Here is a 98,353-nt window from a genome sequence, read left to right as displayed (position 1 = left end):
TATTTCAATCCACACTCCCAATACAGGGAGTGACAATGTACGGCTATCGCGTCAGTGAGGTTAGAAAGCCATTTCAATCCACACTCCCAATACAGGGAGTGACGCACTTTGATTCATACGCTAGGGGAATCATTATTATTTCAATCCACACTCCCAATACAGGGAGTGACAGTAAATTGAGTAAGCTTTTTCTGATAATCCCATAAATTTCAATCCACACTCCCAATACAGGGAGTGACCCTCGGATTTACTCGGACGATGATCGACTTGGGAATTTCAATCCACACTCCCAATACAGGGAGTGACCAGATTGCGCATGGGCAGAATCGCAACGCTCAAATCATTTCAATCCACACTCCCAATACAGGGAGTGACGATCCTTCTTAAAAAGCTTGGATGCATTAGAGGATTTCAATCCACACTCCCAATACAGGGAGTGACACGGAGTGTAGCAATTTATTTTTTAAAAAAATTATTTCAATCCACACTCCCAATACAGGGAGTGACTCGAATATATGATATGCTCATCCCCTTGATTGAGATTTCAATCCACACTCCCAATACAGGGAGTGACTTATCAAAATTTACGACAGGAAGCTTGCCATCTTCAAATTTCAATCCACACTCCCAATACAGGGAGTGACGGAAAAAGATCTAAAAAGGATCGAAGAATTTAAAAATTTCAATCCACACTCCCAATACAGGGAGTGACGACCTTTAACGATTGAGGGGGGAAAAAATTGAGCATTTCAATCCACACTCCCAATACAGGGAGTGACGGTGGTGCCAGCACTGGAGTTGAAATGGCCACAGGACTATTTCAATCCACACTCCCAATACAGGGAGTGACCAAAATGATTATCGAGTATGAGGACGGACGTAAGATTTCAATCCACACTCCCAATACAGGGAGTGACCGCAAGATATAGAGATTACTTCTACCACCATCACTATACCTTGTTTTTCAAACCATTAACTAAATATTTTTAAACAAGTTTTATCATACTATAAGGCATCTTTTGCTCAAAAGTTGCGCGAACCTCCCAGGGATTTCATGTTCACTTCAGGTTCGCACATCAGAAAATCAGTGGATCCTCTACTTTTATCGATGGCTTTGCACCTATATGCCTAACTTTTGTATCATGGTTATTACCTAAGCGGTAATATCGTAAACTATCAACATCTGGATCAATGATTTCTTCAAGTGCAAATTCGAGTTGGCGTAATTGTGTGCTATCCACGATACATTCAAAAACAGAGTTTTGTACTCGAACACCATATTCTTCACATTTTTTGGCAATTTTCCGCAAGCGTCTTTTGCCACTATCTGTTTGTGTCTCCACATCATAGGTAACGAGAACAAGCATTGTGAACACCTACCTAATTAGAATTGGGGGATATGCATCGAGATCCCCACGAAGATAACGTGCTAATAATAACGCTTGAACGTGTGGGATAAGCCCCCAAGGTATTTTTTCCTTTAAGAAAGGATGTGTAATAGATTGTTGCTTTTCCTTTTGCCATAATTGTAAAAAATTCTTACGTGCATCATCCTTTAAAATGACAGCATTATTTTCTTTTACAATAAAGTCATGGCTGCTTACTTGCTTACGGTTGATTAACTTTAGGATAAATCTATCTGCAATAATAGGCCTTAATTCCTCCATTAGATCAAGAGCAAGCGAAGTTCTCCCCGGACGATCTCGATGTAGGAAACCTACATATGAATCCAAGCCTACTCCTTCAAGAGCAGCAGCTGTTTCCGATGCTAGGAGCGAATATGCGAATGAGAGCATAGCATTTACAGGGTCTAAAGGTGGTCTCCGATTTCGTCCACGAAAGAAAAACACGTCTTTCTGTTGCAGAACACATTCTCCAAAGACACTATAATAAATACTAGCTGCATTCCCCTCGATGCCACGCAATCCATCTAGATTATCGCATTCACTGACAGCCGCTCTTGACGCTTGCAACCTTTCAATCGCCCTATTAATCCGTTCACCATCTACCCTTAAAGCATGGTCTCTTATATTCCTCTTTAACAGCTGTTCACTGTTAAAAATTTTTCCTATAATCATATGCTTTGAAATACTGGCAGACTTTTCTTCATCATCAGATATCCTGTATTGTTTTTTCCGTAAAGTGACGTTCCCGTTTAGCTCCCCGGTGAGACGCCCCCGAAAGCGACCCCTACCGGAAAAGAAGGTTAGGCTAATATTCTGTTCCAAACATTCATTCATTAAGGCTGGGCTTGCTCCTTGATATCCAAACGTACATATCGCCTCAATATTATGCAAAGGAATCCGGGCAATAGACTCCTCTGATTTTAATAGATTCAAATTCTTACCTTTTAATGCGAGATACACTTCGGGATCAGAAACATAAACGGTATTTAATAATTGTTTCACTCTGCCAACATCCTATTCATGTAAGTTGATACTTTCTCTCGCTCTAAAAGTTCTGGCATGCACCTATTGCGTAACGAACAGCGCTGGCAATGTTTTCCGGTCTTCACCCGTGGTGTATGCCTTTGCTTATAGTAATGATGCATTTCCTTTGTCATCACTCTAACCCGTTGTTTCATTTCCTCAGTAATTGTTAAAGTTTCACGTCGTTTCACTTCATGATAATAAAGGGCCGCTTCCTCAATCTTTGTCCCAAGCATTTCTTCAAGACATATCGTTTGAGCAGTAAGTTGGAAAATATCTGCATCGTGAGTTTTTGGTTTACCGCGTTTATATTCAATTGGTTTCGGTTGATAGAGTCCCTTTTCTTTAGCCAGTGGTATGCCTTGTTCATGTAATGAGAATTCAACCATATCACATATTCCACTAATTCCTAATTCTCCAGAGTGAATTGGTAGTGCACGCACATAGATTGTATCTCCTCTTTTTTCCCGCAAAAATGGATCATCTACTTTTTCGTGAAGGTAATTTCCTTCAATAGTTAAGACATTTTCTTCCCACTCCTGTTCAATATGAATAAGTGCCCACTGCCTTCTACAAAAGGCAAAATGCTGGATACCTGACAACATCAGATAATCCTCTTCCTCATAGCCCGTCATATTCTTCTACTGACAGTCCTTCCAATGGTTCTACTGTAATTTTGTAGTTTTCAATAGACGATGGCCAGCTATCCTTTACCTTTTCCACTTTCATTGAGCGATGCACGGCAGCGGATGAATATTGCCCTAACTTGGAATTGTGTTCCCACCAAAATAATTTGTTCACTTCCATGCTGCCATCCGGTCTTGCTGATGAGGCATCATTAGCAAATAAAGTTTTCAGCGCCTCTTTCAATTTCTCTGCATCTTCATAAGTAAAGCCTGTCCGCTCAGCAAGTTGCGGGTTGATGCTGCCGCAAAATACATACACCCCAAAATCTACGCGGTGCTTCATCCCCATTGTGTCCGCTGTTTTTTGACTAGGATCCTTTTCATTTGTAGTGGAGTTCACGCTTTTCGTAATTTGCATACTCGTTACATCAACTGGTTCAATACTTGTTGCCGTATGGATTGAGACAGGCCCTCGTATACCAATGGACATTTTCGCTCCCTTAAATGCGAACACCTGCCCAAATGCACGTACGTCATACCATGTCTGACTTGCTATCACCTCTGCAGTTTGTTCATCTGTTCCAGTTGCTTTGGATTTGGTCAACAATTTCTTCAATTCCTCAACAGAATCAACCCTATCTTTAATACTGCGATATGAATCGGAGCGTCTTTCATCCGATTGCACTAGAATCGATTCCCCTTCATCTTGGAGACGATTTCTAAGCTTACGTTTAATGGCAACATCCGAAACTTCACCATGCCCATAAAAATCTTGGCGGGGACGGTTCCCATTCAAGGGATCTCCATTTGGGTTGGCCTTATCAACGGTAAAAACTACTGCAAAATCAATTTTATGCTTCAATGGTGTCATTTTCTTTTTCCTCCCTTTTTGTATACATATCTTGGATTTGACTGCTGTATCCAAGTAAAAATACTGGTCCAAGTGGATCATTTGTCATCTTGTCAACAGTTAGTCGGGACTCTATTCTTTGTAACAGCATCGCGTAATAACCTGTACTGTATCCCGCACGCTCAAAATATGGGCTTAGCTGTTTCCGTATGACCATCCAAGTACGAGCTGGATGCTGTGAAAAAGCATTAAAGTACCTTGTCGCATTCGTAGCTCTGTTCTCATCACGTTCTTTTAAGATTCTCTTTTCCATGACTTCAGCAACCCCAAGCAAACGACCAAATAGGTAATCTCGCGAATCATTCTCTTCTTGTATCGCCACTTTGTATCCCTCACTTTCATATTGCTTATTAATTAATGCACAGGCAATATTCAACGTTGCCTCCCATGATTCCATCGTATTTTTAAAACTAAAAGGATTTTTCACTCGATTAAAGATGATCTGGACAATATCTCTAGGCAATGGCTTCTGTTCCACAATACAAGGCAGTAAACGAGTATAAAGATCTTTTTTGATTCTGCTATCAGCTTTGCTCCCATAGACCGCTTCCGCAATTCGGTATGTTGAAGGAGCACCGACGTAATTATGAATCTTATTGTTCCCAGATTCCTTATAGCTCTGAAGCCAGCGACAAGTGTTGTGCCATTTTTGAATAGATTCATAGAATAGCTTCGCTTTAAATTGTTGATAATAGACAACGGCTAATCTTCCCTTAGTAGCCGCATCGAGCGCCATAACAAGAATGTTCTCCAAGTTGTCGTCCGTTAATGTATGAGCCATTCCCTGCAACGCTTTATTTAGTTCCTCTGAGACAAATTCCTCCGTATGACTGATTGCCTCCAAAGCAAAAATATCTTCAAACGATTCTCCACTACTTTTTAATAAATCAGCTGTACTGACGAATGGATCTGGTGCTTCTGGTTGCTCTATTCCGAAAGCTACAAAATAACGTGAATCAACATATGTCCCTTGACGCTGAATGAGCCACCGTAATGCATGATGGGCTTTTTGTGAAACATCATAACTAATTTGCACTGCTTCTGTTGGCTTAGTAAAACGCCCCCGATAAGTAAAACCTGAACTATCGTTAGCTGAAATTAACTTAGCCATATCGCCAGCATTCCGAATACGCGAGCCATGCTGCGTCGTTAAAACAGTCTGTTTTCCTGTAATGTAACAATAGCCTGTTTCCTGTTCTCCTTTCTTTTCCATAAATTTGATAAAGTCATCGAACAGCTCTTTATCTTCCCACACTACAGGATCATCTGATGACATATGCATAACATCAAAGCGAACAAATGCTGATAAAGCATCAGATGCAATTACTTTATAGATTTCTGGCTTTTCACTAGGAGAATTGGAAGGCCATTTCTCGATTATTTTCCCCTGTGAATCGAGTGGAAGTATGTTGGCATTGACAATATCTTCTATTAGACACCTCTTAGAAATGTAAGCATAGATTGCCGAAACCTTGTGTGAAACATCAGCAACTTCAGCCCACTCCTTCATCTGTTTACGGTAATCTTGATAATGTCCTTCATACTTGGGATTTCCTCCAAATTTCACAAAATCTCCCGCGACATAAGCCAATTTATCATGAATGTAATGCGGAGCGCTTGTACTGCTTCTATTCGCTGAGTCAGAAGTAGCTGGAACGATTGTACGAGCATTCTCTTTATCAATCACTTTTGCACTTTGGAATTCTCCATCTCTCGTAATCAGTATTTCTATATGAGCACTTTGCATCACATGTGAAACAGGCAACAATGTCATCCGCTGATTGCGTCTCTCTTCAAACTCTCCAACCTGTGATATATTTTCGTCATATACTTCTGACAACAGTTTGAGCCAACTCATTTTCCCACCTCCTTGAAGATTGCTTCATATTCTTCCTCCACAGGGGTAAAGTTGATACCTTTTTCAAAAGACTTCATCTTGTCTTTATAAATAGTTCGAACGAGCTCACAATCTTCTGGGCGTTGGAACGTAATAATGCCGTTCTTCATTGTTGGCACCCATAGTCGTGCTTGGAATTGTTTCTGATTTCCTTCATCTGGATATGTAAATCCGTGGAACATCGGGCCAAAACTTATCTCACCATAATGATCGTAAAAGCCTTCCCCTTCGCCAAACGTGCACGCTTCGACATACCCTTGACATTCTCTCGTACCAAGAAAGATATCACGCCGGCCTCCTCTTTCCACTGACCGTTTCGCAATGTTATGATGCTTATGTTCGTTCCGGTCATAGGCCAGGTCTGGTCTGTTTTCATTAAACTCAAAATGCGCGCGTACCTGATACATTGGATCCCGTAAATACGTATAGTACATCAAATCATTTTCGGCACTTTGGTATTTGATTGGCCGGATCGCTTTAACCTCTGTTTGAATCGGGTTTATCACGCGAACTTCATCGATATACCACGTAATCGTGGGCTTCCAATAGATAGATTCAACAATTCCCTTCAACGCTTGATACGTCGGAACTTGATAAGTGAATTTTTCTCCGCCAATCCGCGTTACGGGATCAGTAAAAAGTGCATACTTTCCGTAAACAACAAATTCAATCTGGTTTCGCATGGATTTCACCTCCTTAAAAGTTATACGTTACCAACTCTGCCTGACCATCTATCGTCACGCCATAAGACTCATCATAAGCTTTTTCATTTAAGCAATAGATAGCGTTATCATAAAGCGGACTAATCATTCCTTCTGTATTTAACGCATCTGATTCATGTTTATAAAGATTGACACTGTATTGTTGAGCTTTTTTCATCAGTTGGTTAAAAACTTTAATATCTCGAATATCCTCATTTAAATTAGCAATAATGTCTTTCCCCTCGCCATATGGGACAATGACAGCAGTAGTTGGAGAGTCAATTGCTTCAAAGTGCCGCTCGATCGTCTTAAACATACCTAAAGATCTTGTTTTTGGACGTTGTTTCATAGCCGTAGAGCCATCCATTAAAGAGAAAAGTGTGTGACCCAATTCCCTCGGCGCTATAAGAATTTCCCTTTGAGCTTGTGCTAGAAAATGAGTCGAATATGTTCGAATCGCTGCTGGGCTAAGCAAGTTTTTCGCAAATTTTGGCTCTGACAAGATATAATTCGCTGTTACTTCAGCACCAATTCGGATCTCTGGAAGCTTATCCAAATTTTCGTCTTTTGCTCGAATGATATAAACATCACCCTGTTCTCTCTCCCCATTTCGATTACATCTACCAGCAGCTTGTGCAATAGAATCTAATCCAGCAAGGGACCGGATGACGGATTCAAAACTAATGTCTACACCTGCCTCAATGAGCTGCGTGCTTACACAAATTACTTTCTCTTTCCCAAGCTTGTCTTTGATTTCTGCTAACTTGACCTTCCGATGCTCAGGACACATCGAAGTACTCAAATGCACTAAATGGGCAACCCCTTGTTTTTTTAACATTTGATACAACTTTCTGACCGCTGTTTTTGTATTTAAAATGATTAATAGAGATTCACTTTCAAGGATGAGTTTTTCAGCAAAACTAGCAATCTGCTCCGAATCCCATCCTTCAGGTTCTACCAAATCACGAATAACGACCCTCTTAAATGCATCCACCACTTCGTCTAACTTGGGGACAATTTCTGCATCTATATTTACTTCTGGCTTTACCTTGTCCAGCGCTGGCTGCGTTGCCGTGCATAACATAATACTGCTATTTCCGATCGTATGTAGAAAATTAATCGCAGTATTAAATAAAGCTCGATGCTGAAAAGGTACAGATTGCACTTCATCAAAGACAATAACCGCGTTCGTTAAATGATGTAAGCGACGGCTCTTCCTCGTGCCTTTTTGATAAAACGCGTCTAAAAATTGCACCATCGTCGTAAAGATAATCGGATAATCCCAGTTTTCCCTCCCTAGCTGTAGTTGTTTATGGTGATGAGAGTCGTAAAAATCTGTTTCATTATCTGATTGAACATCATCCATGACATTTGCATGATGCTCCAACACTGCTTCTGGATGGGCGATCATGTTTCTTACAGCCTGTGCATTTTGTTCCAAGATAGTCGTATAAGGCACAACATATATAATCCGACTTTTTTGATGAAGATCTGCGTGCCTCAAAGCATAACGCAGACTAGCGTAAGTTTTTCCACCTCCTGTAGGAATCGACAACGAATAAATAGAAGAAGGATTACTCGCAAATTGATCACACTTGTCCGACATTTCATTGCGCAACTCGTTGATTGGATGAATATCCCCCTTTTTCCACGACTCTATTGTCTTCATCAGGTATTGATAACCCTCTCTGAAAACGCATTCATTATTAGAGTTAGGAACTGCTTCATTCTCCTCGAAACATCTCGTATTCGTCCTGTCAGCATCAATGAGACAGCTAAAAACTAACTTTTGCATAAGAGTTAAGTATGCCGCTGGATACCCTAACGCCTTTACCTTTTTGGTAAACGCCTGGAATTCTAGCTTCGCCTCTTCCACCAACTGCTCAACCTTCTCTTTATTACCTTTTATTCGTTCAAAATTCCTAACAACTTCATCGTAATAAGGTAATGTTTCATTTGTGACACGTCTTACATAATCTGAAAGTTTCAAATCAGGTTGTACGAAATTCTGCAAACCAGAATGATGAGATAAGATCGCCATTCCTACCGTTTCCACTACATAATCCTGCAAAGGACTTTTACCATAGAAATGATCATATAAGTATTTCGCACCAGCTGTTGAATGATCAATTTTTTCCTTAGCAACATTGTTTTCTAGCACAGCATTCTTTAAATAAGTCGTAAAATGAATGGTGAACTTACCCATATCATGCAAAAAACCAGACAGTTCGGCATGAGCTCCTAGATTTACTAAATTCCCATACTGCCGGGCCAGAAGTGCAACTTCTTCCAAATGTTCCTGAACCGATTGTTCTACGTGATCACTTTCTCTGATATGTGCCAAAAACATATCGATCACATCCCTATTCATAGATAATATTACTTAGTTTTATTTTAGTTCCTAATTACTAGTATACCATCATAACTTACTAAATGTTGGTAAAATTGATCAAAAAAGCATGGCTATAACTAATTTAAAGTAATTTTTCTAAAAAAATATCATATTAAGTTACTAGACTGAGCGTTTCTACTAGTTCTTATATATTCACAAATATTGTTTTGAAAATTCATATCATTACTGTAGATAGCGTTCCACTGAGCAATTAAACAAATAGCCGCATTTGGCTCAACTCAGTCTATCAGAACTGTGATGTAAAAAGGGTTGGATTTTAAAGGGATCTTTATTTATCCTCTCTGTTGTTGAGGTCGTATTGGCAAGTACACCGAATGTTTAACAGTTTAGTGTAGAGAGGGACAATTGGTGTGTAGTACTTGGAAAATTACAATGGTCACTCCCAATATAAGATGTGGTGGCAAAAGTATTTTTAAACTTTGTGTTCAATTCATACTTCCTATACAGAGAGTGACTATAAACCTGTCGATATGTCTGGTTTGACTACTGATTTCAATCCACACTCTCTATACAGAGAGTGACAATACTGGTGGAACGCTCCTATTAACTTTTTGGAATTTCAATCCACACTCTCTATACAGAGAGTGACGCTGAAACGGATGCAAATGATTATAGGGCCCAATATATTTCAATCCGCACTCTCTATACAGAGAGTGACGGTATCTAAAGAAGTCTGTTAAGGAGGCCACTAATATTTCAATCCACACTCTCTATACAGAGAGTGACGGGAGAAGGTAATGGCTGTCTGGACGGCGGTAGTTGAATTTCAATCCACACTCTCTATACAGAGAGTGACTTAAGTGTAAAAGACTCTATGTATCTACCTTTTTATTTCAATCCACACTCTCTATACAGAGAGTGACACTTTTCAACTGTTTTTTAACTTCTTCAACATCTTATTTCAATCCACACTCTCTATACAGAGAGTGACGGGTTTCTCGTTCCTTTGGATAGGTTTAAATCTTCCATTTCAATCCACACTCTCTATACAGAGAGTGACGATGTGATCCTACACCCGTATGATTCTATTGACATTTCAATCCACACTCTCTATACAGAGAGTGACAGATACGTTTAAGAGAGAAATAAACCGATTTGGAAATTTCAATCCACACTCTCTATACAGAGAGTGACGTGATGACTTGGAATCTTCACAAAACACAAACACAGCTATTTCAATCCACACTCTCTATACAGAGAGTGACAGTATACCAAAATTAAAAAGGCTCATGCAGGTGATATTTCAATCCACACTCTCTATACAGAGAGTGACTGTGATAAACGATGTTGCCAGGCTGATGAATGATTTATTTCAATCCACACTCTCTATACAGAGAGTGACAAAACGAATGGGCCTATGCCCTTTTTCTTCGATATTTCAATCCACACTCTCTATACAGAGAGTGACTTTGACGGTGTGGAGCTATCGAACGATACGGAAACAATTTCAATCCACACTCTCTATACAGAGAGTGACAAGGTAAGTTATACAGTAGCTTCAAGACATATACAATTTCAATCCACTCTCTCTATACAGAGAGTGACGTGATCTGAATGATTACCGATGATATTTTACAGATTTCAATCCACACTCTCTATACAGAGAGTGACACACCGAGCGTGCTTAAAGCGCGCGGACGATATTATTTCAATCCACACTCTCTATACAGAGAGTGACCGTCATCAAAGAAATACTTTTTAACGGGGATAGGTTATTTCAATCCACACTCTCTATACAGAGAGTGACGTTTATAAGAATCGCCCTCTTTCTTATCAGTTTATTTCAATCCACACTCTCTATACAGAGAGTGACGCTTAGTAAAGCAGATGTTGGTCAGTGATCGTCTAGCTATTTCAATCCACACTCTCTATACAGAGAGTGACGGTTCTCCTGATGGCTTACTTGCATATCCGTGTGGACATTTCAATCCACACTCTCTATACAGAGAGTGACGCCATCAATTTAAGAGTTTCATCTCCTGTTAATTCATTTCAATCCACACTCTCTATACAGAGAGTGACAGTTTTTGCGAATGATAATTGAAGAATTCTTTTCATATTTCAATCCACACTCTCTATACAGAGAGTGAGATTAAGTCCATATAATTGTGTAAAAAGAAAAGGAGTCAAATTAATTCCTCGTGGCTACAATGTTATCAGCGAAGAAAACAAAGAGGAGGAATTAAGATGACTCAATTACAGTTTAACCTTAATATGGACTATTTAAAAGCAACACTTATGAATTCTGATCTGGACGACGTTGTAAAAGCATCCATTGTTCTGGTCTTAAATGAATTCATGGAAAAAGAACGAGATGAGCACTTGCGCACAGAGGCTTATGAAAGATCGCCAAAACGACAGGATTACCGGAACGGCTATTATGAGCGTGATCTCCTTATGAGTATAGGGAAAATTACGTTGCGAGTGCCACGTACTCGTAATGGGGACTTTTCTACATCGGTTTTCGAACGATATGCCCGTTGTGATCAGGCCTTCGTCCTTTCTATGCTTGAAATGGTAGTCAACGGGGTATCAACCCGGAAAGTGAAAAATATTGTCAAAGAACTTTGTGGAGAAAAAGTCTCAAAGTCATTTGTCTCCTCCCTAACAGAAAAGTTGGATCCGGTTGTCAATCGTTGGGCTAATCGACCATTAAATACGATGTATTTTCCTTATATTTTCGTGGATGCCATGTACATAAAAGTCCGTGAGTATCAACGTGTGATATCCAAAGCTGTCTATATTGCGACGGCGATTAATGAGAACAACGAACGGGAGATTCTGGGGTTAAAAGTGGATCACTCAGAGAGCCATGAAGCCTGGAAGGGATTTTTTCAATACTTGCATTCGCGAGGACTCCAAGCACCCAAGTTGGTCATATCTGATGCGCACAAGGGATTAAAAAAGGCAATAGAGGAAGAGTTCGTAGGAACTACTTGGCAACGATGCACCGTGCACTTCAAACGGAATATCTTTGATAGCTTGCCAAAGAAAGATAGTGAGAAAGTGAAGATGGGAATCAAGAGGATTTTTGAAGTGGTCAAGCCTCAAGATGCCAGGAAGTTAAAAGAGGACTTTTTAAGGGAGTTTGGCTCCGAAACGAAATTGGAAAAGACGATTAACATCTTAGAAGAAGGCTTCGAAGATGCCATTCAATACTTAAATGAGGAAGAGAACTATCATAAACACATACGAAGTACAAATTCACTGGAGAGGCTGAACCAGGAAGTCCGGCGTAGGGAAAGGGTGATTAGGATTTTCCCAAATACCCAATCAGCGTTTAGGCTAATTGGAGCTGTTTTAATGGAGTATGCGGATGAACAATCTGGTAAAAAAGTGTCAAAGGCATAGGGGGTAGCGCGGAGCGCGCGAATTTTGATTATTGAAGGGGTACCCCTTCAATAATCAAAATTCGCAATAAAATGATAAACAGCGTAAGTCCGAGGAAATGAATTTACACAATATGGTGGACTTGACAGAGAGTGACTTTTTTTGTTAATAAATTGTCGTAAACCCAAGGCTATTTCAATCCACACTCTCTATACAGAGAGTGACTCCTTCCAATGATGAGCAAGAAGAGACATTAAATTTCAATCCACACTCTCTATACAGAGAGTGACATCCCAACAACAACATACCACTATCAATTAATTCTATTTCAATCCACACTCTCTATACAGAGAGTGACTAATAGGAAAATCCCCCAACCTTCTCCGTTAATCATTTCAATCCACACTCTCTATACAGAGAGTGACAGAAGAACAAATAGAAATCAATAAGCGTACAGATAATTTCAATCCACACTCTCTATACAGAGAGTGACAGTTGCTGCTAGTTCATCCACTTCCATAGATTTAAAATTTCAATCCACACTCTCTATACAGAGAGTGACGTTTTCCCACTTTCGAATAAAGAAGTCTCTCAATCAAATTTCAATCCACACTCTCTATACAGAGAGTGACGTAGCCCGACTTGCCCCGGTCTAACGCAAGGATGAATTTCAATCCACACTCTCTATACAGAGAGTGACTATCAATTTAATCAAGAATTTGCGAGTGGTGGAATTTCAATCCACACTCTCTATACAGAGAGTGACGTAGAAAGCTTGGACTTATTCAACTGGAAAGATATTTCAATCCACACTCTCTATACAGAGAGTGACTGTCACCATCATAGTAAAGGTACTCAAGGAAATAAATTTCAATCCACACTCTCTATACAGAGAGTGACACTGTAAGGCCTAGAGTAATCATATTGGAAAATGTTATTTCAATCCACACTCTCTATACAGAGAGTGACAAGATACTCGCAGGCCTCGAACGCAGGCTAAACGAATTTCAATCCACACTCTCTATACAGAGAGTGACATTTTGTGCGGATTGGGGTCGGCAAGCTCATCCCATTTCAATCCACACTCTCTATACAGAGAGTGACTAGTTCATAAAGGGAAAATCGTACAGACAGGGCAAATTTCAATCCACACTCTCTATACAGAGAGTGACGGGAGACTGCAAACGATTTTTATAAAGAATTAGAATTTCAATCCACACTCTCTATACAGAGAGTGACGAGATACAAATACGTTTTTATAATAAATTAGCGATTTCAATCCACACTCTCTATACAGAGAGTGACCGCAAGATATAGTAAAATCTTCCACCAATTCTACTTCACCTTGATTTAAAAATAATTTAGACCTGCTATACCTTTACAGTTCATACCATTTCATTAGCAAAAACACCCTAATACTGCGCGAACCTCTCAGGGTTTTCATGTTCACTTACGGTTCGCACATTAAAGTACTAGTAAACTAATTGTCGTTGTAGCTATATTTTTAAAAGATCACTAGGCTCAAATTCGTACTTATCCTATGATAAGTGTACTGTTAAACTCGATTTCTGGCTACTGCCATTATAAAGTAATGACTTCGTGTAGCTGAACACCGGCAGGAATGTCATGATCAATTTCCACTGTATAATCTTTCGATGAGCGAATTACTTCTACGTCGTTCTTTCTTTTAATATTAATTTTTTCAAAGAGTGTATGTGAAGGTGCATTGCCATACTCACTTTCATGTTCAAAAATATAAAGGCCCCGTGTCGCCATCTGACCGCGTGCAGCGGAGCGGTCAAGATCCCACATATTGATTAATGACTCCCAAAACAGTTCAAGATCTTCCCCTTTTACCCCGGTTTGTTCAGCAAACATTGGGGTATAGAAACCATGCGCCACATAAAGTCCATAAGGGACATAAGCTTTTCGACCCATTTGGCCATGTCTCGCCTCCACCTCATCTTCTCCGGCATCTTTTTGAGAATCATTCGCATTCGTCAGCGCTACACGGGTTATGGTCATATCAAATGGGGTTATCGGATCAACTGAACGAGCAAATGTCAGTTGCAATGGGCCACGTACCTGCCCGGCGTTATACTTTTTCCCAGACATAACAGCTCCGAACATTCTTACATCATAATAATGAGCACACATCCAGTCCCGCGCATCTTTGATCGTATTGGCTGATGGATTTTCAGCGTTTTCCACCCCGACGGATTCATATGCTTTTTGCTGCTCACGTGATAAAATGCCTCTATGTTTTATATAAATATCATAACCAGGTTGCTTACCACGAGTCATTTGTACATAATTACGCACTTTTCTCTTTAACGCTACATCTGTCACAAGACCTTGCATCGTTTCAACATCTATACGCGGCAAATTCCCGGCATCTGGGTCCCCATTGGGATTACCATCAAGCACATCAAATATGAACATAAAGTCATAACGCTTCTTTTGATCACTCAAGTGTTTAAACATTATTTTTCCTCCCTTTTTGACCATAGGTCCTCTTTTTCGTGATAATAACCGAGGGCAAATTCAGCTTGCTCGTTTAATTTCAACGTTGTTGGTATTTGGTCGATCATTTTTAACAATTTACTTAATCGCTTGTCCAAATTAATCGCATGGCCTTTTTTTTCAGTTGCTATTTTCATTAAATGATACTGTGCATTTTTGATTAGCATGCCTATTACAGATTTTGGCGTTGTACTAACCGCTCCAAGATAACGGCTGCCTAGCGTCTCATTTGAGCCTATTGCATCGTTTTGAATTTTTTCCAATACGGCAAATAACCTGCCTAGAACATATTCCGTACTTTTGTTCCTCTCATCTGTTTTCACTGTCCACTCTCTCCCTTCGTTTTGGCTTACTAACCAACTTTTTAACACAGCTGCATGGCTAGGATACATGGCACCTTCTGCCTGTATCCGCCTCATTAAAGCAATCAGAATTCTCCCTGGTAAAGCCCTTCCTTGAAAAACCCAATTAAACCAATCTTGGATATCTACTTTTTTCATTTGTGTACTTGGCTTTTGATAAACTGAACCTGCCAAGGTAAAAACACTATATAAACGATCACGGCCTATATATTGAGCTTCTAAAAACTGAAGAATTCGCTCATGTATAACCCCCATTGACTCTTCAATAAATTCCCGGACGACTAATCGACCTTTATTCGGTGACAATACGAGTAAGCAAAAATCTTTAAAATTTGACCTTTCTTTTTTCCCCTTGAATACTTGCTCCAATTGACCTTTCATCTCTTTCAGATTTGCATCATGCATCATAACCATCGCATTAGCTACGTTTACCTGTGCAGAGGATCCTCTCAGCCAATACACATATGCTAAATCGCCTACCGAAAACATATGGTCGCCTGCATCGGTTTTAGGAGGCTTTTGCAATAAATAGTCCAAAGTTTGGCCATACTTCTGATCACAAACAAAACAAGTAGGTGCCACATACGAATTTTTATTAAGATGAGATTCATAGGCATTCTCATTTGCAGATATCATTTTCGTCCGTTCCCCATTAATAATAAAATGAATAGAGTGACGCTCCATCACGGGTGCTACCTTTCCGCAAAATTGACAGGGAATAATGTATGACTTTTCGTCAGGTTCCGGTTGGATAAAGGAAGACCAAAAATTCGCTACACTTTTGTTTTCATGTAAATAATTCTCGCCGCGAATTCGAAACACAATGAAATCATTTACTTTTAAATCTTCATCAAAGCTAATATCGCTTTTTAAAACTGATAATAGAGCCTGGGCATCTTGATCACCTGCTACAGCAATATACTCCTCCAGTAAACTAGTATATGCTGCATGGCGTATTTGACTTCTTTCCCGCTCTTTATCTGAAGGTGCCCAACCAAAAACGTAGTCGGCTTTATCGACAAGGAGGATTGGCGTAATGCTACTACCTGAACGCCCAATCGTTGGGACAATCATCTCGTTCTTATTCGCTTTATTAAAAATACAATCTCCATCGTCTATGTCAACAATCCAGTCAATCTTTTGCTTTTTGAAACCTAGAGGCGGAAAGACCTCCGGATGCTCTTCAGCAAATTCAATCAAGCGTTGGATATACATCGCGATATACCTCCTTATACAGTTGTTGCGGAATAACCAATGTCCCTTTTTCAACAGTTGCCTGAAAGAAATAAGGTATCGCATTAGATCCTTCTTTAGAATACCGATAATCGAAAAACATTGAGCCCAAATCTTCCGTCCATTCAATCTTCCGTTCTGTTCCTGTCACAGGACCAAAGTGCGCTGAAAACTCACGAGCTCCTAAGTACGGACGAGAAAAACATTGCCCTTTTTTAACACGGCGATTAAAAATAGATTCATATTTTTCAATTGGATCTTTCGTCTCTGGTAAAAGATGAATCTCAGCTTTAATGATATAGGCTACATTTTTCAAATACAGGGTATGGCGTATTTGTCGCATTTTATCTGCATATCGGTTTACCGGCCTCTTCATAAAGCTCTTAGTAATAGTTGCTTTAGTCGATATTTCATTACGAACAATAGAATGAAAGTTTGGCATCTGTAAAGCAGTTATGGATCGTACCCGGTATTGAAATTCAGGCTTCCAAAAAATTCCCTCTAATATCCCTCTTGCAGCTGAAGGAGTCATAATTGGATAGCTTACTCTTTCCACTTTTCCTTCTGGTCTAGTAAATAGTGCTCCCTCCCCCCACACTTTCACCTGAACCTTAGATGTTCTTCTCATTCTTTCACCACCCTAAAATGGAATGCCTATATGTTTATCATAGGAACCTGCCCAAACAGGTACTTCGTGTTTATAGTCAATATGCTTTTGCAAATACTCAGGTACTTGTACGGTATATGGTTGAATTTTCTTCCACCAGTTCCGGGTTTTCTTCTTCTTAAGCCAGTCCTGATTGAATCCTTCTGTATTTTCGCAAACAACAGTGATACCTTGAGATTCAATTAATTTAAATTTCTTAGCCACGGTTTCAAATAATAAAACCTCTTTATCTTTTATAATGGGATTCTTGCCCTCCAGTGACAGCATGCGTTTATAGAACAAAGCCATTTCTTTTTCTGAATAAAAAACATCCATTCCATATCTGTCAATCGCTGCTCTCAGTTGTGCGATCCCCGATCGATAAGATGACGATGGGTAAATGGGATTTTCCCATTCAAACAAGTAAACATTACCTTTCTTTGCCTCTCCTTTGCGATTGCAACGACCAGCTGCCTGAATAATAGAAGAAAGGGGTGCCAGTTCACGATACAAATTATTAAAGGATATGTCCGTTCCTACTTCCAGGATCGACGTTGCAATCACTAAAGGTTGGTGGTGTCTCAAGGATTTTTTAATTTCCTCTAATCGCTGCGCCCGATCCTTTCCTATTAATGCAGTAGAAAGATGAAATACTGGTCTATCCGAACATTGCCCATAAAACAGTTGATATAATTGCTGGGCTCGCTTCCTCGTATTTACGATGACAAGGGTCGATTCATAGGGTAGCATTTCAAGCAAGTTCTCCTCATTAATCACGCCGAGATGGTGATACGTAACCCTTCTTGGAGTTTCAACTTTTTCAAGTAACGAGATCGGTCTGTTCTGCAAAGCAAGTTTTTCGATCGTAATACTTTCGGTGAGAGGAAGAGGAGTGGCACTAACAAGCAATACGGTCACTCCGAAATACTCTTGTAAAATATCAAGCATCTTTAATATAGGTGTGAGTGTATGTGCCGGCAATAAATGATACTCATCTAAAATCAACACGCTGTTCGCGATCCTATGAACTTTCCTCAACTTAGAAGGCTGATTTGAGAAAAGGCTTTCAAAGAGTTGAACAGTTGTAGTAATAATGAATTTTCGATTATAGTTTTCAGTCGCTAAATGCATTTTACTTTCCAATTGTTCATTTCTATACTGTGCTTCCATTCTGAAGGCGCTATGATCCTCGATGACGTGTTCTTCGCCAAATATATCACGATAAATTCCACTTAACTCGGAGGTTAAATTGATCAGTGGTAAAGCAACGATAATACGAGACTTCGAGTATGTTTTAGCATGTTCCAATGCAAAAGCCAGGCTTGCAAATGTCTTTCCATACCCCGTTGGAAGGTTTAGTTCAAAATAGGAATGGGATACATTCCCTTTTTGTTCACATTGCTCTCGATAGTGGGATAGTTCTGTAGATGTAAGGGCTTTTATAAAGCTGTGAAAGGAATGTTGGAATTTATCAAAGGTCGGTGGCTCGTAGCCCCTCTCTAAAGCAAGCTCAGGGTTAAAATACCTTTCAGTGTCCAACCAATCAGCATCCACTAGTGCACTCATTGAAAAACGTGTTAAAACAGCTAAATAGTCTGGATTTTTCCATTCTGGACGTGAGGGTATTTTCCCCAACTTTTCAATTTCTTTTGACACAATCTTTTTAATCGTTGGCGGATATCCAATATCAGACATACCGTCATACCGTTTTATAAAAGAACGATCCAAATCATAGAGACCCCGGTGATGCCCAGCGACAATATTCTCCATTAAATACGCGATGTATTGGTGGGTATCAGGCAATCTTTTACGCTCCAAGGAAAATAAATAAGCTCCTGGCAAGGCATGCTTAACAGTCCCTCTTCTTCCATCTGGATTATGGATATAGACTTGGAATGCGGGTTGAAATTTTCCAAAATCATGGACCCGGGCCAACATGGGAGCCAAGCCGATTGAATCATATGCTAATGAAAATTTCTTAGCTAAGATCATAGTACCTTCACTGTGATCCTTCAGATAATGCGGCGAACTTTTATTTTTATCTTTATGGGCAATAAACTCTTTCACGTTCCTATTCAGCTCCTTTACTCCATCTTTAAATTCGCAATAATTTCATTTATCAATCTTCTCAATATATACATTATAAATAGATTGAACAAACGTCAATAACTAAATAAAAAAGACCCACTTNTGGTGATGACGACGGCTTGCGGAATGAAATAATAGTGTATGAAAGTGTATTAAATGGGAACCAACACCAAGTACCTGCAGTCATCAAGGCAAAAGAAGTGGAAAATAATGAATATTTCTTAGCCCTTGAATGGATAGAAGGGATACATCCGGAATTTGAGAATAAGAATCATAATGAAATAGTATTCACAGCGCTTGGAAAATGGACGGCGGAGTGGTCAAAACAAATTGAAGTATTATCTAACATTCCTAAGACCGAGTTATATGATATATCTAGTTTAGAAATTTTACTAAACAAACATAGCGAAAGTTTGAAGCACATGTTTGGAAATTCCTTGGTCACCCTGCTTCAACAAATCGTATCCTTCCAACACATTATTATCCAACATATAGAAAAATTCCCACTTACATTGGATCCTGGGGATATATCATTACATAATGTTTTGTTGGATCGAAAGGACAAGGTTAATTTCATTGATTTTGAGTACTGTTCTATTAGGCCAATGATTATGGTAGTTGAGCATTTTGGTGAGGAATATACATCCATCCCTTACCGGCAAAGTGATATTGATATCGCATTAAAAGCCTATGTAGATGCTTGGAATGAACATTCAAATGCTTCGATTCGATGGGATGATTTTGCCCGTTCCCATCTATGTGCAAGAATCTACTATAAAGTAGGGAGCTTTCTTTATTGGATTAAGGAAATCGTAGGGGGTGATGATTCAGAAGAAATTAAGGAGTGGGTCAAAAAAGGACAGGAACAGCTTCAAGAGCTGGTCAATCACTTTAAAATGAAGGGATTTCTTACAAATAGGATGTAACAAAGTTAGTGAGTAATTTTACCAAAGGATTAGAAAGTTAGTAAGATAAAGGAGGCAGGCTGAATGAATTATGAACGTGGCGGTGTCGTATTTATCCCGCATTAACTGGCTGTTAGACCCCCCACTTCAAGAATTCGAGGAGAATACAAGAATTGTAAGTGGGGGATCAACAGCCAGTAAAAGCCCGATTGGTTCGGGCCCGCAGGACGCGGGTCACAAAGGCGTTGCAACAGGATGTTGCGAATTTAGCCTTTGTTCCTCTAACAATCAGTGGGGGATGAAGAAAACCCCCACTGATTGAAGTTTCACTTTATTTGCTGTATCTTACTTGGTGTAGGTCTAGGTTTTTTATTTGATCAAATTCCAGCTGGAGCATTAATTGGCGTTGGTGCGGGATTTTTGCTCATGGGGATTATCGGGAAAAGAAAATAAGGGGGATGTACATATGAGCTATGAACCACCAAAGCAAACAATTAGCGTATCGGCTTTTCTTCAGAATGAAGAGGGTGAGGTGCTTTTACTCCGAACTCATTGGCGAAAAGACACTTGGGAAATGCCAGGTGGAAATGTAGAAGTAGGAGAGCCGTTGGACGAGGCTGTTTGCAGGGAATTTTTAGAAGAAACAGGAATTGTGATTCGGCCAATTGGAATTACGGGAATTTACTCCAATACGACAAAAGCTACAATAGGTGTAGTTTTTCGTGCAGAATATGTTAGTGGAGAAATCAACATTCAACCAGAAGAAATTTTGGAAGCACGCTATATTAAAATCGATGAATTAAATATTGGTGAGTACATAACTCGACCCCAACAAAGATCGCGTACACTGGATGCGATGAAGGCGAAATATTTTATACCATATGAAGCGTGGAAAATGGAGCCTGACTATCAACTAGTGTCGAGGTTGGAAAAAAAGATAACGCTTGATGTTTGATTCGATATTTCCATCTTCCGTTAGATAAAAAAGAAAGAACCGTCAACTTCCTTATTGTATGACGGTTCTTTCTTTGCCCTTTCATTGTTCTCCTTGAAAAAGATTGTTAAAATATATATATATAAATTTAAAGTAGACAGGAGTATCAGTTTGCCGAAATTAAGAAATGTGATTCTTTTATTGCTCATTGCATTAGGGTTTTGGCACTTTTACGGTGAGACATTAAAAACGACAGGTTTCCAAGGAGTTTTTGATGAAATTCAATCCGATATTAATTTGATAAAAGCAAATCCCCTTTTTAAAAATACTGTGGATTTCGTAAAAACAGAAATCGAACAGTTATTAGATAAAAATGAACCGAAATCGAATCAGCCAATTGTGGAAAAACCTCAGCTTGATATTCCAACAGATCAAACGTTTTCTGTGCATAACATCGAAATAGGTGATGCACGTTCTTACGTTGAAAAAATAGTAGGACAACCAAAGCGTTCTTCCATGAATGAATATGGGGTAGACTGGGTCGCTTATCATGAAAGCTATCATAATTTTTTCATGGTTGCTTATGATAAACAAGACCTTGTCGTCGGTTTGTACACGAATCAAGATTTATTATCTTCAAGTGTAGGAATAGAGCTTGGAACAACGCGAGAATCAGTCTTGGCAATGAACTATGATCCACTCGAATATATTCGAAAAGGGTGGGTATCTTATCAAATTAATTCTGAGGAAGAGTATGATTTTTTTCAAATTGACGATAATTATGTAACGATTTTTTATGATATTGAAGAAGGTAATTCGGTGACAGCCATCCTCATTGTTAATGATAATCTCGAAAAAATGAAAGAGGAAATTTACGGAAAGCCAAGCAAAGAGTTAAAAGAAGGTTTTGAATATCAACTGTTTGATTTAACTAATGCTGCGAGAGTGAAGAACGATCTTCCAGCACTTACATTTGATGAGGCAGTTAAAGAAACAGCACGCAGTCATAGTACTGACATGGCTGAAAACTATTATTTCAATCATACGAATTTAGAGGGGAAATCACCTTTTGATCGTATGGCAGAAGATGATATCGTGTACAGCATGGCTGGTGAGAATATTGCCATGGGTCAATTCAGCAGCATTTTTGCCCATGAAGGCTTAATGAATTCTCCAGGTCATCGAAAAAATATATTACTCCCAGAATATGAAGCGCTTGGTGTTGGTGTTGATTTTAACAAAGAGTCGCAACCTTACTATACTGAAAATTTCCTGAGTCAATAATAAAATTTGATCAAAAAACAACCTCTGTATTGCACAGATTGATGTGACCCCTAAAAGTTAGAGTTTTATATTATGCAGCTAACTGGCTGGTGTGAAGACGGTATTGAACCGGGCTCATGCCAGCCAATTTCTGTTTTATCCGTTTGTTGTTGTAGTACTCGATATAAGCTTCAATAGTCCGTTTGAGCTCCTCATATGTGCGTGGTGATTCGCCATAATACATTTCCTGTTTCAATAAACCAAAGAAATTCTCCATAGGAGCGTTGTCCAGACAGTTTCCCTTCCGTGACATACTTTGAAATACTTTGTGTTCTTTCAAGGTCGACACCCATTTACCATGCTGATAATGCCAGCCTTGATCTGAGTGAATGGTAGTCCTGTATTTGGCATTCTTTACAACGTCAAGAGCTTCCTCCAGGGGTTTCATCACAAGGTCAAGTGTCGGACGCATACTTATGCCATACGATAGAATCTCCCCATTATACATGTCCATTATTGGACTAAGATAGAGTTTTACCTCATCTGAACATTTGAATTCTGTAATATCTGTAGTTAGTTTTTGATAGGGGATTGAAGTATTGAATCTGCGGTGAATTCGGTTTTTCACCACTGTACCGATACTCCCCTTGTACGAACTGTAACGACGTGATTTTCGGGTGAACTTATTGCCTTTCAGTCCCAGCTTTCCCATTATGCGTTGCACTTTTTTGTGATTTACTATGATGCTGCGATTTTTTAATTCTAGTTGAATTCTACGATAACCATAGTTCTCGTTGTGCTCGTTAAAGATGGATTGAATTGTGTTCTCTAGCTCTTGATGAGGATTCCCCTGCTTCAATCGTTTTACATGATAGTGATAAGATGACTCGGGAATACCCACGATCTGAAGTACATCCTTCAATTGAAATTTTTCTTTGAGTTCGAATGATAACGCTGCTTGTGCTTTTCGAGATAACCGTCCGGATCTATCTGAAAAGCTCGCAACTTTTTTAGGTACTCCACCTCCAAACGGAGTAGCTCATTTTCCCGTTCTAATTTCTGTTCACGTGTCATTTTATCCTGTGCTGTTGGCTTTTGGATTTTCTTAACGTTCCTCACTTTATCAGGCATAATCGGTCGTCCTTTCGGGTTGCTCAGGGCTTCAGTACCGCCTTCGAGGAATTTCTTCTTCCAATCAGCGAGCATCGAAGGATTCGTCAATCCGAAATGGAGTGCTGTTTCTGTCTGTGAAGCGCCTGTTCTTTTCATAAAGCTTAATACATCCAACTTGAAATGAACAGAATAAGATGCATTCTTTTTCTTTCGGAATAATCCCTCCATGCCAAATTTCTTGTATGCGTTGACCCAATTGATGACCTGTTTCTTCGACTTCACGCCATGTTTTTCTGCCAGTCGTTTATATCCTATTTTTCCTTCTAGATATTCACGCACCACCATCACCTTAAAATCATCTGTATATTTAGCCATAATAAAACACCCCAAAAGTTAGATTTTGACTCTAACTTTTGGGGTGCACTTCATTTTCGACAGGTCTTTTTTACATGATAAAAAGATTATTTCAATCCACTATTACCATTTATAAAAGTAATAGACAAGAATACAGGAACATTTTACCAGCGTACGCCTTTATATACAACTTATTCTTTCTTCATGAGAGATAGCAAGAAAAAGTTTCTAATCCTTTTTATAATATATTTTTTGTCCACACTCCTAATATAGGGAGTGACTAAAAAATCAGAAAATAAAATACTATCAATTGAATATTTCAATCCACACGCCCAATACAGGGAGTGACGAATATAAGTTGTTAGATAAATATCCTTTTATTTAATTTCAATCCACACTCCCAATACAGGGAGTGACTTCGTGTTCAGGATGCTTCAATATGGCGTTTCTACGGCATTTCAATCCACACTCCCAATACAGGGAGTGACAAATCGTTAGAAAAGCTTGGTATCCTTCCTGATATTTCAATCCACACTCCCAATACAGGGAGTGACTCTCTGGTTGTGCTTTAAAGTTCAATTCTAAATCAATTTCAATCCACACTCCCAATACAGGGAGTGACGATTACCTCAGTGGTATGTTAGCTTCCGCTACAATTTCAATCCACACTCCCAATACAGGGAGTGACTCGGGACGATTTGATTTTGAGTATTTTTATAATTTCATTTCAATCCACACTCCCAATACAGGGAGTGACGGCTTATCTTTTTCATCTAGCCATTTCATTACCTTATTTCAATCCACACTCCCAATACAGGGAGTGACATGTTTCTGTTTTAGATAAGATCAAAGAATTAAATATTTCAATCCACACTCCCAATACAGGGAGTGACTGTAGAGCATAAATCGATTGATTATGTTGAATGGAATATTTCAATCCACACTCCCAATACAGGGAGTGACTTATTATTGTCCCAACGCTGTCCCATAGCTGTCTCATTTCAATCCACACTCCCAATACAGGGAGTGACAACAGCATGGCCTCATTGCCACTAAAGCTGTATCGATTTCAATCCACACTCCCAATACAGGGAGTGACAGGAAGAGAGGGACGCTATTCATTGTTCGAATAAATTTCAATCCACACTCCCAATACAGGGAGTGACAGGGCTTGCGGATTAATCACTCGAATTTATGCAGCATTTCAATCCACACTCCCAATACAGGGAGTGACCATAATCCTCGCGGCATCCAGCGAATCGTATCGATTTCAATCCACACTCCCAATACAGGGAGTGACAAGTCGCTAAGGTCCAACATGGTCAGCGTTTGGATATTTCAATCCACACTCCCAATACAGGGAGTGACAAGGGATGGACAGCTGGGAGGGGAAATGATGGACATTTCAATCCACACTCCCAATACAGGGAGTGACCTAACTCCAATCCAATCGACAATATAAAATGCAGGCAAATTTCAATCCACACTCCCAATACAGGGAGTGACGTTCTACGCATTGACGGTGACTATTCTACTATGGAATTTCAATCCACACTCCCAATACAGGGAGTGACCGCAAGATATAGAGAATAAACACACTCAATTCACTATATCCTGTTTATTAAGAAAACATTTTACACTTTCAATATCATTTTATCTCATAATAACGGAATAATCACTGAAATACTGCGCGAACCTCCCTAGGATTTCATGTTCACTTCAGGTTCGCGTACAGGGTGAATGCATTTGTCACTTTTAAAACTACTAGAGCAGGTAGATTTTGACATAAATGTTGATGTCTAAAGTCGTATTTCCTGCTGAAGTCATGCTTATTGAGCGCGGAAAATACCCGCCATTTGACATTCGTAAAATAGCTTCTTTTTTCCACCTATCAAACCGCCTCAATAATCACTAGACTCCTCCAACTCTTTTTTCATTTCTTTCACTTTCTCCACACTTAACTTCGATATTTCCACAATCAGCTCTTCCTGTAAACCCTTCTTAAGCATTTCGTTAACAAGTAATTTCTTTTCATGCTCTATTCCCTTTTGGAAGCCCTGTTCTATTCCTTTATTAAAACCCTTCTCAAAAAATGAATTAGGCAAACGAAATAGTTGTTTCGCTTCCTCATGTGGAAGTTTTGCAATCTCCTCCATCATCTTTTCTTCCTCCTCCTCATTTAACTTTAAGTAGGTTTCAAAAAATCCGTATAATAATTCCGTTTTAGCAGGATCTAGTTCCATTCGGCTCATCATTCGCAAAAATTCCAACTTTACTTGAATGCGTTCCCCGTCCTTATATCCCATTTTACTTAGAAGTGCGGCGACCATCGGATTATCTGCCTTCAAATAAGATCAAGATGAAAAAAGGCTGGAATCATAATGAGGTGAGGTACTATAGTGTTTAGAGTGCCAGGGACCTGTAAGCTTATAGATTTTTACGATATGTCAGGTACTAGATAATTACCGAATTTCCCTAGTACCTGTTCACAGCTGGATCGGCACCGAAATTAATAATGAAATTCGGAATTCGCTATGAAACCTCCGTCCAACTTCTATTTAAGTAATTCCAACATATCCATGGGGTTTTTATTTGCTTGGGCAAAAAGGAAAAGCGACTCGGCAAAGCAGAGTTGATTTATACAAGGAATCCGGAAGGCAGGAAATCCCTGCTCACCGCGAGAATAAAGGCGATGTCAGCGGCGTTTGTGAAGAAATCAGAACGGGTTAGTGAGTGGCGGTAGGAATGGAAGGCAATTTTCAATCGACGCCTCCACTACAAGGAGCGACAGCTATACGAACCGCCCCGCTCGCCGAAAATTTTACCATTGTCAATCGGCAGATATTATAGTAATATAATAACAGAAGCTGCATTGTTCGTATTCAAATTAAAGTTTTAACCTTTATGCTGTAAAAGGGAGTTTAAAATTGGTGCATGAATGATAGGCCTCTGTCTATACGACATGGAGGACAGGCAAGATTGTATCTGCAAACACCCACTTTGAGGAGTGGTGGTTTAAAACTTTCTTAGAATCGTTACGGCAAAGGCGGCTTGTACATAATATAAATCAATCAGTCCTTGCGAGGGCTGTTTTTTTGTTTTGAGTGGATGGATATGAAAAAGCTAACAAAAAAGTCGGTTCCCTTTCATAAGAAGGAACCCACCGTTTTTTGCCCTTATTGAAAACTTTCTATCTTTTCAATATCCTTCACTTTTGCCTTGCTTGGTGTCTCCCCGCTTTTATCCTCGTTCAGCGACGCTTTGATTTTATCCCCCTCTGCAAAACTCTTGCTGTCTACACCTTCCAGAAGAGTAAATTGCATGTTAAAAATGCCGATGCCCGATTTCTTAATCTCATCTTTCATCACCACATAATCAAGTCGATTCATATCTTCGCCGATCAACAATGTATCGTCTTTCACTTCAAGCACATAACCTTGCACGATTGTTTCCGGATTTTCCGCAGGAGGCTTATCCGCCTCTGAGATGATATACTCAGCAATTTCATTAAACTTCACGGCATCCTTCCCATCATCGCACGCAGACCAATGGAATTCACGTTCAGCACCGTTAATATAGACCAACAAATCATACTGAATCGCTTCTTCGCCGCCACAACTCTTTGTAAAACTTTTTTCCTCTAAGTAATTTGCAAACACTAACTTTTTGTAAACCTCCTGCTTCATAACGGCGTTTTCAATTAACTTTATTTTACCAGTGCTTGCTGCTGTTTCACCCTCTTCATTTTTCATATTTGGCTTTGATGCCACTTCATTTTCCAACTGCTTCCCGTAATTCAGCCTAAATTCAAAACGATCTTGTAGCGCAACGTTGTAATGAATCGTCAACACTTCATCCATTCCAATAGGCTCATTGTCGCAATCCACCGCGATATAAGACGTATTGGCCGGATTCACTTCTTTTACAAAACGAGCGCAGCGTGTCGTAAAAATTTCACCGCTCCCAAACTTGTCTTTCGATGTATCGTATTTGATGTCAACCACACCATCCTTATAAGCCAGATCCGTAATAATCGGGTCCCCTTCGATTGTATAGTGGACAATCCGAATTTCAGCAGCATCATCGTTTTGTACTTTTTCATAATAAGCTTCCATATTCTCAATTCCTTCAATGCTTCCATGAGTATTGACGACATCAACATCTTTCACGCCTTTCACGCTCGGCTTCAGTTGCTCGCCCGCCGAGCCTCGCTCACCGCTATTTCCATTGTTCGCGCTTTGGCCACAGGCGGTGAGGACCAAGGCCAGTAAAAAGAAAACACCAGTGATGATGAGTTTTCGCATAGGCATGGCATCATTTCCTTTCTAGTTAGACTATCCTCTATACTCTTTTGACGAACCCACGGGAGAAAAGTTACACCATATCCGTTTTTAATAAACGGTCAATACAGGAAATAACATCTTAAATAAGAAACGCCGAACACCCATGTTGATGGCATCCGGCATTTCCACGATCGTCCAGCTTATTCCAATTTTTCCTTCCTAAATGAAGCCTCTAATCCGTTCCTTGCCAAAATAAAAATTCAGATGGGGCGGTGTGGCCGAAATTCTCCACGCCGTTATATCTCTTCTGCTACCTTCTTTATCTCTTTCACTTTCTCCACACTTAATTTTGTAATATCAGCAATTAAATCTATATGCAAGCCTTTCTTAAGCATTTCAATGACTAGTGTTTCTTTTTCGAGTTCTATCCCCTGCTCTATTCCTTGTTCTATTCCCTGCTCTATTCCTTGTTCTATCCCCTTTTTAAAACCCCTCTCAAAATATGAATTAGGTAAACGGAATAGTTGTTTTGCTTCGTCTTGCGGAAGTTTTGCAATTTCCTCCATCATGTTTTCTTCCTCCTCTTCATTTAATTTCAAGTAAGTTTCAAAAAATCCGTACAGTAATTCCATTTTAGCGGGATTCAATTCCATTTTGCTTATCATTCGTAGAAATTCCAATTTCACTTGTATACGTTCCTCTTCCTCATATCCCATCTTGCTTAGAAGGGCAGCTGCCACTGGATTATTTGTTTTGAGATAGGTTTTCCAATTCATTTTGATTAAATGCAGTTGTAAAAAATGAAAACTTAATGTATGGAAGGTAGGAAGGGATATTGTAAACGAATTTGGTGCTTCTTTCGTATCATTATAACTAAAAACGGCAATGGGTAAAATGGGCTTGCGGTGTTTTTCATAGAGGCGGCTGCAATAAATAAACATTCGTTCGTGGAATTCCTTCTGGAAGTAACTTTGCGGTTCAACGTGGATGAGAATGATCGTATCTCTATCCTTTAACTTCGTTTCGGCAAGAATGTCGATCCTTCTTTTCTCACCCTTTGTAATATCTGTGAAAACTTCCTGCGCTAAAAACTGTACGTGGGTAAAATCAATCTCCTGATATTCTTCAGGGAAAAACGCTTCGACAAATTCCTCAAAAAACGTTTCGATCAGTTCTTTAAACAGACGATCATGATCAGTATAACGAGCGGATTCCTCCAGTATGAAGGTCGTTGATAACACACTGGCACAACCTTTCTGAAAATTGAATTTTATATTGATAGTACAATTGTACTATTGGTGTACCATAAAGACAATAAAATCTAATTACTAATCTTACTTTGAATATCGCAATAATAGATCGCATGAGCCGTCCCTCTGATCTTCCAATTACTTCAACTCTTCTATTTCTTTCACTTTCTCCACACTTAATTTTGTAATATCAGCAATTAAATCTATTTGCAAGCCTTTCTTAAGCATTTCAATGACTAGTGTTTCTTTTTCGAGTTCTATCCCCTGCTCTATTCCTTGTTCTATTCCCTGCTCTATTCCTTGTTCTATCCCCTTTTTAAAACCCCTCTCAAAATATGAATTAGGTAAACGGAATAGTTGTTTTGCTTCGTCTTGCGGAAGTTTTGCAATTTCCTCCATCATGTTTTCTTCCTCCTCTTCATTTAATTTCAAGTAAGTTTCAAAAAATCCGTACAGTAATTCCATTTTAGCGGGATTCAATTCCATTTTGCTTATCATTCGTAGAAATTCCAATTTCACTTGTATACGTTCCTCTTCCTCATATCCCATCTTGCTTAGAAGGGCAGCTGCCACTGGATTATTTGTTTTGAGATAGGTTTTCCAATTCATTTTGATTAAATGCAGTTGTAAAAAATGAAAACTTAATGTATGGAAGGTAGGAAGGGATATTGTAAACGAATTTGGTGCTTCTTTCGTATCATTATAACTAAAAACGGCAATGGGTAAAATGGGCTTGCGGTGTTTTTCATAGAGGCGGCTGCAATAAATAAACATTCGTTCGTGGAATTCCTTCTGGAAGTAACTTTGCGGTTCAACGTGGATGAGAATGATCGTATCTCTATCCTTTAACTTCGTTTCGGCAAGAATGTCGATCCTTCTTTTCTCACCCTTTGTAATATCTGTGAAAACTTCCTGCGCTAAAAACTGTACGTGGGTAAAATCAATCTCCTGATATTCTTCAGGGAAAAACGCTTCGACAAATTCCTCAAAAAACGTTTCGATCAGTTCTTTAAACAGACGATCATGATCAGTATAACGAGCGGATTCCTCCAGTATGAAGGTCGTTGATAACACACTGGCACAACCTTTCTGAAAATTGAATTTTATATTGATAGTACAATTGTACTATTGGTGTACCATAAAGACAATAAAATCTAATTACTAATCTTACTTTGAATATCGCAATAATAGATCGCATGAGCCGTCCCTCTGATCTTCCAATTACTTCAACTCTTCTATTTCTTTCACTTTCTCCACACTTAATTTTGTAATATCAGCAATTAAATCTATTTGCAAGCCTTTCTTAAGCATTTCAATGACTAGTGTTTCTTTTTCGAGTTCTATCCCCTGCTCTATTCCTTGTTCTATTCCCTGCTCTATTCCTTGTTCTATCCCCTTTTTAAAACCCCTCTCAAAATATGAATTAGGTAAACGGAATAGTTGTTTTGCTTCGTCTTGCGGAAGTTTTGCAATTTCCTCCATCATGTTTTCTTCCTCCTCTTCATTTAATTTCAAGTAAGTTTCAAAAAATCCGTACAGTAATTCCATTTTAGCGGGATTCAATTCCATTTTGCTTATCATTCGTAGAAATTCCAATTTCACTTGTATACGTTCCTCTTCCTCATATCCCATCTTGCTTAGAAGGGCAGCTGCCACTGGATTATTTGTTTTGAGATAGGTTTTCCAATTCATTTTGATTAAATGCAGTTGTAAAAAATGAAAACTTAATGTATGGAAGGTAGGAAGGGATATTGTAAACGAATTTGGTGCTTCTTTCGTATCATTATAACTAAAAACGGCAATGGGTAAAATGGGCTTGCGGTGTTTTTCATAGAGGCGGCTGCAATAAATAAACATTCGTTCGTGGAATTCCTTCTGGAAGTAACTTTGCGGTTCAACGTGGATGAGAATGATCGTATCTCTATCCTTTAACTTCGTTTCGGCAAGAATGTCGATCCTTCTTTTCTCACCCTTTGTAATATCTGTGAAAACTTCCTGCGCTAAAAACTGTACGTGGGTAAAATCAATCTCCTGATATTCTTCAGGGAAAAACGCTTCGACAAATTCCTCAAAAAACGTTTCGATCAGTTCTTTAAACAGACGATCATGATCAGTATAACGAGCGGATTCCTCCAGTATGAAGGTCGTTGATAACACACTGGCACAACCTTTCTGAAAATTGAATTTTATATTGATAGTACAATTGTACTATTGGTGTACCATAAAGACAATAAAATCTAATTACTAATCTTACTTTGAATATCGCAATAATAGATCGCATGAGCCGTCCCTCTGATCTTCCAATTACTTCAACTCTTCTATTTCTTTCACTTTCTCCACACTTAATTTTGTAATATCAGCAATTAAATCTATTTGCAAGCCTTTCTTAAGCATTTCAATGACTAGTGTTTCTTTTTCGAGTTCTATCCCCTGCTCTATTCCTTGTTCTATTCCCTGCTCTATTCCTTGTTCTATCCCCTTTTTAAAACCCCTCTCAAAATATGAATTAGGTAAACGGAATAGTTGTTTTGCTTCGTCTTGCGGAAGTTTTGCAATTTCCTCCATCATGTTTTCTTCCTCCTCTTCATTTAATTTCAAGTAAGTTTCAAAAAATCCGTACAGTAATTCCATTTTAGCGGGATTCAATTCCATTTTGCTTATCATTCGTAGAAATTCCAATTTCACTTGTATACGTTCCTCTTCCTCATATCCCATCTTGCTTAGAAGGGCAGCTGCCACTGGATTATTTGTTTTGAGATAGGTTTTCCAATTCATTTTGATTAAATGCAGTTGTAAAAAATGAAAACTTAATGTATGGAAGGTAGGAAGGGATATTGTAAACGAATTTGGTGCTTCTTTCGTATCATTATAACTAAAAACGGCAATGGGTAAAATGGGCTTGCGGTGTTTTTCATAGAGGCGGCTGCAATAAATAAACATTCGTTCGTGGAATTCCTTCTGGAAGTAACTTTGCGGTTCAACGTGGATGAGAATGATCGTATCTCTATCCTTTAACTTCGTTTCGGCAAGAATGTCGATCCTTCTTTTCTCACCCTTTGTAATATCTGTGAAAACTTCCTGCGCTAAAAACTGTACGTGGGTAAAATCAATCTCCTGATATTCTTCAGGGAAAAACGCTTCGACAAATTCCTCAAAAAACGTTTCGATCAGTTCTTTAAACAGACGATCATGATCAGTATAACGAGCGGATTCCTCCAGTATGAAGGTCGTTGATAACACACTGGCACAACCTTTCTGAAAATTGAATTTTATATTGATAGTACAATTGTACTATTGGTGTACCATAAAGACAATAAAATCTAATTACTAATCTTACTTTGAATATCGCAATAATAGATCGCATGAGCCGTCCCTCTGATCTTCCAATTACTTCAACTCTTCTATTTCTTTCACTTTCTCCACACTTAATTTTGTAATATCAGCAATTAAATCTATTTGCAAGCCTTTCTTAAGCATTTCAATGACTAGTGTTTCTTTTTCGAGTTCTATCCCCTGCTCTATTCCTTGCTCTATTCCCTGCTCTATTCCTTGTTCTATCCCCTTTTTAAAACCCCTCTCAAAATATGAATTAGGTAAACGGAATAGTTGTTTTGCTTCGTCTTGCGGAAGTTTTGCAATTTCCTCCATCATGTTTTCTTCCTCCTCTTCATTTAATTTCAAGTAAGTTTCAAAAAATCCGTACAGTAATTCCATTTTAGCGGGATTCAATTCCATTTTGCTTATCATTCGTAGAAATTCCAATTTCACTTGTATACGTTCCTCTTCCTCATATCCCATCTTGCTTAGAAGGGCAGCTGCCACTGGATTATTTGTTTTGAGATAGGTTTTCCAATTCATTTTGATTAAATGCAGTTGTAAAAAATGAAAACTTAATGTATGGAAGGTAGGAAGGGATATTGTAAACGAATTTGGTGCTTCTTTCGTATCATTATAACTAAAAACGGCAATGGGTAAAATGGGCTTGCGGTGTTTTTCATAGAGGCGGCTGCAATAAATAAACATTCGTTCGTGGAATTCCTTCTGGAAGTAACTTTGCGGTTCAACGTGGATGAGAATGATCGTATCTCTATCCTTTAACTTCGTTTCGGCAAGAATGTCGATCCTTCTTTTCTCACCCTTTGTAATATCTGTGAAAACTTCCTGCGCTAAAAACTGTACGTGGGTAAAATCAATCTCCTGATATTCTTCAGGGAAAAACGCTTCGACAAATTCCTCAAAAAACGTTTCGATCAGTTCTTTAAACAGACGATCATGATCAGTATAACGAGCGGATTCCTCCAGTATGAAGGTCGTTGATAACACACTGGCACAACCTTTCTGAAAATTGAATTTTATATTGATAGTACAATTGTACTATTGGTGTACCATAAAGACAATAAAATCTAATTACTAATCTTACTTTGAATATCGCAATAATAGATCGCATGAGCCGTCCCTCTGATCTTCCAATTACTTCAACTCTTCTATTTCTTTCACTTTCTCCACACTTAATTTTGTAATATCAGCAATTAAATCTATTTGCAAGCCTTTCTTAAGCATTTCAATGACTAGTGTTTCTTTTTCGAGTTCTATCCCCTGCTCTATTCCTTGCTCTATTCCCTGCTCTATTCCTTGTTCTATCCCCTTTTTAAAACCCCTCTCAAAATATGAATTAGGTAAACGGAATAGTTGTTTTGCTTCGTCTTGCGGAAGTTTTGCAATTTCCTCCATCATGTTTTCTTCCTCCTCTTCATTTAATTTCAAGTAAGTTTCAAAAAATCCGTACAGTAATTCCATTTTAGCGGGATTCAATTCCATTTTGCTTATCATTCGTAGAAATTCCAATTTCACTTGTATACGTTCCTCTTCCTCATATCCCATCTTGCTTAGAAGGGCAGCTGCCACTGGATTATTTGTTTTGAGATAGGTTTTCCAATTCATTTTGATTAAATGCAGTTGTAAAAAATGAAAACTTAATGTATGGAAGGTAGGAAGGGATATTGTAAACGAATTTGGTGCTTCTTTCGTATCATTATAACTAAAAACGGCAATGGGTAAAATGGGCTTGCGGTGTTTTTCATAGAGGCGGCTGCAATAAATAAACATTCGTTCGTGGAATTCCTTCTGGAAGTAACTTTGCGGTTCAACGTGGATGAGAATGATCGTATCTCTATCCTTTAACTTCGTTTCGGCAAGAATGTCGATCCTTCTTTTCTCACCCTTTGTAATATCTGTGAAAACTTCCTGCGCTAAAAACTGTACGTGGGTAAAATCAATCTCCTGATATTCTTCAGGGAAAAACGCTTCGACAAATTCCTCAAAAAACGTTTCGATCAGTTCTTTAAACAGACGATCATGATCAGTATAACGAGCGGATTCCTCCAGTATGAAGGTCGTTGATAACACACTGGCACAACCTTTCTGAAAATTGAATTTTATATTGATAGTACAATTGTACTATTGGTGTACCATAAAGACAATAAAATCTAATTACTAATCTTACTTTGAATATCGCAATAATAGATCGCATGAGCCGTCCCTCTGATCTTCCAATTACTTCAACTCTTCTATTTCTTTCACTTTCTCCACACTTAATTTTGTAATATCAGCAATTAAATCTATTTGCAAGCCTTTCTTAAGCATTTCAATGACTAGTGTTTCTTTTTCGAGTTCTATCCCCTGCTCTATTCCTTGCTCTATTCCCTGCTCTATTCCTTGTTCTATCCCCTTTTTAAAACCCCTCTCAAAATATGAATTAGGTAAACGGAATAGTTGTTTTGCTTCGTCTTGCGGAAGTTTTGCAATTTCCTCCATCATGTTTTCTTCCTCCTCTTCATTTAATTTCAAGTAAGTTTCAAAAAATCCGTACAGTAATTCCGTTTTAGCGGGATTCAATTCCATTTTGCTTATCATTCGTAGAAATTCCAATTTCACTTGGATACGTTCCTCTTCCTTATATCCCATTTTTCTTAGAAGGACGGCTGCCACCGGATTATTTGTTTTGAGATAGGTTTTCCAATTCAATTTGATTAAATGTAGTTGTAAAAAATGGGAAACTTCGCTAAAAGGAAAGAGATAAAAAATATACGACTGTCAAATGGTGCTTTTCATTGTACTTAAATAAAAGAATAATATGTGTCAAGTTAATATAAGTTCACGTCAAGCTTTACTGCATTTATGATAAAGATAAGTTTGTATAATTTAATACTTACTTTCCCCACGAAGTTTAATCCTTTATTCTATAAGCTTACTGATCAATCTACGTAAAGTTCATTTAAGTTCATGTCAAGCTTAATCTTCGTTGCGTCAAGTAATGACTCCTTTTAGCCAAGCTATATCAACAAACCCACCAAAAACAAGGTGAAATCGTATTCACTTCTCCCTATTCCGGGTTAAGTAAATTTGTTACGCGTCAAGCTCTTTCCAGCTCGGGGCAAGTTACTATATTAAGGTATCTTCGTTTTAATCTTCATTAAGAAAAAAACCAGCATATTATAATTGCAAGGTTCTTATTCGGAGGGTCCGTCTTCTCCACTACACAATATATAATGTAAATTCGGATCTCTTTCGGATGAAGCGACTTTTTTAACAAGCTTCTTACTTTCAAGGTTTTTTAGGATTTGTCGTGCATACTGCGGGCTTTTCCCTAATGCATCAGCAAGTTGCTTTGTTTTTAACTTATCCTTTCCATAAGCAATTTCCATCTAAAATATTGCGATCTGCTTGCGTCAAACCTCGCGTTTGCGCTAGCATCTTCTCCGATATACTTAACCCCGCCGCATCATCAGCCGCTCGATTGATCCGTAAACCTGACGCTATCTTCTCCATAACCTTCGAGGTCTGCGTTACATTTCGAAGCTGTTGATTGTATGCATTAAGAGCTGGGATGTTGTGACTGATTCGCATGTGTAATCTCCTAACAAAAAATATCTACTTATATTATCGGAAGAAATGTTGAGAATTGAAATGGTGGACCGAATTCGTCAGCACCTAAAAAATACAAAACTGAGCCAATTAATCTTGCAATCTTTAGAATCCGTAAGTTTCTTTTTGCTTTCTTATTAGCGATAAGTAATTGTTTCTGCATCATTAATCAGCGTTATGATAAAGTAACGATACTTGTAGCCAGTCCTTTATCATTTAACAATCGCTCTAACTTTCCAAAGCCTTCTTCCTTAAAATCTTCTGGAAATATAGCTATAAACTTGTATTCCGGAAGAGTATTAAAATATTGTATCTTCCTTTCCGTTTTCTCATTGTATCCTTTAAACAAATTAGAATTATATAATCCAAAATATTCGACAATGTATTTATTTCTATTCTGTTCGATGATCCAATCGGGGATATAGATTTCACTCAACTGTTTATTGAAAAATCGCTCTTGTTCCCGAATGATCGTTGCGTTTAAAACCCTTTGTAGTAAGTAATTATGAATAACTAATTCTTCTTGTGAATCACAAATTTGACCATCATCCCCCACCAGTAATTTAAATTCCTCTGGATGAAAGTCATGTTCCGGAAAGCTCTCCATAATCCATTTATAAAACTTACTATCATAATGACGATCTACCATACTTATGAATCTAGGGAAATTCTTGCGAAAGTAACTTCGGTTTAATAGAGGGATCTCATCACGCTGTATTTGATTTGTTTTACAATAATTTCTTAAGGCATGGATACGGTTTTCCCTTTTATACCAGTATTTATTAGGCACACGGGAAAATTCAGTGATCGCAAATTTCCCCGGATAAACAGCATTTATAATTTCAATAGGAGAACCGTTATATTTATCAAGTAGTCCACCTAACCTTGCTTGCTGAAGTTTTTTCTTTGTTAAAAACATAGGTATATCACTTTCCGTTTTACCAGCATCGATTATTAATCGACTAATTACCTTTTTAATATTTTCGATATCGTCCCAATATCCATTCGGCAACATTTTAAAATCTTCAAGTGAATAATAATCGGGAAATAAGAAGGTAACAAATTTTGCTATATTGTTAGAATAGGATGACAAAACACCCCCAAAACGATATCGGATTAACATCTCTCTATTAACTTTTTTAGGTGCATCCTTCAAAGGTATATTTTCTTGTTGTAGCATATGGAGAAATTGATTCTTCAAAACAGTGATGTCTTTGTGATAATGATGAGGAACTTTCTTGAAGTCTGTAGCCTTGAAGGTGTTCGGATAAAGTTCACTTAACAATTTGTATGGAGAATCTCCGTATCGTTTAAGTGGATTTGCAAAACCCCATGTTAAAAGTAATTCAGAATTAACAATAGTTGGCAGTTCAGATAACGCTATTCCCTCCTGTTCTAACTTCCATTCCAAAAACTCTTTTACTCGATTTTTATCAGACCAATAGTTAACAGGAACTCGATAAAAATCCCATTCCCTATATTGACCAGGATAAACAAAATGGATTAGCCTTCGAATTGACTTAAAGCGATTTAAAGCACCCCATAATTTGTTTTCGTGAATAATCTCCCGATTAATTCGAGGGATTTGCTCTTTTGATAGCCGCAATTTGATTTCGAGGACATATCGAACTAAAATAACAACTTTGCGATCGTCTTGCCATGTACCTTTTGGTAAACCACGAATTTGTCCAGATAGCAGATTATAATATGTAGCAACTATTGGATTTTCCATAATTTCATTGTGAGATAACTTATTTATAAAATTGGTTTTCATTCCTATCACCCAATACAATTATACCATAACACCGGACAAATGTTCGTGAAATTTAATTAAAGACTTCAGTCCTTGCATCTGGCACTAAGACTATCTATCTTCACTTTCATCCGCCTTTTAATTGGATGGGATGTTTCTCCATTCCGACAAAAATAGACCTAAGTTTAAACTTTTTCATGAGTGAACAGTCTTTTAATTTTTTCAGATCATAGTATACGAGTCTTAGAGTTTGATATGTTATTATAAATCAATCAGCTCTGATAGTTTGGGGTAATCCTCAGGATATGGCAATACCGATAAATGAAAAATCAGGAACGTAAGATACTTATCTACGTGACTATAAAACTCTTTATATGTCCCTATCTCCCTATGTTTATAAGCATGGATTGCATTCCTCCTCTTCTGGACAAAGGTTACCCATTCATTAAACTCTTTTGCTGGTTCTGTATTCCAAATTCTTTTTTCAAAAAAGTTTTTGATTTCGTCTAGAAACATACTATCCGGCATCCTCATCTTTCTATTTTTGTTTTTCGCCTTTTCAAAATCTTCCTTATAATCTTCAATGTACACTGATAAAAACAATTTTAATGTACCCTCAACCAGTGATCCCAGATTGGCCCAAGCTAATATTAGATCTCCCTCATAACTGTCTTTACAATCATAGTTATTCCAATTTTTCAAAGAACATGATAAGGATACTTGTCTATCTAAACGGGCTTTTCCCAAGTATTTTACTGTTTCTACTGATGCCCACCCATTTGGATTGGACCAAAATTCCGCCATATGTTCATTAAGTTTAATTATGTTATTAACCGTTTCTAAGTACGTCTGCTTGTTTAATAGATGAATGGGAATTTCCATTTCTTTACTCCTTACTTCAAATATGATAAAAAGAGACCCTAGTAAAACTAGAGTCCCTTCCAAATAATCTAAAATTAACGAAGCAATTGCAATACTCCTTGAGGAGCTTGGTTAGCTTGTGCAAGCATTGCTTGAGATGCTTGAGCAAGAATAGAATTCTTCGTTTGTTCCATCATTTCTTTCGCCATCGTGCGAACATTTACTTTCATAAATGACTAGACTATATCTTCACCCTCTAGTGATCTAGTAGGGGTCGGGCACTTCGGATTCACAATGCTGATGGACATTGTTTCTCCTATGGATTTCATCATCTTAGCAAGGCCTTAGATGGTTTATCCTAGTCGTTGAACCTTCTCCACTCTTTCGAGATAGGAGCTTGGCTGCTGATTGCCCAATCTTTTCCTTTTTTCAAACCATCACGCTTGTCATTTCTAACTACGTTGTGGTAAGAAAAGCTCTAAGGGTTTTCCAGCAATTCACCCGATTATTATCTCTAGCCGTTACCAGCTAGGACGACTGTGCTTGTCACCGCCTTAGGCAGCTAAAGCATAATCAACGTCACGGATACGAGATTCCGCAGCTGTTAGGTTTTCGGAAGATGTTCCTAAGTTATTAATAGTGTGGTCTAATCTATTTTGCCAAGCACCTAAGGTAGACCTTTGTGCAGAAACTTCTCCAATAGCTTTATCGATTACCTTAATGGTTTGATCAAAACTAAAGTCAGCCGCTGATACATCTATTGCATTAATACTTGCTGGAATTGTACCAGTTCCTCCAGTTACGTCCTTGCCTAATGCACTAGCTTTCATATTATTAATACCAATATCTAATGTAGTATCACCATTGGCTCCTATTTGGAAAGATATTTGACTACCTTCCGTTACAATGGATGTCTTAGGAACATCACCCACAGCAGTAGTGGCAGAGAAACCCAATTTTAAACCAATTGCATCAAAATTTAATTCTGTTCCTGCGGCTACACTTGTTCCAATAGTGATAGTTTGTTCAACATCACCCAATTTTGCAGTTAAAGTAGCAGATGCATCCGCACCTGTTACGGTAAACTCAATAGTTTTTCCACTGCCGATTCCAGTAACATCAATAGATACACCAGCATTTTTCCAATCAGCGGAGGACACCGTTGTCGGTTTTACTCCCAATGAACCATCTAATAATGTTTTGGTATTAAACTCAGTCTTTTCTGCTATACGAGTAATTTCTGTGTTTAATTGTGTAATTTCTTTCTGAATCTCCGTTAAATCATCTTCATTATTTGTTCCATTATTAGCTTGAACAGCTAATTCTCTCATTCTTTGTAACATTGAATGTGTTTCATTCAATGCACCTTCAGCAGTTTGGATTAGAGAAATCAAATTTGTTATCGTAGTGGTTCTTTATCCGCTACTTCTTTATGTTTCCATAAAGTTCAGATCATATCTTCATCCACTTGGGATGCCCCGCGCTCGTGGGTGGGTTATCGGTCTGGTTCCTCACCACCTGATCGTTACACCTTCCTAACTACTTTCAACCATTTCATTAGGCTTGGCTCGGTATTGCCCACCATCCATCTATAAATTTGATTGGTTTGGGGTTCCACCGAATTCACGGAGTTGTTCATCTAAGTATTACTACTTAGAGCGGCATTTCTAGTTTACCGTCTTGTGCATTACGAGTTGCTTGATCTAATCCTTTAACTTGCGCACGCATTTTTTCAGAAATCGCTAGCCCAGCAGCATCGTCACCAGCACGGTTGATACGTAGACCAGAAGCCAATTTCTCCATTGATTTTGATTGTGCGTTGGAAGCAGCACCCAATTGACGGTGCGTATTCAACGCTGCAATATTATGATTGATAATCATTTGTTTTTCCTCCTTGAATGTACCACCCACATCCGTGTGGACGGTTTTGCATATTTTTTAGCGAATGCAGAGGGTCGGCCGCCCCTTGCATTGCTTACACTAGTTATATCGTCATAGTTCGAGATTGTTTAATAGTTTTCGATAAAATTTTTCGTCTCTTTTTTGGAACTGAAGTCCTGTTAAAGAACAAAAGCGCAAGCGCCTGTTTAGCGACGTACAAATTTAAAGACTTCTGACGAGATAAAGGAAACACGGCGAAGCATGAGCCGATGTTGACTTATCGTAGGAAGAAGACGTAAATTTGTACGTCGCTAGGCGCTGGAGCTGGACGACAAACCTTCCTGTTAGAACTTATCCACACGCTAAAATTTTATAATTTCCTGGTGTACAATAAAAAACTGTCCTCCATTTCTACGAGAACAGTTTGTTTCTACCTCTATTCTTTTTTCACCTTCGCCAATACCCCAAACAAATCCCCGACACCCTCAGATGCCTCTGCATTTTCTTCCTGAATTTCCACCCAAACTTCCTTCCGATGAATCTCGACGTTCTTCGGTGCTTTGATGCCAAGCTTTACTTGGTCGCCTTTTACCTGTGTAATCGTGATTTCAATGTCTTCGCCTATTTGGATCGATTCGCCTTTTTTTCTCGTTAATACAAGCATCCTGTCACCCCTTCACTGTTTGCCCAAAGAGCGGGGTTTTCGTTTTGTAGTTTTCGTCATTTAAAATCACTTGCTTCGCATGATTTGTTTTTACATTAACGATAATTGGCGCCTGCAGGTTCGCCGTTGTCTTTTCAAATGGATCGTGCACAGTTAGGATGACAAAAGCACTAACGTCCTCAGAACCACTAATCTCCAATTGCTCGACCGTGTTTTCATCTAATGAAAAATTATATTCCTTATAAAAGCTATAAGGATCAGCGATGACAAATGCCAATGCTGGTGTTTCGATTGATTGCAGTACAGAAACAGATGACATATCTGGCAATGGCAACAAGGTGAATTTCTTTTCATCTGGGAAACCAGGAATGCCCTTTTCAAAAGTTAAAATGGAATCTTCCTTGACTTTAACCTCGCCGTGATATTTCGTTTGAATCATCATTTGTTCACGCTCCATTTACTATTTGACAAAATCTATCTTAAGACTATTCCGCTGTCTCAAATGTACATTAACCTCGCCAGGTTGGTAAGAGATCACTGGTTTCCGCGTATTTGCATCAATGATCGGCTTTCTTGTTTGAAACTGAATATCTGTTTTTCCTTGTTGGTAATGCAATTTTACCGAAAATGGTGAAGGTACGTATGTAATGTTTAGCTCGGGTGGCGGAGGATTGGCGTTGCGCCGCGCTTGCTCGACATAGGCGTTTTGACCATTTTGAATTTCGATCATCTCGTCTCCTTCTCGAACCGTGCGAGCGATCCCTTCCATTAATTTTTGGCTTCCTCTAACAGCATTTTCCTTTACACGCTGAAAAATACCTTTTATATCCATTTCTTCCCATGCTTGTGACTGATCAATCGTTAATTTTCCTGGTGTTGTCCGCATTTTTATTTCAGCTTGAGGCTGTTTGATATGTAAATCAGCTTTAGGCTGCTGAATTGATTGCTTTATTTCTTTCGTTTCAATCCCGATTTTGGCGAATTGTGATTCCATTCGAATCTGTGGGACTTGCATAATTCTCATCCCCTTTCTTTCAAAAAAGGGATGTCCCGCTCGAGACAATCCCTTTTTATTTTATCCCGCTTTAACTGGCTGTAAGACCCCAACTTTAAAAGAATTCCCGATAAATTCTGGAAGAGTAAGTGGGGATCGACAGCCAGTAAAAGCCCGATTCGTTCAACTATCAATCAGTGGAGGGATGAAGCCCCACTGATTGAAGTTTCACTTATCTTAAAAAATCCATTAATGTCGGCTGAATAATGCTCGCCCCTACAGACATTGCTGCTCGATGGACAGCCTCTTGCGCTTTGAATTCCATAACGACTTTTTCAAACTCAATGTCTTCGTTGTCGGACATGATCCGCTTGGCGATGACTTCCTGATTATCGATCCGCTCTTCCATAAAGTCTAGGCGGTTCGTTCGCGCTCCTAGTTCAGCACGGCCTGAGAGCATTTTATTAGAACTTGTATCGATACGATCTAAAAGTCCGTCCAAGTTTTGCGAGTCTCCACTTCTTAGTGCTTGCTCTAAATCAGTTAGAACGTTAAAGACACTGTCTGCCCCAGTACCGAAGACATCTTCCCCTTGCATATTGACAGCTACTTTAATTCCTTTTGCCAGTTCAAATTCAACATTATCCTTCGTGAAATTGATTGTATCTCCGACAATAGGCGGATTCAATGTGTTCGTACCATTGAAGATATATTTATCGCCAACTTTGGAATTGGCAATTGTTTTAATATGATCTTTTAATTGGGCAACTTCTTCAGCAACTGCCTCTAATTGATCTTCATCATACGTTCCGTTACTCGCTTGGACAGTCAGTTCACGAATTCGCTCCATTGCTTTACCAGCTTCATCAATCGCGGAATCAGCTGTTTCGACCCAGTTCCGTGCTTCAGAGAAATTGCGCTTGAATTGTTCAATTTCAAGAACATTCGTCCTGTAAAACATTCCCTTCATCGCCACAACGGGATCGTCGGATGGACGTGAGATTTTCTTCTGGGTTTGCACTTGTTCAAATAGTTTATCAAGTCTCGAATAGCTTTGATTTATATTAAACATGACATTTTTGGCAATCATGCCATCTGTTACGCGCATTTAATATCCCCCTTATCTACCAACAGTTCCCATGCCGTTAATGATTTTATCAAGCATTTCATCCACAACTGAAATCATTCTTGCCGATGCAGAATATGCATGTTGGAATTGGATTAAATTAGAGAATTCTTCATCTAAAGATACTTCACTAATAGAACTTCTTGTTTTTCCAATCGAGTCAAGAAGCACGGTTGTATTGTACTCTAAACGGTTTGCTTGTTGCCCTTTAACCGCCATTTCGCCAATAATCCCTTCGTAAAAAGATTGAAGAGTTCCAGATTTAATTTGTAAAGTTCCAAGACTTTCAAGACCTTCCATAATTCCGTCTTTAATTACGAGGTCTTTAACATCGGCTAATGCTTGGGCATTATCGCCATTTCCGCTCTCCATACCTTGTAAAGCAGCTGCTACCTCGGAAGGTTCCTTCAATAGTACAGAAATTCTTCCGGCCGCACCTTCGTATGAAGTGCCGACATCGAAAAAGTCTTTACCTGGATCATCGTTCAAATCTTGTCCATTTTTATGTACTTCATTGAAGGCTTTCGCAAACGTAAAAGCATACTGATCAAGCTGGTCAAGCATCTCGGGATACTCTACTTCGTAGGAGCGGAACAATGCAGATAAAGTTCCTTTTCCTTCTCCAAGGCTCGTATGAGAGAAAGACTTTCCATTTAGAGAGAGGTTCTCTTTCGCATCATCCCATTTTAATTGTTGAGCATTCTTATCTTGCACAAGAAGAACTTTTTCCCCACCTAGCGTAATATAGACATTCTTGCCACCTTCTGCCATCGGTAAAGAATTTCCGCCATATTGGATACTTTCTGTTTCGATTGGCACCATTTTCGATAATTCGTCTAATATACGGTCACGTTCGTCATATAATTCATTCGGTAAATATCCATGTGGCTCAACTTCACTTATTTGCGAATTGACCGCGGCAAGATCTTGAGCAAGCGCATTGATTTTCGTAACAGACAGATCCATTTCTTTTTTCAAATCGTTCTTAATTGTTGTTAAAGAGGAATGTAAATACTGAAATGTTTCAGCAACAGAATGTCCCCGTTGAATGACAACTCTGCGGGCACCTTCGTTTTCTGCATTTGTTGTTAAATCTTGCAACGACTGCCAAAATTGAGCCATCGCTTTCGAAAGTCCATTATCACTTGGTTCATTCATAATTTCTTCCATTTGTTTTAATGATCCTGCCAGTGATTCATAGTATCCTAATTTATTATTTTCACCGCGATATTGTCCATCAATAAATGAGTCACGAATTCGCTGAATCGAACCATCTTGTACACCTGTTCCAAGTTGACCAGGAATATGCGGACGGTTCAAAGATGCGGACGGGTATGGAGTAGTTGATTCAAAGTTCACACGTTGACGCGAATAACCAAGCGTATTTTTATTAGCAATATTATTGCCCGTCACATAGATCGCACTTTGCTGTGTATACATGCCGCGCTTAGCTGTTTCTAAGCCCATAAAAGTGGAGCGCATTAGTTGTCCTCCTATAAGGTTATAAAAATATGAATTGTGAATGGGTAAATCCTACATTACTAGTACTACTTAAGCTTTCGAGTCAAAAACTGGTCTGTCCGTTCCAGGATACTCACTTGCTTCCTCTCGTGTTTTCGTATAGTTCGGAAGTTCTGGTTCTGGCGCCAGCATATCCAAATTCATATTGACGAATTGGAGTGAGTATTGTAGCAGCTGCTGGTTTAAGTCATTAGCATTTTGCAGTTCTTGTAAAAGTGTAGAAAGTTGCATTTGCAAATCGTTCAGTTTTTCGCGTTCGGGTTCCACCATCTTGCTAATTAGGTCAGACATTGTCATACCTTTTTCACCCGTCAACAGTTCCACGGCTTGTTCGCGGCTTCGATTCGCAATTTGAATCTCTGCTACGAGTTTTTGTTCTTCACGAAGCAATTTCCCGAGAGCTTGAATGTCGTTCTGTTTCAAAGCAGCCGTTTTTTCCAAAGCTACTTTGTGTAATTGTTCATGTAGTGTATATAGTTTTTCCATTGATTCAATAAGTGTCTGGGACGTCATTTCCAAGTCCCTCCCAAGTTAAGTATAGATATTAATGAGTAACCCTTGGATTTCTCCAACAAGACCAAGTATGTCGAGGCCTCTTTTTTCTTTATCAAGGACAGTATTTGCCAAATCAATGAGTTTCTTGTCGACTTCTTTGACGATTTTATATACTTTCGTCCGGCCGCGCCAATCAAGCCCGCGTTGTTCCTCAAGCTGAAGTCCATTTTTCACGGCATCTTCCATAAAAGATTTAACAAGTTGCTTATATTTTTTAAAGTCCTCAATTGTTTGGGATTTGGCAAGTTTCTGGCCTTGAGCTTCTATATCGGCCTGCATTTTCTGCATACGGTCATAAACGATTTGTTCGCGACCTTTCGCCATTACTTCAGTGAAACGGACAGACTCTGTCGCTTCTTTGCCCTTTTTCTGAACTTGATTTATGCCAGTTTTCTCAATTCGGCGTACATCCATAAAAAATCACTCCGCGTTGTGTAATCCTTTTTCGCTTATAGCGTGAAATACTCTCGTATAGAAAAAAATACTCTCGTATCGCGCGAAATACTCTCACATAGAAAAATTTACTCTCGTATAGCACGAAATACTCTCACATAAAAATAAATACTCTCGTATCGCGCGAAATACTCTCACATAAAAATAAATACTCTCGTATGGCGCGAAATACTCTCGTATAGAATTTTTTACCCTCATCCAAAAGCAAGTTCACGGAGCAACCAGTCATCCCACCGATTGCTCCCCCCTACTATTGCAATAACTGCAAGATTCCTTGTGGTAATTGGTTAGCTTGTGCAAGCATAGCTTGTCCAGCTTGATTCAATATATTGCTTCGTGTGAAGTTCGACATTTCCATTGCCATGTCAAGGTCACGAATACGTGATTCAGCAGCTGTTAAGTTTTCGTTTGCTGTTTGTAAGTTTGTTACTGTATGTTCGAGACGATTTTGATAAGCACCGAGTTCAGCACGCTGTTTTGAAACCTTATCAATTGCTGAGTCTAATGACTGAATAGCTTTTTGTGCTTCAGCACTTGTAGAAACTTTGAGTCCCTTAACTCCTAATGTAGTTGCGTCCATTGCTCCGATTTTCACGGTCATTTTATCAAGGTTATTAGGACCTATTTGGAAGTCAAAGCCAGCTGTTGTTTTCCCATCCAATAATTTTTTTCCGTTAAAATCAGTTTTCCCAGCTATTCGATCAATCTCTTCAACAAGTTGATCAACCTCAAGTTGAACTGCATTTCGGTCACTCGTATCCATCGTCCCATTCGCCGCCTGCACGCTCAACTCCCGCATTCTCTGCAAAATCGAATGCGTTTCGTTCAATGCACCTTCTGCTGTTTGAATCAATGATACCGCATCAAGGGCATTGCGTTCTGCCATGTCAAGGCCGCGAATTTGCGAGCGCATTTTTTCTGAGATTGCTAGACCGGCTGCATCATCTGCGGCGCGGTTAATGCGCAAGCCAGATGATAATTTTTCCAAACTTTTAGATGTACTTGCCATCGTTTGAGATAAGTTTCTATATGCGTTCAATGCTTGGATATTATGATTAATTCTCATTGTTCTTCCCCTTTTTAAAAGTTTATTCGCGTTCTGAGACCATGATATTTTTTTCGTAGGCGCTCGTTTTTCTTAATCGTTCGCGCTGGGCATCTGTATTATCCATATTCATCGCTTCTGTCCAGGCACTAGCCAGTTGTTCCATGATCGTTAAAACTTCCTGTAAAATGGCTACATCTTTTTTCAAATTGCCTTGGATCACTTGATTCGCCATATAATTATAGAGAGTATCGAGCTGATCAGCGATAATGCCGGCTCCATAATTTATACCAACACCGAGTCGGTGGATCATGTCATTTACTTTTTGTAGTTTTTCATTTGCTTCTGCATACTGTTTTTCTTCGATGCATTGAATCGCTTCTTGAAGCCGCTGAATACATGCTTCATAGAGATAAGCTGTTAGCTGTTGTGATGATTTTTGATAGAGTAATTCTTCTGATAAAAAATCCATCGAATTTTGCCTCCGTTCCTTCTTTTTATCGGTTTTTCTATGAAATCCTTTAGTCTAATCGATCCATTTCCTCAATCAATAGTAAAATTTCCGCAATGACTGTATAAAGTTGTGGCGGAACATTGCTGCCGAGATCGATGTCTAATAGGTGACTGACAAGGCTTGGATCTTCTTGCATATGAACACCGTGTTCCTTTGCCATCTCCATAATTTTGACGGCCATTGCCCCTGTTCCCTGTGCAACAACTTGAGGGGCTCCTCCCTCAGCTTCATCATAGCGAAGAACCGCGGCAGAAGGTCCCTTTTTCAATCGGCGATTTTTCTGATTATAATAGTTTGCAATCATATGTGAATCCCTTTCTATACCGAAAAGTCATAGCCCCGCTCCGTAAAGGACGGCTGTTTCTTCACCGCCACATTCGCTACTTTCTTTTCATCGGTCGAAGATAGTTTTGTGAATTGAATGCCACCAATTCGATAGCCCACTTCTTCGAGCCGCTCTTTTGTTTTATCGACAATCGGTGTCATCCTCTTTTCAAATTGCGGATGATCATTTTTTAATGTCACCGAAAGCGTTCGATCTACAGCAGATAGGTGAATCCCTACGTCTCCAAGATGTTTTGTATCTAATAAAAAGTAGAGACTACAATTTTCCCAATCCATTTTTTGTCCAGATTGATTCGACTTCAGAAAAACTTTGACGTTTTCGACTTGATCACGCAAGATGAGTGGCAATGTGAATAACATCGTCTGCAATCCTGTTGAGTCAGGTTTACTTAATAATTGTTGACCCGTCATATTTTGAATCGCCTGCTCCGCCTTTTGGCTTGCCAGTTGATTTCCTTCTGTAGCTGCGAGTTTTAGTAGGAGTTGCTTCAATGATTGATCAGCTTCCGACTGGGATAGATTGCCGGCGACAAGCCGATGAGCAACTTCTGATTCATGACCAAGCCCTAAATTTCGTATATATTCAAGCGTATGGCGTGCAGTCGGTTCTCCTCTTAATGTTTGCAGAGGCTCGACTAATGCGCGCTCAAACTGATCTCTCATTGGTAATTCGTTCATCATTTCTTTTGAAACGAAGTGTTTTACTCGCTGATCAGACGGTTGGAATACTAGTTTTTCTACTGTCGTCCGCACTTCCTGAACGATCTCACTGGCCTTTGCTGTTTCTCCTTTAGCTAATAATTTTCTAGCTTCATAGAGTTGTGAACTTGATTGCAAAAGTTTCTTCTCCGTCGCCATATCAGCATAAAGCATGAAATCACTTTTTAAAATCGCGTTATCGAGCTGTTTAATCGCCGCTTCCAACGATGGTCTTGCTAAAACAGGTGATTGTTGCATCAGTTTTTCAGTGTTATGAAGCGCATGGCTAATGTCCCGTTGTACAGCTTTGAAATCCAGCGCTGCCTGAGATAACTTTTTTGTGATCGTTGTAACGATAAGATCTCTAGATTGAATTGGTATCGCAGCTAAAAATTCCTGACTAAATCGGTAAGTAGCATCCACCTCTTGGGGCAGTTGTGTCGCCTGCTGACCTTTTTCTAATCCAGCTAACGAGTTTGCCAGTTCTTGACGAGCAGCTAATTCTCTTCCAGAAGAAAGCAATTGCTCTGCTTTTCCGACAGCTTCTTGAAGTTGTTCCCCGTTTAAATTCTCCTTTAGAAACTGAATGACTTGAGTTAGATCCGGATTTTTCTTAACTTGCGCTAGTGTCTGTTGAATGATCGACGGTAAGGAATTCGTTTCCTTTATAGTAGAACCAACATTTCCAATCATGATGTTTTTTTGCAAAGAAAGAACTTCCCTTGCAAGTCCTTGATCATTCTGAAGTTCTGCTGAAAATTCAGTAACAATTTTCCCGAGAATCTCGTTCTGATCGCCACCTGACTGTAAAGAGCGAACTAAACCCTTGATTACTTGGCTTTTTGCCGGGTCTTTTGTTATTTGTTCCAGTCGCTTCAAAACATCTAGTAGACGCGAGCTATCATCCTTTGGCAGGCTTTGGTTCACTGCAGTATCTAATGCCTTTGCAACGTCTTCGACTACCTTCCCAAACTTTTCTCCATGAAGCGCTTCATGCACGGTTGCTAATTGTTGCGGTGTAAAATCCAACTTTTTTCCAGCCATTTGAGCGATCGTTTCAAGCTTTTGTTCAGTTGTTCCTGAAGCATGGTCCAAAAACGCTTTAATATTCTGTATCGTTTCTCGTGTAATCGGAAGATGCTGTTGATTCAAGATTCCAATCGCCTGTCTCGTACTATCTGGCAGTCCTGTTGTTTGTGGGCGTGCCGCTTCTGGTTGATTAGGGGCAACTTTCACAACAGGAGGTTCGGTCTTCGTCAATTGGACATTTACTTTTCCGGAATCAGGCAATTTACCTTCATACTGTACACGCAGTTCTTGTCCTTTTATTTGCAGAATCGCTTCATTACCAGGAAGCTTCTCCTTTACAGTTGCTTGATAAGCTTCCCCTTCTTTGAGATTTTTCGGCACATCTAACGGACTAAACATTGCTGTTTTAACATCATTATTTACTTGCATCTATCTCACACTCCGTAAAGATTGAACGTTTAAGCCAGCTTAAAAAGACAAAAGGGAACCCGCCCCTCCGCTTAAGCAGATACCCAAGATGTTGGGGCTGATTCCCTCAATCATCCGGACTCTTTATTAAACGCAAAAGGGCAACTCAAAAAAACCATTATTCTGGTCTTTTTTTGCGAATTTGCGTTCAACCTTGTTGCTCTTCCTTGAGCAATACTTCGAATCCGTTCGATTTCGCATATTTTATATAGTTTGGATTTTTTTATAGTCCAAAAAATTTAGCCATTCCTTCGGCAACCTTTTTCGGATCAACCTTATACTCGCCGTTCTGTACTTGATTCTTGAGTTCGGCAATTCTCTGTTCACGTTCTATCACAATAGACGGAATTTGCTGCATCTTCTTCGCCTCGGAGGAGATCTCTACTTTATCTGTTTGTTTAGTCGTAGCAGCCTGCTCTTTTTTTGGGACTTGTCGCTGATAAGGCTGATTTTCCACATGACGATATGGATTAATTTTCATTTCATACCCTCCTTTGCACCCGTCCGTGAGTCTGTTCTTCTTATTATATCGGTTATAGCTTAAAATTGTTTAGCAATAATTATTCGCCAAATTTCGGCTTTCCTTGAGAGTAGTACGCTGATTTTTTAAAGTTCTCGATTCGTTCCTGTTCTTTGTCGAAAACTTCTAATTCATTTTTTATGTTTGATGTGCAGGAATCACATAGCTTTCCTTTTTTTATTATCTTGCCACATTGATCACATGGATATCCCAAATTTGGAAATTGGGTAGTATGAAGGCGACCGCGCCGCACCCATTTATAAAGGAGGCTTTCCTCAACCCCGGTTGAATTCGCTACAGTCTCGATCGTTGCAGCCCGATTTTCCCGTTTCCGTAAAAATTGATAAACCCGATCATAGTCGGCTTCCTCTTGACGATAACAATCGGCACATACATCACGAACCGCATTTTTCATAAAAATTTTACCACAAGTTGGACAATTTATTATATCCATGGAAAAAACCCCCCGTACTCAATATCATATATTTTATATCGGTACGTTTGAATAATTTTTTACTTGTGTCGAGACGTGACCGAGTTTAATTTTCGCTGAACAGGGATTAATTCCCTTCGAACGGGTTTATTTCTCTCCGAACGGGTTTATACCGGCCATTTCAATAAATTTAAAGCGCCTCATCCCCTTGCCAATGTAATCGCGTGAACTTGCCCTGCACCTGCCTCCTTCAACACTTTAGCTGCGTGACGAAGGGTTATTCCAGTTGTGTAGATGTCATCTATTAGCAAGATGTTCTTCTCAAAAACTTGCTTTTTATCACCACAAAATCTGAAAATCTGCTGTTGCGATAAGCGTTGTTTGCGCGTTTTCTTTGATTGCCTTTCGGAATGGATTCTTTCCAATACATGGTCAGTTTCTATTCCAGCCACTTGGCCCAGGGCTTCGGACTGATTAAAGCCGCGCTCGAGCAATCGTTCTTTACTAAGCGGGATTGGGACGAGCATTTCATATTCTATCGTTCGTAATTGCCTTTGAAGTTCTCCTGAAAAAATCTTCGCTAATTCATAATCTCCGCGGAATTTAAAACGAGCAACGACTTCTTTTAAAAAGTCATTGTATTGAAAAAGCGAAATATTTTTCTCTAATGTATTTGTCCAATTTGGATCTTGCTCCCACTTTATACAGTCAAGACATTTATTTTCTTTTATATACTTAGGGGCTACATTTTTTAATGGACGAGAACAGCTTTCACAACATGCTTCTCCAATCAATAATAATTTTCTGTCACACGATTCACAAAGCTTCGGTTGAACCGTAGGAAAAAGTAAATTCCGCCATGACATCTCTAACGCTATTGCAGTGTCACAGTATAGGCAATTCATTGGTCAATCATCCCCTTTTTCGCAGCCTCTTTATTCATATCATCGATATGCACGAGCGCCCGGATCATCGCTTTCGTTCTGCCATAATGAAAAAAGGTTATATGACCATTCGGAAACTCCGCACTTCTTCCTACCCTGCCTGCGATTTGAACGAGCGCCGACTCTGTGAAAATATCATCTTCCGCTCCTAGGACAGCCACATCAATATTAGGGAATGTAACACCTCTCTCTAAAATCGTCGTCGTTAAAAGTAAAGGCACTTCCATACTGCGCATTTTTTCTACCTTCGCTTTCCGATTCGGATCTTCCGCATGTACAGCCTCAACTTTCGGATGCAACTTTTGAAAAATCGGCAAGGCTTTTTCCATTAATTCAATATGGGGAAGAAATAACAGCATTTGCTTGTTTTGATTTAATCGCTTTTGAATCCAATTCTCTACAACTAAAGGTATTTTCATCTTTTCCAATTGTTTTCTCCAGTTTCCGCACCATGTGAATTGCGGTATTGGCAATGGTTGACGGTGAAAACGGGCAGGGATTTTAACATAATTTCTTTTCCCATACTTGCATTCCATTTGCCATGTTTCACTAGGGGTTGCTGTAAGATAAAGGGTCGTTGCTTGTGGCCGAACTGATTTTTTAACAGCCCATTGTAAACTGGAATCATAGGAATAAGGAAAGGCATCTACTTCATCAACAATCATGAGGTCAAATGCTTGATAAAAACGTAGAAGTTGGTGAGTAGTGGATATAGTGAGAGGGGCATACAGATTACGATCTTTACTTCCGCCATATAAAACCGCTACTGGAATGGTAGGAAAAACCTTTTTCAAACGTGGGGCGAGTTCTAAAACTACATCTGTTCTAGGCGTAGCAATACACACTCTCAGTTTCGACATTAGCGCTTCGTCAATCGCGGCAAAAAGCACTTCCGTTTTTCCAGCGCCACACACTGCCCAAATCGTTAGATCGCTTTTCATACGCACTCCTTCAACTCCTGCATTTGAAGCCACTTTTTGGCCAGGTGAAAGAGTTCCGTTCCAAGTGAGATAAGTTGAATGGTCTTGATGAGGATTATGTACGGGCGGACCTTTCCATCTGAGCAACGGTGTACATGTGGAAACCCTGCCCATCATGATGCATTTTCGGCAATAATAGCATTCCTTTTGGCAGAGAGCGCATGGAAACGAAGTAAATAAGCGCGGTGTTTCATTGTTACAGCGGGAACAGCGATAATTCTTGCCTTGTTTGATAATACCGGGTGTTGCCTCAATTAATTCATGGGAAATATATTCGTTCATGATTGTTTTAGGGAAGGGAATTTCACTTGGTAGTAGGTGTTTACCATCGAGAAGAAGTTGTAATTCGGAGTAATACGTTTCAATTGTTTTATTCATTTTTCACCTCAATATTGGTAGGGTGCAGGATCGAGATTCCCAAACACCCTATAATTAATAATATTCTATAAATCTATAATGACTATTTTAATGTCCAACCGAGTCCCATCGAGCCTTCGCCGAGATGCGTGCCAATTACAGGACCGAAATAACTAATACTAAAATCAACATTAGGATAAAGGGCAGATAGTTCTTTTTTCCATTCCACCGCATCTTCCAAACGATTTGCGTGGATAATCGTTGCTTGCAAATCTTTGCCTTTTTTTACATCTTCATCCAATAATTCCACAATTCGCTTCATTGCTTTTTTACGTGTGCGAATTTTTTCAAATGGAACGATCACTTTATTTTCAAAGTGGAGCAATGGCTTAATATTAAGCAAGCTGCCGATAATCGCTTGAGCGCTTGATAGCCTTCCGCCACGTTGCAGATGAGTAAGATCATCCACCATAAAATAAGCACGGGCATTAGCTTTTAAGTGATCGAGTTCAGCTATTATATCGTCTGGATGCTTCCCTTCTTGAGCTAGCGTCGCTGCTTTCAAAACATAAAAACCTTGAGCCATACAACTCACTTCAGAGTCATACGCGTAAACTTTTACGTTATCTAGCATGTTTCCGACAGATGCAGCCCCTTGAAATGTACCACTAATTCCGCTCGAAAGATGAACGGAGATAATAGCATCATACTCTTTAGCGAGTTCACTAAATAACTCCTCAAATTCACCGATAGGCGGTTGTGTTGTCTTCGGAAGCTTATCGCCATTCCTTACTTCTTTGTAAAAATCTTCTGCTGATATATCTACTTCTTCGCGATAGGTTTCCCCATTTATAACCACACTAAGCGGTATCATATGGATACCCAAATTTTCACGAATATGTTTGGGTATATATGACGTACTATCAGTCACAACTGCCGTTTTCATTATTTATCTACCTCGTTTGTGGTTGCTATATTCCCCTCATTCTACCGAATTCTATCAACTTTGAAAAGACTACTTTACTTAAATGTATCCTGATTAGTGAAAAACATGCTTCTTTACATCAAAAAAAGAATCTGCCCAATTGAACAGATCCTTTCTTTACTAACGAACTTCCACCCAGCCATTTTTAATGGCCGTTACAACAGCTTGCGTCCGGTCGTTTACATTCATTTTTTGTAAAATATTACTAACATGGTTTTTTACCGTTTTTTCACTAATAAACAACGTTTCACCGATGGCACGATTGCTTTTTCCATCTGCTAATAATTGTAAAACTTCACACTCTCTGCTAGTCAACAAATGAAGCGGAATTTGCACTTCTGGTTGTTGATAACCTTGACTATTAATCTGTTGATTAGCTAGTCTGCGATATTCTCTAACAAGCTTGTGAGTAATTTTCGGGTGAATATAGGAGCCGCCTTCTGCAACAATTTTAACAGCTTCAATCAATTCATCAGAGTCCATTTCTTTCAGCATATAACCTGAAGCACCTGTTTTCAATGCATGTGTCACATATGCCTCATCATCATGAATCGATAAAATCATTGCCTTTGTTTCTGGATATGCTTCCAATAGTTGACGGGTCGCTTCAATCCCGTTAGTAGTTTTCATGTTAATATCAAGAAGGACAACATCAGGTTGATGCGTTTCTACTAGTTCAAGCGCATCTGAACCATCTTCCCCTTCCGCAACAACGGAGAAGGATTTTTCAAATTCCAAAATCCGCTTTACTCCTTCTCGAAATAATTGATGATCATCAATAATTACTATCTTGGTAGTCACAAATAATTCCCCCTTATGCTTCTATCGGCAGTTTCTTATCCATTTTGAATTTGAAATATGGATTTTATTCTAGTAAAGGAATCTTAATTTTGATAGCCGTCCCCTTATTAGCTACGGAATCTATCGCAAGTTCACCTTCGAGAATCGTAATCCGTTCTTTCATCCCTATCAACCCAAAGGATTGATGTTTTTTTACCTCAGGGTCAAATCCGACCCCATTGTCCCTTATAATCGCTGTCACAATTTCATTACGAAATTCTAATTTCACTTTAATTTCTTTTGCTTCAGCGTGCTTAAGCGCATTGTTAATGGACTCTTGTATTAAACGAAAAAGGGCTACTTCATATTTCGTTGAGAGTCTTTTTTCTTCACCCAAATGTGAAAAAGTAATCTTTACATTTTTATGGTAATCTTCCATCGTTTCCAAATATTTCTTTAATGTTGGAATTAGTCCAAGATCGTCTAATGCCATCGGACGTAAATCATAAATGATGCGACGCACTTCATATAAAGCACCGCGAATCATTTCCTTTAAACTGCGAATCTCTTGAAAGGCTTGATCAGCACCTTGTTCCTTATGAACCTTCACGGCAAGGTCCGAGCGAATCAATACATTGGCTAACAACTGGGCAGGCCCATCATGAATTTCACGCGAGATCCGCTTGCGCTCCTCCTCTTGCGCCTCAATGATTCGCAAACCAAAATCCTGCTTCATTTTAGCATCTTCGAGGACAAGACCAATATCCTTTATATCACTAACGAGGTAATTGGATACTACCGAAATTTGCGAGACAAGAAAATCCGATCTTTCAATCGTTTCCTGCAAACCCAATAGCCGCCTTTCCAAATCATCTCGTCTTTGTCTAAGTTGCTTTTCTAATTGTTCATTCATAAGGTGTTGCGTTTGAAGATTATGAGCAAATTCATATACTTCACGAACTTGTTCTTCAGAATAAGCTTTAAAATTTCGGCTTACTTCTGAAAGACGTCTTCTAGCAAGGCGTGAGCTTTTTTCAAGGCTATCACTCTCTTCAATTACATTTGCAACTTGGTCCTTAATCTGTTGCAATTCTGTTACGAGTGATTCATGTTCTTGACGACATTGTTCGCCAATCTGAAAAATCTCATCTTTGCTTTTATCAACAGTCTCTATCATTTGCTCGACAATACTATCTAGTTCTTTTACATTAAGTTTTCTTAATGGCATATTTTCACCTGAGGGATACCCCTCCTTAAATGGATTAAATTTATTTTACATGAATCGTCGCAATCAAACTATTTTTCTGGCAAAAATGGGACAAAATCCATCTTAACGACTAAATTATTAAACAAGGCTTAATTTGCAATTCCGTACTATTGACCTACAAGTATGGAAGAAGTCCTATTTTTTCCAAGAAAACAGAACACCTTTCTATAGGCTGGTGAGCGGGACGTGATTCTATTTCCTTATTATATCATGTATAATAATCTGAAACATTAAGTTTTCCTTACAATTATAATAGGGAAAGAGGGAAATTCACTCGAAAATATTTTAAAATAAATCTTGTTAGTGTATATGAGTCGGGCTTTCCCTTAATTTTACTTCGACCATACGCTATCCAATTCCTTCATATTTTTTTGGCAGACTGCAAATTTTCATTATATTAGTCCTGGGAATAATGTAGTTAAAACTTTCTAGGTATATTTATTACTTTTTAAACGAAAGGAGCTGGGCTTATTGCTTCCGTACTATTTTACTGTAAAAGAGCAGGGCGAACATGAAATCGTCATCCAAAAGTCAAGGTTTATTGCTCATGTTGCCCGTGTCGAAACAGAGGAAGAAGCACAGGCTTTCATTCAAGATATTAAAAAATTACATTGGAACGCTACTCATAATTGTTCCGCCTATTTAATTGGAGAAAATGATCAAATCCAAAAGGCAAATGATGATGGTGAACCAAGTGGCACAGCAGGAGTTCCCATTTTGGAAGTGTTAAAGAAAAGAGAACTAAAAGATACTGTCGTAGTAGTTACAAGGTACTTTGGCGGCATTAAACTCGGAGCAGGCGGATTAATTCGCGCATACGGTAAAGCTACTTCAGAAGGGATTAATGCAGTAGGTGTCGTGGAACGGAAACTTGCGACAGTCATGCATATAAAAGTAGACTATACTTGGCTCGGTAAACTCGAAAACGAATTACGTTCTTCTATATATCAGCTAAAGGAAATCCACTACGCTGATCTCGTTGAAATTGAAGTCTATGTAGAGGAAGCTGGAATTTCAGCTTTCCAAGAGTGGATCACCGATATGACGAATGGACAAGCAGAAATTTCCGAAGGGGAAACATTGTATTTGGAAAATGACCTGATTTTGTGAGGTTAATTCTGAAAGATAATTTAACCAAGTTGAAAGATTATCGGTGATTTCGCGAGATTACTAGCCTTCTCGATAAATTATCGCTGGAGCTCGCGAAATTATTGGCCAACTCGATAAATTATTGCAGAAGTTCGCGAGATTATTGGCCATCTCAATAAATTACCGCCGAAGCTCGTGAAATTACTAGCCAACTCAATAAATTATCGCCGAAACTCGCGAAATTAATCATAGTAGGATTATCCAGATCAAATAAAAAGGCAGCACGTCCGGTCAATTCGGGTGCTGCCTTTCCTATCATTTAAACTGGAACCAATCGACATCCACAATTCCATTATCCCGGATCATCCAGCTTCTTGAAGACGGGTTAGTAAATGTAATGTGTAGTGTTTCAACACCAGTTAATTTTTCTGGTAACTCGATTTGATAGATATGGTAATGAGGTGCTCCTAGCCCTGACTTTTTCTCTAAATCCATCTCGACAAGTAACCGCCCTTCACCATTACCTAGGCGAATAGCCATCTTTGTACCAGCTTCTTTGACAGCGGCATGTACGGTTAAATGAGATACTCCATTTTTACCAAAATCAATATTATGATAAGCGACCCAATTAGCGAAGTTCAAATCACGTACATTTAAATATGTTAAAGGATTAAAAATACCGTTAGAATCATCGTATTTTTCCGCTTTAATCACGATTCCATCAATAGGCTTGATTGGTTTTGTCACAGAAACAGGTATTTCCACCTTTTTGCCTTCTTCACCATTGATTTCTCCTGCTTGAGCAGTAATGATCGTTGTACCAACACCTGTTGCTGTAACCATGCCACGCTGATTGACCGTTGCAACAGATTCATCGCTTGAAGACCAGTTCAGTGCAATATTCGTTGCATAAGTAGGCCGAGCGAAAGCATACACATAGCGTGTCCAACCGATTTCCATAGCAAGTTTCTGATCACTATGGAAGCCGATGGCGGTCACAGGGAATGGGCCATATGAGTACTCGGCTTCGATTGCCTCATCAAGCTTCCACACTAATTGTGCTGCTGAACTTTCTTGACCATCTTTTCCGACTGCGATCAGCTCTAATTTAGGTTGTGAATCCCCGTTTAATTCCAGCGATTTCACATAGAAAACGCCATCATAAATACGCCCTAAAAATGCACGTTTACCTTCATGAAGTCGATACACATCATAGTGCCAAACATTCGGATCCTTTTCAAAATCCCAACGTAAAAACAGTGAAGCTTGTTTTTCATCATAATAAGCCTTCTCCACCGCAAATCCTGTTGGTTGTGCAGGTTTTGCAAATAAACCGTCCGTCAATTTTAATTCTCCAAGATGAGCAGTAAACTCGGAAGCGGCTACAAAATTGAAGCCAATGACAGCGATTGTTCGGCCTGCAAAACGGTCTAATTGGAGTTGACTCGTTTGCCAATCCGTGCTTTTTTTGCTATCCAGATCGATAAAAACAGGAGATTCTGGTTCATCTTTAAAAATTAGCATTGCTTGGATCGCCGCATTCTCAATTTGATACGTTAACGACAATTCCGTTTTTTCACTTACGAGAAGTTCTGTTTTATATAAACGAAGTGTGTTAGACTGATTTTTTTCTAGTTTTCCAGAAACTTTTAACGAAGCCCCACCATTCCATGCTTTACTGTAATCGTAACCAACTGAAAGTTCCGACCACCATTGCCATGTTGGTAAGAGATCTTGTACTCCTACATTATTCCATTGCGTTGAACTTGCCTTTTCCCCATTAATGAAAAATGCTAGTCCATGACCATTATTAAAGCGTGTCACAAACGGAAAGGAACCGATGACCGATCGTTCCGGAATAAAATGAGCAATTCCAGGCCAGCTTAAAGCTTCTGAATTCGGTACTCTTCCACTCTTTGTAGGATTTTGATTTGGTCCTGACCAATACGCACATTCGCGCTCTTCCATATATGGCTGCATATTCGGATCGAACTGATTAGGACCACGATTCCAAACCATGTCCGTTCCAAACAGAGCAAGACTTGTCCGCGGAGTTTTTTCTGCGTTATCTTTAAAAATAGCCTCTAACTCCATTCCACGCTCGAATCGAAACTTATCATTTTCAATCCCTGCATACAGTGCTTCATACGGATCCAACTCCAATTCGTGTGCATATGCAGCTGCATCATCTAGACGTTTCGGTGTATAGGCATAATTCATAAAAATACTGTCGTTCGGCTGGCGTCCGTCCTTCTTATCGATTACCCATGGAGCGTTTACATCATTAAAACCATTAACATAGTAAAGCTTTCCATCTGGAGCAAGACTGTCATACCAAGAGAAATATAGACCTCTTTCTCTCATAATTTTGAGCATTTCCATTAATTGAGCCGCATGCTCTTCTTCAATAGTTGCTTCCTGATTAATAAAATACCCGTCAAACCCAAAATATTCCGCCATTTCGATCATTTTTTCCGCTACTAGGAATCGACCTTCAGGCGTTTTTTCTAGCAAATCAGCAAACTCGATCTTACGTGGCCAAAACCAACCGCCTAGGCTGAGTACGCCGTTTCGATGAGCCGCATCTGTATAAGCTGGATTCGGTAGATTGATAACGCCATGTTCAAGCTCTTCCTTCGATGAGCCATACACAGGTAAGCCATGCCAGCTCCCATAAATATCGTGATATTGCCAGAACTTCAAAATGTTCCGACTAAATGAATCATTATAACGGTAGGCTTCAAACCACTCTTCTTTATCGTAATCAGCAGAAAGACTTAACACATTGGCCTTTGATGTTAAATTCGGATGCGCCTGCGTCGGTTGGAACGGCTCGATCCGTTTCGCTATTGGGACATGAGAACGGAAATATTTTGCATACGGATCCGTTTCGGGACTCCAATTTTTCAATTCGTCCGCATTATACCCGTGCAAATAAGGCTGATCAGGACCACGTGGTGTTTCGATTGATAATCGAGTTTTTTCTTTTACAGAAGTATTCATTCAACTACCCCTTCCTTTAAAGTTGTTACCGCAAACATATTGTAACACTTTATAATAGGAATCGCACCGTAAGATATTTTTAAATGTGATCGTGGCACACTAAGTAGGAAGCCAGCAAATTTTTGATGTTATTAAGAGATTGCTGCTCCAACTCGAGAGTTTTTCAGATTTTTAATAGAATACTTTCCAAACCCGGAAGGTTATTCACATTATTAAAAGATTAATCCTTAAACTCGAAAGATTATCCACAGTTGTAAAAGATTACTCCTAAAATTCAAAAGATTATCCACAATTTTAAAAGATTAATCCACAAATTCGGAAAATTATCCACATTCCCAAAAGATTCTGCACAAATTCGAAAGATGGCACATATCAAATAGCAGACCAAAAAATAAAAAGACAGCAACGTTTGCCGTCTTTTTATCTCATTTCTTTATGCTTCTAATGCTCGCTTAGCTAGCATGAGTGCTCCTGTAATTCCCGCATTATCTCCAAGTGCAGGTGGAACGATGTAGTTCTCAATTTGTTCAGTGATTTGTGGAAGGGCTACATAGCCGTTCAACAATTCTTGTAGTTTTTTCTGGACGAGTGGGAAGAGTTGTTTTTGTTTCATAACGCCGCCGCCCATGATGATTTTTTTCGGTGAGATAATTAAAATATATTGCATTAATGCTTGGGCCAAGTAATAAGCTTCAAGTTCCCATACTTCTTGCTGATCTTGAAGTTCTATCCCTTTTTTTCCCCAACGTTTTTCAATGGCAGGACCCGCTGCGATTCCTTCCAAACAATCGTGATGATATGGGCAGAAACCTTCATAGTTGTCTTCAGGATGCTTGCGCACTAGAATATGTCCCATTTCTGGGTGGGATAAACCTTGTAATAATTCACCTTGAACAACCGCGCCTGCACCAATTCCAGTGCCGACTGTTATGTACAAGCAACTTTCTTCACCTTTTGCAGCCCCAAGCATGAGTTCACCTAATGCCGCTGCGTTCACATCCGTATTGAATTCCATCGGTACATTCAATGCATCTTTCATCGTTTGTAAAAATGGATAATTTGTCCAGCCTGGTTTCGGCGTGGAAGTTATATTTCCATATGTTGAACTGCTTTTATCGATATCGACGGGACCGAAAGAACCAATACCAATTGCTGTAACTGTATGTTTTTGAAAAAACTCAATCACTTTTGGCATTGTTTCTTCTGGTGTCAACGTATCAAGTTGAATCCGTTCAATTAATGTACCATCTTCATTTCCAACAGCACAAACAAACTTTGTCCCACCTGCTTCAATTGCTCCCAGCATGTGATTAACACTCCATCTCAAGTTAATTTTTTCATCTCTATCTTATCATAAAGGTGCCAGGCACGCCCCGAATTTTGTCGATTTTCATTTCATGTATTAAAGCTACTGATCTTAAGCTTCACCTTGCATTTTTCTAAAATGATATAGTGCCCCGATAAGTCCGGCTTTGTTCTTTTGCAAGCAGTCTTCGATCACAACTTTTCTCGCAACCGCTGTAGGTACTTCATCGACGCGCTTTCTTACATAAGGGATTAACTCTGGACGGGAACTGATTCCACCGCCGACAACAATTTTCTCAGGAGCAAAAATATGCATGAGATTAATGATCCCGATCGCCAAGCGGTCATAAAAATTGTGCACTATACTAGCGACTTCTTCATTGCCCTTGTCATACAGTTCAAACCATTCTTCCCCTGTCTTTTCTTCACCGAAATGTTGGTTTAAGCGATAAACCATGTTCCAAGTTGAAGCATATCGACTGAAATTACGATTCTCTAGCAATTCCGGGATTTCCACATTTGTATCAAGCATCATCAGCCCAAATTCTCCCGCCATGCCTTCCATCCCATGAACAATCCCGTCATTCATATAAATCGCTCCACCAATTCCAGTCCCGATTGTAACACAAAGGAAGGTTTCCGCCTCTTGGGCATTGCCTTTCCACTTTTCGGCAAGCGCCGCACAATTTGCATCATTCTCAACCTCGATTGGCATACGTAAATCAGCGAGTTCTTCCTTTATCTTCACATCAATAATGTCCAGCACAGATCCAGCGTAAGAAACATAGCCATCTTTTACATTAACAGCACCTGGTACACTTAATGCCAAACCATCGACTTCAGGATATTGCTCTTTTTGTTTTTGAACAATGTTGCGGATTGTTGTAAAAATTTCTCCGTTCCCCGATGGAGGAGTTGGAACTTTTTCCTCAACTAAAATTTCTCCTTCATCATTCATGATGGCCGCCTTCACAAACGTACCGCCGATATCCATAACGGAATACATCTTTCTCATAGTTCAACCCCCTTATAAAAGGGGGTGCCTGGCACGCCCCGAATTTTGTCGAATTCGACAGGTGACAGGCACGCCCCGGTTTTTGTCGAATTTTACCTTAGTCTTCGAATCCGTTGTTGTGGGATAGTTCTCGGTACCATTCTCCGCTCTTTTTAATCGTACGTTTAAAGTTATTATTTAAATCAAGTGAGACTAAGCCATATCGATTTTTATAGGCATTTAACCATGACCAATTGTCAATAAACGTCCAGCACTGGAATCCTTTTACATTGGTTCCTTCTTCCAAAGCTTTATGAACCCATTTTAAATGCTCTTTATAAAACTCAATCCGATAATCATCTTGAATTTGTCCATTTTCATTAAGGAAACGTTCTTCGTTTTCAACACCCATTCCATTTTCGGAAATGAAGCAAGGGATATTACCGTAATTTTCACGAACGTTAACTAAAATATCATAAATCCCTTTTTCATAGATTTCCCAACCGCGGTACGGATTCATTTTTCTACCGTGCATTTCATTAAAGTAATCAAAGAATCGGTCTGGCATGAATGGAGCATGCGGATTAGGCAGATGCTCTTTCGCTTTGATACGGCGTGGTTGATAATAGTTAATACCTAACAAATCAACGGTGTTGTTCTTGATTAGTTCAAGGTCACCCTCTTCAACAATCGGCATGAATCCTTCCTCTTTTAAAAGCTCAATTAAATCCTGAGGAAACTCTCCCTTTACAAATGGATCTAAGAAAGAACGATTGAAAAAGAGATCAGCGATATGAGCAGCTTTTAAGTCTGCTGGATGTTGGCTACGCGGGTAAGAAGGTGTTAAGTTCAAAATAACCCCGATTTCTCCTTCGTAACCGTCTGCCTTAAAAGCTTGAACTGCTTTAGCCCCTGCAAGAACAGCGTTGAATCCTGCTTGTACAGCTTTTTGGAAATCAAGTTCACCTGGATAATGGAAGCCATATAAGTATTGCCCTTCTACAGGAACTACCGGTTCATTATGGGTAAACCACTTTTTCACTAAATCACCAAATTGCTCAAAACAAATCGTCGCATAGCGAACATAGGCATTTACAACATCACGGCTTGTCCAGCCACCTTTATTTTGCATCGCAATCGGCATATCAAAGTGGTATAAGTTCACAAAAGGTTCTACATCATTGTCGAGCATCGTTTGAAAAACATTTCGATAAAAATCGACGGCTTCCTGATTTACTTCTCCATCGCCATCCGGAATAAGTCTTGACCATGAAATCGAAGGGCGGAAGCTATTATGTCCAAGCTCCTTCATTAACTTAATATCCTCTAAATATTGGTGATAAAAGTCAGACGTGTTCTCGGGGCCGACTCCGTTAAAGAAGCGGTTAGGTTCTTCTTTGAACCAATGATCCCAAATATTTTCGCCCTTTCCACCTTCATGAGCGCCACCTTCCATTTGCGTAGCAGAAGATGCTGAACCCCACCAAAAATCCTTTGGAAATTGATAAAACTTTTTCTCCATCTCTCTCATATCCTTTCTTAGCTGAATGCTAGCTGGATGCTTTATTTTTTCATGTGCAAGCTATTCTTTCGATTTCTTCACTTAATCTTTTGAGTTTACCATTTTTCTTTCGAGTTCGTTATTTTTTCTTTTGCCTTCTAAACTTAATCTTTCAAATCACAATAGCCATGATTTTTAAGTTTTCCAACTCCGCCATATTACAAACTGATTTGTTACAAGTTTCTCCACTCAGTCGGCGTAGCTCCCACATTCTTTTTAAATTGCTTATAGAAATAGGCTGTGTCGGCGTAACCGACTTTTTTACCGATTTCACCTGCTCGTAAATGGGTTGTTTTTAATAATTCTTTCGCTTTTTCAAGTCGATAGCGATTAATGTATTCAGAAAAAACAACGCCGATTTCCTTTTGAAATAATTGACCGAGATAGATTGGGTTTACATGAAAACGTTGGCTCAATGTTTTTAATGAAAGTTCCTCATCATAATGAGCATGCATGTACTCAAGTACGTTTTGGACAATTGGGCTTCTATTTTCTTGGCGATTATCAATCGTATCAATTAATTCGCTGCAATAGTCACTTAATATCTCTCTCATTTGTTCAATATCAACCGCGAACACTACTTTTTCAATAGCGCCCGTATGATGATAATGTTTAACATCACGGATGGAATGGTGAATATAAGAAATGATATCGATCGTGTACTTTCGAGCAACAGCAGGCGCGACGAATTCTTGTTGCATTAAAGTTTGATAAAAAAGGTCAATTCCTACAAAAGCCTCTTCCTTTGAACGAAGTATTCGCTTCGCCATCCCTTCTTGGAAGCTTTGCTGTACGCTTAATAATCCTTGCCGATCAAAGCTCACCCGATCTGAAATAAGGGAATTAGGTTCAATTGTAATTTGATACAGAGATAATTCCCTAGCCTCCAAATAGCTCTCTTCTAATTCATCCATAGATTCAGCTACTTTACCCATGGATAAATAAAATTTTCCTGTCTCACTCTCTTTCAAAAAGTCGGCTAACTGCTGATTATAATCATACAGCTTTTCTTCATCATCCGAATCAAAAATGATGAGCAGTTCCTGATCAGGACTATGTAGACAGGTTGCTGGGTAATTCTCTTCAATTTGAGCGCGTAAGCTTTTACTAATATGTTTATCATTTTCCCGTTCGTATTCGAGAATGGACACACAATAAAATGGTTGGCTAAAATTCATACCGTACAATGATAACCGTTCATGCCATTCGTTTTTCTGAATTTCACCATTTAGTAGTCGCCATAATATATTGTCTTTTAACGTAGTGAATTCGGCGTTCTCATCATGCGCGGTAGACAATTTTATACTTACGGCTTGAACTGTTTTTAAAAGTTCCTCTTCATCGACAGGCTTCAATAAATAATTCTCAATCCCTAAAACCATACCTTTTTTGACATAGTCAAATTCTTGATAGCCAGATAAAACGATGAATTTCAATTGCGGCTGTATTTTTTTAGCTTCTTCGATCAGACTTAAGCCTGTTCTTTTTGGCATTAAAATATCAGTAACGAGCAGATGGATCGGATGTTCTTTTAAGTATTCAAGTGCCTCTTCTCCATCTTCGGCGATGTGAACAATTTCAAAGCCATAATCTTCCCAGTCTAACAGTGCTTCCAGTCCTTTAGTGATCAGCGGTTCATCATCGACAAGCATCACTTTAAACATTCTGTTCAGCTCCAGCAGGTAAAGTGATTATGATGACTGTACCTTGATTGACTACACTCTGAATAGTAACACCGTATTGCTGGCCATGTTTCAGCTTTAGGCGCTGATGAACATTTTTCATACCAATAGATCTCATCTCAACACCGTCCTCATCATTCATGTGGTTAAGTATCGATCCCAATTTTTCTTTAGTGATGCCCTTTCCATTATCTTCGATGCGGATTTCAATATGGTTGTCTATTCTTTCAGCAATGATTTCAAGTTGATTATCGTTGCGATCCTTTTTAAATCCATGTACGATATAATTCTCAACGAGTGGTTGTAATATCAACCTTTGAATGGGAGTATTTTCAATTTCCTTCGGGATCCAAATATTCACTTTCAGTTTATCTGGATGTTGCAGTTGCATCAAATTTAAATATTGCCGAACATTATCCACTTCGATATAAAGTGGAACCATTTCTTTCGATTGCATGGAATAGCGCAATAATCTTGATAAATGGAAAATCATTTTACTCGATGTTTTAGAACCTTCAATAACGGCGGACATACGAATGGCTTCCAACGTATTAAATAAAAAGTGTGGATTGATTTGGGATTGAAGAGCCTTTAACTCAGCTTGTTGTTGTTTAATATTTAAAACGTAAAAGCTCTCGATATAACCATTCAACTCATCTAACATCGAGTTGAAGCTATCTGCAATCGTTGTCAGCTCATCATCTTTACCAGATTTAGGAATCCGAACAGCTAAGTTCCCCTTCTGCACTTCACGAATAGCTTCATCAATTCGATTAATTCTTGCCGAATAGTTTCTCATAAACGTGTACGTCATCATAATTGCAACTACTGTAGCTAAAGCTATTAAGAGCCACATCGTTCCTCTAATAAAGGTAAGTTTAAATAATTCATTTTGAGGAATGACACTTAAAAAGACTTCATTTTCGTTATTTATAACGGAATTGATATAATACGTTTTTCCCTTCCAGGTAATCTCCCTTTCATTCGTCTCATGATGAATATCCTTAACAAAATTTACAGGAACCCCCCGATTAACAGAATAAAGAATTTTCCCTTGATCATCCAGTAAAAAGAAAGAAGATTTTACTCCAACATGTTCCCTTTGAACAATTCTATCTAGTCCTTCCGTGGAATAATAGATCGTTAACTCCCCCATCTTTTTTAATGTTGCGGGATTGTTAATTTGGATTGTCTTTGTAAATGTATCTTTTAAATTTCCTGAGATCGCCTGAATGAGGTGGTATCCCTCACCTTCCGATAACTGCTTAACATCTTCAACTTTGCTGCGATTCCATCGACCATAATTATAAACAAATAAATATTCAATTTCAGGGAAATCCTCTGACTTCAAACTAACTGCATTCACATCATTGTCTTGATTAAAATATCCAAAGAAGTATGTATCGATATTGACTGGAGTTGCGGATGGAGCCTGCGAATATTTATCTAAACGATAGCGAAGATATTCTCCATATCCGTTATGAAGGGCATAGGAAATATCATCCAACATTTCTCCCCGGCTATAAAGATCACGAATAATCGTATTAACATCAGCTTGCTTATTCGAAAAATAATCTTCTACTTGGTCTAATGTCCTTGCATTGACATTCATTTCCTTTTGGATAATGACATCCGAGTAATAATTGGTAATTGTCACTATTAGCACAATGACCGTAATGATTATCGTCAAAGAAGAAGTTAATAATAACCGATTAAAAATTTTGCGTTTAAATCTTTTTGGGTTCATTAAAAACAATTCTGAAGCCCCCATTCCAAGCCAATTTTATAGCTATCCATCCAGAAAAGTTATTTCGAAAAATGGCTATCATTATATTATAAAAATGTCTCTCCCTATAAAGCAAGAGAAAGCATACACTGCTAGAAACTATCGGTAGGTTCTCAGTATTTAAAAAAATGAAATAATATGTAATCACAAAAATTCAGCATATAAAAAACACCTTATCCTTGAATAGGATAAGGCTTCATTTCCACTTTTACTGCTATATTTTAAAAACATATCAAATCATGGGAATTACTTATCATCCTCCCATTTTAATATAATTAAGTCTGCCTCTTCCTTCAATCGCTCATATAACTCTTGAGTCATTAATTTGTTATCCTTTTGCTTTAAAATGAGCTGTTGAAAGCCTTCCATATGTTTTACGACCTTTTGCGCTGCTTCTTGTCGTTCAAATTGACCTACTGAGATTAAATGAATAGACAGGGAACGATACGTTTGTTCCGACAATTCATCCTGATAGTTTTCAAGTGTTGCCAATAGGTCAGAAGTGGTTATTTCATCTACACCCGCTTCCTCGGAATAAGCCACACTGTATCTCAAGCTTTCTCTTGTATCTGGATCTTGAATTGTATAATAAATTCTTCCCGCCTTCTTGCCAAGGTCTAATTGTTCAAATGTGATCGTTCCATCATTTTCAATCAGTTTTTCAGCTATTACCTTATCTGAATCAAGGGATGCATACAACCTTGCCGTCTGTCCCTTCTTCACGCCTTTTAATGTAACTTGGTCTTCGGCTCCCTGATTATTTTCCGCTGAAACAAAATGCATCATAATGTTTTCTGTTCGCGGCAAAACATCACTTTCAAACAATTGCCATTCATAAATTCGGATCGCTCCCCATGGAGAGGTACCGCTATTATGAACTTGAAGTTTAAACTCATTCGCTGTAATCGGCTCATCCAATATAATATCAGTGACTGCTTTATCATTATTTCTTATTCTTTTGGAGCTAACCCATGTCCCTAATTGATCTTTGTATAACAATTCAAAATCAACTGTATTCATGTTTTTCGCCTCACCGCCATATTCGGCATGCTCGACTCTCCAACGTCTGATCGTCTTTTGTTCACCAATGTCAATTGCCAAATGTCCGGTCATGCGATTAGTGGCCGCCCATTTACTATTACCAGCAGCTGTTCCATCTAAAGCTTTAGAAGCTGGCTCAGCTGAATTTTCAAAAGAAACTTCGCTGATTCTCGCATTCAGAGCCACGTTGGCGGAAGGAAGACTAGTCTCAGCTTCTGTCGCATTTATATCCATCCCCCAATCAAAGGCTATTTTGGCTGCCTCACCTCTGACATAGTCCCGATTAACTGGCACCACTTTTATCATTGTTCTATTATCATCTGTAGCATTTTCAATGGTTCTAGAAATATTCCCTGTATAAAAAAAGTGATTAGGCGTTGTTCCTAAAAGCGTTTCTGATCCATCCCCATTTTCCTGGTAAACCTCATAATGCAAAACGTTTTCTTGAGGACTCCAACTCAAACGTGCCTCCGCAGAAAATGCGTTCTTAAACAACTTTTCCTTAATTTCTGGATTCTGTGGCATAGCAATTTCGGCGGCCGTCGAATCAAAGACGGATATTTGCCCTAGATTAATGGAGTAATCTTCTAAACTCTCTGTATTACTTATTTTTAAACTTAAAGCGTAAGCTGTTTTCCCAGCATCTTCTCCAAGGTCAACCACTGCGGTTTGCCATTCGTTCTTCGTTTCTGGTAATGGGTAATACTTCATTTGATCAGTGGAATAATCTTCAGCATAAGCAACTCCTAACGACAGATCCGCACCTGATTGATTTTGATAGACAACTCGCACTTTCGTAGAGTCTGTGATATCTAGTTTTGTGCTATAAAGCATGACATCATTTGTAGAAGTGGCATTTAGTTTGCCGCTGAATTTCAGTGAATTCCCCCCGTTATAGGCTTTATCAAAGTCATAGGTAACATTGATTCTGCTACCTTCTCCACGAATCCACCAGCGCCATGTTGGCATGATGTCTTGAATGGAACGATTATGCCATTCCTGAGAACTGGCTACTTCTCCATCTACAAAATATTGTTTTCCATGTCCACTGTTAAAGTTTGTTGTAAATGGTAATTCGCTAATAACCGAAGAATCTGTTACAAAACGGGCCATCCCTTTCCAACTAGCAGAATCATCTGCCTTTGCTGGGTCTCCTTGTGGACCGGTCCAAAGATTCTTTTCTTTTTCATGGAAATCTGCCGGATCTTTCGAAAGTCCCATCGTTGAATTCGGAGCGTATAACGCGATCGAAACTTTTGGTTGCATATTTCCATCTAAAAGGGCGTCCGTATTTACTCTCGTATTATAGGAATTTTGTTGAATTTCAAAGCCTGCATAAGCGTCATAAGGATCACGATTATGTTCTCGCATCGTATTGACCGTTGTGTTAATGTGACTAGTACCCCAATTATAATTCACAAAAAACTCATCAATACTATAAACTCCATCATCAGCTGGCTTCACATACATATCGTTATTGCCGTTAACCGCATTTTGATGGCTAACTGCGCCGTTATTGGATTGTGCATCATACCAACTAATACGTAAATCTGAATTCCGTTTAATATAACGCATCAATTCGTTCATGCGTACAGCTGTTTCACGGTCAACTCCAAATGTTTCTTGATTAAAAAAGTATCCGTCAAAACCAAAATACTCGGCAACTTCAATCATTTTATCCGCAACTGGAAAACTGCCATCTGCCGCTTGTTGAGTGAATCTCTCTATTTCAGCCAATGCTCCTGGAGCAGGAGGTCCCCACGGAAATCCGATCGTAGCATAAACAGGGACGCCATTTCGATGGGCAGCATCGACAATATCTGGTGAAGGTAAGGCAAAGATCCCCTCATCCGTCCCAGACCAGAAAATATAGGAATCAATCAGTTGCCAATTATCGAACGCATACACATTAAAGTCATTGTCTCCGACAGGACTAGACTGATCGTGATTAGACAAAGAGATCGCGGCTGATGTAACTCCTGCTTCTGGATGTGCCAATGGATTAATTTGGTGTCCTTTAAACCGGTTATTGTTTAATGGAATGCTCGCACGGTTTAATTCGGCATCTGGATCATTTTCAGGTGACCAATTCAAAAGTGTTTCGACTCGAAATGCAGGTGCTAGTGGCTGGAGACTCAATTGATTAGCATAGTTTTCATTGACAATGTCTGTTCCATCACCATTAACATCAGCAAGGGCCCCCGGAACTACGATGATAAACGACAATAACAATATGGCAACCACAATTAAAAATCGTTTATTCTTTTTGTTTTTCACAATGATCCTCCCTGTCTTTTCTCCATTTTTTAAACGCATAACAGAATATTCAGGAAAGGGGAGACGCCTTTTCCCCGTTCAAATAGAGTTCCAAACGTCTCACCCTTAAACCACTTTACCTACTCTATTGATTCTTCCACTCGTCAAATTGTTTTTGAATTTCCTCCAATACTTTATCAATGCCTGCTTCTTTCAATTTTTGATTGAATTTCGGCAAGTATTCTTCTGGATCTACAGAACCTGTTGCAAGCGCTGGATAAAATTCACTTGATACGTTCGAAATGGTGGCGATTTCTGACCTAACTGGATCACTGTCGAAATGGAATCCGAGGGTTGGAGCAGCTTTTGCCTGGTCATTAAACTCTTTAAATTTATCCCATTTATCAGCAGGATCATCTTCATATAAATATAAAATAAAGTGATTTCCTAAAGAGTATGTTGGTAAATTGTATCTTTCAATACGTTCTGGTAAGTCTTTGATCTTATCATCAGCGTTCTTTTCATAATGAACACCTTCAATTCCTTTGTCTACTAAGTTCCGTAAATAGGGGTCTGTGTTTAACAGATTAAGAAATTCCATCACTTTTTCTGGATTTTTCGATGTAACCGAGATGGCTTGTATGGCTCCCGTCACAGATGTATTAAATGTTGTAGGTTCTTCTGCTGGCACAGAAACAACTTCGTACTGGGCAGAGCGTGACCATAGCATATCGGCATATGGTTGCGAGTCACCCATCCGCACAAACCAATTTTCCACATCCATTGGCCAGTTTTCATTACTTGTTGCGGCATCCGCCTTGATATAGCCATCTTTATAATAATTATGCATTGTCTTGAAACTTTCCATAGCAATATCTGTTTCAAACTGATTCACCACATGATCCCGATCACCTTCAATCGGAAAAGCAAACGGCATATCCCCTTCAAGAATATAATCAAATGGAAGATAGGCATTAAATGTGGCAATCGGTGTAATATCTGGCTCGTTTTCTTTAATCGTCTTTAACATCGGTTCCAAATCTTCTAATTTTTTCACGGTGGATAGATCAAAGTTGTACTTATCTGCTAAACGTTTATTAAATGTATAAACAGATTGTCGTGCAACCTCTTTATTGGATGGAATCCCATATAGTTTTCCATTTACTTTTGCTCCTTCAATGAGCGCTGGGTCTAAAACTTGTTTTAATTCTTTCCCATGTGTTTCTAAAAGTTCATCCAACGCTACATAGGCACCCTTTTGGGCATTTTGTACGTACATACTACTATTTGTGAACCCGATATCATAAACTTCACCAGATTGAACAACAACATTCATTTTTTCATCATAGTCGCCCCAGTCAATTTGCGTCATTTTAACTGTGACATTAATTTTTTCCTTCGTATATTTATTCACCTCTTCAAATACCTTGTCCGTATCCTTCTGTGGTGTCCCTATTGTGTACCATTTAATTTCGTAAGGCTTTTCTTCACTTCCTCCTTCTCCTTTATTCGTACTAGTTTTATCTTTGTCTCCCGTACACGCTGCTAGAACCATGCCAAGACTTAGGAATAGGACCAACAAGAATATCCACTTCTTTTTCACCCAAACTCCCCCTTGAATTTTTTATTCTTTCACGCCGCCAATAGTCAGTCCACTTATAAAATACTTTTGGAAAAATGGATAAGAGACTGCTATTGGCAATGTGGCGATTACCACCATAGCCATTTTGGCTGCATCCGCTGGAATTGTATCGAATAAACTAGACTGCATCTGACTAATTTCAACATTTTGTCTCATATATTCAAGATTAGCCTCAATCTTCATTAACAGTGACTGTAACGGCACTAAATTGGGATTTTCAATATAAAGCAGGGCATTAAACCAGTCATTCCAGTAACCTAATGTACTAAATAAGGCAATAGTTGCAATTCCTGGCAAGGAGAGTGGAAAAACAATTTGAAAAAACGTTCTCCATTCACTCGCACCGTCAATCCTAGCAGATTCTAATATTGATTCTGGAACAGATCGTATGAAGAACGTACGCATGATGATAATATAAAATGCATTCATGGAGAGGGGCAAAATTAAGGCCCAGATTGTATCTTTAATATGAAGAAACTGGGTTGCAACAATGTAACCTGGGACTAATCCCCCGCTAAATAACATTGTGAAAAGAGCAAAAAAGGTGAATTGTTTTCTATAATTAAATTGGGGACGGGAAATCGCATAGGAGTAGAAAGTAATCATCATGACACTAATGAATGTGCCCACAATCGTAATAAAAATGGTGACGCCATAGGACTGTAATAATTGACTTTTCACATGCCATAAATAGCGGTAAGCATCCAGACTCCACGCCTCCGGAATGATTTGAAAGCCATTCCTTACAATACTTTCTTCACTAGTAAAAGAAATCATAATGACATAGGCGAAGGGGAAAAGGCACATAAACGTGAAAATGCCTAGTAATAAACTAATGATCAAGTTTGTCACGGGATGAAAGTGATGAAAGTTACGAACTCTTTTATTTTTACCCTTAGTAAGATGGGTTCTCTGTATATCACTATCGACAATGGGCGAATTATCTCTTTTGTACATATTAAAACACCCCCGATTCTTAAAACAATGCACTTTCCTCATCAATCTTACGAATGATATAGTTCGTCATAATGACAAGGATAAAACCTACAGCAGATTGATAAAGTCCCGCAGCTGTACTCATTCCAATATCTCCAAGTGTCATAAGGCCACGATAAACAAAAGTATCAATGACATTCGTAACAGAGTATAATGCTCCCGAGTCTCGCGGAACTTGATAGAATAATCCGAAATCTGCGTTGAAAATTTTACCGACATTCATAATTGTTAAAACAATCATGAGCGGTTTAATCATTGGTAATGTAATATGCTTAATTTGTTGCCATTTTGAAGCACCATCAATCATAGCAGCCTCGTAAAACGTTCGATCAATCCCAACAATTGCGGCAAGATACACAATACTACCGTAGCCGATTCCTTTCCATAGACTCATAAATATAATAATAAATGGCCAATATTTTGCCTCTGTATACCAAGAAATCGAATCGATATTAAACCAACTTAATATATTATTCATTAAACCACGATCAATACTTAAAAAAGTAAACACAAAGTAACTGACAATCACCCAAGATAGGAAGTGTGGAAAGAGCATACCCGTTTGGTAGAATTTGGCCAACTTTTTATTCGCTAGCTCACTAAGCAAAATAGCCGTAACAACAGCTGTAATAAGTCCTAAGATGATAAAGGTGAGGTTATATAAAAGGGTATTTCTAGTAATGAGGTAAGCACTATTTGAATTAAACAGGTATTTAAAATTCTCCCAACCAACCCATTCACTATTCATGACGCTGGCAAAAAAGCCATCAGGATCAATTCGAAACTTTTTAAATGCAATAACAGTACCAAACATTGGCAGATAGGAAAAAACTAAGAACCAAATGGTGCCAGGTAAAACCATCAGGAACCAGACTCTATTTTTATAAAGTTTTTTAAAAAATGTCACTTATTCACCCCTCATTCCTTCCAATAATTTTTGTAAACACTTTCATTTATCATCATTATATAAATATTCAGAATTTAAAGTAGTTGAATTATTAAAGATTTACTGAAAAAAGTAAAGATTTACAGTAAATTATCGATTTTGGAATAAAAAAGATCAAGCTGGAGTATTTTATCCGGCTTGATCTTTTTTACTTATTTTTGTGCAGCTTTCCACTCATCAAATTGTTTTTGGATTTCACCCATTACTTTATCGATACCAGCATCTTTCAATTTTTGATTGAATTTAGGCAAGTATTCTTCAGGATCAACAGAACCTGTTGCTAGTGCAGGATAAAATTCTTTAGAAACGTTCGATAGTGAAGCAATTTCAGTTCTTACAGGATCACTATTGAAATGGAATCCAAGAGTTGGAGATGGTTGTGCTGACTCGTTAAACTCTTTGAATTTTTCCCATTTATCAGCTGGATCATTATCATATAGATACAAGATGAAGTGATTTCCTAGAGAATAAGTTGGAACGTTGTAACGTTCGATACGAGCTGGTAGATCTGTGATTGTATCATCTTCATGTTTTTCGTAATGCTCACCTTCGATACCTTTATCAACTAGGTTACGAAGGTATGGATCTGTATTAAGCAAGTTCAAGAATTCCATTGCTTTTTCAGGGTTTTGCGATGTAGCAGAAATTGCTTGAATTGCACCAGTTACAGATGTATTGAAAGTTGTAGGTTCTTCAGCAGGTACAGAAACTACATCATATTTTGCAGAGCGAGTCCATAGTAAGTCTGCATATGGTTGTGAGTCACCCATACGTACGAACCAGTTTTCTACGTCCATTGGCCAGCTGTCTTTGCTAGTAGCAGCATCAGATTTGATGTAGCCAGCTTTATAATATTTATGCATTGTTTTGAATGTTGACATAGCAATATCAGATTCAAATGGATTTACAGCATGATCGCGATCTCCTTCAAGTGGGAAAGCGAATGGCATGTCTCCTTCGAAAATATAATCGAATGGAAGATACGCTTTAAATGTTGCAATTGGTGTAATATCTGGTTCTCTTTCTTTAATGACTTGAAGCATTGGCTCAAGGTCTTCTAAAGTTTTTACTTTAGAAATATCAAAGTTGTATTTTTCAACTAAACGTTTGTTAAAAGTATAAACAGATTGTCTAGCAGCTTCTTTATTGGAAGGAATTCCATAGATTTTGCCATCTACTTTCGCACCTTCTAGAAGTGCTGGATCAAGAGCTTCTTTCAAGTCTTTTCCTTGGTTATCTAAAAGGTCATCAAGTGCAACATAAGCACCTTTTTGAGCATTTTGTACGTAAGTACCACCATTTGTGAAGCCAATATCAAATGGTTCACCAGAAGAAATCATAACTTGCATTTTTTGATCATAATCGCCCCAGTCAATTTGTGTAAATTTAACAGTTGCATTGATCTTTTCTTTTGTATATTTATTTACTTCTTCGAAAACTTTTTCAGTATCTTTTTGCGGTGTACCTATAGTATACCATTTAATTTCATATGGTTTGTCGCTTTTACCGCCAGTAGATTCTTTCTTGTCACCATTTCCGCTGCCGCAAGCTGCAAGAACTGTTCCAAGACTTAGAATCAAGACTAGCATAAGCAATATCTTTTTCTTCATCTTTTTACTCCCTTTACTCTATAATTTTATTCTTTAACGCCGCCAATAGTTAATCCACTAATAAAGTATTTTTGGAAAAACGGATAGGAGACTGCTATTGGTAATGTGGCGATAACGACCATAGCCATTTTGGCTGCATCAGCCGGAATCGTGTCAAACAAACTTGATTGCATGGCACTGATTTCAGTGTTTTGCCTCATAAACTCCATATTTGCTTCTATTTTCATTAATAGTGATTGCAATGGAATCAGACTCGGATTTTCTATATACAATAAAGCTTGGAACCAGTCATTCCAATAACCTAAGGTACTGAACAAAGCAATTGTTGCAATCCCTGGTAATGATAGTGGAAAGACAATTTGGAAAAAGCTTCGAAGCTCACCTGCTCCATCAATTCTAGCAGATTCCAAGATCGATTCTGGAACTGAACGGATGAAGAAAGTTCTCATAATAATGATATAAAAAGCATTCATAGCAAGTGGCAAGATTAAAGCCCAAATCGTGTCTTTAATATGCAAGAATTGTGTTGCAACAATATAAGTTGGAACCATTCCGCCACTAAAGAGCATCGTAAAGAAGGCGAACATTGTAAAGAACCTTCTATATTTAAATTGTTGTCTAGAAATAGCATAGGAATAGAAAGTAACCATCATAACACTAATAACTGTTCCTACAACCGTAATGAGAATTGTTATTCCATAGGATTGGAATAATTGATCCTTCATATGCCATAAATATCGATATGCATCTAAACTCCATGCTTCAGGAATGATCTGGAACCCGTTTCTTACAATACTTTCCTCACTTGTAAATGAAATGAGGATAACGTAAGCAAATGGGAAGAGACACATGAATGTGAAGATCCCTAAGAATATGCTCATAATCGTATCTGTAACTGGATGGAAATTATGGAAATCTCGATCTTTTTTCCGTTTTTTTACGATTCTCTCACCTCCTTTATTATTATCCGGAGAATGAGAATTATTTTTAACAGATATATCTGAATTGTTTTTGCTCATATAATCAGTCGCTAAGCGACCTTCCTCCTTTCATAAAAAAAGGTAGTCCGTTTCCTTTCTCCCTTGTCTTGTAGAGAGAAAGGAAAGTATTAAAACAAGGCACTTTCTTCATCAATTTTTCTAACTATATAGTTCGTTATAATAACAAGGACAAAACCAACGGCTGACTGATAAAGACCAGCTGCTGTACTCATACCGATGTCTCCTAATGTCATAAGTCCGCGATACACAAACGTGTCAATCGTGTTGGTAACCGAATATAAGGCTCCAGAGTCACGCGGTACTTGGAAGAAAAGTCCGAAGTCCGAGTTGAAAATTTTACCAACGTTCATAATCGTCATAATGATCATAAGCGGCTTAATCATCGGCAGTGTTACGTGGCGAATTCGTTGCCACTTAGATGCTCCATCAATCATGGCAGCTTCATAGTATGTTCGGTCAATCCCAACAATCGCCGCCAAATAAACGATACTGCCGTAACCGATCCCTTTCCACATGCTCATGAACACAATGATAAATGGCCAGAATTTAGACTCGCTGTACCATGAAATTGGATTGATGTTGAACCATTCCAACATATTATTTAAGAGTCCACGATCTGAACTTAAGAATGTAAAGACGAAATAACTTACAATAACCCAAGAAAGAAAATGCGGGAACAACATTCCAGTTTGATAAAATTTTGATAACTTCTTGTTAGCTAATTCACTAAGTAAAATAGCCGTAGCAACCGCAGTTACCAACCCAAGAACAATGAAAAGACCGTTATACAATACGGTGTTTCTTGTGATAATATAGGCGCTGTCAGTGCTAAACAAGTATTTAAAGTTATCCCAACCAATCCATTCACTGTTAATCAAGCTGGCGAAAAATCCATTTGGATCTATACGGAACTTTTTAAATGCCAGAACGGTTCCGACCATTGGCAAATAGGAAAATAGTAGTAGCCATATCGCACCCGGCAATACCATAAGAAGCCAAATTCGGTTCTTAACTATATCTCTAAGAAATTTCAATTCCTTCTTGCCTCCTTTTAATGCAATGTAAAAACTTTTATTAAAAAATGACGTAAGCTGTAACCACTTTCATCTCTATATCATTATTATAAAAAACACTATAGTGGAATAATAGTTAACTAATTTCAGATTCACTGGACAAATTAAATAATCTCGGATCCAACAAGTTTCTAGATGGAAAGTTGCAAATTGGGTGTAAAATTATTTTTCCAATAAGTCGAAAGATTCATGCTTAAAGTCGGAAAAATTATTACTCTATGCAGAGAATTCCTTTTTAATGACCTGACTTAAAAAATTAATGCCCAAAGTTAAAAAATTGCTTTCCCGACTCAGAAGATTATTTCCAGACTCAAAATATTCTTTCCTGAACTCAAAAAATAATTCTTAAAGTCGAAAGATAACTTCAGGATTAAGATCATGCTCATGCGTTCAAAGGAAAATTGCAAAAAAAGATCCGCCATGAAACGACGGATCTTCTCATATATATTTATTTTTTCTCTTGATGTTTGTATTGAGAAACAACATTGCCTTTGCCTAGCTGAATCCAAGTATCGAATTCTCGTTTTCCTTCATATATCTGGATTACTCGCCCGCCACGTTCTAAGCTGCCATACACATTATAGCCGCATGATCGGCCATAACATAAAGATACTCCATGCAGTTCTCCACAAAAATCATTATCATGGTCATGACCGACAAATGTTCCGAGCACATCTCCTGATTCTAGCAGTGCTGTAAACAAGCCACTATTTAGTTTTGGAGAACAAATACCCTCATTTTTTGTACCTGATACTTTACCAATCGACCATACAGCATTATATTCGGGTATCGGGATATGGAAAAAAGCTAATGCTGGGATCCCCGCATATTTTCGTGCCTCAGAAGCAAACCAATTCACTTGATCATGTTTAATCCATGCATATCCCCCAATATTTTTAGGAGCATAATCACCAGAATCCATGAAATACAAGACTGCTTCAGTATCCTGGCTATGCGCTGACTCAATTTGTAAAGTATAGTTTCCTACTCCATGAATATCGTCAGGGCCACTTTCTGCAAGTGAGTTTACATAGCCTTTTTGAAGTTGAAATAACTCTTGGCGAGTAATATTAGCTTCTGAATCATGATTCCCGTATACAATCGCAAACGGGATGTTCCATTTATCAATATGATCTAATACTCTTTTATACGATATTTCAGGGTGATCAACCTCACTCCAAATTAAATCACCTGTAATCGCGATTAAATCTGGTCTTTCCGCTTCAATGACCTCATCGATTCGGCGGAAAGTTTTAAGATCCTCTTCCTGTTTTGGATTCCCTCCAATATGTAAATCTGTCAGCTGAACAATTTTAAATGAACCATCTTCCCGAAATTTTAAATCCATGTAAATTCCCCCTTTTTTTAAAATTAAGCTTCCGCCACAATCCACTCCACACTTTTTTGCTCTAGAACTGGAACCCAAGTGTTTGGCGGGTTTTTATCACTAATAATCACGTCAACTTGGTCGAATGTAGTAATATGACTGAAAGATTGAACGCCAATTTTACTATGATCGGCTAAAACAATGACTTCTTTGGAATTTTTTGAAACTAATTTGGAAATGTTTGATTCGTTTAAGTCGTAATCACTAATCCCTGTTTGCAAGGACACACCTCCAACAGATAGAAATGCCTTATCAACATAGAAGTTTTTTAACATTTCCTCGCAAAGATAACCGCTCACTGATTGTTGATCAGGCGAAATTTCTCCTCCAAGAATGATGACCTTGCCGCGAAACACCCCTTGTAAAAGCGAATCTTTCAATAGATTAGCAACAGGTAGAGAATTCGTAATGATCGTTAGACGCTTGAAGCCTGCAATCGACTTTGCCGTTTCAATTGTTGTTGTACCTGAATCTAGAAAAATGGTATCGCCCTCATTGATAAGAGAGGCAGCTCGATTTCCAATAGCGATTTTTTCTGAAGTATGGATAATCTCTCGTTGCTGGAAAGGAGGCTCCCCATGTTGATACGATTGCTTCACAGCACCGCCATAAACACGTTTTAATTGCTCCGTTTTTTCGAGTACTTCTAAATCTCTGCGGATCGTTTCACTAGATACGTTTAATTTTTCAGCTAAGTCGGAAACTCGCACCTTTCCATGCGTATCAATTTCGCTGATTATGAATTGTTTTCTTTCCTCAGATAATAAAGACACTTTAAATCACCCCTTTAAAAAGTCAAAAACTGAGATCTTCTGCTGCGCGACTTTCTACTTTTAGCCTGCGCTGTTCTTTTATCCAATAGAGGAAGGCGATAAATAATAGTAAACTTGTAATCCAGTAGAGCCAAGACAGACCAATAAAATCCAACACTATAAAACTAATTAGCGGACCTAGAGCAGCCCCCAGATCTGAAAAGAGTGTGTAGTAGGTCATCGTTTTCACTGATGTTGGTCCCTTCGCCAAGTCGGCCGCTAGTGAATCACTCGTCGTGATTAAAAAAGTGGATGTCACTTGTAGCGCGAAGATGACTGAAAAAAATAGAATTGAAGAATTCGAAAACGGAAGAATTGTAAAAAGGATCGTCGCAGCTAAGAGTGCAACTGTTAAAAATGGTAATCTCCCTATTTTTAGATCAGACCACTTCCCAATCGCAGGTGCCAAAAATGGATCAAAACTCATTTTAATTGATTGAACTACACCTGCAATTGCAGCCGCTCCAATCGACATACCGAATAATAACAAAGGACCATCGAGATGATGTTCAACTGCTTTACTGATTGTTGTAAAAAAGATCCCATAAACGACAAAGGCGACGAGCATACCATTAAGCAACACTTTTTGATGGTCTTTATTTTTTAAAACAGACTCTGTTTCTCCTTTTTCAGAGCTATCCCCGCTAATAAAATTCGGGATATACTTGATGACTAAAGGAATCGTTAAAATAGCTAAAAGAGAAAATGTTGAAGTAATAAAGGTTATCCCAATCAAATCACTAAGAAAACCACCTATCAACATGCCGAAGAGACTCCCTAATCCCCAAAGCCCATTGTATAATCCGATTAGCTGGCCCCTAGAGCTGCCATCACTACATGAAATAACCGTCAAATACCCACCAAGTCGTAAGAATGACCATGCAACTCCCCACAATATTCTCATTAACAATAATAGCCAGAATCCCTTTAACATTCCATAAGAGTAAGTTGATATTGCAGCAAGAACAACGGCTATTAATACACCTGTTCTTTTACTAATTTTATGATAACACCATCCCACAAAGGAATTAATCGGAATTCTGACAAAACGATTAACCGAAAGAAGTACCCCAACTTGCCACAAGGATCCTAATCCAAAGAACTTCCAATATATTGGAAGGACTATAAAGAGCATTTCATTGCCTAATAAACTTATAGCTGTTATTAAAGCAATCGTTATAACAGGGCCTTTCTTTGTATTATTACCTTGCATATGTTTGTATTTCCTCTCTGTAGATTGCGTGGTCATATCTCGGGTAATCTTTCTAAACTTGCCAGTAGATCTATGATGATCATCATTTAAAGCTAAGAACATTTCCCAAAACGGAAAAGTATAGTGCAACAAGAAACAACACTTTTGCAATTAATACCACACAAAACAAATATACCCTTTTTAGATATGATTTACAATGTATAGCCATAAATTATTGTGAAGATAAATTTTAATCTGCATTACCAATAAAATGTAAAAAGACTAATGAGAATCCCTTATTTGGATAGTCATCAGTCATATAGTGAAATACAAACAAACTTACTAGTGCCTTCAAGTATATTGACCCTTAACCCCAGCCAAAGGTATCACCAATTGATTGTTTATCCATTCCCTTTTTTCCATATCTCTAGCCTTAATGATCACTTCATCATGAAACACTTGTACATATAATCCTTGGCACCCCTCCGGATTAATCACTTTCTCATACCCGTTTTCATCAGGACCATATGTATTATAGATGGCTCCAGAATTAACCATTGCAAAACGTTCATATAGAAACATATCTTGTAAATGTAAATCCCAATGAGAGTGGCCAGAAAATAAAATCGCCTTAGGGTATTGTGATAATATCCTTTTTAATTCCTTATCCTGAATAACTCCATTACGATAGTATTCTAAATCAGTACCTGATAGTGTGTAAGGCAAAGGCTGATGCAGAAATATGAAAATTGGTTTTCCTGATGATTGATATTTCTCCAACGTTTCCTCTAACCATTGCAATTGCTCTTCACTTAAATATGCAGAATCCTTTGTAGGTGCTCCAATCGGCCCCCAACTTTCAGAACCTAATAGAATAAAAGGATGATCATTAATGATTTGTTCATCAAACAGACGTGTACGTCCAGAGAAGTCTAAAAAACGTTTAATGGCTGGTTCATTTCCATCATTCTTAAAGAATTCATGATTTCCTATTGTGAATAAAGTGTTTTCAGGATAAAAGGTTTCTTCCATTACATATTTAACCTTTTCATAACTCTCTTTACTACCGTCATCGGTCATGTCACCATTTACTACTAATGCATCAGGAGTAGGGTTAATTTCTTTTAAATCTTGTAACCCTATTTTTATTTTTCCGTGAGACTTCTTATTACCAATGGTTAACTGAAAATCACTAATGACAAAAAATTCAAGAACAGCTTCGCCTTTTGAAGAACTTATATGGTTATTACTCATTGGAAAACCCTCTTTCAAATATATGAAAAAAGAAAGGAGAAAACGATCCTCCCTCCCATTTTCACTGTATTATATTATTGTTGTGTATATCTATCATAAGCATCTTGATAGATTTTCATATAACGATCAAGACCCATTTTATCAAATGTTTTTACATAATTATCCCAATCATCAAAAGATGCAGCACCTGTAATGAACTTGGCATTCATTTCTTTAATATAGGTTTCAATGTCATCTCTAAGTGCATTCATTTCCTCGAGTTCCTCTATCGTATAGTTAAATGGCGCCCATATTTCTTCAGGTATATAAGGTTCTACTCTCTTTGCTGCTTCAAGTGAACTTGGCATTCCTTCAGAACCTTGAAAAAACTCTTGCTTTAAAATTCCGGGATATCCCGAACCAGGCCATACTAGATATTGGCCGACTGCTTGGTCTTGAGTTAACCCATTTGGATTATTTTTTATTTCATCTGTGTATTCAAATTTACCGTCAGCAGTCTCCACATAGGTCTCATCTTTAAAGCCCATAAAGAACATCTTGCTTCCTTCTTCGCTATAAAGATGGTCTACCCAACGAATAGTTGCTTCAGGATATTTATTTTTCTTTGAAATAACGAATTGCCCAGGAGATCCAATTGGAGAACCTATATGAGCATATATTTGATCTCCGTGTGGACCTATAAGTGCATTTCCCCCAATATAGCCTTGGAGGTTACTATAAACAGCTTCAGGGTTATAGTCAGGAAGAACTCCATACACACCGGAAGACCCTTTGGCAATAATCTGATCAGCATTAGCTGTAAAGAAGTCCTTATCGATAAGATCTTCACTATAAATTTTATTTAGATATTGCAACATCTCTTTATAATTTGAATCAGTCGGTATGAAACGAAGTTCATTTGTTTCCGGGTCAATATCCACGTTCGGATGGGATCCACCCCTATTTCCCAGCCCCCATGCACCTTTAAAGAACGGGATGAGGTAGGAATCAATTCCAGGTCCTCCTCCAATTGGAATAGCATCTGGATACTTTGCCTTAATTTCTTTTAATAGTTGATAAAACTCTTCTGTCGTTTCTGGAAAGTCCCTTCCAAGTTCATCCAACCACTCTTTTTTATACCACATAAGCGGTCCCATCAACATTGATTTGAACTCAGGATCATATATAACTGGGAAGGAATAGATATTCCCATCAGGCATCGTAATTGCCTTTTTAACTTCAGGATATTCCTCCAGTAATTTACTGAAGTTTGGTGCATATTTATCAATCAAATCATTGAGTGCCACAAACTCACCTTGACCGCCATAATTCATCAAGTCATTAACTGATAGGCCGTTCCCGAAAAACGCATCTGGGTAATCACCACTTGCGAGTAATATATTTCGCTTTTCAGCAAGATTATCGCGATCAACAGTGTCAAATTTAACTTTAATATTAGTCATTTTTTCATATTCGTTCCAAATCATAATGTCGTTCCAATCTTGAGAAGCAAATCGTTTCGAAGCAAACATTGTCATTTCGATTGGTTCCTTTACAATTGGCATTCCTTCTTCATTTAAAATATTATTATCTTCGTTTCCATTTTTCTCTTCTTTACCACCGGCTTCATCTGTGTTTCCACTACAAGCCGAAAGGATAAAAATTGTCATTACAATAAACAAAGCGACGAACCATGATTTTTTCATTTAATACTCCTCCCCTATTTTCCTTTTCTATCCCTTTACTGCTCCAACCATAATTCCTTGTACAAAGTATTTTTGCAAAAATGGATATAACAATAAGACTGGTAAGTTCGCAACAATTACAACCGCATATTTTATAGATTGGGCATATAACATTTGCTGTGCCATCGACTCACTGCTTCCAGCCATATCATCCATTGAATTCTGAATAAGGATTTCCCTTAAGATTAACTGTAACGGGAACTTCTCTCGATCCGTTAAATAAATGAGTGCATCAAAGTAGGCATTCCAATGACCTACACTATAAAAAAGCACCATTACAGCGATGATCGGTGTAGACAATGGTAAAACAATTCTCCAAAGGATCTGGAAGTTCGAACAACCATCTATTTCAGCAGCTTCCTCGACTTCTTGAGGAATATTTTGTTGAAAAAAGGTCCGCATAATAATTAAATTAAATACAGCTACAGCATTCGGAATAACGATTGCCCAAAAGGAATTCAGCATACCTAAGTTTTTAATAACTAAATAGGTCGGTATCAATCCACCACTAAAAAACATTGTAAAGACAAAAAAGAACATAATTATATTTTTTCCATAGAAGTCTCTACGTGATAACGGATAAGCTCCAAGTGTTGTCATAAAAACATTGATTAATGTTCCCAAAGTTGTATAAAATAGCGTGTTTAAATAACCATTCATAATATCCTGGTTCTGAAATACCTTTTTGTAACCTATAAAAGTAAGCTCCTTAGGCAGTAACCACAAATCCCCACTTGCTACTATCATAGGATTACTGATCGAGGCACTCAAAACAAAAATCAATGGGTATAGAATAACAAGAAGAATGATAAACAATAAACTATTATTGATTATTCCAAAAACTTTATCGCCAAATGATTGATTCATCGTTGAACGCACCTCTATTCCTTACCATAAGCTACTTTGCCCCACTCTTTTAGCTAGCGAGTTAACCGTAATAAGCAAAATAAAGTTAATCACTGTACTAAATAATCCAACAGCTGCCGCAAAACTAAACTGTGCTCCCAAAATACCACTACGATAAACATATGTAGATATAACGTCGGAAGCTTCCAAGTTCAAATCATTCTGCATTAAGAAAACCTTTTCAAAACCAACACTTACAATTGATCCAGTATTTAAAATGAGCAATATTATGATGGTTGGCAATATTCCTGGGATATTAACATGCCAAATACGTTGTAACCTATTTGCCCCATCTACAGTTGCTGACTCATGTAATTGCGGATCAATCCCAGCCAAAGCGGCTAAATAAATGATAGAACTCCATCCCATTTGTTGCCAAATACCTGAAAAGACATATACAGTCTTAAACCATTTTGGTTCAGTCATGAAGGATATTTCATTCCCACCAAATGCACGTATAAGTTGATTAATCATTCCATTGTCAGGGGATAAAAAAATGATAATCATCCCTACTAACACAACTGTTGACAGGAAATGCGGCGCATAAGTAACCGTTTGAACTGTTTTCTTAAAAAATTTCAATCTAACTTCATTGATCATTAAAGCTAGAATGATTGGTATAGGAAATCCTAATAGTAGCTCATACAACCCAATTCCAATTGTGTTCTTCATTAATCTCCAAAAGAAATAGCTATCAAAAAATCGGGTAAAATGCTTAAGACCAACCCAAGTACTTCCGGTAATCCCCTTCGAAGCGATAAAATCTTTAAATGCTATTTGTATTCCATACATAGGAACGTAATGAAAAATAACAAAGTAGGCAATAACTGGAATAATCATAATATAAAGCTGCCAGTTCTTTTTGAATAACCTTTTCGCATTCGACTTGCGGCTTTTTGGCAGCACAGGAGTTCTTGGATGAAATTCTGTTGATATTTTCTTGCCAGCTTGATTAAGCAAACTAGAAATCTCCTTTCTTCTCTTCCTTTTACTATCTTTTTGTTTGTATACTGGCTAATCCACTTGAATGCCGTTATTCAATTTCACATTAGTAACATGCGTACATCATGTTTCTGTAAAACTATATAACTTTTACATTCTCCCTTCATTAGTTTTTAAGTAGTTATATGTGGTACTTAATCCTATTGTAGTGATATTCATTGACATTTTATTGATTCATGTTGTTTCATTACATCATGTAAATCTTCATCTAAGTGCATTAATATGAATGAATCTGCAGATATACTTTAAGGTACCACAACATTCTATAGTTAAATATTGTAGTAGAATGTAGGTAAGCAACACAAAACAATAAAAGTACAACAAATACCACACAATCAATATATACTGGTCATTATCTTTTGTCAATACGAATTATTCTAATAATTTCAAAAGGGGGAAGTGGCTTTTATCTTCTAAATGTCTGCATTTGTCACCAATAGAGAGTTAGTGCTATATCTGTTAAGACATGAAATAAGCACACACTTGCAAATCATTAAAACACAAAAAAGCTGGATGATTTCACCCAGCTTTTTTGTTACTTTTTTATTTTTGTGCAGCTTTCCATTCGTCAAATTGCTTTTGCATTTCAGTTATAACTTTATCAAGGCCTGCCTCTTTCAATTTTTCATTGAATTTAGGCATATACTCTTCAGGATCAACTGAACCAGTTCCTAATGCAGGGAAGAATTCCTTAGAAACGTTGGAAATAGATGCAATTTCCGTTCTTACAGGATCGCTGTCAAAATGGAATCCAAGTCCAGGTGCATTTGTAGCACTTGCATTAAACTCTTGGAATTTTTCCCATTTATCTGCAGGATCATCTTCGTATAGATATAGGATAAAATGGTTACCTAGAGAATAGGATGGCATATTATAATTTTCAACACGCGCTGGAAGATCTTTAATTGTTCCATCATCGCTCTTTTCATAGTGAACGCCTTCAATACCTTTATCTACAAGGTTACGAAGATATGGATCAGTATTTAGCAAGTTCAAGAATTCCATAACCTTTTCAGGATTTTTAGAAGTTGAAGAAATTGCTTGAATTGAACCAGTTACAGAACTGTTAACAACAATTGGATCTTCAGCTGGTACAGAAGTAACTTCATATGTTTTAGCTGAACGAGACCAAAGTAAGTCAGCGTATGGTTGAGAACCACCTGTACGAACAAACCAGTTTTCTACATCCATTGGCCAGCTATCTTTACTTGTTGCAGCGTCAGATTTGATATAGCCAGCTTTAAAATATTCATGCATTGTTTTATAAAGATCCATTACAACATCAGTTTCAAACACATTCACAACTTTTTCTGTGTCGCCTTCAAGCGGGAACGCGAATGGCAAATCTTCAGTCATAATAAAGTCAAATGGTAAAAGCGGTTTAAATGTTGCGATCGGTGTAATATCAGACTCGTTAGCTTTAATTTCTTTCAACATCGGCTCTAAATCAGCTAATGTTTTAACTTTGGAAATATCGAAGCCATATTTTTCAACTAAACGTTTATTAAATGTGTAAACAGTTTGTCTGGCTACCTCTTTATTCGCTGGAATACCATATAGTTTTCCATCTACTTTGGCACCTTCTAACAAAGCAGGGTCCAAAACGTTCTTAAGATCTTTCCCGTGGCTGTCTAATAAATCATCTACAGGTACGAACGCACCCTTTTGAGCATATGAGACGTAGTTTCCGCCATCGATATAAGCCAAATCAAAAGCTTCACCTGAGGAAATCATTACTTGCATTTTTTGGTTATAATCACCCCAGTCAATTTGGGTCATATTAACTGTGACATTAATTTTTTCTTTTGTATACTTATTAACTTCTTCGAAAACCTTTTTCGTATCTTTTTGTGGTGTTCCAATCGTATACCATTTAATTTCATATGGTTTTTCGCTGCTACCACCTTTATCGGCCGATTCCTTCTTGCTATCATTTCCGCCGCAAGCAGCAAGAACTGTGCCAAGACTTAAAATCAAGACCATCAAAAGCAAAAGCTTTTTCTTCATTTTTTTCTCCCCTTTTTATAAGATATCCTTTCTCGTCGCTAATAGTTAGTATACCCATAATGTTATTGTATAAAAGATAAGTAACTACTATTAGCAATGAAGACGATCAGTACTTTAGCCATAGGCTGTATCGATATCACGCATGGATTAATCAATGGTACCGATTTCATTAAGTATTAAATCGCTTTCATAACTCTATTATAGAAAACGCTATACTAATATAACAGTTGACTAACTTTATATTTAGTGGACAAATTAAATATATCGATAAATCTTTATAACTTATTACCCAGAAATTGGACTTTATAGATAAAAAAGAACCAGCTCCCTTAATAGAGAGCTGGCCTTAGATCAAATACGACTTTCTAAACCATGACAATTTCATTTTCGAATATATATTTTTGAATTGCTTGAGCTACTCCATCTTTCGTATTTGTATCCGTTATATCATCAGCGAAATCTTTTAATTCCTGTACAGCATTGCCCATGGCTATGCCTAAACCAGCCTTTTGTATCAATTTCATATCGTTAAAATTATCTCCGATTGCCATAACTTCACTCATACTAATATTTAAGTATTCACAGACTGCTTGTACTCCTGACGCTTTAGAAGTTCCCTTTAATGTAAACTCTACATTTTGAGTAGATGATCTAGTTATTTCCAAACTTTTAGACACGTTTTCTATTTGACTTTTAAATTCAGCCAATACCTTTATGTCATCGTGCCGAGCAACAAATTGCGTCCATCGTTCCTTCAACAGTTCTTCTCTCCACTCAGACCTTCTGACAAAGCTATTAATTCCATACGCCCAGAAATCTGCATTTGTTTGAAGTGATAATTTATATAAAGCATGAATATCTTCCTGGTTAATTAAACGCCTATCGATAATTTCTACTGATTCATTCCAGGCTTCTGCGCCATTTACCAATACCATCGGAGTCTTTAAACCTAATTCTTCGCGAAAATGGCTCATATTTAAATATCCGCGACCAGTGGAAATAATGACTGTCACGCCAACTTCAGATGCCTTAACTATCCACTCTTTATTTCTCTCAGTAATTTTTTTGTCTGGAGTAAGTAACGTTTCGTCCAGATCAAGGGCTAATAATTTATACTTCGGCATTATTATCTTTTATCCTCCATATGACGTTTTCGGCCTGTTGATCATGGATCCTTTTATCTAATATATACATTCCAAGAAGGGGCCAACTTCAAAGCTAATATACAACAGTATCCATTCTGGGTCAATCTATTGATAGAATCATTTAAAAAATCTAACACTTTTTTAAAGTAAACAAAAAAAGACTGCTCTTTATAATAAGAGCTAGTCTTTTTGTTTGTTTTCCATCTTCCGAAACCTCTTCATACAAATAGCCATAATCAAGTAAGCGGGCAAAACTCCACCCATAAACGGAATGAGTCCAGGCAATCTTGAAAAGAAGTAAGCAATGAAGGCTAAGCCGAGCAGGATGATAAGTGTGTCTTTGACGCTTGCAATCGCATGAATAAAGGCTTGTTTTACATATTCCTTAGTTTTAAATGCGTACTGCACATAGAGTGGGAAAAAGAAAATTAATGTTAAGAAGAAGATTAAAAACAAGAATAGAAAAAAGATATAAAGGATTAAGGAAAAGAAACCTTGCATTTGCTCTGCAAAACTAAGATCGAGAAAGAGAAAAGCACCAATTAATGCAAAAATGATTCCCACCTTGTTACTGGGTACCCATTCCTTAAAGTATGTATCTTTAAATTGGTGCCAGATGGAAAAGTCAAATTCTTTCTTTGTCCATTTTCTTGTTACGGAAAACATTGCAACCGTGGCTGGCATGATTCCAAAAATCCCCAGTCCTAATAGGGTAAAGCCAATCCATAAGAGGTTCGTCCAGATAAGGCGTAACACCCATTCACTGACTATTAGGAATAACTTCATGTGCTAACCTCCTTGTGGATTGTTGAGTAAATTCGAATGATTTTATAATGATGGATTTATTTAACGAGTTTTTCGGTTATCTTTCAAGTTTTGACTTTTTTTCGCGACTTCTCATTTAATTTTACGAGTTTCTCAATAATTTACAAATACCACTATTGAAAAAAAGGAAGAAGAATAATCTCTTCTTCCTCTTATCTTTTACTTTATTTCAATTTTTCATGTAGTGGGCTGCCTTTTACTGTCATATTGCATAGGCTTAAGACGAATTCACTGAACATTGTGTTAGACCAAGCGAACCATTCGCGAGTGAACTGTTCAGGGTTAGAGGCATTAAAGCCTTCATGCATGAATCCTGTTCCACCGTCTGTATTAAGCATTGTACGCAAAATCCACTCTTTTTCTTGTTCACTAATGCTAGTCATCCCTTGAATGGACAAGGCGATATGCCAAACGTAGTGATCTGGTGTATGTGGGCTGCCAATTCCGCGAGCAACACTACCTTCATAGTAATAAGGGTTGTTTCGGCTCAAAAGGAATTGTCTTGTGTTTTGATAAACTTCATCATCAAAATCGCAATAGCCAAGGTAAGGAGCAGACAATAAACTTGGAACGTTCGCATCATCCATTAAATTATAGTTGCCTAGTCCGTCTACTTCATACGCATAAATTTTTCCGTAATGTGGATGTTCAATTGTTCCATGCTCTTCAATTCCAGTGCGAATCTCTTGACCTAATGCCTTACATTCTTTAGAAAGTTCTGCATCATTCAATACTGTTTCACAAATTTCAGCTGCATAGTCTAGTACAACAGCTGCAAACATATTGGCTGGCACTAAATATCCGTATGTGCAGGAATCATCACTTGGACGGAAGCCGCTCCAAGTCATGCCAGTATAGGCTGTTTTACTTCCTAATCCATCACGGATCAGTGTTTCTGTGTGCAGATTTGTATCACGTTCGAAACGGTATGGAGATTTGTTTTCGTGATCCTGCTCATCTGTCCAAACTTTTACGATCGTTTTGACAGCTTCACGGAATTCTTCACCTAAATGAGTTGTTTCGCCTGTCGTTTTCCATAGCAAATAGGCAAGTTGAATTGGGTAGCATAATGAATCGACTTCATACTTACGTTCCCAAAGCCATGGTGTCATTTCTGTTTTATCCGCACCATGGTAGCTATTTGAGTTTGCAGCTTCGTTAAAAGCATTCGCATATGGGTCATGCAAAATAAATTTAATTTGGCGATTAACAACACCAGTGAGCATGTTTTTAATGTCTTCATCCTCGTTCGCCGCTAGCAAATATGGGCGAACTTGGGCTGCGGAATCGCGCAGCCACATTGCTGGAATATCACCTGTAATGACAAACGTTGTGCCATCATCTAGATGTTTTAAAGTCGTTGAATACGTATTGACGAAACAACGTGCAAACATATCATGTAATTTTTCCTCACCTGGAAATTTAGTTTTCACTTCGTCAATAATCGCTTGTAGTGATTGAGGAATATTTGTCATTATTTCTTAACTCCTTCCATACCCACAGTTACAATTTTATAGTTTCCAACTGGCATTTCTTCGTAAGCCGAACCGACAGAATCCATTTTTTCTTCAATGATATTACTTGAGTAATATGCTTTTGCAAGTGGATTCTCGATAGTCAAACTTCTTTCTTCTCCAGATGGATTATACACTCTCATGAAAATATCGTCACTTGTTTCCCCTTTTTTCAAGGTTGTGAAGACAAGGCCATTACTTTCCCAGTTCATGAAAGTACCATCAGACGCAAGTTCACCAGTATGTTCATTTGTTTGAACACATACAGTTGGAACTTGGAAGTCATACGCTTCTTCGTATGCTTTTGCTTCGATTGCATCACCCGCGTGAGGAATGACAAACCATTCAGCCGTTTGCTCACCTAGACACTGTGCTCCAGGTGTTGGGAAGTAACCCCAGTCACCAAGCTCGGATGTAGCACGAAGTACTGTAACTTCAAGAGTTGTATCTTTTTCTACAACTTCATACTCTTGTAAACCTTTTGTCGCAACAGTTAAACCATATTTGCCATCAGACAAGGAAGCAAATGATTGTTGATGGTGGTCAAAGCTTGGGTTTTGCCATTCGATTTCTGGTTTATTTGGTCTTTCTGCAATTTCAAAGGCACTTTCAGCTAAATGATGACTCGTTTCGAATCCTGTTGGATAAACAACACGGAGGCGATGGTCTTTCGCAGTGTTATCTAGATCCAATTTTACTGCCAAGCCTTTGGAATGTTGATCAAGCGTTAATCTTGTTTTCATCACAAGAGTTGTCATTTCTTCGGAACGACGAGCTTCACGAACTGAATGCCAAACGAGACGATCTTTCAAATCTTCCAATTCTTCGTGAGCAGCAGCCGGAATTTCAAAACGATGTGTAATTTCGATTACACCTCTTGCTGCGTTATTTTCAACAACTTGAATATCCGCTTGTAATCCTTTTGTTGTGTAGGCTTGTTCATCTGTAGCCTTTTTGAACATATATTCATTACCGATATCACTTGTATCCTCATATGCACCAACATTTTTATACTCTTTACCAGATACTTTATGAAGGACGTCATACGTACCATCTTCATGGATCGCAACACGGATATGCTCGTTTTCCAATGTGTGATCATCTTTAGCGACCATTTCACCTTGATTGGAAGGTGCTTTTTCTACTAAGAAATAAGTTTGATAGCCGAATTCAGGTAGTTCATCTGTCGAGAAGACAACTTTCACTTTTTTCGCGTAAAATGGCTGTCTAAACTTATCATCTGGGAGATCATAGCCAAATTCTGAACCAAGATCTTCAATTACTGCTGGAATTTCTTCACCTTTCGCATTAACAAGTGTAAGCTCTGGTAAAGCTTTGTCACGAAGATGACCGTGAATTTTTTGCAATGGCATTTCACCAAAATAAACACGTTCAAAATCAACGACTTTTTCAATGGTAGTATGGCGTTTAATTCCTGCTGTATTCATAACAATCAACGGAAGTGCATGATCAAATCCTGCAGGTGCTGTTGTATCAATTTTTTCTGTCAGTTTCAAAGCTTGCTCTTCGATGATCATATCTGCCATTTGGTCGACCTTCTTGAAGCGAGTCACCATTTCATCATGGACTTCATCAACGGAGCAACCACAAATACTGTCATGTGGATGGTTTTGCATTAGTTGTTTCCAAGCAAAACGCAAGTAGTCTTCTGGATATTCTTCACCATTCATGTATGCGAAAGTAGCAAGCGGTTCTGCCAGTCTTTCCAATTTCGTTTGACCAGAATGGTTCATTTGTTTCAAATAAATACGAGCAGACGCTGTGTTTACGAGTGTTGACCAGCCATCTGTACGTTGGTTGCGAAGTTCACCTTTAACTGTTTGAAGCTTTTCTGGTAAGTTATTTTTAACTTCTTCCATATATTCTTCAAAATTAGAATGTTTGAATTCGATATCTGGATAAAGCTCATTTGCAAGCTTAATTGCTTCAGGCAAGTCTTTTTGCAATGGTTGGTGGTCACAGCCATTCATATAAAGAAGATGCGGTGTAGAAGCATATTTTTGTGCATCCGCTAATTTTTGCTCCCAGAATTTCTTCGCTTCTTCTTCAGTGCTTGGAACTTCATTCCCGTTGGAGTACCAATTGGCAAATAAAATACCAAGGACACTTGATCCATCTGGAGATTGCCATTCTAGCTCAGAATATGGGGATTCGAAGTTTTCCGAATCACTTACTGTATTGTTAAATCCAGTTGGTTTTACACCACGACCAAAGGCTGCAGTATCAATTCCAGCTTGCTTCAGCATTTGTGGAGCTTGTCCATAGATTCCGAACGTATCTGGGAAATAGCCTAGTTTAGAATACGGGCCATATTTTCCTGATTCATTCATTCCAATTACTAGATTACGAACATTCGCTTCTGCACTTGTAAGGAAAGCATCTTGCAATATATACCAAGGACCGATGATGATTCGTTTTTCTTCAATATATTTTTTTACAAGGTCACGTTTTTCCGGTTTAACTTCTAAATAGTCATCCAACGCGATCGTTTGTCCATCAAGATGGAAACTTTTATAGTCAGGGTCGTTTTCTAATTTTTCTAGTAGAGCATCCATAAGTTTCACTAAATAATAACGATGCTTTTCAAAAGGTAGATACCATTCCCGATCCCAGTGAGAGTGAGAAATGATGTGTGCTGTTGTTTTTGCCACGTTGTTCACGATCCTTTCTTGATCAATCATTTTTGATAAAGCAGGATTCAGCCTTGACTTGACTAGCAAACGCTGTCACCTGATGAATTTTTTGTCGATTTTTAAAATCCTTTTCATACACCTATACATTAGAATTCTATTAAGATAATGTCAATTAATATCCATCGATACTTAAGTTTTTACAGCATTTCTTTGAATAGTCCAAATCGCCTAATCCAACATATACCAATCAACAGGTATTTGTAAAAAAAAAGGACTTAATACACACAAAAAGCCAGCTTTTGCTGACTTTTAGCTTTTTACTTTGATTTGGTTCATAAATTTTGCAAAAGCCGCCTGCCCTTCAGACGTTCGTTTGAAAACCCCAGCGTGTTCTAGAACTGTGGAGAAAACGATTCCGACTTCCTGTCGAAGAATGTCGCCCACATTTTTTTCATCCATTTCCGGATGGCGCTCCTTCACTTGACAAGCCCATTTAGCATGTTTGCTAGTTTGTTCATCGGCTGCTAGTAAATTTTTGTATTCCGTCTCTAGTAAAAGAACAGCAACTTGCTGCAGTTCTTCTTTAAGACGACCAGGTAAAACGGCGAGCCCCATTACTTCGATCAATCCGATATTTTCCTTTTTAATATGATGAACCTCATTATGAGGATGAAAAATTCCGAGCGGATGTTGTTCATTCGTTCGATTATTTCTTAAAACGATATCAAACTCATAAAGGTCACCAGAACGACGTACGATTGGCGTTACCGTATTATGAGGTTCTCCATTTGTTTCGGCATACACTTCCACTTCTGGATCGCTGTACGCTCTCCAGCATTCAGTAATGTAATGGGCGAGTTCTGCAATTTGTCCTCGATCTTTCCCTCGGAGACGAATAACCGACATCGGCCAATGAACGATTCCGACTTCTACCTCTTCAAAGTTTTGGAAGGTGAAGGTTTTTTCGATCTTAGCCTTAGCCATTGGAAAATGATGGTGACCGCCTTGAAAATGATCGTGACTTAAGATTGACCCTCCCACAATCGGGAGATCTGCATTCGACCCTACGAAATAATGAGGAAATTGTTCCACAAACGCCAGCAATCGATTGAAGCCAGCTATTGATATTTTCATAGGCTCATGCTCGCCTGATAAAATAATTGCATGTTCGTTATAGTAAACGTAAGGAGAGAATTGCAGATACCACTGTGCACCTTCCAGTTCAACCGGAATAATTCGATGATTTTGCCGTGCTGGATGATCCACCCTACCAGAGTAGCCGACATTTTCTTTACAGAGTAAGCATTTTGGATAAGAAATAGCCTGCTTATTTTTCTCCGCGGCAATCGCTACCGGATCTTTTTCCGGTTTTGATAGATTAATCGTTATTTCCAAATCACCGTACGGCGTCGGAGAAAGCCAATGTTCATTTTTCGCAACTCGATCTGTCCGAATGTAATAGGAGTGCTTAGATAACTCGTAAAAGTATTCGGTCGCAGCTTGGGGACCAACTGAATGATAAACCTCATAAAATTGTTGGATAACAGTAGATGGTCTTGCTACTAGTGCACCCATTATTTCCATATCAAGTAAGTCGCGATACGTAATAGTATTATGTTCTAGCTTGCCATTTTCTGCTGCCCAATCTAAAATTTCTTCGAGAATCTTTACTGGTGTTTCATCTTTTGAATATTTAACCGCAGTCGGTTCAAAGTCATCTAAATCTAACATATGTAGTAATTGATTGCGGACAAAATCCACATCCCACTTCTCGATTAACTTTTTATGAAGTCCGTAATCGATTAGGTTTTCTATTGCGGTGTATATATTCATCAGCCTGCCTCCTTTACATTTATTTCAAGAGACACATTATTTTGCATAGCCGTTAGGATATTTTTGAAACCAAGCCCATGCACTTTCGATCATCGATTCTAATGAATTATTTTGCGGATTCCAACCAAGTTCACGTTTTGCTTTTTCAGAAGAAGCTACAAGCTGAGCTGGATCTCCTGCACGTCTTGGAGCAACAACAGCTGGGATTTCTTTGCCAGTTACCTTTCTAGCCACATCTATAACCTCTTTAACACTAAAGCCGCTTCCGTTCCCAAGATTATATGTCCCGCTCTCTCCAGTTTCTCGCAATTTTTTAATCGCTAAAATATGGGCATCAACAAGATCCATTACGTGAATATAATCGCGGATACATGTTCCATCTGGTGTGTCGTAATCTTCGCCAAAAATTGAAATATGCTCCCGCTTACCAAGCGCCACTTCTAAAATGATTGGGATAAGGTGTGTCTCAGGATCATGGTCCTCACCAATGATTCCGTTTGGATGAGCCCCTGCAACATTGAAATAACGAAGGACTACATAATGAATCCCATGAGCAGCTTCCGTCCATTTCAGCATTTTTTCAATAGCTAATTTCGTCTCACCATATGGATTTGTTGGGTCTGTTACCGCCGTTTCAAGAATTGGGATTTCCTTAGGTTCTCCGTAAGTTGCAGCTGTGGAAGAAAAGACAATCTTATCAACACCATGTTTCTTCATAGCTTGTAAAAGAGAAATTGCCCCACCTACGTTATTATCATAATAATCTAGCGGAATTTGTACACTTTCCCCAACAAGCGAATTAGCTGCAAAGTGCATGACAGCATCAATCTCATTTTCTGTAAAAACTTGATCGAGAAAATGTTCATCACGAATATCCCCATCATAAAATTTCGCACCTTTTGAAAGTGCTGCTGCATGTCCCTTCTGCAAATTATCGACAACAACAACTTCTTCACCACGTGCTAGTACCTCAGCCACCGCATGACTACCAATATACCCTGCACCGCCACATATTAAAATCGCCATCCTCTTCTCCTCCTTCATCATTCGACAATTTCCGGGGCGTGCCTGTCACCACCCGAATTCGACAAAATTCGGGTGGTGACAGGCACCTTATAACTGTATTTCTCTGGCGCCGTCACCGATTTTGACTACGTAGAAATCGGCTTTAAGGCCCGTTGCTGCTTCGTATCGTTTCCCAACGCTTTCAATAAAACTATCAAGCCGGTCCTTTTTAACAAGGTTTACTGTACAACCGCCAAACCCAGCTCCCGTCATACGTGCGCCGAGAGCTTCTTCTGCCCATGCTGCTTCGACTAACGCATCAAGTTCCTTCCCTGTTACTTCGTAATCGTCTCTCAAAGAAAGGTGAGAAGCGCTCATCAATCTTCCAAATGCATCCAAATCCCCTTTATTCAACATGTCTACAGCTGTCAATGTGCGTGAGTTTTCGGATACCGCATGTTTAGCGCGCTTGCGGTCAGTTTCATTTTCAATCAAATACTTATATTTTTCGATGTCATCAACGATTAAATCACCTAGGGAATCAATATCGAGTTCTTTTTGAAGTTGTTCTAATGCTCGCTCACATTCTGCCCGGCGCTCATTATATTTAGAATCTGCAAGACCTCGGCTTTTATTTGTATTAGCAATGACCAGTGCGTAATCCTCTAATTGAAAAGGAGTATATGTATACTCTAGTGTTTGGCAATCAAGCAGTACCGCATGATCCTTCTTCCCCATACCAGAAGCAAA

At 38.5% G+C, this 98,353-nt stretch carries 78 protein-coding genes, 1 other RNA gene, 3 pseudogenes and 4 CRISPR repeat arrays (1 of these 86 cut by a window edge); of the genes and pseudogenes, 7 read left to right on the top strand and 75 right to left on the bottom strand.

The window, feature by feature from the left end; translation table 11 throughout:
* Position 1 precedes the first annotated feature (1 nt).
* Positions 2 to 917: direct repeats of the CRISPR family, unit length 33 nt; unit sequence ATTTCAATCCACACTCCCAATACAGGGAGTGAC.
* 159 nt (positions 918 to 1,076) lie between these two features.
* From cas2 to BN1243_RS17655, 7 genes are read right to left on the bottom strand one after another with little or no spacing between them, the layout of a single operon-like run.
* Positions 1,077 to 1,367 carry a CRISPR-associated endonuclease Cas2 gene (cas2, locus tag BN1243_RS17685; RefSeq protein WP_062109038.1) on the bottom strand — a complete coding sequence of 97 codons (291 nt, stop codon included), beginning with the start codon at positions 1,365 to 1,367 and terminating at the stop codon, positions 1,077 to 1,079.
* A 9-nt stretch (positions 1,368 to 1,376) separates the two neighbouring features.
* On the bottom strand, positions 1,377 to 2,408 hold the full coding sequence (gene cas1c / locus BN1243_RS17680; protein WP_062109036.1) for a type I-C CRISPR-associated endonuclease Cas1c: 1,032 nt from the start codon (positions 2,406 to 2,408) through the stop codon (positions 1,377 to 1,379).
* On the bottom strand, positions 2,405 to 3,064 hold the full coding sequence (gene cas4, locus BN1243_RS17675; protein WP_062109034.1) for a CRISPR-associated protein Cas4: 660 nt from the start codon (positions 3,062 to 3,064) through the stop codon (positions 2,405 to 2,407). The genes cas1c and cas4 overlap by 4 nt, the downstream gene beginning before the upstream one ends.
* Entirely contained in the window at positions 3,051 to 3,926 is an 876-nt protein-coding gene (gene cas7c, locus BN1243_RS17670) for a type I-C CRISPR-associated protein Cas7/Csd2 (protein WP_062109032.1), read from the bottom strand. The genes cas4 and cas7c (BN1243_RS17670) overlap by 14 nt, the downstream gene beginning before the upstream one ends.
* The gene (gene cas8c, locus BN1243_RS17665; protein ID WP_062109030.1) at positions 3,907 to 5,823 is read right to left on the bottom strand and encodes a type I-C CRISPR-associated protein Cas8c/Csd1; all 1,917 of its coding nucleotides are present in this window, start codon (positions 5,821 to 5,823) and stop codon (positions 3,907 to 3,909) included. Before cas8c (BN1243_RS17665) ends, cas7c (BN1243_RS17670) begins: the two co-directional genes overlap by 20 nt.
* On the bottom strand, positions 5,820 to 6,545 hold the full coding sequence (cas5c, locus tag BN1243_RS17660; protein ID WP_062109028.1) for a type I-C CRISPR-associated protein Cas5c: 726 nt from the start codon (positions 6,543 to 6,545) through the stop codon (positions 5,820 to 5,822). Before cas5c (BN1243_RS17660) ends, cas8c (BN1243_RS17665) begins: the two co-directional genes overlap by 4 nt.
* 13 nt (positions 6,546 to 6,558) lie before the next feature.
* The gene (locus BN1243_RS17655) at positions 6,559 to 8,913 is read right to left on the bottom strand and encodes a CRISPR-associated helicase/endonuclease Cas3 (protein WP_062109026.1); all 2,355 of its coding nucleotides are present in this window, start codon (positions 8,911 to 8,913) and stop codon (positions 6,559 to 6,561) included.
* Between the two features lie 485 nt (positions 8,914 to 9,398).
* A CRISPR array of direct repeats spans positions 9,399 to 11,067; the repeat unit is 33 nt; unit sequence ATTTCAATCCACACTCTCTATACAGAGAGTGAC.
* Positions 11,068 to 11,163: 96 nt separating this feature from the next.
* Between BN1243_RS17655 and BN1243_RS17650 the strand changes: the two genes are divergently transcribed.
* The gene (locus BN1243_RS17650) at positions 11,164 to 12,327 is read left to right on the top strand and encodes an IS256 family transposase (RefSeq protein ID WP_062109024.1); all 1,164 of its coding nucleotides are present in this window, start codon (positions 11,164 to 11,166) and stop codon (positions 12,325 to 12,327) included.
* A gap of 171 nt (positions 12,328 to 12,498) precedes the next feature.
* A CRISPR array of direct repeats spans positions 12,499 to 13,611; the repeat unit is 33 nt; unit sequence ATTTCAATCCACACTCTCTATACAGAGAGTGAC.
* 276 nt (positions 13,612 to 13,887) lie between these two features.
* On the opposite strand, the gene cas7c (BN1243_RS17645) is transcribed toward BN1243_RS17650, so the two are convergent.
* The 4 genes from cas7c (BN1243_RS17645) to BN1243_RS17630 are packed head-to-tail and all read right to left on the bottom strand — an operon-like array spanning position 13,888 to position 19,137.
* The gene (gene cas7c / locus BN1243_RS17645) at positions 13,888 to 14,790 is read right to left on the bottom strand and encodes a type I-C CRISPR-associated protein Cas7/Csd2 (RefSeq protein ID WP_062109022.1); all 903 of its coding nucleotides are present in this window, start codon (positions 14,788 to 14,790) and stop codon (positions 13,888 to 13,890) included.
* On the bottom strand, positions 14,790 to 16,406 hold the full coding sequence (cas8c, locus tag BN1243_RS17640) for a type I-C CRISPR-associated protein Cas8c/Csd1 (protein ID WP_062109020.1): 1,617 nt from the start codon (positions 16,404 to 16,406) through the stop codon (positions 14,790 to 14,792). Before cas8c (BN1243_RS17640) ends, cas7c (BN1243_RS17645) begins: the two co-directional genes overlap by 1 nt.
* Positions 16,384 to 17,052, bottom strand: a complete 669-nt coding sequence (gene cas5c, locus BN1243_RS17635) for a type I-C CRISPR-associated protein Cas5c (protein WP_062109018.1) — start codon at positions 17,050 to 17,052, stop codon at positions 16,384 to 16,386. Before cas5c (BN1243_RS17635) ends, cas8c (BN1243_RS17640) begins: the two co-directional genes overlap by 23 nt.
* Positions 17,053 to 17,064: 12 nt before the next feature.
* Complete coding sequence (locus BN1243_RS17630; protein ID WP_062109016.1) at positions 17,065 to 19,137, bottom strand: CRISPR-associated helicase/endonuclease Cas3; 2,073 nt, start codon at positions 19,135 to 19,137, stop codon at positions 17,065 to 17,067.
* Positions 19,138 to 19,277: 140 nt separating this feature from the next.
* On the opposite strand from BN1243_RS17630, the gene BN1243_RS17625 reads away from it, so the two are divergent.
* From BN1243_RS17625 to BN1243_RS17610, 4 genes are all read left to right on the top strand, one after another.
* Entirely contained in the window at positions 19,278 to 20,084 is an 807-nt protein-coding gene (locus tag BN1243_RS17625) for a hypothetical protein (protein ID WP_062109013.1), read from the top strand.
* 297 nt (positions 20,085 to 20,381) lie between these two features.
* The gene (locus BN1243_RS22890; RefSeq protein WP_268258059.1) at positions 20,382 to 20,516 is read left to right on the top strand and encodes a hypothetical protein; all 135 of its coding nucleotides are present in this window, start codon (positions 20,382 to 20,384) and stop codon (positions 20,514 to 20,516) included.
* A gap of 13 nt (positions 20,517 to 20,529) precedes the next feature.
* On the top strand, positions 20,530 to 21,018 hold the full coding sequence (locus tag BN1243_RS17615; RefSeq protein WP_062104331.1) for an NUDIX hydrolase: 489 nt from the start codon (positions 20,530 to 20,532) through the stop codon (positions 21,016 to 21,018).
* A 150-nt stretch (positions 21,019 to 21,168) separates the two neighbouring features.
* Positions 21,169 to 22,281 (top strand): CAP domain-containing protein, encoded by a 1,113-nt coding sequence (locus BN1243_RS17610; RefSeq protein WP_062104332.1) that lies wholly within the window; start codon positions 21,169 to 21,171, stop codon positions 22,279 to 22,281.
* Between the two features lie 70 nt (positions 22,282 to 22,351).
* On the opposite strand, the pseudogene BN1243_RS17605 reads toward BN1243_RS17610, so the two are convergent.
* The 3 genes and pseudogenes from BN1243_RS17605 to BN1243_RS17595 form a co-directional block, all read right to left on the bottom strand.
* A pseudogene (locus tag BN1243_RS17605) lies at positions 22,352 to 23,185 on the bottom strand (IS3 family transposase); the annotation flags it as partial.
* On the bottom strand, positions 23,179 to 23,748 hold the full coding sequence (locus BN1243_RS17600) for a helix-turn-helix domain-containing protein (protein ID WP_062107905.1): 570 nt from the start codon (positions 23,746 to 23,748) through the stop codon (positions 23,179 to 23,181). The gene BN1243_RS17600 and the pseudogene BN1243_RS17605, both read right to left, overlap by 7 nt.
* A gap of 227 nt (positions 23,749 to 23,975) precedes the next feature.
* A CRISPR array of direct repeats spans positions 23,976 to 25,301; the repeat unit is 33 nt; unit sequence ATTTCAATCCACACTCCCAATACAGGGAGTGAC.
* A 327-nt stretch (positions 25,302 to 25,628) separates the two neighbouring features.
* The gene (locus BN1243_RS17595) at positions 25,629 to 26,075 is read right to left on the bottom strand and encodes an RpnC/YadD family protein (RefSeq protein ID WP_230200248.1); all 447 of its coding nucleotides are present in this window, start codon (positions 26,073 to 26,075) and stop codon (positions 25,629 to 25,631) included.
* Positions 26,076 to 26,588: 513 nt separating this feature from the next.
* On the opposite strand from BN1243_RS17595, the gene ssrS reads away from it, so the two are divergent.
* Positions 26,589 to 26,784: non-coding RNA, 6S RNA (gene ssrS / locus BN1243_RS17590), on the top strand.
* 119 nt (positions 26,785 to 26,903) lie between these two features.
* On the opposite strand, the gene BN1243_RS17585 is transcribed toward ssrS, so the two are convergent.
* From BN1243_RS17585 to BN1243_RS17425, 33 genes and pseudogenes are all read right to left on the bottom strand, one after another.
* On the bottom strand, positions 26,904 to 28,037 hold the full coding sequence (locus BN1243_RS17585; protein ID WP_062109009.1) for a DUF4362 domain-containing protein: 1,134 nt from the start codon (positions 28,035 to 28,037) through the stop codon (positions 26,904 to 26,906).
* 269 nt (positions 28,038 to 28,306) lie between these two features.
* Positions 28,307 to 29,251 carry an RpnC/YadD family protein gene (locus BN1243_RS17580; protein WP_230200247.1) on the bottom strand — a complete coding sequence of 315 codons (945 nt, stop codon included), beginning with the start codon at positions 29,249 to 29,251 and terminating at the stop codon, positions 28,307 to 28,309.
* A gap of 147 nt (positions 29,252 to 29,398) precedes the next feature.
* A complete protein-coding gene (locus tag BN1243_RS17575; RefSeq protein WP_154669892.1) occupies positions 29,399 to 30,334 on the bottom strand; it encodes an RpnC/YadD family protein in 936 nt (311 codons plus the stop codon).
* Positions 30,335 to 30,481: 147 nt separating this feature from the next.
* Positions 30,482 to 31,417 carry an RpnC/YadD family protein gene (locus tag BN1243_RS17570; RefSeq protein WP_154669892.1) on the bottom strand — a complete coding sequence of 312 codons (936 nt, stop codon included), beginning with the start codon at positions 31,415 to 31,417 and terminating at the stop codon, positions 30,482 to 30,484.
* A gap of 147 nt (positions 31,418 to 31,564) precedes the next feature.
* On the bottom strand, positions 31,565 to 32,500 hold the full coding sequence (locus BN1243_RS17565) for an RpnC/YadD family protein (protein ID WP_154669892.1): 936 nt from the start codon (positions 32,498 to 32,500) through the stop codon (positions 31,565 to 31,567).
* Positions 32,501 to 32,647: 147 nt separating this feature from the next.
* Entirely contained in the window at positions 32,648 to 33,583 is a 936-nt protein-coding gene (locus tag BN1243_RS17560) for an RpnC/YadD family protein (RefSeq protein WP_154669892.1), read from the bottom strand.
* A gap of 147 nt (positions 33,584 to 33,730) precedes the next feature.
* Entirely contained in the window at positions 33,731 to 34,666 is a 936-nt protein-coding gene (locus BN1243_RS17555) for an RpnC/YadD family protein (RefSeq protein ID WP_154669892.1), read from the bottom strand.
* Positions 34,667 to 34,813: 147 nt separating this feature from the next.
* Positions 34,814 to 35,284 carry an RpnC/YadD family protein gene (locus BN1243_RS17550; protein WP_230200246.1) on the bottom strand — a complete coding sequence of 157 codons (471 nt, stop codon included), beginning with the start codon at positions 35,282 to 35,284 and terminating at the stop codon, positions 34,814 to 34,816.
* Between the two features lie 654 nt (positions 35,285 to 35,938).
* A complete protein-coding gene (locus BN1243_RS17540) occupies positions 35,939 to 36,166 on the bottom strand; it encodes a flagellin N-terminal helical domain-containing protein (RefSeq protein ID WP_062109001.1) in 228 nt (75 codons plus the stop codon).
* 28 nt (positions 36,167 to 36,194) lie between these two features.
* Positions 36,195 to 36,350, bottom strand: a complete 156-nt coding sequence (locus BN1243_RS22760; RefSeq protein ID WP_230200245.1) for a hypothetical protein — start codon at positions 36,348 to 36,350, stop codon at positions 36,195 to 36,197.
* Positions 36,351 to 36,359: 9 nt separating this feature from the next.
* Positions 36,360 to 37,916, bottom strand: a complete 1,557-nt coding sequence (locus tag BN1243_RS17535) for a DUF4046 domain-containing protein (protein WP_230200244.1) — start codon at positions 37,914 to 37,916, stop codon at positions 36,360 to 36,362.
* Positions 37,917 to 38,198: 282 nt separating this feature from the next.
* A complete protein-coding gene (locus BN1243_RS17530) occupies positions 38,199 to 38,819 on the bottom strand; it encodes a hypothetical protein (protein WP_062108997.1) in 621 nt (206 codons plus the stop codon).
* Positions 38,820 to 38,893: 74 nt separating this feature from the next.
* Positions 38,894 to 39,007, bottom strand: a pseudogene (locus BN1243_RS17525) (flagellin); the annotation flags it as partial.
* Positions 39,008 to 39,352: 345 nt separating this feature from the next.
* Positions 39,353 to 40,159 carry a flagellin N-terminal helical domain-containing protein gene (locus BN1243_RS22955; RefSeq protein ID WP_407638865.1) on the bottom strand — a complete coding sequence of 269 codons (807 nt, stop codon included), beginning with the start codon at positions 40,157 to 40,159 and terminating at the stop codon, positions 39,353 to 39,355.
* Between the two features lie 313 nt (positions 40,160 to 40,472).
* Positions 40,473 to 40,679 (bottom strand): annotated as a pseudogene (locus BN1243_RS17515) (flagellin N-terminal helical domain-containing protein); the annotation flags it as partial.
* Between the two features lie 436 nt (positions 40,680 to 41,115).
* Positions 41,116 to 41,343, bottom strand: coding sequence for a carbon storage regulator CsrA (gene csrA, locus BN1243_RS17510; protein ID WP_062108987.1), 228 nt, complete (start codon positions 41,341 to 41,343; stop codon positions 41,116 to 41,118).
* Between the two features lie 4 nt (positions 41,344 to 41,347).
* On the bottom strand, positions 41,348 to 41,785 hold the full coding sequence (gene fliW, locus BN1243_RS17505; protein WP_062108985.1) for a flagellar assembly protein FliW: 438 nt from the start codon (positions 41,783 to 41,785) through the stop codon (positions 41,348 to 41,350).
* Positions 41,786 to 41,803: 18 nt separating this feature from the next.
* Entirely contained in the window at positions 41,804 to 42,358 is a 555-nt protein-coding gene (locus BN1243_RS17500; RefSeq protein WP_062108983.1) for a DUF6470 family protein, read from the bottom strand.
* Between the two features lie 211 nt (positions 42,359 to 42,569).
* Positions 42,570 to 43,445, bottom strand: coding sequence for a flagellar hook-associated protein FlgL (flgL, locus tag BN1243_RS17495; RefSeq protein ID WP_062108982.1), 876 nt, complete (start codon positions 43,443 to 43,445; stop codon positions 42,570 to 42,572).
* Positions 43,446 to 43,457: 12 nt separating this feature from the next.
* Entirely contained in the window at positions 43,458 to 44,945 is a 1,488-nt protein-coding gene (flgK, locus tag BN1243_RS17490) for a flagellar hook-associated protein FlgK (RefSeq protein WP_062108980.1), read from the bottom strand.
* Positions 44,946 to 45,014: 69 nt separating this feature from the next.
* A complete protein-coding gene (locus BN1243_RS17485) occupies positions 45,015 to 45,497 on the bottom strand; it encodes a flagellar protein FlgN (protein ID WP_062108979.1) in 483 nt (160 codons plus the stop codon).
* An 18-nt stretch (positions 45,498 to 45,515) separates the two neighbouring features.
* Positions 45,516 to 45,953, bottom strand: coding sequence for a YaaR family protein (locus tag BN1243_RS17480; protein ID WP_062108978.1), 438 nt, complete (start codon positions 45,951 to 45,953; stop codon positions 45,516 to 45,518).
* 289 nt (positions 45,954 to 46,242) lie between these two features.
* Complete coding sequence (locus BN1243_RS17475; RefSeq protein WP_062108977.1) at positions 46,243 to 47,058, bottom strand: flagellin N-terminal helical domain-containing protein; 816 nt, start codon at positions 47,056 to 47,058, stop codon at positions 46,243 to 46,245.
* Between the two features lie 22 nt (positions 47,059 to 47,080).
* Positions 47,081 to 47,509: a flagellar export chaperone FliS gene (gene fliS / locus BN1243_RS17470; RefSeq protein WP_062108975.1), complete on the bottom strand. Its 429-nt coding sequence runs from the start codon at positions 47,507 to 47,509 to the stop codon at positions 47,081 to 47,083.
* A gap of 49 nt (positions 47,510 to 47,558) precedes the next feature.
* Complete coding sequence (locus BN1243_RS17465; RefSeq protein ID WP_062108974.1) at positions 47,559 to 47,855, bottom strand: EscU/YscU/HrcU family type III secretion system export apparatus switch protein; 297 nt, start codon at positions 47,853 to 47,855, stop codon at positions 47,559 to 47,561.
* 14 nt (positions 47,856 to 47,869) lie between these two features.
* Complete coding sequence (locus tag BN1243_RS17460; protein ID WP_062108972.1) at positions 47,870 to 50,053, bottom strand: hypothetical protein; 2,184 nt, start codon at positions 50,051 to 50,053, stop codon at positions 47,870 to 47,872.
* Between the two features lie 262 nt (positions 50,054 to 50,315).
* Entirely contained in the window at positions 50,316 to 50,573 is a 258-nt protein-coding gene (gene flgM, locus BN1243_RS17455; RefSeq protein ID WP_062108971.1) for a flagellar biosynthesis anti-sigma factor FlgM, read from the bottom strand.
* A gap of 79 nt (positions 50,574 to 50,652) precedes the next feature.
* Positions 50,653 to 51,066, bottom strand: coding sequence for a TIGR03826 family flagellar region protein (locus tag BN1243_RS17450; protein WP_062108969.1), 414 nt, complete (start codon positions 51,064 to 51,066; stop codon positions 50,653 to 50,655).
* 179 nt (positions 51,067 to 51,245) lie between these two features.
* Entirely contained in the window at positions 51,246 to 51,950 is a 705-nt protein-coding gene (locus BN1243_RS17445) for a ComF family protein (RefSeq protein ID WP_062108968.1), read from the bottom strand.
* Positions 51,947 to 53,347: an ATP-dependent helicase ComFA gene (locus BN1243_RS17440; RefSeq protein WP_195892129.1), complete on the bottom strand. Its 1,401-nt coding sequence runs from the start codon at positions 53,345 to 53,347 to the stop codon at positions 51,947 to 51,949. Before BN1243_RS17440 ends, BN1243_RS17445 begins: the two co-directional genes overlap by 4 nt.
* An 82-nt stretch (positions 53,348 to 53,429) precedes the next feature.
* The gene (locus BN1243_RS17435) at positions 53,430 to 54,272 is read right to left on the bottom strand and encodes a DegV family protein (protein ID WP_062108966.1); all 843 of its coding nucleotides are present in this window, start codon (positions 54,270 to 54,272) and stop codon (positions 53,430 to 53,432) included.
* A 159-nt stretch (positions 54,273 to 54,431) separates the two neighbouring features.
* Positions 54,432 to 55,112: a response regulator gene (locus BN1243_RS17430; RefSeq protein ID WP_062108965.1), complete on the bottom strand. Its 681-nt coding sequence runs from the start codon at positions 55,110 to 55,112 to the stop codon at positions 54,432 to 54,434.
* Between the two features lie 64 nt (positions 55,113 to 55,176).
* The gene (locus BN1243_RS17425; protein WP_062108963.1) at positions 55,177 to 56,319 is read right to left on the bottom strand and encodes a sensor histidine kinase; all 1,143 of its coding nucleotides are present in this window, start codon (positions 56,317 to 56,319) and stop codon (positions 55,177 to 55,179) included.
* A gap of 510 nt (positions 56,320 to 56,829) precedes the next feature.
* Between BN1243_RS17425 and BN1243_RS17420 the strand changes: the two genes are divergently transcribed.
* Positions 56,830 to 57,468 (top strand): YigZ family protein, encoded by a 639-nt coding sequence (locus BN1243_RS17420; protein ID WP_062108961.1) that lies wholly within the window; start codon positions 56,830 to 56,832, stop codon positions 57,466 to 57,468.
* 294 nt (positions 57,469 to 57,762) lie between these two features.
* On the opposite strand, the gene BN1243_RS17415 is transcribed toward BN1243_RS17420, so the two are convergent.
* The 28 genes from BN1243_RS17415 to BN1243_RS17280 all read right to left on the bottom strand — a co-directional run.
* Positions 57,763 to 60,450, bottom strand: a complete 2,688-nt coding sequence (locus BN1243_RS17415; RefSeq protein WP_062108959.1) for an endo-beta-N-acetylglucosaminidase — start codon at positions 60,448 to 60,450, stop codon at positions 57,763 to 57,765.
* Positions 60,451 to 60,883: 433 nt separating this feature from the next.
* Positions 60,884 to 61,756, bottom strand: coding sequence for an ROK family protein (locus BN1243_RS17410; RefSeq protein ID WP_062108957.1), 873 nt, complete (start codon positions 61,754 to 61,756; stop codon positions 60,884 to 60,886).
* Positions 61,757 to 61,867: 111 nt separating this feature from the next.
* On the bottom strand, positions 61,868 to 62,770 hold the full coding sequence (locus tag BN1243_RS17405) for an ROK family protein (RefSeq protein WP_062108955.1): 903 nt from the start codon (positions 62,768 to 62,770) through the stop codon (positions 61,868 to 61,870).
* Positions 62,771 to 62,867: 97 nt separating this feature from the next.
* Entirely contained in the window at positions 62,868 to 64,280 is a 1,413-nt protein-coding gene (locus tag BN1243_RS17400) for a glycoside hydrolase family 1 protein (protein WP_062108954.1), read from the bottom strand.
* Between the two features lie 203 nt (positions 64,281 to 64,483).
* Positions 64,484 to 65,974, bottom strand: a complete 1,491-nt coding sequence (locus BN1243_RS17395; protein ID WP_062108952.1) for a response regulator transcription factor — start codon at positions 65,972 to 65,974, stop codon at positions 64,484 to 64,486.
* The gene (locus tag BN1243_RS17390) at positions 65,967 to 67,739 is read right to left on the bottom strand and encodes a sensor histidine kinase (RefSeq protein WP_230200335.1); all 1,773 of its coding nucleotides are present in this window, start codon (positions 67,737 to 67,739) and stop codon (positions 65,967 to 65,969) included. Before BN1243_RS17390 ends, BN1243_RS17395 begins: the two co-directional genes overlap by 8 nt.
* Positions 67,740 to 68,024: 285 nt before the next feature.
* Positions 68,025 to 71,096, bottom strand: coding sequence for an endo-beta-N-acetylglucosaminidase (locus BN1243_RS17385; RefSeq protein WP_062108948.1), 3,072 nt, complete (start codon positions 71,094 to 71,096; stop codon positions 68,025 to 68,027).
* Between the two features lie 124 nt (positions 71,097 to 71,220).
* On the bottom strand, positions 71,221 to 72,678 hold the full coding sequence (locus tag BN1243_RS17380; protein WP_154669889.1) for an ABC transporter substrate-binding protein: 1,458 nt from the start codon (positions 72,676 to 72,678) through the stop codon (positions 71,221 to 71,223).
* Between the two features lie 21 nt (positions 72,679 to 72,699).
* Positions 72,700 to 73,674 (bottom strand): carbohydrate ABC transporter permease, encoded by a 975-nt coding sequence (locus BN1243_RS17375; protein ID WP_062108946.1) that lies wholly within the window; start codon positions 73,672 to 73,674, stop codon positions 72,700 to 72,702.
* Between the two features lie 19 nt (positions 73,675 to 73,693).
* The gene (locus tag BN1243_RS17370) at positions 73,694 to 74,575 is read right to left on the bottom strand and encodes an ABC transporter permease (RefSeq protein WP_062110738.1); all 882 of its coding nucleotides are present in this window, start codon (positions 74,573 to 74,575) and stop codon (positions 73,694 to 73,696) included.
* Positions 74,576 to 74,811: 236 nt separating this feature from the next.
* Positions 74,812 to 76,269, bottom strand: coding sequence for an ABC transporter substrate-binding protein (locus BN1243_RS17365; protein WP_062108944.1), 1,458 nt, complete (start codon positions 76,267 to 76,269; stop codon positions 74,812 to 74,814).
* 26 nt (positions 76,270 to 76,295) lie between these two features.
* Complete coding sequence (locus BN1243_RS17360) at positions 76,296 to 77,150, bottom strand: carbohydrate ABC transporter permease (protein WP_084782406.1); 855 nt, start codon at positions 77,148 to 77,150, stop codon at positions 76,296 to 76,298.
* Between the two features lie 227 nt (positions 77,151 to 77,377).
* Positions 77,378 to 78,259, bottom strand: a complete 882-nt coding sequence (locus BN1243_RS17355) for an ABC transporter permease (RefSeq protein ID WP_062110734.1) — start codon at positions 78,257 to 78,259, stop codon at positions 77,378 to 77,380.
* A 532-nt stretch (positions 78,260 to 78,791) separates the two neighbouring features.
* A complete protein-coding gene (locus BN1243_RS17350; protein ID WP_062108943.1) occupies positions 78,792 to 79,691 on the bottom strand; it encodes a metallophosphoesterase family protein in 900 nt (299 codons plus the stop codon).
* Positions 79,692 to 79,714: 23 nt separating this feature from the next.
* Positions 79,715 to 80,503, bottom strand: coding sequence for a DeoR/GlpR family DNA-binding transcription regulator (locus BN1243_RS17345; RefSeq protein ID WP_062108942.1), 789 nt, complete (start codon positions 80,501 to 80,503; stop codon positions 79,715 to 79,717).
* 22 nt (positions 80,504 to 80,525) lie between these two features.
* On the bottom strand, positions 80,526 to 81,857 hold the full coding sequence (locus BN1243_RS17340; protein WP_230200243.1) for an MFS transporter: 1,332 nt from the start codon (positions 81,855 to 81,857) through the stop codon (positions 80,526 to 80,528).
* Positions 81,858 to 82,085: 228 nt separating this feature from the next.
* Positions 82,086 to 82,988, bottom strand: coding sequence for a metallophosphoesterase family protein (locus BN1243_RS17335; RefSeq protein ID WP_062108940.1), 903 nt, complete (start codon positions 82,986 to 82,988; stop codon positions 82,086 to 82,088).
* 74 nt (positions 82,989 to 83,062) lie between these two features.
* Positions 83,063 to 84,673, bottom strand: a complete 1,611-nt coding sequence (locus BN1243_RS17330) for an extracellular solute-binding protein (RefSeq protein WP_062108939.1) — start codon at positions 84,671 to 84,673, stop codon at positions 83,063 to 83,065.
* A gap of 27 nt (positions 84,674 to 84,700) precedes the next feature.
* Positions 84,701 to 85,579, bottom strand: coding sequence for a carbohydrate ABC transporter permease (locus tag BN1243_RS17325; protein ID WP_062108937.1), 879 nt, complete (start codon positions 85,577 to 85,579; stop codon positions 84,701 to 84,703).
* Positions 85,580 to 85,600: 21 nt separating this feature from the next.
* Positions 85,601 to 86,458 carry an ABC transporter permease gene (locus BN1243_RS17320; protein WP_084782403.1) on the bottom strand — a complete coding sequence of 286 codons (858 nt, stop codon included), beginning with the start codon at positions 86,456 to 86,458 and terminating at the stop codon, positions 85,601 to 85,603.
* A 705-nt stretch (positions 86,459 to 87,163) separates the two neighbouring features.
* Complete coding sequence (locus BN1243_RS17315) at positions 87,164 to 88,627, bottom strand: ABC transporter substrate-binding protein (protein ID WP_062108935.1); 1,464 nt, start codon at positions 88,625 to 88,627, stop codon at positions 87,164 to 87,166.
* Positions 88,628 to 88,992: 365 nt separating this feature from the next.
* Positions 88,993 to 89,751, bottom strand: coding sequence for a Cof-type HAD-IIB family hydrolase (locus tag BN1243_RS17310; RefSeq protein ID WP_062108933.1), 759 nt, complete (start codon positions 89,749 to 89,751; stop codon positions 88,993 to 88,995).
* Positions 89,752 to 89,952: 201 nt separating this feature from the next.
* Positions 89,953 to 90,558: a YesL family protein gene (locus BN1243_RS17305; RefSeq protein WP_062108931.1), complete on the bottom strand. Its 606-nt coding sequence runs from the start codon at positions 90,556 to 90,558 to the stop codon at positions 89,953 to 89,955.
* Between the two features lie 203 nt (positions 90,559 to 90,761).
* On the bottom strand, positions 90,762 to 92,072 hold the full coding sequence (locus BN1243_RS17300) for a glycoside hydrolase family 125 protein (protein WP_062108925.1): 1,311 nt from the start codon (positions 92,070 to 92,072) through the stop codon (positions 90,762 to 90,764).
* Positions 92,072 to 94,813, bottom strand: a complete 2,742-nt coding sequence (locus BN1243_RS17295; protein ID WP_062110730.1) for an alpha-mannosidase — start codon at positions 94,811 to 94,813, stop codon at positions 92,072 to 92,074. The genes BN1243_RS17300 and BN1243_RS17295 overlap by 1 nt, the downstream gene beginning before the upstream one ends.
* A gap of 261 nt (positions 94,814 to 95,074) precedes the next feature.
* Positions 95,075 to 96,598, bottom strand: coding sequence for a UDP-glucose--hexose-1-phosphate uridylyltransferase (galT, locus tag BN1243_RS17290; RefSeq protein WP_062108923.1), 1,524 nt, complete (start codon positions 96,596 to 96,598; stop codon positions 95,075 to 95,077).
* A gap of 36 nt (positions 96,599 to 96,634) precedes the next feature.
* Positions 96,635 to 97,624, bottom strand: a complete 990-nt coding sequence (gene galE, locus BN1243_RS17285; protein WP_062108915.1) for a UDP-glucose 4-epimerase GalE — start codon at positions 97,622 to 97,624, stop codon at positions 96,635 to 96,637.
* Between the two features lie 87 nt (positions 97,625 to 97,711).
* A protein-coding gene (locus BN1243_RS17280; RefSeq protein ID WP_062108912.1) for a galactokinase crosses the window boundary here: on the bottom strand, positions 97,712 to 98,353 show its 3' portion. Its footprint extends 531 nt past the window's final position; only the last 642 of its 1,173 coding nucleotides appear in the window; the start codon falls outside the window, past its right edge — the gene reads right to left on this strand; it ends in the stop codon at positions 97,712 to 97,714.

It is taken from the genome of Bacillus niameyensis, assembly GCF_001375535.1.
Lineage (GTDB): Bacteria > Bacillota > Bacilli > Bacillales > Bacillaceae_C > Lederbergia > Lederbergia niameyensis.
Note: the sequence above shows the minus strand (reverse complement) of the source record. Positions and strands in the feature narration are given on the sequence as shown.

Coding starts and splice junctions, on each gene's coding strand:
- BN1243_RS17650 (WP_062109024.1), top strand. CDS start 11,164: ATGACTCAATTACAGTTTAACCTTAATATGGACTATTTAAAAGCAACA.
- BN1243_RS17655 (WP_062109026.1), bottom strand. CDS start 8,913: ATGTTTTTGGCACATATCAGAGAAAGTGATCACGTAGAACAATCGGTT.
- BN1243_RS17400 (WP_062108954.1), bottom strand. CDS start 64,280: ATGAGAGAGATGGAGAAAAAGTTTTATCAATTTCCAAAGGATTTTTGG.
- BN1243_RS17445 (WP_062108968.1), bottom strand. CDS start 51,950: ATGAATTGCCTATACTGTGACACTGCAATAGCGTTAGAGATGTCATGG.
- BN1243_RS17325 (WP_062108937.1), bottom strand. CDS start 85,579: ATGAATCAATCATTTGGCGATAAAGTTTTTGGAATAATCAATAATAGT.
- BN1243_RS17355 (WP_062110734.1), bottom strand. CDS start 78,259: ATGGTATTGCCGGGTGCGATATGGCTACTACTATTTTCCTATTTGCCA.
- BN1243_RS17440 (WP_195892129.1), bottom strand. CDS start 53,347: ATGAATAAAACAATTGAAACGTATTACTCCGAATTACAACTTCTTCTC.
- cas7c (WP_062109032.1), bottom strand. CDS start 3,926: ATGACACCATTGAAGCATAAAATTGATTTTGCAGTAGTTTTTACCGTT.
- BN1243_RS17475 (WP_062108977.1), bottom strand. CDS start 47,058: ATGAGAATTAATCATAATATCCAAGCATTGAACGCATATAGAAACTTA.
- BN1243_RS17335 (WP_062108940.1), bottom strand. CDS start 82,988: ATGAGTAATAACCATATAAGTTCTTCAAAAGGCGAAGCTGTTCTTGAA.
- BN1243_RS17530 (WP_062108997.1), bottom strand. CDS start 38,819: ATGGAAATTCCCATTCATCTATTAAACAAGCAGACGTACTTAGAAACG.
- BN1243_RS17615 (WP_062104331.1), top strand. CDS start 20,530: ATGAGCTATGAACCACCAAAGCAAACAATTAGCGTATCGGCTTTTCTT.
- cas5c (WP_062109028.1), bottom strand. CDS start 6,545: ATGCGAAACCAGATTGAATTTGTTGTTTACGGAAAGTATGCACTTTTT.
- BN1243_RS17395 (WP_062108952.1), bottom strand. CDS start 65,974: ATGTTTAAAGTGATGCTTGTCGATGATGAACCGCTGATCACTAAAGGA.
- fliS (WP_062108975.1), bottom strand. CDS start 47,509: ATGGATTTTTTATCAGAAGAATTACTCTATCAAAAATCATCACAACAG.
- galT (WP_062108923.1), bottom strand. CDS start 96,598: ATGAATATATACACCGCAATAGAAAACCTAATCGATTACGGACTTCAT.
- BN1243_RS17365 (WP_062108944.1), bottom strand. CDS start 76,269: ATGAAGAAAAAGATATTGCTTATGCTAGTCTTGATTCTAAGTCTTGGA.
- BN1243_RS17360 (WP_084782406.1), bottom strand. CDS start 77,150: ATGAGCATATTCTTAGGGATCTTCACATTCATGTGTCTCTTCCCATTT.
- csrA (WP_062108987.1), bottom strand. CDS start 41,343: ATGCTTGTATTAACGAGAAAAAAAGGCGAATCGATCCAAATAGGCGAA.
- BN1243_RS17485 (WP_062108979.1), bottom strand. CDS start 45,497: ATGACGTCCCAGACACTTATTGAATCAATGGAAAAACTATATACACTA.
- flgK (WP_062108980.1), bottom strand. CDS start 44,945: ATGCGCTCCACTTTTATGGGCTTAGAAACAGCTAAGCGCGGCATGTAT.
- BN1243_RS17435 (WP_062108966.1), bottom strand. CDS start 54,272: ATGAAAACGGCAGTTGTGACTGATAGTACGTCATATATACCCAAACAT.
- BN1243_RS17330 (WP_062108939.1), bottom strand. CDS start 84,673: ATGAAAAAATCATGGTTCGTCGCTTTGTTTATTGTAATGACAATTTTT.
- BN1243_RS17410 (WP_062108957.1), bottom strand. CDS start 61,756: ATGCTGGGAGCAATTGAAGCAGGTGGGACAAAGTTTGTTTGTGCTGTT.
- cas7c (WP_062109022.1), bottom strand. CDS start 14,790: ATGTTTAAACACTTGAGTGATCAAAAGAAGCGTTATGACTTTATGTTC.
- galE (WP_062108915.1), bottom strand. CDS start 97,624: ATGGCGATTTTAATATGTGGCGGTGCAGGGTATATTGGTAGTCATGCG.
- BN1243_RS17375 (WP_062108946.1), bottom strand. CDS start 73,674: ATGTACAAAAGAGATAATTCGCCCATTGTCGATAGTGATATACAGAGA.
- cas8c (WP_062109030.1), bottom strand. CDS start 5,823: ATGAGTTGGCTCAAACTGTTGTCAGAAGTATATGACGAAAATATATCA.
- BN1243_RS17315 (WP_062108935.1), bottom strand. CDS start 88,627: ATGAAGAAAAAGCTTTTGCTTTTGATGGTCTTGATTTTAAGTCTTGGC.
- BN1243_RS17460 (WP_062108972.1), bottom strand. CDS start 50,053: ATGCAAGTAAATAATGATGTTAAAACAGCAATGTTTAGTCCGTTAGAT.
- BN1243_RS17500 (WP_062108983.1), bottom strand. CDS start 42,358: ATGCAAGTCCCACAGATTCGAATGGAATCACAATTCGCCAAAATCGGG.
- BN1243_RS17425 (WP_062108963.1), bottom strand. CDS start 56,319: ATGCCATTAAGAAAACTTAATGTAAAAGAACTAGATAGTATTGTCGAG.
- BN1243_RS17370 (WP_062110738.1), bottom strand. CDS start 74,575: ATGGTTTTACCTGGCACCATTTGGTTCTTAGTTTTTTCCTATCTGCCA.
- flgM (WP_062108971.1), bottom strand. CDS start 50,573: ATGAAAATTAATCCATATCGTCATGTGGAAAATCAGCCTTATCAGCGA.
- BN1243_RS17320 (WP_084782403.1), bottom strand. CDS start 86,458: ATGATTATTCCAGTTATTGCCTACTTTGTTATTTTTCATTACGTTCCT.
- BN1243_RS17295 (WP_062110730.1), bottom strand. CDS start 94,813: ATGATTGATCAAGAAAGGATCGTGAACAACGTGGCAAAAACAACAGCA.
- BN1243_RS17415 (WP_062108959.1), bottom strand. CDS start 60,450: ATGAATACTTCTGTAAAAGAAAAAACTCGATTATCAATCGAAACACCA.
- BN1243_RS17405 (WP_062108955.1), bottom strand. CDS start 62,770: ATGAGAAAGATGTATTCCGTTATGGATATCGGCGGTACGTTTGTGAAG.
- flgL (WP_062108982.1), bottom strand. CDS start 43,445: ATGCGCGTAACAGATGGCATGATTGCCAAAAATGTCATGTTTAATATA.
- cas8c (WP_062109020.1), bottom strand. CDS start 16,406: ATGTATATCCAACGCTTGATTGAATTTGCTGAAGAGCATCCGGAGGTC.
- cas5c (WP_062109018.1), bottom strand. CDS start 17,052: ATGAGAAGAACATCTAAGGTTCAGGTGAAAGTGTGGGGGGAGGGAGCA.
- BN1243_RS17480 (WP_062108978.1), bottom strand. CDS start 45,953: ATGGATGTACGCCGAATTGAGAAAACTGGCATAAATCAAGTTCAGAAA.
- cas2 (WP_062109038.1), bottom strand. CDS start 1,367: ATGCTTGTTCTCGTTACCTATGATGTGGAGACACAAACAGATAGTGGC.
- fliW (WP_062108985.1), bottom strand. CDS start 41,785: ATGATGATTCAAACGAAATATCACGGCGAGGTTAAAGTCAAGGAAGAT.
- BN1243_RS17390 (WP_230200335.1), bottom strand. CDS start 67,739: ATGAACCCAAAAAGATTTAAACGCAAAATTTTTAATCGGTTATTATTA.
- BN1243_RS17585 (WP_062109009.1), bottom strand. CDS start 28,037: ATGCCTATGCGAAAACTCATCATCACTGGTGTTTTCTTTTTACTGGCC.
- BN1243_RS17540 (WP_062109001.1), bottom strand. CDS start 36,166: ATGCGAATCAGTCACAACATCCCAGCTCTTAATGCATACAATCAACAG.
- BN1243_RS22760 (WP_230200245.1), bottom strand. CDS start 36,350: ATGATGCAGAAACAATTACTTATCGCTAATAAGAAAGCAAAAAGAAAC.
- BN1243_RS17350 (WP_062108943.1), bottom strand. CDS start 79,691: ATGGATTTAAAATTTCGGGAAGATGGTTCATTTAAAATTGTTCAGCTG.
- BN1243_RS17310 (WP_062108933.1), bottom strand. CDS start 89,751: ATGCCGAAGTATAAATTATTAGCCCTTGATCTGGACGAAACGTTACTT.
- cas4 (WP_062109034.1), bottom strand. CDS start 3,064: ATGACGGGCTATGAGGAAGAGGATTATCTGATGTTGTCAGGTATCCAG.
- BN1243_RS17535 (WP_230200244.1), bottom strand. CDS start 37,916: ATGGAAAATCCAATAGTTGCTACATATTATAATCTGCTATCTGGACAA.
- BN1243_RS17340 (WP_230200243.1), bottom strand. CDS start 81,857: ATGTTCTTAGCTTTAAATGATGATCATCATAGATCTACTGGCAAGTTT.
- BN1243_RS17300 (WP_062108925.1), bottom strand. CDS start 92,072: ATGACAAATATTCCTCAATCACTACAAGCGATTATTGACGAAGTGAAA.
- BN1243_RS17465 (WP_062108974.1), bottom strand. CDS start 47,855: ATGATTGCAAACTATTATAATCAGAAAAATCGCCGATTGAAAAAGGGA.
- BN1243_RS17450 (WP_062108969.1), bottom strand. CDS start 51,066: ATGGATATAATAAATTGTCCAACTTGTGGTAAAATTTTTATGAAAAAT.
- BN1243_RS17600 (WP_062107905.1), bottom strand. CDS start 23,748: ATGGCTAAATATACAGATGATTTTAAGGTGATGGTGGTGCGTGAATAT.
- BN1243_RS17305 (WP_062108931.1), bottom strand. CDS start 90,558: ATGAAGTTATTCCTAATAGTCAGTGAATGGGTGTTACGCCTTATCTGG.